83 protein-coding genes, 2 tRNA genes and 8 pseudogenes (2 of these 93 only partly in view) are annotated in these 115,343 nt (G+C 56.1%); 35 read left to right on the top strand and 58 right to left on the bottom strand.

Features of this window, described 5'->3' with window-relative positions; translation table 11 throughout:
• The 3 genes from KRAC_RS20790 to KRAC_RS20780 all read left to right on the top strand — a co-directional run.
• A protein-coding gene (locus tag KRAC_RS20790; protein WP_007910441.1) for a glycoside hydrolase family 1 protein crosses the window boundary here: on the top strand, nt 1-781 show its 3' portion. It extends 599 nt beyond the left edge of the window; only the last 781 of its 1,380 coding nucleotides appear in the window; its start codon lies beyond the left edge, outside the window; its stop codon occupies nt 779-781.
• A gap of 128 nt (nt 782-909) precedes the next feature.
• Nucleotides 910-1,506, top strand: coding sequence for a DUF4126 domain-containing protein (locus KRAC_RS20785; RefSeq protein ID WP_007910440.1), 597 nt, complete (start codon nt 910-912; stop codon nt 1,504-1,506).
• Nucleotides 1,507-1,861: 355 nt separating this feature from the next.
• Nucleotides 1,862-2,863, top strand: coding sequence for a BON domain-containing protein (locus KRAC_RS20780; protein ID WP_007910439.1), 1,002 nt, complete (start codon nt 1,862-1,864; stop codon nt 2,861-2,863).
• Nucleotides 2,864-2,937: 74 nt separating this feature from the next.
• On the opposite strand, the gene KRAC_RS20775 is transcribed toward KRAC_RS20780, so the two are convergent.
• From KRAC_RS20775 to KRAC_RS20765, 3 genes are all read right to left on the bottom strand, one after another.
• Nucleotides 2,938-4,158 carry a trans-sulfuration enzyme family protein gene (locus KRAC_RS20775; protein ID WP_007910436.1) on the bottom strand — a complete coding sequence of 407 codons (1,221 nt, stop codon included), beginning with the start codon at nt 4,156-4,158 and terminating at the stop codon, nt 2,938-2,940.
• 62 nt (nt 4,159-4,220) lie between these two features.
• Entirely contained in the window at nt 4,221-4,721 is a 501-nt protein-coding gene (locus KRAC_RS20770) for a redoxin domain-containing protein (protein WP_007910434.1), read from the bottom strand.
• 107 nt (nt 4,722-4,828) lie between these two features.
• Nucleotides 4,829-5,638, bottom strand: coding sequence for a Cof-type HAD-IIB family hydrolase (locus KRAC_RS20765; protein WP_007910432.1), 810 nt, complete (start codon nt 5,636-5,638; stop codon nt 4,829-4,831).
• Between the two features lie 197 nt (nt 5,639-5,835).
• Between KRAC_RS20765 and KRAC_RS20760 the strand changes: the two genes are divergently transcribed.
• The gene (locus tag KRAC_RS20760) at nt 5,836-6,675 is read left to right on the top strand and encodes a P-loop NTPase (RefSeq protein ID WP_052568480.1); all 840 of its coding nucleotides are present in this window, start codon (nt 5,836-5,838) and stop codon (nt 6,673-6,675) included.
• Nucleotides 6,676-7,022: 347 nt separating this feature from the next.
• Here the strand turns inward: KRAC_RS20760 and KRAC_RS71485 are convergent, their stop codons facing one another.
• Nucleotides 7,023-7,160 carry a hypothetical protein gene (locus KRAC_RS71485; RefSeq protein ID WP_157506888.1) on the bottom strand — a complete coding sequence of 46 codons (138 nt, stop codon included), beginning with the start codon at nt 7,158-7,160 and terminating at the stop codon, nt 7,023-7,025.
• Nucleotides 7,161-7,986: 826 nt separating this feature from the next.
• On the opposite strand from KRAC_RS71485, the gene KRAC_RS20750 reads away from it, so the two are divergent.
• A complete protein-coding gene (locus KRAC_RS20750) occupies nt 7,987-9,660 on the top strand; it encodes a serine/threonine protein kinase (protein WP_157506884.1) in 1,674 nt (557 codons plus the stop codon).
• Between the two features lie 43 nt (nt 9,661-9,703).
• Here the strand turns inward: KRAC_RS20750 and KRAC_RS20745 are convergent, their stop codons facing one another.
• From KRAC_RS20745 to KRAC_RS20695, 12 genes and pseudogenes are all read right to left on the bottom strand, one after another.
• Nucleotides 9,704-10,450 carry a ubiquinone/menaquinone biosynthesis methyltransferase gene (locus KRAC_RS20745; RefSeq protein ID WP_007910426.1) on the bottom strand — a complete coding sequence of 249 codons (747 nt, stop codon included), beginning with the start codon at nt 10,448-10,450 and terminating at the stop codon, nt 9,704-9,706.
• Nucleotides 10,451-10,483: 33 nt separating this feature from the next.
• Complete coding sequence (locus KRAC_RS20740) at nt 10,484-11,473, bottom strand: polyprenyl synthetase family protein (RefSeq protein WP_007910425.1); 990 nt, start codon at nt 11,471-11,473, stop codon at nt 10,484-10,486.
• A 283-nt stretch (nt 11,474-11,756) separates the two neighbouring features.
• On the bottom strand, nt 11,757-12,701 hold the full coding sequence (locus KRAC_RS20735) for a radical SAM protein (RefSeq protein WP_007910423.1): 945 nt from the start codon (nt 12,699-12,701) through the stop codon (nt 11,757-11,759).
• 193 nt (nt 12,702-12,894) lie between these two features.
• Entirely contained in the window at nt 12,895-14,082 is a 1,188-nt protein-coding gene (locus tag KRAC_RS20730; RefSeq protein WP_169460922.1) for a hypothetical protein, read from the bottom strand.
• 303 nt (nt 14,083-14,385) lie between these two features.
• On the bottom strand, nt 14,386-14,664 hold the full coding sequence (locus KRAC_RS20725; protein ID WP_007910418.1) for a hypothetical protein: 279 nt from the start codon (nt 14,662-14,664) through the stop codon (nt 14,386-14,388).
• 142 nt (nt 14,665-14,806) lie between these two features.
• Nucleotides 14,807-15,784 (bottom strand): hypothetical protein, encoded by a 978-nt coding sequence (locus KRAC_RS20720; RefSeq protein ID WP_007910416.1) that lies wholly within the window; start codon nt 15,782-15,784, stop codon nt 14,807-14,809.
• 321 nt (nt 15,785-16,105) lie between these two features.
• The gene (gene speB, locus KRAC_RS20715; protein WP_007910414.1) at nt 16,106-16,981 is read right to left on the bottom strand and encodes an agmatinase; all 876 of its coding nucleotides are present in this window, start codon (nt 16,979-16,981) and stop codon (nt 16,106-16,108) included.
• 26 nt (nt 16,982-17,007) lie between these two features.
• Nucleotides 17,008-17,196 (bottom strand): hypothetical protein, encoded by a 189-nt coding sequence (locus tag KRAC_RS73795; RefSeq protein ID WP_169460921.1) that lies wholly within the window; start codon nt 17,194-17,196, stop codon nt 17,008-17,010.
• 247 nt (nt 17,197-17,443) lie between these two features.
• Nucleotides 17,444-17,884, bottom strand: a complete 441-nt coding sequence (locus tag KRAC_RS20710; protein ID WP_007910412.1) for an S-adenosylmethionine decarboxylase family protein — start codon at nt 17,882-17,884, stop codon at nt 17,444-17,446.
• A gap of 339 nt (nt 17,885-18,223) precedes the next feature.
• Nucleotides 18,224-19,357 carry a homospermidine biosynthesis protein gene (locus KRAC_RS20705; protein ID WP_007910410.1) on the bottom strand — a complete coding sequence of 378 codons (1,134 nt, stop codon included), beginning with the start codon at nt 19,355-19,357 and terminating at the stop codon, nt 18,224-18,226.
• A 277-nt stretch (nt 19,358-19,634) separates the two neighbouring features.
• Nucleotides 19,635-21,098: pseudogene (locus tag KRAC_RS20700) on the bottom strand (RNA-guided endonuclease InsQ/TnpB family protein).
• On the bottom strand, nt 21,055-21,663 hold the full coding sequence (locus tag KRAC_RS20695; protein WP_007904553.1) for an IS607 family transposase: 609 nt from the start codon (nt 21,661-21,663) through the stop codon (nt 21,055-21,057). Before KRAC_RS20695 ends, KRAC_RS20700 begins: the two are co-directional and overlap by 44 nt.
• Before the next feature lie 206 nt (nt 21,664-21,869).
• Here KRAC_RS20695 and KRAC_RS20690 point away from each other — a divergent pair, with 206 nt between their 5' ends.
• The 3 genes from KRAC_RS20690 (at nt 21,870) to KRAC_RS20680 (ending at nt 24,745) form a co-directional block, all read left to right on the top strand.
• Nucleotides 21,870-22,694 carry a glycerophosphodiester phosphodiesterase family protein gene (locus KRAC_RS20690; RefSeq protein ID WP_007910406.1) on the top strand — a complete coding sequence of 275 codons (825 nt, stop codon included), beginning with the start codon at nt 21,870-21,872 and terminating at the stop codon, nt 22,692-22,694.
• Nucleotides 22,695-22,865: 171 nt separating this feature from the next.
• Complete coding sequence (locus tag KRAC_RS20685) at nt 22,866-23,501, top strand: TetR/AcrR family transcriptional regulator (protein WP_007910404.1); 636 nt, start codon at nt 22,866-22,868, stop codon at nt 23,499-23,501.
• 20 nt (nt 23,502-23,521) lie between these two features.
• Nucleotides 23,522-24,745, top strand: a complete 1,224-nt coding sequence (locus tag KRAC_RS20680; RefSeq protein ID WP_007910402.1) for a cytochrome P450 family protein — start codon at nt 23,522-23,524, stop codon at nt 24,743-24,745.
• 51 nt (nt 24,746-24,796) lie between these two features.
• Here the strand turns inward: KRAC_RS20680 and KRAC_RS62095 are convergent, their stop codons facing one another.
• From KRAC_RS62095 to KRAC_RS20665, 3 genes are all read right to left on the bottom strand, one after another.
• Nucleotides 24,797-26,299 (bottom strand): MFS transporter, encoded by a 1,503-nt coding sequence (locus KRAC_RS62095; protein ID WP_052568478.1) that lies wholly within the window; start codon nt 26,297-26,299, stop codon nt 24,797-24,799.
• A gap of 238 nt (nt 26,300-26,537) precedes the next feature.
• A complete protein-coding gene (gene uvrB, locus KRAC_RS20670; protein ID WP_007910400.1) occupies nt 26,538-28,526 on the bottom strand; it encodes an excinuclease ABC subunit UvrB in 1,989 nt (662 codons plus the stop codon).
• A 355-nt stretch (nt 28,527-28,881) separates the two neighbouring features.
• Complete coding sequence (locus KRAC_RS20665) at nt 28,882-29,682, bottom strand: hypothetical protein (protein WP_007910399.1); 801 nt, start codon at nt 29,680-29,682, stop codon at nt 28,882-28,884.
• A gap of 487 nt (nt 29,683-30,169) precedes the next feature.
• Between KRAC_RS20665 and KRAC_RS20660 the strand changes: the two genes are divergently transcribed.
• Nucleotides 30,170-31,486: an RNA-guided endonuclease TnpB family protein gene (locus KRAC_RS20660; RefSeq protein ID WP_007910398.1), complete on the top strand. Its 1,317-nt coding sequence runs from the start codon at nt 30,170-30,172 to the stop codon at nt 31,484-31,486.
• 419 nt (nt 31,487-31,905) lie between these two features.
• On the top strand, nt 31,906-33,135 hold the full coding sequence (locus KRAC_RS20655; RefSeq protein WP_007910396.1) for a zinc-ribbon domain-containing protein: 1,230 nt from the start codon (nt 31,906-31,908) through the stop codon (nt 33,133-33,135).
• 84 nt (nt 33,136-33,219) lie between these two features.
• Here KRAC_RS20655 and KRAC_RS20650 read toward each other — a convergent pair whose 3' ends face one another.
• Nucleotides 33,220-33,726 carry a hypothetical protein gene (locus KRAC_RS20650; protein ID WP_007910395.1) on the bottom strand — a complete coding sequence of 169 codons (507 nt, stop codon included), beginning with the start codon at nt 33,724-33,726 and terminating at the stop codon, nt 33,220-33,222.
• 787 nt (nt 33,727-34,513) lie between these two features.
• Here KRAC_RS20650 and KRAC_RS20645 point away from each other — a divergent pair.
• A complete protein-coding gene (locus KRAC_RS20645; RefSeq protein WP_007910393.1) occupies nt 34,514-35,437 on the top strand; it encodes a class I fructose-bisphosphate aldolase in 924 nt (307 codons plus the stop codon).
• Nucleotides 35,438-35,658: 221 nt separating this feature from the next.
• On the opposite strand, the gene KRAC_RS74620 is transcribed toward KRAC_RS20645, so the two are convergent.
• The 3 genes from KRAC_RS74620 to KRAC_RS20630 all read right to left on the bottom strand — a co-directional run bounded on the left by KRAC_RS74620 (nt 35,659) and on the right by KRAC_RS20630 (nt 38,660).
• A complete protein-coding gene (locus KRAC_RS74620) occupies nt 35,659-36,279 on the bottom strand; it encodes a hypothetical protein (RefSeq protein ID WP_007910391.1) in 621 nt (206 codons plus the stop codon).
• A gap of 261 nt (nt 36,280-36,540) precedes the next feature.
• Nucleotides 36,541-38,112: an outer membrane protein assembly factor BamB gene (locus tag KRAC_RS20635; RefSeq protein ID WP_007910387.1), complete on the bottom strand. Its 1,572-nt coding sequence runs from the start codon at nt 38,110-38,112 to the stop codon at nt 36,541-36,543.
• The gene (locus tag KRAC_RS20630) at nt 38,109-38,660 is read right to left on the bottom strand and encodes an RNA polymerase sigma factor (RefSeq protein WP_040443958.1); all 552 of its coding nucleotides are present in this window, start codon (nt 38,658-38,660) and stop codon (nt 38,109-38,111) included. Before KRAC_RS20630 ends, KRAC_RS20635 begins: the two co-directional genes overlap by 4 nt.
• Before the next feature lie 181 nt (nt 38,661-38,841).
• Between KRAC_RS20630 and KRAC_RS20625 the strand changes: the two genes are divergently transcribed.
• Together KRAC_RS20625 and KRAC_RS20620 are read left to right on the top strand one after the other, a co-directional pair.
• Nucleotides 38,842-40,929, top strand: coding sequence for a S9 family peptidase (locus KRAC_RS20625; RefSeq protein WP_007910379.1), 2,088 nt, complete (start codon nt 38,842-38,844; stop codon nt 40,927-40,929).
• 195 nt (nt 40,930-41,124) lie between these two features.
• Complete coding sequence (locus tag KRAC_RS20620; protein WP_007910376.1) at nt 41,125-43,542, top strand: tetratricopeptide repeat protein; 2,418 nt, start codon at nt 41,125-41,127, stop codon at nt 43,540-43,542.
• Nucleotides 43,543-43,585: 43 nt separating this feature from the next.
• Here the strand turns inward: KRAC_RS20620 and KRAC_RS20615 are convergent, their stop codons facing one another.
• Nucleotides 43,586-44,329, bottom strand: a complete 744-nt coding sequence (locus KRAC_RS20615; RefSeq protein WP_476629962.1) for a DnaB-like helicase C-terminal domain-containing protein — start codon at nt 44,327-44,329, stop codon at nt 43,586-43,588.
• Nucleotides 44,330-44,382: 53 nt separating this feature from the next.
• On the opposite strand from KRAC_RS20615, the gene KRAC_RS20610 reads away from it, so the two are divergent.
• On the top strand, nt 44,383-45,240 hold the full coding sequence (locus KRAC_RS20610; RefSeq protein WP_007910375.1) for an MFS transporter: 858 nt from the start codon (nt 44,383-44,385) through the stop codon (nt 45,238-45,240).
• Between the two features lie 8 nt (nt 45,241-45,248).
• Here KRAC_RS20610 and KRAC_RS20605 read toward each other — a convergent pair whose 3' ends face one another.
• The 7 genes from KRAC_RS20605 to KRAC_RS20570 all read right to left on the bottom strand — a co-directional run bounded on the left by KRAC_RS20605 (nt 45,249) and on the right by KRAC_RS20570 (nt 56,287).
• Nucleotides 45,249-46,580 (bottom strand): MFS transporter, encoded by a 1,332-nt coding sequence (locus tag KRAC_RS20605; RefSeq protein WP_007910373.1) that lies wholly within the window; start codon nt 46,578-46,580, stop codon nt 45,249-45,251.
• A gap of 352 nt (nt 46,581-46,932) precedes the next feature.
• Entirely contained in the window at nt 46,933-48,501 is a 1,569-nt protein-coding gene (locus tag KRAC_RS20600; protein ID WP_007910369.1) for a zinc ribbon domain-containing protein, read from the bottom strand.
• A gap of 55 nt (nt 48,502-48,556) precedes the next feature.
• The gene (locus tag KRAC_RS20595) at nt 48,557-49,999 is read right to left on the bottom strand and encodes an outer membrane protein assembly factor BamB family protein (RefSeq protein ID WP_040443956.1); all 1,443 of its coding nucleotides are present in this window, start codon (nt 49,997-49,999) and stop codon (nt 48,557-48,559) included.
• A gap of 196 nt (nt 50,000-50,195) precedes the next feature.
• A complete protein-coding gene (gene fxsT / locus KRAC_RS20590; RefSeq protein WP_007910365.1) occupies nt 50,196-52,871 on the bottom strand; it encodes an FxSxx-COOH system tetratricopeptide repeat protein in 2,676 nt (891 codons plus the stop codon).
• A 122-nt stretch (nt 52,872-52,993) separates the two neighbouring features.
• The gene (gene trxB / locus KRAC_RS20580; protein ID WP_007910358.1) at nt 52,994-53,944 is read right to left on the bottom strand and encodes a thioredoxin-disulfide reductase; all 951 of its coding nucleotides are present in this window, start codon (nt 53,942-53,944) and stop codon (nt 52,994-52,996) included.
• 315 nt (nt 53,945-54,259) lie between these two features.
• Complete coding sequence (locus tag KRAC_RS20575) at nt 54,260-55,741, bottom strand: WD40 repeat domain-containing protein (RefSeq protein WP_007910347.1); 1,482 nt, start codon at nt 55,739-55,741, stop codon at nt 54,260-54,262.
• Nucleotides 55,742-55,753: 12 nt separating this feature from the next.
• Complete coding sequence (locus KRAC_RS20570; protein WP_244422218.1) at nt 55,754-56,287, bottom strand: RNA polymerase sigma factor; 534 nt, start codon at nt 56,285-56,287, stop codon at nt 55,754-55,756.
• A 230-nt stretch (nt 56,288-56,517) separates the two neighbouring features.
• On the opposite strand from KRAC_RS20570, the gene KRAC_RS20565 reads away from it, so the two are divergent.
• Nucleotides 56,518-56,961, top strand: coding sequence for a hypothetical protein (locus KRAC_RS20565; RefSeq protein WP_007910344.1), 444 nt, complete (start codon nt 56,518-56,520; stop codon nt 56,959-56,961).
• 50 nt (nt 56,962-57,011) lie between these two features.
• On the opposite strand, the gene KRAC_RS20560 is transcribed toward KRAC_RS20565, so the two are convergent.
• The gene (locus tag KRAC_RS20560; protein WP_007910342.1) at nt 57,012-58,097 is read right to left on the bottom strand and encodes a M20/M25/M40 family metallo-hydrolase; all 1,086 of its coding nucleotides are present in this window, start codon (nt 58,095-58,097) and stop codon (nt 57,012-57,014) included.
• A 40-nt stretch (nt 58,098-58,137) separates the two neighbouring features.
• Nucleotides 58,138-59,391 carry an RNA-guided endonuclease InsQ/TnpB family protein gene (locus KRAC_RS20555; RefSeq protein WP_157506874.1) on the bottom strand — a complete coding sequence of 418 codons (1,254 nt, stop codon included), beginning with the start codon at nt 59,389-59,391 and terminating at the stop codon, nt 58,138-58,140.
• A gap of 490 nt (nt 59,392-59,881) precedes the next feature.
• Between KRAC_RS20555 and KRAC_RS20550 the strand changes: the two genes are divergently transcribed.
• Complete coding sequence (locus KRAC_RS20550; protein WP_007910338.1) at nt 59,882-61,516, top strand: S8/S53 family peptidase; 1,635 nt, start codon at nt 59,882-59,884, stop codon at nt 61,514-61,516.
• Between the two features lie 199 nt (nt 61,517-61,715).
• Complete coding sequence (erpA, locus tag KRAC_RS20545) at nt 61,716-62,117, top strand: iron-sulfur cluster insertion protein ErpA (protein ID WP_007910333.1); 402 nt, start codon at nt 61,716-61,718, stop codon at nt 62,115-62,117.
• Nucleotides 62,118-62,189: 72 nt separating this feature from the next.
• Here the strand turns inward: erpA and KRAC_RS20540 are convergent, their stop codons facing one another.
• On the bottom strand, nt 62,190-62,561 hold the full coding sequence (locus KRAC_RS20540) for a hypothetical protein (RefSeq protein ID WP_007910332.1): 372 nt from the start codon (nt 62,559-62,561) through the stop codon (nt 62,190-62,192).
• A 14-nt stretch (nt 62,562-62,575) separates the two neighbouring features.
• Nucleotides 62,576-63,106, bottom strand: coding sequence for a hypothetical protein (locus tag KRAC_RS20535; protein ID WP_007910331.1), 531 nt, complete (start codon nt 63,104-63,106; stop codon nt 62,576-62,578).
• 499 nt (nt 63,107-63,605) lie between these two features.
• Here KRAC_RS20535 and KRAC_RS20530 point away from each other — a divergent pair, with 499 nt between their 5' ends.
• Both KRAC_RS20530 and KRAC_RS20525 read left to right on the top strand, forming a co-directional pair.
• A complete protein-coding gene (locus tag KRAC_RS20530) occupies nt 63,606-64,562 on the top strand; it encodes an ROK family protein (RefSeq protein WP_007910330.1) in 957 nt (318 codons plus the stop codon).
• A gap of 273 nt (nt 64,563-64,835) precedes the next feature.
• Complete coding sequence (locus KRAC_RS20525; RefSeq protein ID WP_007910329.1) at nt 64,836-65,630, top strand: response regulator; 795 nt, start codon at nt 64,836-64,838, stop codon at nt 65,628-65,630.
• 47 nt (nt 65,631-65,677) lie between these two features.
• Here the strand turns inward: KRAC_RS20525 and KRAC_RS20520 are convergent, their stop codons facing one another.
• A complete protein-coding gene (locus KRAC_RS20520) occupies nt 65,678-67,735 on the bottom strand; it encodes a sensor histidine kinase (RefSeq protein ID WP_157506871.1) in 2,058 nt (685 codons plus the stop codon).
• A 196-nt stretch (nt 67,736-67,931) separates the two neighbouring features.
• Between KRAC_RS20520 and KRAC_RS62090 the strand changes: the two genes are divergently transcribed.
• Together KRAC_RS62090 and KRAC_RS20510 are read left to right on the top strand one after the other, a co-directional pair.
• Entirely contained in the window at nt 67,932-68,564 is a 633-nt protein-coding gene (locus KRAC_RS62090) for a TetR/AcrR family transcriptional regulator (RefSeq protein ID WP_007910327.1), read from the top strand.
• Nucleotides 68,565-68,703: 139 nt separating this feature from the next.
• Nucleotides 68,704-70,374 carry an MDR family MFS transporter gene (locus KRAC_RS20510; RefSeq protein WP_007910325.1) on the top strand — a complete coding sequence of 557 codons (1,671 nt, stop codon included), beginning with the start codon at nt 68,704-68,706 and terminating at the stop codon, nt 70,372-70,374.
• A gap of 64 nt (nt 70,375-70,438) precedes the next feature.
• On the opposite strand, the gene KRAC_RS20505 is transcribed toward KRAC_RS20510, so the two are convergent.
• The 5 genes and pseudogenes from KRAC_RS20505 to KRAC_RS79605 all read right to left on the bottom strand — a co-directional run.
• Complete coding sequence (locus KRAC_RS20505; protein WP_007910323.1) at nt 70,439-72,463, bottom strand: GAF domain-containing protein; 2,025 nt, start codon at nt 72,461-72,463, stop codon at nt 70,439-70,441.
• Nucleotides 72,464-72,592: 129 nt separating this feature from the next.
• Nucleotides 72,593-73,636, bottom strand: coding sequence for an RRXRR domain-containing protein (locus KRAC_RS20500; protein ID WP_040444578.1), 1,044 nt, complete (start codon nt 73,634-73,636; stop codon nt 72,593-72,595).
• 542 nt (nt 73,637-74,178) lie between these two features.
• On the bottom strand, nt 74,179-74,949 hold the full coding sequence (locus tag KRAC_RS62085; protein ID WP_007910311.1) for an alpha/beta hydrolase: 771 nt from the start codon (nt 74,947-74,949) through the stop codon (nt 74,179-74,181).
• A gap of 36 nt (nt 74,950-74,985) precedes the next feature.
• Nucleotides 74,986-76,155: pseudogene (locus KRAC_RS20490) on the bottom strand (RNA-guided endonuclease InsQ/TnpB family protein); the annotation flags it as partial.
• 661 nt (nt 76,156-76,816) lie between these two features.
• Nucleotides 76,817-77,011, bottom strand: a pseudogene (locus tag KRAC_RS79605) (RNA-guided endonuclease InsQ/TnpB family protein); the annotation flags it as partial.
• 395 nt (nt 77,012-77,406) lie between these two features.
• Here KRAC_RS79605 and KRAC_RS20480 point away from each other — a divergent pair.
• Entirely contained in the window at nt 77,407-80,037 is a 2,631-nt protein-coding gene (locus tag KRAC_RS20480; RefSeq protein WP_007910310.1) for a sensor histidine kinase, read from the top strand.
• Nucleotides 80,009-81,406 (top strand): sigma-54-dependent transcriptional regulator, encoded by a 1,398-nt coding sequence (locus KRAC_RS20475; protein ID WP_007910308.1) that lies wholly within the window; start codon nt 80,009-80,011, stop codon nt 81,404-81,406. The genes KRAC_RS20480 and KRAC_RS20475 overlap by 29 nt, the downstream gene beginning before the upstream one ends.
• A gap of 71 nt (nt 81,407-81,477) precedes the next feature.
• Here KRAC_RS20475 and KRAC_RS20470 read toward each other — a convergent pair whose 3' ends face one another.
• Entirely contained in the window at nt 81,478-82,452 is a 975-nt protein-coding gene (locus KRAC_RS20470; RefSeq protein WP_007910306.1) for a GAF domain-containing protein, read from the bottom strand.
• 201 nt (nt 82,453-82,653) lie between these two features.
• On the opposite strand from KRAC_RS20470, the gene KRAC_RS20465 reads away from it, so the two are divergent.
• From KRAC_RS20465 to KRAC_RS20440, 8 genes and pseudogenes are all read left to right on the top strand, one after another.
• The gene (locus KRAC_RS20465) at nt 82,654-83,043 is read left to right on the top strand and encodes a response regulator (RefSeq protein ID WP_040443951.1); all 390 of its coding nucleotides are present in this window, start codon (nt 82,654-82,656) and stop codon (nt 83,041-83,043) included.
• Between the two features lie 317 nt (nt 83,044-83,360).
• On the top strand, nt 83,361-83,843 hold the full coding sequence (locus tag KRAC_RS20460; RefSeq protein WP_007910301.1) for a hypothetical protein: 483 nt from the start codon (nt 83,361-83,363) through the stop codon (nt 83,841-83,843).
• Between the two features lie 92 nt (nt 83,844-83,935).
• A tRNA-Pro gene (locus tag KRAC_RS20455) sits at nt 83,936-84,008 on the top strand.
• 4 nt (nt 84,009-84,012) lie between these two features.
• A tRNA-Gly gene (locus KRAC_RS20450) sits at nt 84,013-84,085 on the top strand.
• Nucleotides 84,086-84,357: 272 nt separating this feature from the next.
• A pseudogene (locus tag KRAC_RS71470) lies at nt 84,358-87,150 on the top strand (tyrosine-type recombinase/integrase); the annotation flags it as partial.
• Between the two features lie 52 nt (nt 87,151-87,202).
• Nucleotides 87,203-87,292, top strand: a pseudogene (locus KRAC_RS74615) (transposase); the annotation flags it as partial.
• Between the two features lie 294 nt (nt 87,293-87,586).
• Nucleotides 87,587-87,751, top strand: a complete 165-nt coding sequence (locus KRAC_RS71465; protein WP_169460920.1) for a hypothetical protein — start codon at nt 87,587-87,589, stop codon at nt 87,749-87,751.
• Nucleotides 87,752-87,821: 70 nt separating this feature from the next.
• Entirely contained in the window at nt 87,822-89,153 is a 1,332-nt protein-coding gene (locus tag KRAC_RS20440) for an epoxide hydrolase family protein (protein WP_007910292.1), read from the top strand.
• 19 nt (nt 89,154-89,172) lie between these two features.
• On the opposite strand, the gene KRAC_RS20435 is transcribed toward KRAC_RS20440, so the two are convergent.
• Entirely contained in the window at nt 89,173-91,374 is a 2,202-nt protein-coding gene (locus KRAC_RS20435; RefSeq protein WP_007910289.1) for an ATP-binding protein, read from the bottom strand.
• A 654-nt stretch (nt 91,375-92,028) separates the two neighbouring features.
• Between KRAC_RS20435 and KRAC_RS20430 the strand changes: the two genes are divergently transcribed.
• On the top strand, nt 92,029-92,766 hold the full coding sequence (locus KRAC_RS20430) for a site-2 protease family protein (RefSeq protein ID WP_007910286.1): 738 nt from the start codon (nt 92,029-92,031) through the stop codon (nt 92,764-92,766).
• Between the two features lie 20 nt (nt 92,767-92,786).
• Here KRAC_RS20430 and KRAC_RS76150 read toward each other — a convergent pair whose 3' ends face one another.
• From KRAC_RS76150 to KRAC_RS79600, 13 genes and pseudogenes are all read right to left on the bottom strand, one after another.
• Nucleotides 92,787-93,098: a hypothetical protein gene (locus KRAC_RS76150; RefSeq protein WP_244422216.1), complete on the bottom strand. Its 312-nt coding sequence runs from the start codon at nt 93,096-93,098 to the stop codon at nt 92,787-92,789.
• Nucleotides 93,099-93,381: 283 nt separating this feature from the next.
• Nucleotides 93,382-94,918: pseudogene (locus KRAC_RS66290) on the bottom strand (RNA-guided endonuclease TnpB family protein).
• 238 nt (nt 94,919-95,156) lie between these two features.
• A complete protein-coding gene (locus KRAC_RS20415) occupies nt 95,157-98,912 on the bottom strand; it encodes a WD40 domain-containing protein (RefSeq protein ID WP_007910284.1) in 3,756 nt (1,251 codons plus the stop codon).
• Between the two features lie 332 nt (nt 98,913-99,244).
• Nucleotides 99,245-99,784: a hypothetical protein gene (locus tag KRAC_RS74610; protein ID WP_211221305.1), complete on the bottom strand. Its 540-nt coding sequence runs from the start codon at nt 99,782-99,784 to the stop codon at nt 99,245-99,247.
• Nucleotides 99,747-100,121 carry a redoxin domain-containing protein gene (locus KRAC_RS74605; protein WP_052568461.1) on the bottom strand — a complete coding sequence of 125 codons (375 nt, stop codon included), beginning with the start codon at nt 100,119-100,121 and terminating at the stop codon, nt 99,747-99,749. The genes KRAC_RS74610 and KRAC_RS74605 overlap by 38 nt, the downstream gene beginning before the upstream one ends.
• A 13-nt stretch (nt 100,122-100,134) precedes the next feature.
• A complete protein-coding gene (locus KRAC_RS20400) occupies nt 100,135-103,467 on the bottom strand; it encodes a PAS domain S-box protein (protein WP_007910283.1) in 3,333 nt (1,110 codons plus the stop codon).
• A 780-nt stretch (nt 103,468-104,247) separates the two neighbouring features.
• Nucleotides 104,248-105,597: a HEAT repeat domain-containing protein gene (locus tag KRAC_RS20390; protein ID WP_007910281.1), complete on the bottom strand. Its 1,350-nt coding sequence runs from the start codon at nt 105,595-105,597 to the stop codon at nt 104,248-104,250.
• A gap of 433 nt (nt 105,598-106,030) precedes the next feature.
• Nucleotides 106,031-106,807 carry an SDR family oxidoreductase gene (locus KRAC_RS20380; RefSeq protein ID WP_007910273.1) on the bottom strand — a complete coding sequence of 259 codons (777 nt, stop codon included), beginning with the start codon at nt 106,805-106,807 and terminating at the stop codon, nt 106,031-106,033.
• A 142-nt stretch (nt 106,808-106,949) separates the two neighbouring features.
• Nucleotides 106,950-107,531 (bottom strand): TetR/AcrR family transcriptional regulator, encoded by a 582-nt coding sequence (locus KRAC_RS20375; RefSeq protein WP_007910272.1) that lies wholly within the window; start codon nt 107,529-107,531, stop codon nt 106,950-106,952.
• Between the two features lie 197 nt (nt 107,532-107,728).
• Nucleotides 107,729-108,151: a VOC family protein gene (locus tag KRAC_RS20370; protein ID WP_007910271.1), complete on the bottom strand. Its 423-nt coding sequence runs from the start codon at nt 108,149-108,151 to the stop codon at nt 107,729-107,731.
• Between the two features lie 127 nt (nt 108,152-108,278).
• A complete protein-coding gene (locus KRAC_RS73785; protein WP_169460919.1) occupies nt 108,279-108,539 on the bottom strand; it encodes a hypothetical protein in 261 nt (86 codons plus the stop codon).
• Entirely contained in the window at nt 108,520-109,494 is a 975-nt protein-coding gene (locus tag KRAC_RS20365) for a winged helix-turn-helix domain-containing protein (RefSeq protein WP_052568459.1), read from the bottom strand. The genes KRAC_RS73785 and KRAC_RS20365 overlap by 20 nt, the downstream gene beginning before the upstream one ends.
• 285 nt (nt 109,495-109,779) lie before the next feature.
• A pseudogene (locus KRAC_RS79600) lies at nt 109,780-109,917 on the bottom strand (helix-turn-helix domain-containing protein); the annotation flags it as partial.
• Nucleotides 109,918-110,234: 317 nt separating this feature from the next.
• Between KRAC_RS79600 and KRAC_RS20360 the strand changes: the two are divergent.
• Nucleotides 110,235-110,735 (top strand): cupin domain-containing protein, encoded by a 501-nt coding sequence (locus KRAC_RS20360; RefSeq protein WP_007910269.1) that lies wholly within the window; start codon nt 110,235-110,237, stop codon nt 110,733-110,735.
• A gap of 698 nt (nt 110,736-111,433) precedes the next feature.
• Here the strand turns inward: KRAC_RS20360 and KRAC_RS20355 are convergent.
• Both KRAC_RS20355 and KRAC_RS20350 read right to left on the bottom strand, forming a co-directional pair.
• Nucleotides 111,434-113,146 (bottom strand): GMC family oxidoreductase, encoded by a 1,713-nt coding sequence (locus tag KRAC_RS20355; protein ID WP_007910263.1) that lies wholly within the window; start codon nt 113,144-113,146, stop codon nt 111,434-111,436.
• Nucleotides 113,147-113,197: 51 nt separating this feature from the next.
• Entirely contained in the window at nt 113,198-113,386 is a 189-nt protein-coding gene (locus tag KRAC_RS20350) for a hypothetical protein (RefSeq protein ID WP_007910262.1), read from the bottom strand.
• Between the two features lie 350 nt (nt 113,387-113,736).
• Here KRAC_RS20350 and KRAC_RS20345 point away from each other — a divergent pair.
• Nucleotides 113,737-114,919: pseudogene (locus tag KRAC_RS20345) on the top strand (IS256 family transposase).
• A gap of 309 nt (nt 114,920-115,228) precedes the next feature.
• Nucleotides 115,229-115,343 carry the 5' end (the start) of an aminoglycoside phosphotransferase family protein gene (locus KRAC_RS20335; protein ID WP_157506859.1) on the top strand. The gene runs 1,064 nt beyond the window's last position, so 115 of the gene's 1,179 nt are visible here — the first part of the coding sequence; its start codon is at nt 115,229-115,231; its stop codon lies beyond the right edge, outside the window.

Raw genomic sequence — 115,343 nt, 5'->3', positions numbered from 1 at the left:
GTTCTATGCCATCCGTCTACATCAGCCCCAGGCGCGCATTGGCTACTGCCTGCATTACCGCCTTTTCGATCCAGCCTTCTTCCTCTCCCCACTCGATCACGCCGTGGCAGGCGTGCAGGACTCCTACTTCAACTGGAACGCGCTCAAGCTCGCTGAGGAGGGCCGCTACGCCTTCCCCTGGAACCTGCTTACGTCAGGTATTCGGCGCGCTGCAGGCGCCCGCGACTATCACGGGGTCAACTACTATACCCGCGAACTGGTGAGCTTCGATCCAGGTGCGGCAAGCGATGCCTTTGGCAGGCGCTCGGTCCGCCCGGGCGCGGTCTGCAATGATGAGGGGCTGGATGGCCATTTTGGTGAGATCTATCCCGAGGGGATGTATCGCGTCCTGTACGATGTCTACCGGCGCACGCGTGGCAATAAGCCGCTGTACATCAGTGAAAATGGCTTCTGCGATGCCCGCGATGACAGGCGACCAGCAGCGATTCTTGAGCACCTGGCGCAGGCGCATCGCGCCATTCAGGATGGCATTCCGGTGAAGGGCTACTTCTACTGGTCCCTGGTGGACAATTTTGAGTGGAATAATGGCTGGCATGTGCGCTTTGGTCTGATAGACCTGGATCCCCGAACGCAGCGGCGTACGCCCCGGCGCAGTGCCAGTATGTTTGGTGAGATCTGTCGCGCCAACGCGATTACCGAGGAGATTGTGGCGCGTTACGCTCCCAATGCCCTGGAGAGCATCTTTGGTCCTCGCGAGGAGCTACAACATTTGCATGTATAGCTGCTTGATCTGTCAGATTTGACCTTTTGATCCATGGAACATTTGTGCGTCCTTATACGTAGAATCTTTACTCGGGTGTTGTGTTTTTTTGCATCAAGCGTTCATAGCTGATTTATCAAGAGGAATGCATGGATATTACAGCGTCTGGCATCGGCCTGGCCTTCTCATCGGGCATTAACGCCTATATGCCACTCCTGTCATACGCGATCGCGGCGCGTTTCTTTCACCTGTACAAGGTCAACCCTGACTTTGCATATATTACAAGCGACTGGTTTATGATCGCGCTGGCCATCCTGGCCCTGGCCGATCTCTTCGCGGATAAAATCCCTGGTGTGGATCATGTTTGGGATATTATCCATACCGTAGTGCGTCCCATCGCGGGCGCGCTGGTGGCTGCGGCCGCCTCTGGTCATACCTCCGGGGCTGCCCTGGCGATTCCACTGATCGTGGGTGGTAGCATCGCGGGCGTGACGCACGCGACCAAGGCCACCACACGTGCCGCCTCAACCGTAGGAACGGCGGGCTTTCTCAACATCGGGATCAGCATTCTGGAAGACATAGGGATGATTATCTCGGTGATACTCTCGCTGCTGGCGCCGACCGTGATGGTCGTGATTGTCGTGCTCTGTCTCGCGCTCTTCATCTTTGTCGGCACGAAGATCGCCAAGCGGCTGCGCGCGCGTCGCCAGCGTCGCCAGCAGGCCAAAACGATGTCGTCGGTATGACTTTTCGCACCTCTCGCGCCAGCGGCGCGCGCTTGGGTAAATGATGTGGAGTGCCCCTGGCGGCCTATAGGCTGCCAGGGGCACTCCACATCATTTACCCAAATATAGCTAAGAAACGTGTAATAGATGTAGGGCTGATGAATGGGTCAGTGGATATTGCTGATGTTCACTGACCCTGTTTGTTGTATACTTTAGAAAAGTGTATCTACCTCAAGGTTCCTCACCACTATGTGGCTCGCGGGGTATGGTATGTGGTGGGCAAAGGCCACTGGTCTTTGCCCACCACATACCATACCCCTGAGAAGCGTCGTAGACGCTGAGAGTATCTTACATCATAAAGCAGGAATAATATTCTATGGAAACGACGACGACATCAATCGCTGAGATGCAGAAATTTATTTTCGGCAGCAAGGTTTATTGCTCCGATGGTGAGAGCGGGACGCTGACCCATATAGGTTTTGATGCCCGAGATTGGCGGGCCATTGTGCTGGGCGTGCGCTTAGGTCGCTTTATGGGCCGCACCGTCTATGTGCCCTTCAACACGGTCGCGAGCGCCTCTAGCAATGGCGTCAACCTGACTATTTCGCGTGATGAGCTGGAGCAGGCGCGCAAAGAGGCACCCGGCGCGGCGATGTTCAATAGCCATTCGCAGGTGCATCATAGCGAATCGGGCTCGACGGGCGTGCTCTACCTGATCGCCGTGCATCCTGGCAGTGGCGAACTGGCCTACGTGGTCGCCAAGAGCCTGAAGGGGCAGGACGTACTGCTGGCGAGACGCTATCTCTCGCGCCTGGAGAGCGGACGCATTGAGGCCTCGCTGCCCGAGTCTACCTTGCAGAGCCTGCCAAATTATCGCCCCGATAGCGAGCTTCAGAACGAGGTCGAAGAGATCCTCTTCGAGCTGGGGCCGCTCCACGTGGACTTCAAGGGTATAGATATGCGTGTGCTGGATAGCGTGCTCTACCTGGATGGCAACATCTCCAGCTCGCTGCGCTCCGATATCGTCACCAACCAGGCGTTGGGCGTTCCCGGCCTGCTGGAGATCAAGAATCGCCTGATCGCCGACGATACGCTGGCCAGCCAGCTCGCGATGGCCATGGCGCATGACCCCCGCACGCAGGAACTGCCGATTGGTGTCTATCCACGCCTGGGCAACGTCCGCCTGAGCGGTAGCGTCCACGATGAGGCGCAGAAGCAGGCCGCAGAAGAGATCGCCAACACATTCCCAGGCGTGCGCTCCGTAGAGAACGAGTTGCGGGTCAATCCCGCCACCTCCATGCTCTACGTCCTTTCCAGCATCGAAAGCATGGAGGCCCAGGACCAGATCCCCGGCAAATATGTCCGCCACACCAAGTAAACTATCCTCGTGCGGGAGAAGCAAAAGGGGATTGGTGAAGGGACGACGCGTGCTTTAGCAGCGTCGTCCCCCTTTTACCCTCTCAGCGCCTGGTCGAGGTCGTTAAGGATGTCGTCGATGTGCTCGATGCCGACGGAGAGGCGGATGCAGCCGGGGTTGATGCCCAGGTTGCGGCGCTCCTTGTCGCTGAGCGTACGGTGTGAGGACATGGGCGGATAGCTGACGAGCGAGAAGACATCGCCCAGGCTCGTGGCAGGTAGACAGAGCTGGAGCCGGTTCATAAAGCGATAGACGGCCTCCTGGTTCTGCTCCTTGAGTTCGAAGGAGAGCAGACCACCATAGCGCCCCTGGCTAATGAGGCGCTTGGCCAGCTCATGCTGGGGGTGGCTGGCGAGACTGGGGAAATGGACGCACTCGACGGCGGGATGCTCGCTCAGGAAGGCGGCGACCTGGTTGGCGTTGCTGCAATGGCGCTCCATGCGTAGGGCCAGGGTGCGCAGGCCGCGCATGGTCAGGTGCGCCTCGAAGGGGCTGAGCATGGCGCCTAGCAGGTTAGCGTTGGTGCGCAGGTTCCCCATCAGCGAGTTCTTGGAGCTGATGACGGCTCCACCTGTGCTATCTCCATGCCCGCTGATATACTTGGTGGTGCTGTGGACGACCAGGTCAAAGCCGTGTTCGAGTGGGCGAATTAAATAGGGGGTCGCGAATGTACTATCGATCACGGTAATGGCTCCGACCTCTTGCGCGGCGGCGCTGATGGCGTCGAGATCGGCGATCTTGACCAGGGGATTGGAGATGGTCTCTAAATAAACAACGTCTGGCTGCTCTTCGCGAATGATGGCGCCAACCTCCGGCACGCAGAGATCTTTGAGTATGACCTCAACGCCATTGGGGATGTAGTGGGCCTGCAAGAGGCCAATCGAGGGACCATAGAGGTCTTTGGAGGCCAGGATCTTGGTTCCGCTGGTCAGGCCTGCCGTGATGAGCGCGGCATTGATGGCCGCCATGCCTGAGCCAAAGGTGATGGCCCCGACGCCTCGCTCGGCGCGGGCCAGGGCGTCTTCAAGCGTCTGGGCGTTGGGATTGCCCTGGCGGGCATAGACGAAGGCAGCGTCCCCATCGGGGGTCTTGCCGCTAAAGGCCTGGTCCAGGGCCTCGCAACTCTCATGGATATAGGTCGTGCTGGCGTGAATGGGCTGGACGGTTGGTGTGCCAGTCTGGTAGCGCGAGCGTGCGCTCCGATCCTCATGGATGAGTTGCGTATCCAGGTGCCAGTTAGTATTGTAGTCTGTCATGAGCAAGCAACCTCTTTACTGTAGAAACGATAGCCGGGCGGGAGCGCCGGGGGCCAGTGTTCTCAGGGCGTACAGAGCGTGTTGATATAGCGGAGATCGGCCAACAGCTCTGCGATAGAGGGGCGAGCCTCTTCATCCTGTGCGAAGCCCTGTTGATAAAGCGCGTTATAGCGATCCGCCAGAACCACGCCTGGAAGCAGCGTGCGTGTGGCGGAGTCCCACTGCGTATAGCGTGCGATAACGCTCCCTTGCGGATCGGCTAGCAGGGGAAAAGGCAGGTGCAGCTCTTCCTGGACCTGGAGGTTTTTCAGAACAGGATCAGGCGTAATGGCCAGAATGGCACACATCTCGTCGCGGAAGGCACGATACTGCTCCACGAAGCCACTGAGCCATGTCCGCGCCTGTGCATCGGTGAGGCTGGGGACGAAGAGCAGCAGCAGATGCTCACGCTGCTTATAATCCCAGGGGCTATGCGGCATACCATCGGGTCCCGGCAGCGTAAAGGCCGGAATAATCTGGTCCTTCACCAGGTTATTAGGTGCTTGATTCTGTTCGTCATTCATCTTTGAAGCTCTCCCTTTGTGAGTCACTACAACATATCTTCCCTATTGGCATATATAGTACCGCGTGCGGATGAGTCCATGCAAGCATGGACCCTACGAGATCGGGCCTATGCCGGAGTGATGAAGGGTAGGATTTGCTCCTCGATGGCGAGGGCAACGCCATCTTCGGCGTTGCTGCGCGTGACATGGTGGGCGGCGGCCTTTACTTCCTCGGAGGCGTTGCCCATGGCGATGCCCAGGCCCGCGAAGCGTAGCATGTCGATGTCGTTATGGTTATCCCCAATGGCGGCGATCTCGGTCGAGGAGATGCCAAGCATACCGGCGATCTTCAGGAGGGCGCGCCCCTTGGAGACTGCGGGATGCAGGAACTCAATCAGGTCCGAGGCGGCCTGGGTGACGTAGAGTTGCGAGGCGAAGAGCTCCTCAAAATACACGCGTTTGCGTGCCAGCTCGGTTGGATCACAGACGCCCACCAGCTTGATGCAGGGCCGGGGATAGAGCTCCGCCACGTCCAGGACCTCTACGGCTGCGGGTGCGGGCGGAAGATACCAGTTCCTGGCGCCGGGCGTTCCCGTGTCGGCGAAGACGCGCTCGTGGGTATGGTAGACGCGAAAGACATCCTGTTCCTGCAAGGCGCCCAACGTGGGCAGAATATATTCATCTGGAACGAGTTGTTCATAGAGGGGCGAGCCATCGGCTACGTCGGCGATGATCGCGCCATTGTAGACGATCTGTGGCCCATTGAGGGGAACGCCAGGACAGAGCGAGAGAAGCGCGGGAAAGGTCTGCCCGGTCGCGATCACCAGGGTCACGCCCGCCTCAACGGCCCGCCTGAGCGCCTCATGTGTGCGCGGCGTGATTGCGCGCTTAGGATCGAGAAGCGTGCCATCGAGGTCGAGTGCCAGTAAACGATACATGAAAAAGCTCCTGAGTCGAGATAGCCTGTACATATGCCTCGCCCGCCATTGTAGCATATCTCAGGCAACCAGCCGTTTATATGAGTCCGGTGTTGTGCCCACAACGCCATTACCCCTGTGCGTGAAACCTTGTCAGTCGCGCCAATTGCTTCTATACTAGCGGGAGAAGGTTGAGAGAAGAGACAAGGAGTGTAATTATGGTATCGAAAGAAGCACGCAAGCGTTTGGAGAATATTGGCGTGTTAGTAGTGGTTGGCAGTGGCAAGGGGGGCGTGGGTAAATCGACGGTCAGCGTTAATCTGGCGGTCGCGTTAGCGAAACAGGGAGCGTCTGTGGGTTTGCTGGATGGCGATGCCTATGGCCCCAGCATACCGTTGATGCTAGGTGTGCGCAAGCGGACGGAGAGTAAGGGCTGGAGCGCGGCTTTGCCCCTGGCGGACCTCAAGACTCAGCAACGCAAGATTCAGCCGCTCACGCGCTATGGTGTTAAAATTATCTCAGTAGGTTTCTTTATAGGTGAGGAGCAGGCGGTGGCTCCGATGCCCGATGCGCTGGGGCTGCTGATGCGCCAGTTGCTCTTCTCCGTGGACTGGGGCGAGCTGGATTATTTAGTGATTGACCTGCCACCCGGCACGAGTGAGCCACAGGATACCTTTTGCCGTGAGCTGGTTGTGGATGGCGCGGTCCTGGTCACGACGCCCCAGGATATAGCGCGCATCGATACCGCCAAGGCGCTGGCAATGTTCCAGCGCGCGCATGTGCCGGTGCTGGGCGTGGTGCATAACATGGGGAGCGTCCTGTGTCCCCACTGTGGAGAACTATTTGAGGTCTTTCCTCGTAGCACTGAGCAGCGCAATGCCCTTGATTCCATTCCGATTCTCGGCGATATCCCCCTGGACCCCGGCGTGGTCTCAATGAGCGACCAGGGCTATCCAGTGGTCGTAAGTATGCCCGAATCGGTGGCGGCACGTGTCTTTAGCGAAATGGCACAGAAGGTCACCCAGCGTCTCGCCGAAGAGCGAGAGGGGGAAGCATGAAGGAGAAACTAAAAGGCATCTTCACAGACATTATTTTAGCAACTCTTTGGAAGATGATGTGTTGGACCGGAACGAAATAACAATTGCAAGCATTACTAGAGTAGTAGGTTTTTGATGTCGCAGCTCATATTGGGTAACGATATCAAACGGGAAGGCCAAACACAGCCAACTCTCGTCTACGGGTGTTTCATCTACGGGTGTTTCTAAAAGGGAGGTACCTCAATGTGGAGCGACAACAGGACAAGAAAAACATTCGCCATCATAGTCTGTTTGCTCGTAGTAGGAATAGTATCCTTTGGGAGTGTCATAGGTAGCCGTATAGCTAATGCAGCAACAACTTCCCCATCTCACTCACACTCAGCATCTTCAACCAATGTAGTCACGACGAACGCTTCAACCAATGTAGTCAGGATGAGCGGTTCAACCGATGTAATCACGGCGAACGCTTCAACCTTCAGGGTAACAAGCATTGATATGTATGTCACCCCAAGCACCACCTCGCTATGGAGATGCGGCTCTTACATTCAGGTCACCTATAATGCCGTTTTTCATGTCGTCTCAGGCCCAAATGGGGGAACGATTGTGTTCTCCTATACCACCAATAATGGGCGTTCCCAAACGATGGAAAAGCTAACTATTCTGCCTGGTCAGCATCTCTCAAACTTCACGTTCACATGGCAAGGAAGTCTTCCAGGTGACCATACCTATCCAGCGCCGGGGGGCGTATTGGTCACAAGTCCAAACACCTTGCGGTCCCAGATGGTCTTGCCAGCCGGGAAATGCCGCTAATCAGAGAATGTTTCGAGCGCTCCTCCCAAAAACGCTCTCAAGGTGGAGAGGTAGTCGTTCCTCATTGTAGGCAATGGTGAGGGCGTCTACCTCTCCACTGGCATTCGATACCGAAGTCGAGAGTTGCAAATGCGTGAGGGAGCTTTTTTGAAAGCTCCTCGCGTTTTTGAGCACAAAGAATTGCTTCTCATTTATTGGCCGCAAAGGCAAAGGTTAGGTGTAATATAACTATATATTTGATGCACAAGAAAATAGAAAATTTTTCAGTTCAAGAGATAAAATAGTACAAGTAGATACGTATATTGACACCTTCTGAGCGTAAGCTTATACTTGAGATATTAATATGCTATTTTCTTTGTCAGAAATTGTTGTTGTGGGAAATGTGGAATGGCGAGCGGCGTGGCGCCTATGTGAGGATAGCTCGTTGCGCATATCAATTTATCGAAGGGGCGTTTAATCTGTTAGCGAGTTGAGAGGTGGTAAGAAGAGATGTTGTGTCCGCGGTGTGGTTATGAGGGGGATGTGACACAGAAGCCCTGTGAGCGGTGTGAAATGTTTGTTCCGATGGCAGGTACGGGGACCGCTGCCCAGGACACGGCGGCTACGCAGACGCAAGGCTCACCCCCTGAAGATGAGGGTGGCGAAGCGCGCAAGGCAACGGCGACCGCCTCGACGTTTCAAGCGCGCAGTCCCCTGCGAGAACGCAATGAGCAGCGTGTGCGGCAGGCGCGCTACGCTGCTACGCCTACACCTGGAGTATCCCAGGCGGTTCCAGGGTCGTTATCGCGTCCAGGGGTGCCAGGGGGGGAGCGCTCCCAGGATACGACGCCTCGCTCTGCGCAGGCTCTGCCGGGTTACCCGCAGATGACCCCACCTTTGCGCTCTCAGTCCTTACCTGCCCAGCCGGGTCGCAGCGAGTTCTCGCCATCGTCGCTGCCCGCACGTGTGAACCGCCTGGCAAACAATGTCGCCTCGCTACGAAGTATCGAGCAGGCGGGTGGCGAGTCTGCGCGCTCAGGGATGGGGGCGCGCCCGCCGGGTGATACCAGTCAGCCAGGAACCATTGACGCGCCCGTCCTGGCCCCAGGGTCCCTTCTGCGCAATGGGCGCTATCGCTTGAGCGAGCCGCAAACGCGTCATGAGTGGAAGCCAGGCACCTATGAAACGACCTGGCGTGCCCAGGATGCTCAGCGCGCGGGCGCTTTGGTGCTAATCAAAGAGGTTGAACTAGCGGAAGGACGCGAGCGCACTCAGGCCCTGCTACGGAACGCGACCGTGGCCCTGATGGAGGCTGGTCGCCTTCCGCGTGTCCCCGCGCTCTGGGATGCCTTTATGGAACATGGGCGCAACTTCTTTGTTTTTGAGCCACTGGAGGGCGAGACGCTCATAGCACGCCTACAACGCTTGGCAGGGCCTCTCTCTGAGCAGGAGGTCATGGCCTGCTGCGTGCATATCGCGGAGGTCCTGGAGGCGCTCTCAACGCAAAAGCTCCCGCTTATGCATGGCTTGATCTGTCCCGAAAATATTGTGATCAGTCGCTATGGTGCGCAGTACGCGCTGACGGGTTTCTCGGTTGTGCAGTCTGGTTCCGGGGGGCAATATGAGGTTGACCGGGAGCAGGCGCGCCTCTCGCCCTATGCCGCGCCCGAAATGGGAAGTGGTAAACTCGATGTGCGCTCGGATCTCTACTCGCTGCTGGCGACAGCCTACCATGCTGTGACGGGGAGGGCGCCTGAGCATGATCCAGCGAGCAATACGATTACGCCTGCCAGGCGGGTCGCACCTCAGGTCTCGCCGCGGTTAGATGCCATACTTACACGTGGCCTGCGCCCCCTGGCTGTTCAGCGTTATCAAAGTCCCGCCGAACTGAAGCAGGACCTGCTGTCCTGGCGCGTGAGGGGGACGACATCGAGTATGGGAGCGATTGTCTCGTCCTCGGGCGCCTCGTTTACCAGCGTGGCCCCGGTCTCTTTTAGTAGCACGCTCCCGGGCGAGCGGCGCCCGACGGATAGCGTGGCCCAGATGCTCCCCAGCATGCTTGGTGACCTGGAGGACGAAGATAAGTCACAGCTTCCACAGCCAGAGGACCTCCCGCCCATGAGCGAAGGCAACGACCTGCTCCAATCCCTGCTCTGGCTGGGCGCGATCATGCTCTGTGTGGTTGTCCTGGTCTGGGCCAGCCAGGGACCGATGTAAGAAAAAAGGCCCGACGCTGCTGAAGCACGCGTCGGACCACTGCTCACTCGGGTTTGGTGCCGACGTGGATGGCGACGAGACCACCGTTGAGGTAGTAGTAGCGCACATCGCTCCAGCCGGCCTCCTCCATGATCTCCTTGACGCGGGGAGCCTTAGGGAAGGTCGTGAGCGAGTTGGGCAGGTAGTTATACTCCTCGAAGGCTTTGCCCAGGATGGTGCCAAAGAGGGGGGCAAGCTTGTAGAAGTAGAGATAGAAGAGTGTGCCGAAGATCTTGCCGGGTGGGTGGCTGATCTCCAGGCAGACGACGCGCCCGCCGGGGCGCACAACACGCAGCATCTCGCTAAAGCCCCTGCCGATATTGGTCAGGTTGCGCACCGTAAAGGCGGAGCAGCAGCCATCGACGCTATTGTCGGGGAGATCGATATTCTCGGCGTCGCCAACGCGCAGCTCAATGCGGTCTTGCAGGCCCATACGCCTGAGTTTCTTCTCGCCAACCTCCAGCATCTCAGGCGTGATATCCATCCCGATCATATGGGTGTCGGATCCCGAGTTGCGAATGACCGAGATCGAGAGGTCAGCGGTGCCCGCGCCCAGGTCGAGGCCGGTCTCGCCAGTTGCCAGGGCCAGGTAGCGTGCGGCCCGCTTGCGCCAGTAGGGATCGAGTCCCAGGCTCATCAGGCGGTTCATGAGATCATAGATGCCCGCGATACGCCCAAAGAGACGCCGCACATAGGGCTTCTTGCCGCCAGTTTCCTTAAATTTTTCTTCGAGAGACAATTTTGCAGACATAGCTAAGAGGCATCCTTGTAGAGTTATGAATAGTTATTTCTTCCGCATCAGGACAAAATCGATCAGTTCATCAAGCACATCGCGGTCGGGCGAGGCTGGGAAGTGATAGAGGGCCTCGCGCGCCTTGTTGGCCTGGGCATGAGCATCCAACAGCGACAGCTTCACGCCGTTGCCCTGGGTGACCCACTCCACGATCTCGCTGATTTCCTCGTCTTTATGGGTCTTCTCCCCGAGCAGGGTCTTCACCTGCTGGTAATGCCCGTTCTGGGGCGCATCCTGCAAGGCATAGATGAGGGGGAGCGTGACCATGCCCTGGCGCAGGTCATTGCCTGCGGGCTTGCCAATCGTTGACTGATCCTGGGTATAGTCAAGGATATCATCAATGATCTGGAAGGCGGTACCCAGGTGCATGCCATAGGCGTACAGTAGCTCGATCTCTTCCGGGGTCGCGCCACTGATGATCGCGCCACCCTTGCTACAGGCAGCCATCAGGCAGGCGGTCTTGCTCCTGGTTTTCTCATAGTAGGTCTCTTTACTCAGATCGATATTGCCTGCTGTCATCATCTCCAGGATAGTGCCCTCACAGACGGTGGCGACCGTGTCGGAGAAGAGGTGATCGATACGGGGGTCCTCGATGTCGGCGATCAGGCCCGCCGTTTTGGCGAAGTAGTAGTCGCCAAGCAGGATCGCGATCTTATCGCCAAAGAGGGCATTGACAGTGGGGTTGCCGCGCCGTGTGCTTGACTCATCAACGATATCATCGTGAATGAGCGTAGCTAGATGCGTCATCTCAAAGGCCACGCTCAAGAGTAGCAGCTTCTCAAAGCGATAGGTATTGAGTTTGCCAGCCAGCAGGGTGAGCGCGGTACGCAGTCGCTTGCCTGGCGCGCCCAGGGCATGCATCGAGGCCGAGTTGAGGATCGTCAGCCCTGAGGTTGCTCTCTCTTGAAACGTCTTATCGACCGTGTCGAGATCAGCCTGGATACCGGCAAAGAGTCGGCTCAAAGTGGCCGTTGTGTTCATGGTAGGATTCTCCATTTCCTCATGGTAGTTACCTTTGGATGTCTGTAGGCACAGGACTAAGGCATCCCCTGACTGTCAGCGCTCTGACAAGGCGAAACAAGCGACTTTATAGGTACGAACGATCATAAAAAAAGAGCCATGTTAAAGTTTAACAAGGTGGTTGCTAATCAGATTATAGCGCGCTTTGTCCAAGCTTGTTAAGATATCCCGATCGGTGTCGTGGTGTGGAGGTGCCAGGCGGCCGCAAGCCGCCTGGCACCTCCACACCACGACACCAATTTTTTTACACCTCAGCGGTGGTATCGATCTCGACCAGGTCTTCCTGAACATAGCCATTGGTGAAATCGAACTCATCGAGCACATCGAGGGCCGTGCGGTACTCGCTCCAGCTTAAGCGCCGATTGAGCACGGGGTCGTTGACTGCTTTCCAGGCGGGAAAGTATTGATCCATCAAGCTAATGGGAGTATCTGGCCCCAGTTCCTCGGCAATCCAGCGCAGGACCTCGCGTGTACCAGAGATATCCTCAGGCATGACCAGGTGGCGGATAAGTAACCCACGTCTCCCTATGCCTTCCTCATCGAGCTGTAGGGGACCAACCTGGCGGTACATCTCGCGGAGCGCCGCCTGGTTATAATCCACGTAGCGAGGCATCTTCGAGGTGCGTAACGCATTCTTATTGTCTGAGTACTTGGCATCGGGTAAATAGATATCGATGATGCCATCCAGGAGTTTTAATGTCTCCAGGTTTTCATAGCCTGCACAGTTGTATACAATCGGCAGGCGTAGCCCCTTTTCACAGGCAATGACCAGGGCTGCCAGGAATTGTGGTACAAAGTGGGTTGGAGTCACCAGGTCCAGGTTGTGGCAGCGTTTCTTCTGCAAATACATCATCATGTCCGCGAGGCGTTCGGGGGTGACACGATGGCCCAGGCCGCCCTGGCTGAGCGAGAAGTTCTGGCAATAGGTACAGCGAGCCTGGCAGTAGCCAAAGAAGATGGTTCCAGCTCCCCGCGTCCCGCTGATGGGTGGCTCTTCGCGGCGATGGACGTTCCAGGAGGCGACGATGGCTTCGGTCCCCGAGTGGCAGACGCCAGTCTTGCCCGCGATACGGTTGCAGCGGCAGTTCTGTGGGCAGATAGTACAACTGCGTAGGACTTCCCAGGCAGCGGCCGCTCGCTCGGCTAGTTCACCGGTTTCATAGAGTTGAAGGTAACTGGGATAAAGCATCTGGCAACTCCAAGTGCGAAATTGCGAAATGATCGGATATGGTCAAGACGCTTTTAGCGCTAAGAAGAGTGTCCAGCCTTCTCTGCGATGACCGGACACTCTTACGTGAATTGTTCTTGTATGCCTGACCCTCTAGGGCCAGATCCTGGTCAACGGATACTATCTAGTATACCGTATGTGTCGAGCCAGTGGCTTAGTCCTCCTGTGAGGGCCATTTATAGCCGGGATGCGATGGCTTGGGTCCCCGAGGCGTGCGTGGCTTCTTCTCGCCCTTGGTGGCCTTCTTCGCGCGAGGGCTTATGGCCTTCGCGTCTGACGGCTTGTCTGTATCCTGCTTCCTGGCCACTTTTTTCTTGCCTGGTGTCTCCTCGGCAGGCTCGGCTGGTGTGACGGGCTTTAGCAAGTTATCGGCATCCCCGCCGATCTCGGTCCAGAACTCGGCGTTGCGGCGCTGTACCGGGCGAGGCCCCTTGAGCACGCGTCCATCGGGGAGGCGTGTCACATGGAGTTCAGGCTGCTGAGTCTTCTCGGCCTGGCGAAAGCTACGCGGGCGAGGCGGGCGAGCCTCTTCGTTAAACGACTCGTAGTCGCCCTCGAAGTGACCTGTGTTGGATCGGCGCGGTGCCTGGTCCTGCTCGAAACGCCGGGGAGCTGAATTGCGCTCGAAGCGACGAGGAGGCTGGTCCTGGCCAAAGCGACGAGGCGTGGAATCGCGCTCGAAGCGGCGAGGAGGCTGGTCCTGCTCGAAGCGGCGAGGAGGCTGGTCCTGCTCGAAGCGGCGAGGCGTGGAATCGCGCTCGAAGCGACGCGGTGCCTGGTCCTGCTCGAAACGGTTGGGGCCTGCCCCGTAGGGACGGCGAGGGCCAGTTGAACCCTGGAAGCGGCCGCCATGTGGGCGAGGTCCGCCATGGGAGGGGTAACGCTCCTGCCCCGACTCCCATTCAGGCTGTTCATTGCCACGGCGCGCGAAATTCGGCGTATTCGTATTGTTGTTGTAGGGACGTCGACGCTCTGGATACTGGGCCTGGTCATGTGATGGAGAGGAGAATCCGGGGCGAGAGCCAGTATGCTGATTGGGGCGATTATAGTTGGGAGCGCCGGTATTGCCGTTGTAATGGTTAGGACGGGAGTGCTGACCATTAGAAGGCGTATTGAATGAGTTGTTGCTGGTTGTGCGTGGGCGGTAGTCTGCGTGATTGCGCTGGGCCCCATTTTGCCAGGCGCGATCAACAATGGAGCGATTAAGGCGTACTTTGCCTGGGCGTTGAGTATTGCCCTGTTGCTGACCATCAGATGTACCAAAAGAGGATGAATCGCGGTACGGTGGGCGCGCGCCATCTCTTCGCTGTGGGTTGAAGTTTCTGGTCATAGTTCCTTTCAAAAATGTCTTCTCTTGTTATGGGGGTATGTAATGTAATTAAGAATGGTGGATAACGGCAAGATCGTTTGTCCCTCCCGTCGGTCATGCCACACCAACCTCGAAAAAATCCTTTGACGCGCATAAAGAGCGTGTAGGGTCCGATGCTTCTATGTAGGGGGGCGCGTCTGTCTACAGTATACCATATTTCTCTTCGACCGACTATTCAGTAACATAAACACACCCGGAAGCACTATGTATTCCCAGGGGCATCTGCGCACTCCCCCTGGGAATACATAGTGGTGTGAGATTTGCATGTTAGCGCGCTTAGTGGGGACTAAATTTGTCTGCATGACGCCACATGTCATGCCGAATGTCATTTATGACAGGGCTTTGTTGACGTTCTAGCTCGTCCTGCTGTTTTCGTTCTTCCAGCGACATAGACTGGCGCCTCCGCTTGAACAAGAAGAGCAGCAGGAAGCCGAGTGCCGTCACAAGGAGGGCGCCAATGAACGCCGCGCTCCCATTCCCTATCTTGATCGTGCTTCCTACAACGGCACCAATAGTAACTCCCAGGACAAGAATTGCAATCTCGATATATTTCATGTTTTCCTCCAGAGGTAGTGTGCACTTGTTTGCAGTTATGTATCTGTTACTTATTTGGACGTAGAACGGCAGTTAATAGCAAATAAATGTGTGACTGCACTTTGCGCATTCTTGACTGGGGCTGTTTCGCGTGATGTTTGGGCTAGGGGGTGGTCGCCAGGGGGACAGGCGTGAATTGGGTCTGCTGGCTGCCGAACATGGCGAGGGCCTTGGTCTGGGCCTCGTCGGGGAGCAGGGGGCGCAGGGTGAGGGTGTAGTAGAGTCCAGCCTCGCTCATGGTGCCGCTATTGCTGTTCAGGCTGGATACAATCGTTTGGTATTGTCCCTGGTTGAGCAGGAGGGCGTGGCTGGGGATGGTGAACTTGAGGCAGGGGGTCTCCAGGTTGGGCGTGTTCTCATTGGGAGGGATGCTGCCACATTCATAGGTGGCTGCCTGCTCCAGGGTATAGTCGCTTAGAGGCCAGGAGGGGTAGTCGCGCTGGGGATCGGCACTGAAGGTCCTGCGCGCCAGGAGGGCGTAGGTCGAGGCCTTGTAGGGCTGGCTGCTTGTCGCGTTGATGGCGTTATTGATGGCGGTCAGGGCCTTACCCAGGCGGGTATACTCGTCAAGCTCCTGGGCTTTGGGTTGGTAGTGGCCAAAGCTCCCATAAGCAAACTCTGTCTGCTGGTTGTTGAGCGCGAGTTGCAGGTAGGTGGCGTTGAGGTCCTGAATGTCGATAAACTGCTTCTGGCTGAAATCGGGGAGATCATAGGTATTGACGAGTGCGTCGAGGAGCTGTTGCAAGGCGTCGGGGGCGAGCTTTCCTGTGCGCTCAGTTCCCAGGATATAGGTGCCATCGCCATAGATGCTGAGCACCGGACTGAGCGAGAGCGAGCCTTTGAGACCTCCGCCATAGAGCGTGCGGATAACTACGTCCTGGGGATCGGCGCTATAGGTGACCTGTTTATTAGTCTTCGCCTGCTGAATCGTCTTGATCTGTTTCTGCTTCGCGTCCCCTGTGTCGCAGGCCACCAGGCCCAGCGCGAGGAGCAGGAGGCAGAGGCTGCTCAGCGCGATGAGGAAGAAACTGCGAGGCATACGCGGCTGCGTGGATGTGATCTTCTGGGCAAGCTGGCGCATAGGATGTAATCTCCAAGAAATAAATTCTTATAAGCTCTCTGTATTGTATATGAGCAAGAAAAGCGGTTGAATTTTTCGGTAGGGACCAGCTTTAGCGCGTCCGAATGCCATTCATGGCAGTGCAGCGCAAGCCTCTTTTTATCGATAACACATCTAACATATAGCATACAATGCTCTCAGCAGCAACGTTTGAGGCTGCGCCTACAGGCGATGAATCGCCTTCGGACGCGCTAAAGCTGGTCCCTACCGGATTGGGGAGCCATTCATGCGTTGGGTAATTTCTTATTTATATGGGATGAATTGGCGCTCCGTAAACATGTTTTACTTTGCGTTCTGCTGGAAGCGGTAGCCGATCATTTTGTAGACGAGCTTGGCGGCCAGGAAGTCGGCGCGGGTCTGGCCTTCCATGGGGCAGAGTTCGACGACGTCCATGCCGACGACCGTGCTGCGCTGGCAGATCTCGCGCACGAGGTCGAGGACCTGGTACCAGGAGAGACCACCTGGCTCGGGTGTGCCGACGGCGGGCATCTCGCTGGGATCGATGGCGTCGAGGTCGATGGTCAGATAGACATGCTTGCCCAGGCGCTCCCAGGGAATCTGCGCGATGCCCCTGGCGATCTGGTAGGCCCAGACCACGGCGATGTTGGGGCCGGACTTGAGGAACTCGGCCTCCTCCGGGCTGAAGCTGCGAATGCCGATCTCCAGCAGGGGGATGCCCATATCCACCACGCGGCGCTCGATGCTGGCGTGTGAGAGTGGGGTGCCCTCGTACTCGTCGCGCAAGTCACCATGGGCGTCGATATGTACCACCGTCAGGTCGGGATATTTCTCGTGAACGGCGGCGATGCAGGGTGCGGAGAGCGAGTGCTCACCACCCAGGATGAGGGGGAGCTGGCCCTTCTCCAGGGTTTCACGGACAGCCTGTCCGGTCGCCTTGAGGGCCTCGGCATGGTCCATGCCGCTATAGTCGAGGACGGGGCGGGTATAGACGCCGATCTCGATGGGGCAGCAGTCGAGCTCTTCGTCGTACAGCTCCATCTGGCTGGAGGCATCGAGAATGGCCTGGGGACCATGCTCAGTCCCTTTCATATAACAGACGCTATATTCTAGTGGCGCGGGAATAATAGTGACCTGCGCCGTCTCTGGATTGCAGTGGGGGGCATCAGGGGCACCAAACTGGCTAATAGAATATTCCATGTATCTCTATCCTTTTATTCTTGTATCTACTCAAGACTTCTCGCCACTTTGTGTCTCACCTGATCAGTGGGTGTGGTGCGTGCTGGTGGCCTGCGGCCACCAGCACGCACCACACCCACTGACCCCTGCGAGCGCCGCAGGCGCGAGAGGTCATGCAAAAAAACATGCACATCGCGTGAGTTACTAGTAAAGTATGTGCGTGGGAAACGCGGCATTGCCGCGTTTCCCACGCACATACCCAATTCTTCATTTTGTGCATATGGTAGCAGACAGGCGCAGGTTGTCAAGAGGGAGAGGCATGTAGAGGAGGTAATGAATACTATAGAAGAGCTTTGGAGAGAAATTCGATAAATAAAATAGAGAGTAAGAACGCTGTAAATGCACCTTACTCTCTATTCTCAGTAGAATTTGAGGCGGTAGAGGGAACCCGAAGGGGGACTCTTCGCCTTGCGCTTGTTGCCTTTAGCGCACCTCCGCGGCAGCCTTCTTGGCGCGGCGAGCTTCCATGGCGGCCTCAAGGCGCTTGGGATCTGGCTCGTCGGGGCGTAGGGAGCGGGTTGCGCGCACGATGAAATGGGACTCAACGTCGTCGGTCTTGAAAACTTCTTTGGCGAAGGCGATGGCATCTTCCTGGCTGAACTCTTTGCAGGAGCAGATGTCGATGTCTACTTCGCCGTACTCGGGCCAGGCGTGCAGGCTGATGTGGCTCTGAGCGATGACCACGAAACCAGACATGCCAGCATCTAGTGGGTTAGATGTTTCAATATCATACAGGTGAACTGGGCTGACCTTTTCCATGCCTACGCGATCAGGATACTGGTCGAGAACGCGACGCAGCAGGGGCTCGCTATTGAGGGTTTCGGGGGCGCAGTTGTAGAGTTCCAACATCAAATGTACAAGCATTGCTTACTTCCTCCGGGTGTAAAAGCGTGGCGTTTTCCCTCCCAATTATAAGGAGCCACGATTGCCGAGATTTCGGGTGCGCATCGCTTCTTCAAATTTTACGCACGAGTGATATTATATATTAGGTTGTCAAGAAAATGCAAAGAAAATAGGATGAAATTGTATCTAATAACAAGCTTTCTTCCACCTAAACACCAGCAAAGGTCCATCTAAACACCAGTCGCACTCCACCTAAACACCAGTAGAGACCCACCTGGCTGTTTGCTTCCTTGTCTACCTAATTGCCAGGTGGGTCTCCATCTAATGAGAAACCAGAGTTGTGATTAGATCGAATCTATTCTACGGTCGAAATTGCTTATGGGCCTCAAACGCATCTTTGAGTTCTGTTAGCAGTGCTTCGCGTTTTGCGTACAGCTCCTTGCGCGGGCGCGGCTGGGCCTTGCTGACGGCATAGGCGGTGAGCAGGGGTAGTGCAATGGTAGAATCGCCATACACCACAGCGGTATCATTGAGTTGATCGGGCTTAATCTTACCCCAGGAGACGGCCTCAGAGGGGGTCGCGCCCGAGAGGCCGCCCCAGTGGGGCGCGTCGGCGGTGATCTGAATAAAGTAGTCGTGACCACCCTTCTGGATGCCCAGGACCTCCCAGAGCTGAGGCTGGGTTTGCAGATAGAAGTTCTTGGGGCTACCACCACCCAGGATGATGACGCCGTTCTGGTCGGCATGGTGCACGATGGCGGTCGTCTCGTTGACGTCGGCCAGGGGATCGAGGGTGAGCTTGCTGCCCTCCAGAGCGTTACGCGCTACGTTCATACCAATCGAGGAGTCACCGGGCGAAGAGGTGTAGATCGGCACGTTCCAGGCCGCGGCCTGGGCCAGCACCGAGTACTCGGGGTTGACGCCCGCTTTAAGGAGCTGAGTGCCCAGGTGGTGGTGCAGCACGGAGGTCGCGATGGGGCGATTGGGCAGGCTATTGAGGGCCTCGCGCACAAAGGCGTCGGTATCCAGCAGCACGCGATCCTCAAAGAGAATATCGTAAATACGCACGACATGTTTTTCCTGGAGTTTGGTATCGTCGAGACGGAAGTCGCCGCGATGCAGCGAGAGGGCCAGGGCATGGTGCATATCATGGTAGAGGTTGGCGCCCGTGCTCACGATAAAGTCGACGAAGCCATACTCCATCAGCGTAATCAGGCAGCCACCCAGGCCAGCGGGTGTCAGCGCGCCCGCCATGGTCAGCCCCACGGTCGTATTCTGCTCGGGATTGAGCATCTTCTCCACGAAGAGACGGGAGGCCTCGTGCAGGCGCGCGGAGTTATAGGCCTGGAACTGCTCGTCCATCAACTCGGTAATCGTCATATTGGGCCGGACGCGGTTGGGCAGGATGCGCTGCCCGCTTAAATACTCCTGCTGTGTTGGCTGGTGCTGCTGGTGCTGATCGTCCTCTGTATGGTAAGAGTCATGATGTGACATCAAAAAAGTCCTTTCCGGGAAATGGGAATGGGAATGAGAATGTAAATCTTAATGGAGGCGTGATGCCAATGCCCTATAGAATATGACAGAACAACGCCGCTGGCAAGAGTTCCGCCAACTTATGCATCCATTGGGTTAACTTATAGTTGATCAAAGCATAACCATCTATTGCAATGATTATCCTTCTCACTTTAACCTACGCCTGTTTACCAAACAGCGGACTAGGCGGGAGGATGCACTACGAGCATCCTATGCACCTCTCTCTACTGAGAGATGTTCACTCGTGAGATGATTCCAGGAACATCTCTGGGGGATCCCAGAAGCTCAACTGGACGGGAGGCCCGGCATCCTGGATCCTCTGCTGATTCTGCTGTTTCCACGCTTCATGCCGCGTCATGAGGAGCGCCTTGACCTCCGAAGTCGAGCGACATGCCGCCAGTTTCCGATCCCCCCAGCGTCCCGCGAGCGTCTGTGCGGCTTTGCGGTCGGCCTGGTCTGCGTAACCACAGACCAGGCACTTGAAGGTTTTCTGGTTCAGCCGATTAGCGCGATCGACATAATGGCAGCGGGGGCATTACTGAGAGGAATAGGCGGCTCGGACCGTGTGGGCTGCCATGCCCTGTTTGGCGGCGGCCCAGGCCAGCTGCTCTGGGATATGCCCCAGGTGAGAAGCATACAGATAACTGTTCATCACCCTTGCTTTGAAGCGCATCGAGGCCACATTGAGGTCCTCATAAATGAGTCTGGCATCTCGATGATCTTTGACCAACGCATTGACCGCCCGGTTGATCTCTTGCTTGACGTGACGGCTCAAGCGTTGCGACGTTTCAGAACTTGTCGAAGGAAGCTTGCCCTTTGGGACGCCTTTCTTTTCCAGATAGGCTCGCAGTTTCGCCTTGCGGCGACGCTTTTCCCGATCGTGCTTGTGCTGTCGGGCCATCTTGCCATGAAAACTGCCATACGCTTTATTGGTGGAGGTCGTGAGGAAATGGGCAATGCCCACATCGACGCCTACTGTAGGGGCGTCAGGCTTGGTTTGAAGAGGAACGTCCTCGTCAAAGGAGAGCGTCAGCCACCAGACTCCATTGCGCTTGTGAAGTGTTGTGGATGCATTGAGCGTGCGGCCTTCGAGTGCTCGTTTGTGATAGGAGGCGAGTTTGACTGGGACTCGAAGCGGATTCCCGACATCTAAGGTGGACACGCGCAGCCAGTAGTCGAACGTGGAGTCCTCCGACTTCTCGAGCACCACCACGTTGACATTGGCTTGGATGACTGGCACACGCAGCACAGGGAGATCCCATTCGGTCCAGGTCGGTTCGCGGCGTTTGAAGGCGGACATCCGGCCTTCCGCCTGAGCCTTGGCCTGAGCGTAATCAGCCACATCTTCCAGGTACGCCTGATAGGCGTTCGCTCGATTCGTGCGAACGCTTTTGGCAATGTCTGCGGCTTGCTGTATTGCCACTCGATGCAAGCGGTCGGAAAGATCGGTTTTGAAGACGGTTTCTTGGTACTTGTCCGGGCTTGTCTCGGCCTCGCAAAACAGGGTGGTGTACTGTTGGCACAGCGGCAAGTAAACCGCCACAAGCTGATCGAGCGCCTCAAGTTTGCCAGGATTGGCCTCAATGAGACGGATATGGGTCACCGCTCGAGTGATGGTCTGCTTCGTCTTCTTTTTGCGCTTGCGCTTTTTTTTCTCATCAAGCGAGGCTTTTTGGGGCTTCTTGCTCACGGGCGGGTCCATTCTGCTGCAAAGCCGCTAGCACTTGTTCCGTCTTGCGTTTGGCTTGTCTGCGACCATAAAGACGAGCGCAAAACGAGGGAATGATGCTGATAAAATCGCCCATGAGATCATCTTCGGCGGTATCAGCGGTGTTGACGATGACCAGTTTCCGTCCTTGCATAGCCAACAAGGTCTGAATATAGGCCACGCCAAAGCGAGAAGCGCGATCTTTGTGTTCAACCACGATCTGCCCGATTTTGGGATCTGCCAGCAGCGCCAGAAACTTGGGCCGCTGATCGTTGATGCCACTGCCGCACTCTTTGACGACTTTGCTGACCGACCAGCCTTGGGCATTGCACCAGGTCACCAGCCGCTCGGCTTGCCTTTCCAGGTTGTCTTTGTTTTCGCTGCTTGAAACACGAGCATACACAGCGACGGCGTGGACCGGAACCGAGCGAAGCTCTGGCGGATCAATGATCACGGTGCCGGTGGGCAATTGATAGCCGGGAATCTGGCCGCGTTTCCACATACGCCAGGCGCTGTTATAACTGATCCCAATCTTCTTGGCATAACTCGATAACTTCATACATCCAAGTATACTCTATCTGCTTGAGATATGCAAGAGATGATGATACTTTGTGATGGTTGCTTATACAAAATGGATACCTCCATTGGGTTATATAATGTGCTGGTGGACGGGCGAAGCCCGTCCACCAGCACATTATATAACCCAATGAGCGCCGCAGGCGCGATAAGTCATCAACCTATGTGAGAGAAAAGGCTAAACAGAATATGTCAAACCTCTTTCCTGAGCTGAAGAAGCCGTATATCTTTGCGCACCAGGGGGGCGAGCTGCTGGCGCCAACCAATACGCTGGCGGCCTTCGATGTGGCCGATGCCATTGGCGGCGTCGATTTTCTGGATATCGATATCCATATGACGAAGGATGGGCATATTGTTGGCATTCATGACGCAACCGTAGATCGTACCACCAATGGGAGTGGGCGCGTGGACACCTATACCCTGGCCGAGTTGCAAAAGCTGGACGCGGGCTACCATTTCCGTGACCTGGAGGGGCGCTATAGCTATCGCGGCCAGGGGGTCTACATTCCAGCTCTGGAGGAGGTCTTCAGCAGGTATGCCGCGAAGTATTATCTGCACTTCGAGGTGAAAGATACCTATCCCAAAGGTGGCTCCTCCCAGATTGAGGAGAAGCTCTGGGCGCTGATCCAAAAATATGGGATAGGGAAACGAGTGATTGTCTCTTCCTTTAATCAGGAGATCGTGACGCGTTTCCAAAAGCTGAGCGCGGGCCAGGTGGCAACTGGCGCGGGCCAGTCTGAGGTGACCAGCTTTGTCCTCGCCCATAAGGCGCGTCTGCCCTGGTTCTATCGTCGCCAATCGACGTTGCTGGCTATTCCCGATGCCCATAGTAACGTCAATCTGAAAGATTCAGCCCTGATCCGGGGCGCGCATCGCCGGGGCATGGACCTCTACTACTGGACGATTGATGACAAGCCCTTGATGCGCCAGCTTATCGAGCTAGGCGCTGATGGCCTCTTCACCAACCGTCCCGACCTGATGAAAGAGCTACTGATCGAGATGGGCCTGCGTTAGCCTGCTGCTGAGTCACGCCTATGGTAGGGTAACTCGCTATACATTGATAAAAATGATACGCTACCGTTGCGTTTTGTAATTTGTAATGGTATACTCTTTTTATTGGATACGTTACCGTATCGTATTTGAATTTGTAAAGCGTTAAAAGAGGGAGAGAGGAGAGCGACGTAGATGAATGAAGCTGAACCTGGGCTGGTGGTGCGTAAGGTTGGGCGTCCGCGTAGTGTCCAGTCCCACCAGGCCATTTTGGAGGCAACGCTCGAAATATTCGCCGAGGAGGGCCTTCAGGGCTTAAGTATCGAGGCGATTGCTGAGCGTGCCGGGGTGGGCAAGACCACCATCTACCGTCGCTGGTCCTCAAAAGAGGATGTGATCAAGGATGCGCTGGACGTGTTTCGCGGCGAGCATCCTCTGCCCGACACAGGAAATATTCGCGATGACCTGCTCTATATTGCGAAGGAAGCACACGAACTTTTTAAGCGCAATGCCTTGATGGGCAAACTGCTTACCAAAATGATTGCCGAGATCAAGTCAAGGCCCGAGATCTACCAGGCCTTTTATGACAAACTGGCAACTCCGCGTATCCAGCAGTTTCGCCAGGTTGTCGAACGCGCTCAGGAGCGTGGTGAGTTGCGCCAGGATATAGATGCGACGTTTATCCTCTATCAGATTGTCATTTCTCTGGCATATGGCAACCTCTTTACCGACCTGCTCTTTCCCAATACACAGGCAGTTTTTGAGCCAGAAATGGCTGTAGATGCGCTCCTGAATGGAATTGCGGCACGATCCTTACAGCCTGGAAAATGAACGAAAGGACATACAACAGGATGAAACAGATATCATTCACTGATCTCCTGTCCCAGGAGACAAAGCGTGATCCGGTCGCCTTTGCTGCGCGCTTGCGCGAGCAGGGGCCGCTTCTTCCTCTCACGGCACCCTTTAGTACAGGCGCCTGGATGACAACGACGTACGAGGATGCCATAGCCGTTCTCAAAGATCCACGCTTCGCCAAAGACACATTGAAATTCGGGCTCCCAGAACAAGAGCAGGCATCTACTAATGAGAGAGAAGACACGTTTAAGCGCCTTCTCGCCTTTCGCCGCGATATGCTCACCGTTGATCCACCCGATCATACACGTCTGCGCGGCCTGGTCTCCAAGGCCTTCACGCCACGCATGATTGAGCAACTGCGCCCACGCATTCAGCAGATCGCGGATGAGTTATTGGAGGCCGTACAGAGATTAGGAAGAATGGACCTCATTGCCGATTTTGCCTTTCCTCTGCCTATCACGGTCATTTCAGAGATGCTGGGGATTCCTGTCGAGAATCGTCTACAGTTTCGTGCCTGGTCGCAAACGATCATAGCGAACTCCGTGGGATCTCAACCGCAGGAGGCGCTGGCCGCCCTGGAGGCATTTGTCCAGTACATCAAGAACTTCCTGGCAGCTAAGCGCGCTCATCCTACTGATGACCTGACGAGCGGCTTAGTCGAGGCTGAGGAGGGTGGAGATCGGCTCCACGAGAACGAGCTGATTTCAACGATCTTCCTGCTCATCGTTGCGGGACATGAGACGACGGTGAATCTGATTGGCAATGGTATGCTGGCGTTGCTGCTGCATCCAGGGCAGATGGAACTGCTGCGCCAGGACTCATCTTTGCTGTCATCAGCTATTGAGGAACTCTTGCGCTACGCGGCTCCGCTGACGCTCTCTACCCCTCGCTGGGCGAGCGAGGATATTGTGATGCATGGCCAGGTCATACGCAAAGGCGAGATGGTGTTTGTCTCCCTGGTGGCCGCTGATATTGATCAGCACCAGTTCACTGATCCACAAGTACTGGATATTACGCGCCGGGAGAACCAACATCTGGCCTTTGGTAAGGGCATTCACTATTGCCTGGGGGCACCGCTGGCACGCCTGGAGGGGCAGATCGCCATTAGCACCCTGCTGCAACGCCTACCCAATCTGCGCCTGGCCTGCGAGCCTGAACAACTCATATGGAATCCCAGCCCCATCTTGCGGGGCCTCACTAGCCTGCCGGTAAATTTCTAAATATGTATGATTGTGGTGATGTGCAAAGCACATCACCACAATCATACATATTTACCCCTTCACGCCGCGAATGAAGCGGACGGTGATGGTGCCTGCGATGCAGTAGATGATCGACATGCCGAAGATGACCTGGTAGCCCAGGACCGGGTGTCCGGCGCGGGCGAAGCTATCCAGCAGGGGGCCGCCCAGGACGGGGGCGATGACCTGTGAGAGCGAGAGCGCGACGTTCCAGACGCCCATGTCGCGGGCATGGTTCTTCTGCGAGGGCAGGGTGTCCGCGACGAGCGCCCAGTCCACGCTCTGGTAGGCGCCATAGCCCAGGCCAAAGATGGCCCCGGCGGCGATAACGAGTTGCAGCGATTGGGTAACGACAAAGACCACGCCCACGACCGCCATGAGTGCGCCCGAGATGTAGATTACGCGCTTGCGCCCCAGGTAGTCCGAGATCCAGCCCGCTGCGAAGGCGCTGAGCAGGCTGGTGAGCGAGACGATAATCAGGAAGGTGGTCGTCTGCTGCTCGGGGTGTGGGGCATGGACCACGTCGCGCATATAGTACTGCAAGAAGGACTGAATGGTATAGATGCCCAGCATCATGATCAGGCGCGTGGCAAGCACCCAGGCAAAGTCGGGATCGCGGCGCGGTCGAAAGTCGAAGAGGCGCAAGATGCCGACCGTGATGATGATCTCTATAATGACCTGCTCAAAGTTGCTACTGATCTCAAGGCCCGCGACGCGCCAGGTGTTCCAGAGGGTTATAAGGCCCCAGGCCAGCAGCGCCACCACGAGCGAGGCGGCCAGCGTTCTCATGGCTGGCAGGGTGTACCAGGGCTTGCGCGTGGTGCCTGTTGCCGCTTGTTCCGCCTCTGCGCTATGTGCCTGGACTGGTAGTTCGCGGACGAAGATGAGCGTGATCAGCATAAAAACAAGCAAGACGGCGATGATCAGGCCGTAGGTCAGCCAGAGGCCCTGGGTGTAGCTCGCCAGGGGCAGGGATGAGTTGATGAGGTTACCTGCCACCAGGACGCCGCCGATATTGCCGAAAATGAGCATCAGGCTGATGACGCCCGAGGTGAGGCCTCGCTGTTCAGGAGGCACGATATCCGGCAGCAGGGCGTGAAATGGGGCCTGCGCGGCGTTGCTGACAAATTGCGTGAGGGCATAGGCTATGGCGAGGGTGAGGACATTGGGGGCCGTGGCCATCCAGCCCAGGCAGAACATGCTCGCCAGGGTACCCAGCAGGATATATGGGCGACGGCGGCCCCAGACGGCGAGCCGTCCCCGCGTGCGGTCGCTTAACCAGCCAAACAAGGGATTAGAGAAGAGGGAGACGAAGGCCCCTGGGATAAGGACAAAAGCCAGGGCGGTGCCTTTATCAAGATCACCAACCATTTTAAAGACCTGGCTGGGCAGAATAATCGTGCCGAGCGCGGCCCACTGGAAGTTTAAGGCCAGCGCAAAGATGCTGATGGCCAGAATGCGTGTCCAGCGCAGGCGCGGCAGGTGAGGTGCTGCTCCATATTGGGCATCGTCTTCAGCTTGCTGTACGGTCTCCATATTGGTGCTTGCTTCCTCGTTAGAGATGAAAAATGGTGCATTTAACTCTCTAAGTGTAGCATACCTCAGTATAAAGAGAAAAGCCATGGAGGCGAGATCACGCGTGATCTCGCCTCCATGGCTGTAACTGTTTACTCTTTTCAAGGGGTATTCTCAGCGTCTGCGACGCTTCGCGGGTAATAGGGTGTGGTGGGCACATGCCTTCGGCATGTGCCCACCACACCCTATTACCCGCTGACTATTCCAGCATGAGGCGTCGAATCTCGATGATCTGGTCGCGGAGCTGGCCGGCCTTCTCGAATTCGAGCTGCTTGGCGGCTGAGCGCATCTGGGATTCGAGGTCTTTGATCAGGCGCAGGGCCTCGTCTTTGGGAATGCCTGCGACGGCGGTTGCGGTCTTGCCATCGGCACCTGCCTCGGGACCAGCCATGGCCTTAAGACGCTCGGAGAGGGTTTTGACCTCTTTCTTGATGCCGCGTGGTGTGATGTTGTGCTGCTCGTTATATCCCTCCTGGATTTTTCGGCGGCGGTTGGTCTCGTCGATGGCGCGTCGCATCGAGCGTGTCACGTTGTCGGCGTACATGATGACGCTGCCCTCGACGTGGCGCGCGGCGCGACCCACGGTCTGGATGAGCGAGCCCTCTGAGCGCAGGAAGCCCTCTTTATCGGCGTCCAGAATGGCGACCAGGGAGACCTCGGGCAGGTCCAGGCCCTCGCGCAGGAGGTTGATGCCAACCACGACATCGTAGACGCCCAGGCGCAGGTCACGCAGGATTTCGACGCGCTCGATGGTGTCGATCTCAGAGTGCAGATAGTGGACCTTGATGCTGAGCTCCTGCATGTAGTCGGCGAGGTCCTCGGCCATTTTCTTGGTGAGGGTCGTGACCAGGACGCGCTGTCCCTTCTCGACGCGTATGCGAATCTCGGCGATCAGGTCATCGATCTGCCCACGTGTGGGGCGAACGGTGATCTCTGGATCGATCAGGCCGGTTGGGCGAATGATCTGCTCCACAATGGCCTGGCTATGCTCATACTCGTAAGGGCCGGGTGTGGCGGAGACGAAAATGGCCTGCTTGAGCTTGTGTTCAAACTCTGGGAAGGTCAGGGGGCGGTTATCCAGGGCCGAGGGGAGGCGGAAACCATAGTCGACCAGGATCTGTTTACGCGAGCGGTCGCCCGCGAACATGCCGCGCACCTGGGGTAGAGAGATATGCGACTCATCGACTACCAGCAGGAAGTTCTCGGGCAGGTAGTCGAGCAGGGTCCAGGGCTGTTCGCCAGCGGCCCGCCCCGCCAGGTGACGTGAGTAGTTCTCGACGCCTGAGCAGATGCCGGTCTCGCGCAGCATCTCGATATCGAAGTTGGTGCGCTGTTTCAAGCGAGCATGCTCCAGCAGCTTGCCCTCGGCCTCCAGTTCCTCCAGGCGCTGCTCCAGCTCCTCCTCGATCAGAGAGATGGACTTATTGAGGCGCTCCTGGGTCGTGACCCAGTGCTTGGCGGGATAGATATCGAGGCGTGTGCGCTGTCCCAGGACCTCGCCGGTCAGGGGATCGATCTCGGTCATGCGCTCGATCTCGTCGCCAAAGAACTCCACGCGTACGGCCACGTCTTCATAGGCCGGGAAGATCTCTAGCACGTCTCCGCGCACGCGGAAGCGCCCACGTACGAAGTTGGCGTCGTTGCGCTCATACTGGATAGAGTTCAGGTGGCGCAGAATTTTATCGCGGCGGCGCTCCTCACCTACCTTGAGGGTCAGCACCACCTCACCATATTCCTCGGGGCTGCCCAGGCCATAGATACAGGAGACCGAGGCCACAATCAAGACGTCGCGACGCTCAAAGAGGCTGCGCGTGGCGGAGAGGCGCAGCTTCTCAATCTCCTCATTGAGCATGCTTTCTTTTTCAACATAGGTATCGGTACGGGCGATATAGGCCTCTGGCTGATAGTAGTCATAGTAGGAGACGAAATACTCGACGGCGTTATTGGGGAAGAACTCTTTATACTCGCTATAGAGCTGGGCTGCGAGCGTCTTATTGGGTGCGAGCACGAGAGTTGGCTTCTGCACCTGTTCGATCACCTTGGCCACGGTATAGGTTTTACCGCTGCCAGTGACGCCAAGCAAGGTCTGAAATCTCTGATTATTGCGAATGCCCTCGGCAAGCTCTACAATCGCCTGGGGCTGGTCACCGGTCGGTTCAAAAGGTGACTCAACTTTAAAATCTGGCATAGCGCGGCATCCCCACTGGATCTATGTTGTAGAATATTTTTTCGAAACTCAGCTCATTATACCACGAATTGCAGCGCCTGGGTATAGCCAGAAGCTGTGGGCGCGAATGATCCGTATCCACGCGCTGATGGATTTTAAGAAATTAATATGGCAATTTGTGAGCGCAATCATTACCAAAGCAATTAGTTAAAGTCCATAAGCTGGTCCCTACAGAGGGGAGAGAACGCGTTTCCCAATTTTCCAGCGGAGTCATAAAATTGCCGCCTATATGTACAAATTACATATAGGCGGCGTTTTGTTCTGGCGTGGCGATGGTAGTTAGCCCACTGTGCTATTCACGCCATTTAGAGCAGCATTACCGGAAGCCGGGGTTGCCCAGACCAGCATTGCCGATGCCGAAGCGGTTAAAGCCGACGTTGCCGAAGCGGTTAAAGCCAACATTGCCCAGACCAGCAGTGCCGATGCCGAAGCGGTTGATGCCGACATTACCGAGGCCAACGTTGCTGATGCCAAAACGGTTGATGCCGACATTACCGAGGCCAACGTTGCTGATGCCAAAACGGTTGATGCCGACATTACCAAAACGGTTGATGCCGACATTACCGAGGCCAACGTTGCTGATGCCAAAACGGTTGATGCCGACATTACCGAAGCGGTTGATGCCAACATTACCGAGGCCAGCAGTGCCGATGCCAAAGCGGTTAAAGCCAACATTACCCAGAGCCGGATTGAAGCCGACGTTGCCCATGCCAACGTTACCAAGGTTAGGGTTGAAGCCGACGTTGCCCATGCCAACATTGCCCAGAGCCGGATTGAAGCCGACGTTGCCCATGCCAACATTGCTCATGGCAGGGTTGCCCATGCCAACATTGCCCATGCCAACATTGCCCATGCCAGGATTGTTGAAGCCGAAGCGAATATTGACGTTAGGGTTGTTGGCGACGTTGCCAAGTCCAGCATTGCCAAGTCCAGCATTGCCGAAGCCGATATTGATCTCGCCGGGACCACCCTGAACGTGGTGCTGAATCTTGTTGATCCTGGCGGCTGCGATGCTTGAGGCATGGGCAGAAGGAGCCTGCCCAAGGGTCGTGTAAAACGAGATCAGACACCCTAGTACAAACGCATATGCGCTCATCCTGATGAACTGACTTTTCATGATGCGTTCCTTTCTTTGCATTCCTGACAAACTTACTGTTTTGGCTGGACTCTCTACTATCTCGTGAGGCCATTCGGCGCTTTGTAGGGTCCATGCTGGCATGGACTCTCCCGCTAGTGGATGCACGCTACTGGTCTGAGCGTCTAATGTCCAAGCAAGCTTGGACCCTACAACGTAGTCGTTTGTCTGTGTCTCTGTCTATATATAAAGCAGCCAACAAACTGAAGAGAACATGAAACCGGGCGCAGAAAATCTACATTTTTGAACTGATTTTCGCGGGTTGTCCGTGATACTAACAGAGAATTGCAAAGAGTACGTGTGCTCTTATTAACAACCGGCGCTTTCATCCCGTCTCCATTCATGGGACGGGATGAAAGCGCCGTTCCTTTCGGGCTGGGTGGGTGGGGGCCGACTCCAACCAGCTTGCTCTCGCTTCCCCTGACACTCTTCTCTGGAGCGCTTGATCGTTCTGAGAGGCAACTGAAGAGTGGGTAGATCCGGTTTTCCCCACTTGTACCCTCTGCTCTTTCATGCTATCGTGCTCTCCATGCAAACGGTGAAAATCTACCAACTGAATCATCTGTCGCCTGCACTCTTCCAACGCCTCAAAGCAGCTCAGGTGGAAGCCGCACAGGTGTGGAATTGCTGTATGGAAATGCATAAAGCTGCACGTCTCGCCCATCTGCCCTGGCCAGGACGAGATGCGTTGCAGAAAGCCACCAAAGGGCGTTTTGCCCTTCAGAGCCAATCAGTGCAAATGATCGTTGCCACCTTCCTTGCCAACGTCCAGACCGCACGCCAGCTCCGTCAAACCCATCCCCAGATGAAGATGAAGTACCCTTGGCGAACCAAACGCTTTTATCCCGTCAAGTGGCCTGCTCAAGCAGTGAGCAAAGAAAACGGGCGCGTGGTCCTGCCCATGGGAAGAGGACGCCCATCCCTTGTCCTGCCTATCGCGTTGCCCGAACACTGCGGCGCGTGCAGCCTGGTCTGGAACCAGGGGTTTGAGTTGCACGTGTGCATAGAAATCCCACAAGCCACAGAAGCTCCTGGCGAGGTCACTGCAACCGTCGACCTCGGCGAGATCCACCTTGCTGCCGTCACCACCACGACCAGCGAAGCCCTCATCGTGACCGGGCGTGGCATTCGCTCGCTCAAACGACAACGCCAGCTCCAATTGGGGAAGATTGCCAAGAAGCAATCCCGATGCCAGAAGTCTTCTTGTCGTTGGAAGAGGCTGCAACGAGCGAAGAACAAGCAGTGTCGAAGAGCAGAGAGACGCATTCGTGACCTGCGGCACAAAGCCACTCGCAAGGTGATCGACTTCTGTGTGCAACACCAGGTTGGAACCCTTTTCATTGGAAATCCTCATGGGGTCCGCGACAAGAACTGTGGCAGACACCACAATCAGCGCATGGCCTTGTGGGAATATGGCAAAGATATCGCCTATCTCACGCACAAGGCCAAAGCCGCTCACATCATGAGCTTCACTGGCTCCGAACGAGGAACCTCGAGCCAGTGTCCTGTATGTGGGCACAAACACAAGCCCAAAGGTAGAAATTGGGCTTGTGTTTGTCAGTTCTCTGGGCATCGGGACCTGGTGGGTTCTATCAATATGCATCGGCTTGCCTATGGCACCCAGGTGAAGTTTCCTCGTTCCTTCACGTATCTCCGTCCTGGCCCGTCCAGGTCAAGGAGTAGTAGGGCAGACACGCCCCAACGTTGTCTAAGCAAGACTGAGGCTCAACCACGTCTCGTGCAGACGGTCTCTTCGGAGACAGGCCATCCCTCTGAACTGGCTTAGAAGCCCGTCCCGTTCTACGGGACGTGGAGTGTCACGAGTCATATAACAGGTAAAAACACGAGAGAAGCAGACGCGAGGAGCGCCTGATATGGCGACGAATGCGGCTTTATTGTGGAGGCATATAAGTTCATGAATGCATTGAAGATGTTTGACTATCTTCGTTGTCACTTGTTATCACATCGTCTAAACCCTCTTTTCTCTTTCGACACCAAAAATGTAAGCAAGTTCACAGCGCCTGGGGCCAAATATGCTACACTACGTAGCAGAATACAAGATTATTCGATTAGATATATGGATATGTATTTGGTGGCTTTAGACACGTTCTATCTTATAGAGCTATCCATACCTGGTTGAATGCTTTGGGGATGGACTGGGGATTGGGACCAGGAAACCTGCTTTGAAAGTAAGGAGGGAAGACCGTGCAATCCCGCTATTGCCCCAATTGCGGCGCCGAGGTATCGGCAACCAGTAGATATTGTCCGCGCTGTAACTTTGATATGTTCGCGCGGCAAGATGCGCCGGGCGCGAATGTTCAGGCTATGGACCGTGCCACGCCACTGCCAGTCTCGCCCATGCTTACACAGACGCCATTCCCTCAGCAAGGACCGATAAGCCAGCCTGGTTTCGCGCCCCAGGGACCAGTGAGCCAGCCCGGCTTTGGGCCTCAAGGCGCGCCCCCGACCTCTGAGCCAGCCTGGGCCTACCAGCAGGGGCTAACTCCGATGCCACCTTCGCAGCCGAAGCGCCGGGGCGGCATCGGGCGCACCTTGTTGATTATCCTCCTATTGCTGGCCTTTGTGGGCGCGGGCGGCTATCTGGCCTATGCGCTTCTCGTGCAGAATGCCACACAGCCTCAGATCACCTCGCAAACGCTGAGTACCACCGTGAAGTACGCGGGTGTGGATGTGACGCTTACCAGGCTAGAACAGGCCCAGCGCTTTATCGATGATCCACATTCGGCGGGCGATGGCATGCTGCGTGTCCATCTCCTGGCCGACAACAAGACGAACGTGCCCGTCAACATGGTCTATAGCGATATCACGCGGCTGGTGCTGCCTGGCGGCAAGGTCGTCCAGCCAACGTATGTCAATGGTAACGCGGGCCTGGCGGCGGGGAAGTCCCATAGCGATTGGGTTGATTTCGCCGTTCCCAGCGGGACCAATACGGGGCAAATCGCGCTGCGCCTGGGAGGCGCGAACGAGGCCCAGATAGATGTTTCCCTTAGCTCGAACTCTGGTGTCAGCACCTATCAGCCACAAACCACGCAGATCGGCAAGGCTCTGGACTCCAAAGAATCCTTCTATGGTCTCGACTGGACGCTGGATAGCGCGACAACGCAGTGGAGCATCGATGGCAAGCAGGCCAGCAAGGGGATGCGCTATGTAACGGTAACGCTTAAGGTGAATAGCGCCCTGGAGCAGACGGCCATCCCAGGTTCGGCCTTCGACTACGCCACCCTGACGGCTGGTAGCACGACCGCCAGGCCTGCCCTGACGACGCTGCCTGTTTCCTTTGATAAAGGGACGCAGGGGACCAGTGGTACAATCACCTTTCTCGTGCCCCAGGATCAAAAACATCTCACTCTCACACTCCACGCTCCAACTGGTAGCGGCTTTACCGATGCCACCATCACATTCGACGTGAAATAAAGCAAGTAGAAGGCGATGCTAAGGAAAATGACGGCCCCAGAGCTGAAAGCTCTGGGGCCGTCATTTTCCTTAGATGTAAATACTCTATTCGAGGATGTAGCTGCCCGAGAGAGCCTGGCGGAGAGCGGCTTTCTGCTCTTCGTCGATTGACTCCAGGGATTTTTCTTTAACCGGGCCATTCCAGACCGCTATGGGGCTGGTCGTCTGGGCTACAAACTCGTCGATCATGATCTCCTCCAGGAAGGGCGTCTTCGGGGCTGCGGGCAGAGCGGGTAGCTCCTCCTCCGCTGCGACCTCTTCCTCTACCTGTTGTGGGACCACGTTGTACTCGGCAAGTGATACCTCTTCGACCTCGGCCTCAGCCTCGGTCGCCTCGATGGTTACCACGGGTGCGAAGGTCGAGCTGTTGGCCTCGGCGATGATACCATCGACACTCAGGGCGAAGCGCTGCCCATTGATATCGAGATAAATGCCCCGGCCTTCTCGCAGTTCAGTGAGTTGACGACGTAATTCCTGATTCTCCGCCTCCAACTCCTCCATCAACTGCTGCTGCTGCTTCACTGCCTGCAAAAGATGCTCAAAACCACCCATAAAAAACTCCTTCACAACATGTTTTACAAATAGCAGATACACAACTTCTCTGTCCTATACATAGAACGAAGGCTGCTTACCCTTTTAGAAGAGCTATGAAGAGCTACGAGGCGCACATTTCTGGTCTCGCTGTTGCGGTCTTACAGCTTTGTGCCAGAGTGCGTCTCTATGCATCGCTATAGGTCAAAACATGAAACGTTTACTTTGTCCCCCCTGTCTGGTATTGAAACGTGTCAATTAGGGGAGGAGTAACACTTATTTATGATTGGGCTAGAAATTGGTACGTCTAAGTATGTGAGTATAGGCATGTATGAAATATGTGAGTATAGGCATGTATGAAATATGCTTATTTTTAACGCCAGCAATATGGCACATTTTGCTATGCCGATCTCGCACGAGATGATGTACAATGGTATATGTGTTCTGGAGTATTCCATTTCCTCAAGAGAGGCTTCGCGCCTGCGGCGTTCAGGGGTAAGGGGTTGTGGGTGGCAAACGGTTTTGCCGTTTGCCACCCACAACCCCTTACCCCGAGAGCTCGCGCAGCGAGCCGAGGCAGATGTCAGAGGCGAATTGGAAGGTGCTGAGCAAACGTGTTGCTACATGTAAGGCTGCGCCATTTCATGGTACAATGGAGCAGCCACAATGTATGTGGATATACTTCTCAGTGAAAAACTGAGCGCGGAGCGCTAGCCACTCCATTCGGGGGCGCAGCGCGAGTGGGGTTGTTTTTTGTATGAGAAGGTAGTTTTCTGACTTAATGATGAGTACAGAGGTAACGAAGAAAATGACTGATCGTATTCGAGAAATTTTAAGCTGGTATAATAGCGAGAATCCTGGTGTGCGCACCAATCTCGCGCGTATGCTCAATCATGGCCGCCTGGGTGGCACGGGCAAAATGGTCATTCTGCCGGTTGACCAGGGTTTCGAGCATGGTCCCGCGCGTAGTTTCGCGCCCAATCCCGCGGGTTATGATCCCCGCTATCACTTCCAACTGGCGATTGAGGCTGGCTGTAACGCCTATGCCGCGCCTCTGGGCTTCCTGGAGGCTGGTGCCTCAGAGTATGCGGGCGAGATTCCCTTGATCCTCAAATGTAACAACCATGACGTATTGAACGACGAGCGCGATCCTATTTCGGCGGTGACCGCGGGCGTCGAGGATGCGTTGCGCCTGGGTTGTGTCGCGGTTGGCTTCACTATCTATCCCGGATCCTCCGAGCGCACGATCATGTATGAGCAGTTGCGCGATCTGGCCGCTGAGGCCAAGGCGGCTGGTCTGGCCGTGGTGGTCTGGTCCTATCCCCGTGGTAGCAGCATCAGCAAAGAGGGTGAGACTGCTGTTGATGTCGTGACCTATGCCGCGCAGATCGCGGCGCAACTGGGCGCGGACATCATCAAGGTGAAGCTGCCCAGCGCGAAGGTGGAGCTGGCCGAGGCTCAGAAGGTCTACCAGAAATATGAGATTCCAATCTCGACCCTGACTGAGCGCGTGAAGCACGTCATTCAGAGTTCCTTCGATGGTCGCCGCATCGTGATCTTCTCCGGTGGCGCGGCCGCTGGCGATGACCAGGTCTTCAATGAAGTGCGCGCCATTCGCGATGGTGGCGGTTTCGGCTCAATCATGGGCCGCAACTCCTTCCAGCGCAAGAAGGAAGACGCCCTCAAGTTCCTGGGCACGATCATGGGCATTTACGAAGGCTCCGTCCAGTAGAGATAGCCCAACGCTACAAAAGTACGCGTCTACATATAACCATTATATGTAGACGCGTACTTTTGTAGCGTCGTCCCTTCCACGAGACACTATGAAAGGCGTCCCCATTCTAATGGAGGACGCCTTTGCTTCAGGCCATTTTAGTGGCGCATTACGCTTTTTGACTCTGTCTTGGAGCGAAACTAACATTCGGCTCCGGCCGGGCAACTACCAATACCACCTCAGCGAATCGTGCTGATACCGCCGCCGCTGCCGCCATAGCCACCCCAACCGCCACCGCCAGTACCACTGCCCGGACCACCCCAACCGCCGCCTCCGGTCCCACTTCCCGGGCCACCCCAGCCACCACCACCAGTACCACTGCCTGGGCCACCCCAGCCACCTTGTCCACCCCAACCACCAGTTTGTCCGCCCCAGCCATCTTGTCTACCCCAGCCATCTTGTCTACCCCAGCCATCTTGTCTACCCCAGCCATCTTGTCTACCCCAGCCATCTTGTCTACCCCAGCCATCTTGTCCACCCCAGCCATCTTGTCCACCCCAGCCATCTTGTCCACCCCAGCCATCTTGTCCACCACAACGGCTAGTTACGTCACAACCTCTCCAGCCACCACCCCAACCGCCGCCGGTTCCGCTACTTGGGACATTGACTGGGGTTCGACCGTACATGCCGCCTGGACCCCAGGCAAGTGCCTGGTGGTGAACTGCTGGCTTGGCTGGCACGCTCGCTTTGACACTGGCGGCTGACGCGGAAAAGGTTGTGCCGAGGAGCAACGAGAGCGCGCATAGCCCGCTAAATGCAATGAAGCAAACGGCCTTTGTGAAAAGACGTAGAAATCTCATCAAGTTTCTTCCCTTGCAATATCACACATAAAACATGTTAAATATGTTTTATTCGTGAAACTACTGATGAACTTTCTATGATAAATCACTACAATGACATCTTCCATCGGCTACTTTTTTGTTATATGGCTTGTGACAAACACGAGAAAACTGGCCTGACCCCAGCAAAAACAAGGCAGTTTGTCGCTGAAATGAGGCTGGCTCAAGCACACAAAAGGCGTCTCCGCCCGAGCGGAGACGCCTTTTGTGTGCTTGCCTGCTTTACTGCGTTACTACTTGCAAGAGAACACGATTATTCGGGTCAACGTGCTGGGGATCTATTTTGAACGAACCAAGCGCTTTGCCATCTGATGCTCGCAGAATCTGGATGGTGTTTCCTGGCAGGCTGAGATAGACCTGGTTATCATCTGCTGCGGGGGGATACTCAACGGTGATTGGGTCGTGGAAGGCATAGGTCCAGCGCTGCTTGCCTGTCTTCGTATCAAGCGCGACCAGCGTTTGCCCAGCCTTGTCGTTTTCATAAAGATTGGTGTATATGCCTTTATCGGTCACTGTGGGATAGGAACTGGCTACCCGTCTATGATACTGCCAGAGCAAGTTCCCGTCTCTGGCTGAGAAGGCATAGATGCTGCCTTTCTTCGACACAGTGGTGCCGTCAGTGTTCAGGTAAATGATGCCATTTAGCAATGTTGCTTCTGATGGTATATTGTCAAGCGGCTTGCTCCAGAGTTGTTTGCCGCTTTGAACATCATAGCCCTGAAGGAGGCCATTGCTCTTATCAATTTGCTCAATTTGGTGTGTTTCTATACTTTGCACTACACACAGGACGCCATCAACGAGAAAGCCCTGGATCGAGCTCTTCTGGAAGTCTGGATTATCAGAAACCTCATTCCGCTGCCATATGAACTGGCCATTCTGAGCGCTCAGGGCAAAGCGTAGAGAGCTGTGAGTTTCTGGTGTGTTTACAGCCCCATAGACTGCTGTGTCCGAGGCGGCCAATAGATTTATGAATGGTGGCATCGGGAAAACGGTGTTTGTTTTCTTTACCTGGGCTAGGCGTCGCTCCCATTTTTGAGTGCCACTCATGGCGTTGAGCGCTACGACCTCCAGATAGTTGTCTTTTTCTGACGAGACGTAGACCGTATTGCCAGAAACGGCAATACTTCCCATATTAGCGGCATTGTTTTGCCAGCGTAGCCTGCCGCTTGCTATGTCGAGCGCGTAAAGCGTTGACTGCTTACCGTTAGTACCCCAGATGTAGTAGGTGCCATCAATGACCTGACCAGGGAATGAAGAGAGCACAGGCTTGCTCCCGGATGCCTGAAATTGCCAGAGTGGGTGGTGGGTTTGCGTATCCAGGCGGTAAAGGGTCTGATTTACCAGGGCGAGCATGGCTGTTGGCCGGGTTATTGGACCTGCTTGCTTGTTGGGGTGCCTGCCTTGCTGGAATAGGAGCAGTGTGCTGCCAATAAGCAGGGTGACCACGATCACGGCGGCCAGGATGCTTAGCTGTCGCCTGAATGGGCCGCTGGCTTTCTGGCGTGTAGAGCTGGCCTTTGTTGCGAGCGTAAGGATCTTCGCGGATTGCTGGTATTGCTGGCCTGCCTGGAGGGTAGATGTTTTAGCTCGCTGCTCGGCGAAACGCTGCCAGACACGGTTTAGCGCTTCATCCTGTCTGGGTGGTGCGAAGTATGCCTGTACATCACGCACGCTTGTCTGAGCATAGATGTCGTTTGGTGTATGGCCACTTGTGGGCGTTGTCGCGAGGTAGCCATCGATCTGCTCATCGACTTCTGCGGGGAGAAAAAAGCTTCGCTGTTCTTCGTTTTTCATTGTACTCCTCCTTCCTTCTGCTTATAGAGGTCGCGTAGGGTGTTTAAGGTGCGCGAAAGCATGGTCCTCACAGCTCCTTCGCGCTTATGCAGCACCCTGGCGATCTCTGTGCTGCGCAACCCGAGTATGAAGCGCAATTGTAGTATCTCTTGCTGGATCGCGGAGAGATTCTGGATAGAGTTGTGCAAGGTTGTGTATGTTTCGCGGCGTAGTGCCATATTTTCTGGCTGTTCCCAACTATGGCCGGGGGTATCCTCGGCTCTCTCCAGTGGGAGGATGGAACGTTTGCGTGTGCGCCGGTGAAAGTCAAAGACGCGGTTGCGTGCCACTGTTCCCAGCCAGGCGCGTCGCTCATCCTCGTCCAGGTTCGCCAGGCGCGCTTCGTGCTCCAACGCGGAGAGAAAGACTTCGAGTAGCAGGTCTTCCGCGTCCTCCTGCGCGGGCACATGCCGCCGTAGATAGGCCAGCAGTTTGGGCGCACATTCACGGTAGAGTTGAGCACACAGCGAGGCGTCTCCCCAGAGGGGGAGCGGGATGGGAACATCCATGTTTCCTTTATGTAGCAACTTCTTTTCCTCGTTTGTATTTGTCTCTTGAGATATCTCAACCAATGCAACGTCAGAGTGGGCAAAACGTTACATGCCTGCATGTCCTACTCTTACCTTTTTCTCCTCCTGTAATGTATCCTGAGAATGAATAAACCTGCATGTGTAAAGAGAGGATAGTTGTATGTCAGTTGCACGGAAGTTTAGCGTGGAGGATCTCTGGTCGCTGCGCACGCTGGGGCAGGTCGCGGTCTCGCCCGATGGCAGGCGCGTGGCCTTTGAGATGCACTACGCGGAGCGCGAGGAGGATACGCTGCGCAGCGCGCTCTATCTCTTGCGCCTTGATGAGCAGGGGCAGGCCGAGGGCGAGCCACGCCAATTGACCAGGAGCGTGAAGAGCGAGTCTTTCCCGACCTGGGCGCCTGATAGCCGGCGCCTGCTCTTCCTCTCGGATCGCGAGGGGGAGCAGAACCAGCTCTGGCTGATTGATACCGATGGTGGGGAGGCGCGCAAGCTCACTACGATGCTGCATGGCGTCAACGAGGCCACCTGGTCGCCCGATGGGCGCTGGATCGCCTTTGCCGCCTCCGCTGAGCTAGAGGACGAGGACGACCTGCTCGTTGGCCTCAAGAGTCTCTCCGAGTCCGAGCGTAAGAAGCGTGATGAGGAGCGGCGCTACCGCCTGCGCGTCGTTAATGATCCTGATTACCGCAGTGATGGGCGAGGCTACTATGACACGCAGGCCCACCTCTTTGCCATGCCCGCCCCTGGCGAGAATGGTTCGGTAGATCCGGCGCAGATTCGCCGCCTGACGCGGGGACGCTATGAGCACGCTCAGCCCGTCTGGACGCCTGATAGCCAGGAGATCGGCGTCTTGAGCAACCGGCGCGAGGATCGCTTTATGGGCATCTGGGTCCGCGATCTCTGGGCAATTGATCCCGTGAGCGGTGAGGAGCGCTGCCTGACCGAGGGGAAACTGGCCATTGAGTCTTTCTCCTGGTCGCCAGACGGCCAGATGGCGATGGTCGTGGCGGACCAGGATGAGCGGATCGCGCGCAGCCTGGCCCGGCTCTACCTCGTGACGCGCCGGGGAAATGTTGGCGACCGCACGCTACTGCTGACTCCTGACCTGGATCTGGCAACCTCGGCCTGGGTTGGCGGCCACTTCGGCATGCCTGGCCCCTACAAGCCCCAGTGGAGCCACGATGGGCAGGCCATCTATTTTATCGCCTCCGAGCGTGGGCAGGCACATGTCTACCGTCTGGAGGTCGTCTGGCGCACGTTGAAGAAGCTGACGAGCGAGGGTATTACGTATTATCTGCACCTTCTGCCGGGGGAGCGTGGTCTGCTGGTGGCGCAGGAGCAGGCACAGCATCCCTGTGAGTTCTATCGCTTGCCCCTGGAGGGCGAGGGCGAGCCAAAGCGCCTGACCAGGCTCTACGACGATCTCATGCGCGACCTTACCTGGCCGAGAGTCGAGAAATTCAGCTACGAGGGCGCGGAGGGCGAGGAGATCGATGGCTGGCTGGTCTATCCCATCGGGGCGAAAGAGGGGGTGCGCTACCCGCTGCTGGTGCAGATCCATGGCGGTCCTCACTGGGGCTATGGTGATGGGCGTAGTCCCTATGACGCCTATCTCGCGGCGCGGGGCTATGCCATCTTCTATTGCAATCCTCATGGCAGTACCGGGCATGGTGAGGCCTTCCTGCGTGGCGTGCTGGGTGACTGGGGCGGCAAGGACTTCGAGGATATCATGCGCGGCGTGGATGCCTGCATCGAGCGGGGTGTGGCCGACCCTGAGCGTCTCGTGGTCACGGGCTATAGCTATGGCGGCTACATGACCATGTATATCATCGGGCATACCGAGCGCTTCAAGGCGGCAGTACCACGCGCGGGTATCTCCAACCTGGCCAGCTTCGTCGGCACCTCTGATATTGGTCCCTGGATGACCTATGAGTCCAAAGGCTTTCCCTGGGACGAGGAGCGCGCCGCCTATTACTATGAGCGCTCGCCGCTCAACGCCGCTGCCCGTGTCACCACGCCCACGCGCTTCATCCATCCCGAGAACGACCTGCGCTGCCCCAGCGAACAATCCGAGCAGTTCTACATGGCGCTGAAACTCATGGGCCAGGTCCCCGTCGACCTGGTACGCGTCCCCGGTGCCTGGCACGGTGGTACTCCCAAACCCAGCCAATCCATGTCCATGCGTGAGCACATGCTCGCCTGGTTCGAGCAATACATCCAGATTCACCCCGAGGAATATGAGGGGTAAGGGTGTGTGATGGTGGGCTGGCTCCGCCAGCCCACCATCACACACCCTTACCCGGTTACAGTAGCCGCGTATGCCAGTAGCGGGTGAGCTTGCCATGTGGCGGCGAAGGGATTATACTGCAGTCAACAGGCGTAGATACAATGTGAATATAACATAACTGGACATGTTTAGGCGAAGATGAAGGGATGCGGTGCTATGGATGAAGGTAATAAGAGATCGCGCAAAGAGAAACTGACGCCAGGACTGAGTGGCGAAAGCGATCTGGCAAAATTTATCAAGATTATTGCTCCCGACGATCCCCTGCTCAAAGAGCTGATGCTTGAAGAGACAACGCCCTTTGATCATAACCCATTTTTTACAGGGCGTGCGAGTGCTCTCAAAGAGATGCATAGCCGTTTGCGCTCCAAAGATACGGATATGCTGGCCCTGTGTGGCCCGGCAGGCGTGGGTAAGACGCAGCTCACGCAGGAATATGCCAACCACTACAAAAAGGAGTATAAGGACATCCTCTGGTTCAACGCTCGCAATCGCTCAACGTTCTTTGCTTCATGTAATCTGATCGCCTTCGAGGCTGATATCACAAGTTATGAGGATAAGAACCAGTCTGCGCTCATAAAAGATCTGCGCGCCTGGCTGGAGAAGCAGCACGACTGGCTGCTGATCGCCGATGATATCACGGACCTGGAACTGTTGCAGGAACTGCTGCCCGCCAAAAGCCAGGGTCACGTTCTGCTCACGACGCGAGAGCCATTGCCTGAAGATGTAGCAAGCACACTGGCAGTGGAGGCTCTAACCCCTGAGGATGGAGCCTTGCTACTGCTACGTCGCGCCTCCCGTATCGTCCTGGGGGATCCGCTGGGAAAGGCTTTACCTGAGGATCGCGAGCTGGCGTTGCAGATCGCGCGTGACCTGGCGGGCCTCCCGCTGACCCTGAACCTGGCTGGCGCTTATATCAAGGAGAGTAAACTCTCGCTAGCAGACTTTCAACAGATGTATCAGAAAGCGCTTCAGGCGTCGGTGGCTGTGTCACAGGAATTAGCAGCATTCTCACTTGCCTTGTTTGCTGTCTTCTCCTTGACCTTTTTTTCTATTGAAGCGCTTCACCCGGCTGCGCAGGCCCTGCTGCGTTTCTGTGCTTTCCTCGCGCCCAATGATATTCCCGAGCGGCTCTTTCAAGATGAGCACGCCTCTCTGGGGCCTGTGTTGGGACCTGTGGCCAAAAATGAGCGTGAGTGGAAGAAGACCGTAGACCTGCTGGCGAGTTACGGCCTACTCACTCGTGATAGCAGGAACGCCTGGTTCTCGTTGCACCCCCTGGTCCAGCAGGCTGTGCGTACATTGCTCCCTGAAAAGCAGGACGAGGAGAAGCCAGACAAGCGTCCTATCAGCGAGCGTTTGCGCACCTCGCGCATCAAGTATCCGCTGGTGACGAGGCGACAATGGGTGGATGCCGTGATTGTGCTCCTAAATACGTGCATGCCTAAAGGCTATAGCGTCGAACATTGGGATAAACATGACATTCTCCTGCCCCATATCGTACGCTGTCTCGACTGGATCAGGCAGGAGGAGTTCTACACCCATGACGTGGAGCAACTGACACGCCACGCGGGCATGTATCTCCTGGAGCGTGTGCGGCCGGCCGAGGCGGAGCCACTGCTGGGAGCCACCGTTGATATCACCACAAGGCTCTATGACAAGAGTCACCCCAACGTGGCTTTAGATATCAGCCAGCTAGGCGACGCCTACGCCCTTATGGGGCAGGCAAGCGAGGCTGAGAAGTGCTATAAGCGCGCCCTGGCCCTGATTGCGCGCAAGTCGAAGCGCCTGTTTCCGACTATGGATCTTATTCTACGGAGCGCGGCCCTCTTCTACCTGCGGCAGAAGCAGAACGCGAAGGCGGATGATCTCTTCCGGCGTTTGTTCTCGCCAACAGGCTTGCGTAAGGATGACCTTGACGATGAGATGTTGGCAATGAAGCTGAATCTGATTGGGCATGGGATTCTGCATGAGGCACGCTATGAGGAGGCAGAGGTCCTCTTTAAGCACGTTCTAGAGCTATTTGAGCAACAGGGGAAGTCTGATCAGCTTCCAGCCGTGGGTGCTCTAGGGAACCTGGCCCTCACCTACAAATACCAGGGACGCCTGGATGAGGCGGAGCCACTCTATCTTAAATCGCTTGAGATGATCACACCGCTCGTACCACCCGATGACCTCAACCTGGTTGGAGGGCGCTATAACCTGGCGAGTCTGTACACAGCCCAGGGGCGCTATGAAGAGGCCCTGCCGCTGATGAAGCAGTGCTATGAAATCTCCAGCCGGCGCTATGGCGCTAACAGTGCCCAGCTTGATAAGATGCGCGGCAATCTTGGTATGGTCTACAACATTCTCGGGCGCTACGAGGAGGCCGAGAAGCTCCTGAAGCAGACGCTGACCAATTATGAGAAGCGCCTGGGTGTGGGCCACCCCGAGACAATCGAATTGATGGAGAAGTACATGGACGTCATCTCCCATCTCTCTCAGGAGGAGGCCCAAACCAGAGCCTCGCGCCCTCTCTCCTTCAAGCAAGGCGGCAAGCATTCCGGCAAGGCCCACCGCAAAAAGAAACACAGGTAGCCGCGTACGCCAGTAGCGGGCCTGCTACTGGCGTACGCGGCTACTAGTTGTGGGCGGCGCTGGTGGGGTTGCTGAAGCGGGACTTATCCTGGTCGAAGTTGAGGGTGACCTCGCCGAGGGGCCCGTTGCGCTGCTTGGCGATGATGATATCGGTCTCGCCACGGCGCGTAGTGTCGGGATTATAAACCTCGTCACGGTAGATGAACATCACCACATCGGCGTCGTTCTCGATGCCGCCGCTCTCGCGCAGGTCCGAGAGGATGGGCACTTTAGATTGGCGTGCCTCCAGGGCGCGTGAGAGCTGCGCCAGGGCCAGCACGGGCACATTCAGCTCGCGCGCCATGGCCTTGAGTTGACGGCTAATGGTCGCGACCTCCTGCTGGCGATTCTCGAAGCCCTTCTTCTCGCCGGTGTTCACGAGTTGCAGGTAATCCACGATAATCAGCTCGATGTTATACTCAGCGATCCAGCGCCGGGCGCGGCTACGCATCTGGGTAAGCGTGATACCTGGGGTATCGTCTATGCGAATGCCGTGCTCGCCCAGATCTGAGAGCTTGCCGATGGTGGCGACAAGGGGTGCCCAGTGCTCGTCGTCAAAATCGCCCATGCGCAGCGTCTGCTGTTGAATACCCGAGTCCAGGGCCACGAAGCGCTGTGCCAGTTGCTCCCGGTTCATCTCCAGACTAAAGATGCCAACGCGCCTTTTGCCGCGTATCGCCGCGTTATAGGCCAGGTTAATGGCAAAGGCTGTTTTGCCAATGCTTGTGCGTGCCGCGAGGATGTTCAGGTCAGAGCACTGAATCCTCCTCTGCCTGGCGCCAGCGTGAGTCGCCTTTGGAAATGACGACTTCTTTTGTCACGGGAGTGTTACACTGGCGTGCCTGGCTCGTGAGCTGTTCGAGCAGGCGATGCGCGGCTGTTACCCCCATAAAGGTTGATGGCCGCCTGCTCCACATCCGCCAGGTCGACCATCTGCCCCTGTGGTATGGAGGGCGCTTTGTCTGGCGGTATAGTCTGTGCAAACAGAGGGACGATAACGTGCAGGCGCCCGACTTTTTGCGTGAACTGAAGGAAGGCATACGCTTCTACCGCGAGAATCACTTGATGCTAACGATATTTCTTTCGGTGCTCATCGCCACGCTAGGGACGGGCGCCCTGGACGCGATTCTGATTTTCTTCTTCCAGAGGCATACGCACGCGTCCGTGAGCCTATTTGGTACGCTACCGATGGCGATTGGCGCGGGCTCAATTGTTGGTGCGCTCCTGGCCGGGTTGCTGGTGCGATACCTGGGCTCAGTGCGTGTCTACTGGCTGAGCCTCTATATTACAGGCATCATGTTCATACTCTTCGCGTTGCAGAACACGCTCTGCCCCGCCTTGATCTTCCTGTTCCTGGTTGGCCTGCCGCTTGGAGCGCTCAACACCGCGCTTGGCCCCTTGCTAATGTACATTATTCCGCGACATCTCATGGGGCGTGTCGAGAGCGTGTTTAGCACCAGCCAGACGCTATTTAGCCTGACCTCAATCTCCCTGTCGGGCCTGCTGGCAACACTCTTTATCAGTTTCCATGCCAACCTGCTCACATTCATCTTCGACATATACGACACCATTTATATCATGGCGAGCCTGCTCTTCATCCTGGGCGCCCTTTACGCCATGCTCAACCTGCGCGGCCTGAAAATAATTGAAAGCAACTAACTTGTACTTTATTTCACGCCCTTCACCTGGTAAATCACGGCGGTGCCGAGGGCGAAGTAGATCACGGTCACAGCGAAGAGTGTCGTATAGCCAAGGTGGTTGGGCGTGTTGTGTAGGAGTTGGAGCAGGATGCCGCCGATGGCGATGCCCACGACCTGCGGTAGGATGCCCATGGCGGACCAGATGCCAAGGAACTTGCCTGCCTCGTCGGTGGGTGGCAGGGCGTCGGCGACGAGCGCCCAGTCCACGCTGGAGTAGGCACCATAGCCAATGCCGAAGAAGAGGGCGGCGATGAGCGAGATGCTGGTGGACTGGAAGAAGATGAAGAGGATGCAGACCAGCGTCATCATCGCGCCCGAGAGGTAGACCAGGCCCTTGCGTCCCCAGCGGTCGGAGGCCCAGCCCGCCAGCAGGGAGGTCGGCAGCGAGGCGATAAGCAGGACGGGGAGGAACTGCCCGCCGATAAACTGCTCGCCCGAGACGTGCAGGACGTCGTCGGCATAGTATTGTAGGAAGTAGAAGATGGTCCAGATGCCCATCTGTACCAGCAGGCGCGCCAGCAGGACCCAGGAGAGATCGGGATACTGCGAGGGCTTGAAGAAGAACTTGCGCATGAAGGGACCAAAGCGGAATTGCCGCCGTGCCTCCAGTGGTAGGGGCGTCTCCTTGACGGTCAGGATAGTGTAGGCCACCACGATGATCTGCACCACGGCAATGAGCAGGAAGATCCAGACGATCTCATTCTTATAGACATCCAGGGCGTCGTGCTTATTGATGATCAGGCCTGCGACGACAGAGCCGATGGCGGTCCCCAGCAGGAGGCAGAGGCCGTTGATGCCCGCCGTCAGGCCGCGCTGTCTGACCGGAACCTTGTCGGCGATGATGGCGCTCCAGGGCGAGTTGGCGAAGTTATTGCTGGCCTGGAGCAGCAGGAAGAGCACGGCGAAGGCGGGGAGCAGCAGGCCGGGACTCAGATAGGGCGCGAAGGCGAAGGCGATCAGGGCCAGGATATTGAAAATAGTGCCGATAAGCATAAAGGGGCGACGGCGTCCCATGCGGAAGGTCGCGTAGTCCGAGATGGCCCCTACCAGCGGGTTGACGACCACTGCGGCCAGCGTCCCCCACGCCACGACCAGCGTCAGATTGATATCCTTCTGCGCTGGATCAAGCAGCTTGGCGACCATGCTGGGAATGATAACGGAGATAATGGCGTTCCAGTGGAACTGGTTCGCGAGCCAGAAGACGTTGATGTTGATCTGCTCCAGGAGCGAGACGGGACGCGGCTCTGTCGCCAGCACCGGCGACGTGGCATCACTGCCAGGCTGTTCAGATATCTCCATGTTTAGATATCCCCTTGAATGTGCTTTAGAGAGATTAAGTTAAATATGCTGTATTGGCTATTATACTCAGCCATGTTGGCAGGAGTCAATTTAAAGGATCTGTAGATGTGCCGGGCGGGCATTTGCCCGCCCGGCACATCTACAGATCCTTTAAATAAGAAAGGCTTGTTGGGTCCTCATAAACGACCCGAACAAGCCTTCCCGTGTCAAGACGTGGTTAACAAGTGTTTCTTGGTGTACTACCAGATTACTTTTAGGAGGTTTCCTGGATTAGTAATTTTCTTTTCAGTGATTCTCTTTACATTGTAACCTCCGCTGCAAATCTAGCTGAAGTACATGTTGATTGTGCTTGTTAACAGCTCCAGGCGCCCGTGATGGTGATATGGGTGCCGGACGCGCCATTCACACCGGGCACGGTCAGGGCATTGAGCGTGCCAGAATTGTTGTCGCTATTGACCGTGGCGCTGCCCTGGGCATCGCTACCGTTGGTGGACCAGGTCTGCGAGCTGTTATTAAAATTCATCGTGACGTTTCCTGGCGACGACGGATCAGTGTAGGTACCCGGCCCATGATAGTGAGGGAAGAGGAAGTTCAGGTGATAGGTCTCGCCATTAAGCGTGCCAGTTGCTAGCATGGCCACGGCGCTCCCGTTGGGCGTCATACCACAGGTCAGATAGTTGGTAATTGTCAGTGTCCCGTTGACCGCGCCGCTGACGGTAAAGATATTGGCAGTGACTGGCGGGGTCGTCGGTGTGGGTTTAAATGAGTCTGGGCAGATCCAGTTGCCAGTGATGGAGATCTTTTTGCTGCTATCGACCTTGTCTCCAGGTACCGGAGTGCCAGCTACCATAAATTCGGGTATGTCCACGGCTGAAAGCGTTCCTGAGAGACTGCCATTATTGATGACGATGTTTCCATGACCATGACTTCCGTCTGTATACCAGATTTGTGTGTTTGCTTCATTATTGAAACCCACACCTGGCATCAGTTGGTCTGCTGTGGGTACTGTAGATGCGGGTACTGGATAGGTATAGCTACCAGGCTTCTCAGTATTAATTACTCTGATGTCAAGACTATAGCTCTGATTGTTTAGTGTTCCACCCACATCCATGACGTATCCAAAGCCGTCTTTAGTCGGACTATATCCGCAATCATTATAGTGGAGATTGGTCAAGGTGCCGTTGAGCGCGCCCGTGACGATAAAGGTGTTTGGGCCTGCCTGGGTGCTGACGTTGGCGTTATGTCCGGTGGCGGTCGACGCAGGATGCTTGCTGGCCTGCTGTTGGCGCTGCTGGTTCTGGTGTGCAAAGGCGAAGGCCCCGATGCTCCCGGCTGCGACGACGATGACGGCCACGATGGCTACAATCACCTTTGTCGCTGCGCTCGTCCCTCCTTTAATGGCGGTATGAGCCACTGTATGCTGCGCGGCGGTTTGCCCAGCCTGGGCGTGGGTCGCGCCCGTGTGCTGAGCTTGCGCGTTTTGGGGCGCCCTCGCGTGAGACGCGCTCCGCGCGTTTTGAGAGGCTGTAGATGCGCCCTGTGAGGCGTGCGTGTTGGCCGAGAACTTCGCGGCGGCGTTGGCGGCGGGCTGAGGGGTGGAAGGCGTGCCGGGTGCGCTGGTCACCTGGGGAGCCTGCGGTGTGCCAGGTGCGCCAGGCACCTGAGTACTGCCCTGGCCGCTCCCCCCTATGCCGATGGGTGGGATGGCTCCTTCTAGCGGCGGCTCTTCTTGCCTCCCTGCGTTCTTGATCTGTGCCTTGCTCGCTAGGCCCTCCGGCAAGATAAGCGTCTGCTCGCCTTCCGCTGGCTCATGCCGCTCGGTCGCCGTGATGTTCTGCTCGTCCTGACCACTTCGGCCACAACTACTACAGAAGCGCGCGTCCTCGGGATTTTCCGTCCCACAATATATACACCTGGACATAAGTGCTCCTTCTGAATATACAAATGTTGCCTCATTATGAAAGAGAGACAGCTTCTTATTTATCGCTCACGAGCGCATATAAGTCGCTGGCATATATTTCGTTAGGGGGATATGAGGCCGGGATACTCCACTGCCAGAGGCCTGCTCCACTATTGGGATTGGTACTCGTCACTTTATATTTGCTGGCTCCAACACTCAGGTTGAAGTTGCTTGCCTGGTCGGTGCTTGGATCGGTGCCTAAGATGTAAAGAGCTGGAGTTGTACTGGACGTCGATGCATATGAGATGATATTGATGGCGTAGAACTGCTTGTTCCACACCAACTTCCCCTGTGGGTCAAAGGCATAGACGGTGCCGTCGTCCAGGACGGCGTATGTATTGGTGTCGCTCCCCGCCCCTGGCTGGATGACAGTCACCTTCGCGGTACTGTTCCCGGTGGTATTGATGCCGCTGCTGGGCGCGGTCGCGTTGCTTGTCCAGAGCGAATGGCCATTCTGCAAGCTGTATGCCACAACTTGTGGCGTGTTGTCGCTGGCGGATTGCGATGCGATATAGGCCGTTGGCTGCCCCTGGTTGGTGGTCGAGAAAACAGCAAGCGTCTGGTTATCCGCGTGAAATTGGTTGGACCAGGCCACGCCGCCCGCGCCATCATCGGTCTTGATGGCGGCCAGACCGCTCTGGCTGGTAAAGGGGCTATCATCGCCGCCATTGTAGAGCAGGTAGACCAGGTGTTTGCTGACATCAATCGTATCAGTTACCGCGTATACCCCGTCGGACCAGATCTTTCGGCCAGTCTGTGGATTTAAGCCTTCGATATGTCCCTCTACACCAGGGGCAATGGTGATATCGACCAATATATTGCCAACAAGCTTTAATCCGCTCGTTTGCTCTGTAGACGTTTCTGTCTTTTGTTGCCATACAAGCTTGCCTGTCGTGGCATCATAGGCATTGACGCTGTAAGTATAGGTGAAGTAAACCAGCGAATCCGTCGCTTCAATAAAGGCATGTCCCCCGCCTAGAGAGTTGGCTGGATCGGTCTTCCAGGTGGCCTTGCCTGTCGTGGCATCGACCCGGTAGAGGGTACCCAGGGATGCCACATAGATACTGTTCCCGTGGACAAGGAAGGTGGTTATCTGATCAAAGGGAGTGCTCCACTTCTGCTGCCTGGTGCTGCTATCGAGTGCGGTAAGCGCGGGTTGTCCTGAAGTATTCTCGCTGGAGATATAGAGCGTTTGTTGATCCTCACTTAATGCAACCTGCGCCTTCCCCTGGGGCGTCTTCCAGCCCGGATGGCCAGTATCGGCATGGATCTGGTAGATGCCCTGCGGCGTTGTATAGTAGAGATAGCCGTTATCACGGTCTATGATTCTGGAGGGTTTTGGCGTTATCTGAGTCTTTGTGGGCGCAGAAGAGGCCGTGCTTGAGCCTCCGCAGGCGACAAGCGAAATACTGACGAAGAAGGCAAAGAGCGCCAGGAATACATGTTGCTTCCGATGCATGTGCTGCATTCTCACTCCAATCATGGTAGAAGACCTTTAAGTACGTATGTGCTGGTAGAATACCGTATGCAATATAAGTGTAAATAAAAAAATGCACCGTTTCGCAGTGCATTTTGGGGATATATAGGTATGTGTCGTAGAAGGTTGCGAGTGCAACCTTCTACGACACATACCTATATATGATTATTTACAGGCTCTACCCGTCTTGTCTGGTTGGTGCCTCTTCTGTTTGTTGCTTGATAAGGGAGGCATAGCTTGAATGGACCTCCTCGGTGAGCGGGTGAGTGTCGCCGAAGATCTCTTCGCGTATGCTCAGGGCGCGCCGGTAGAGGGTCTCGGCCTCCTGGTACCTCTGTTGGCGTGCGTAGAGGTTCGCCAGCCCCAGGCAGGTCCCTGCAAGGTCAGGGTGCTTGTCTGTCAGCTTTTGCTCGCGGATCTGGAGAGCGCGCAGATAGAATTTTTCGGCTTGTGCATATTTCTCCTGTACGGTGTAAATATCAGCCAGGCCACTTATGGGATGGGCGGTGAGTGGATGCTCTGCACCAAGCCTACTCTCACAAATCGCAAGTGAGCGTAGATAGAGAGGTTCAGCCTCGGTATAGTGTTGTTGCAAACGGTGAGTATCCGCGAGGTTATTGAGGATAATGGCAACTTCGGGGTGATCTGGACCACTAGTCTGTTCAATGATATGGAGCGCGCGCAGTAAAGATGTTGATGCTTCGATATAGTGGCCTTGTATTTCTTGTAGAGTGGCTAGATTAGTAAGTGAACGCGCAACGTGTGGATGGTCTGCACCGAATGCCTCTTCTGCTATATGCAGCGAACGGCTAAAGAGGGGTTCGGCCTCGCTATACCTCCCCTGCTCCGCGAAGAGGATGGCGAGGGCATTCAAGGAACGGCTTACACTGGGATGATGTATCCCCTGCGTTTGCTCAATCAGGTGCATGGACTCGCGATAGCATGGCTCGGCCTCCTTGTATTTCCCCTGTTCGCGGTAGACCTCGCCAAGGTTACTCAAAAGATAGCCTCGAGAAGCCAGGGACGTTGGCTCTTTCTCCAAAATGCGCAAGGCGCGCAGGAGGAGGGGTTCTGCTTGCTGGTGGTTTCCCATCCGCCCATACAGTCGACCCAGCCCGTGCAGCGTGAGTGCTATCAGGGGATGGTCGGGTGTGAGCATACCTTCGCGAATCTGCAAGCTGCGCAGAAAGAGCTTCTCCGCTTCCTGAAACTTTGCCTGGTGGTAATAGAGGTTAGCCAGGCCATCAAGCGCGAGCGCCACATCAACATGCGAGGGACTTAGTGCGCTTTCCCAGATATTCCGAGCCTGCTGGAGCAAGGGTTCGGCCTCGGTATTGCGATCATGCTCGACAAAATATTCCGCGATGCTGGTATAGAGAGAGGCTACCGGCTGAAAGCGCTGGGCCTCGCCTTCCAATGAAAAACACTGCTGCATCTGCTGGGTGGCCGCAAGCGCGTGTGGAAGCAAGCGTTCGCACTGCTCCCAGCTGGCAAATTCGACTGCTGATGCTGGAAAGATCTGCTGGATAATCCTGACGGCGCGCTCTGCCCAGAGTTTCTGCGTCCCCTCGCCGATATGCGCTTTGAGTACCTCCTGTACAAGGCGATGGATGCTGAGCGTCTTCTTCTGGCTATTGCGACGAATGAGGGAGTAGGCGAGCAGGTCCCTCAGGGCCGCCTGAAACTGGAGGGGGTGTTCGATAGCTGCCGCCAGGGGAGGCTCAAGCCAGCGTTGTCCCTCCAGGAAGAGGGTCTCTGGTATGTCATCGGGCGCGAGAAAGGCGCACAGGGTAAGGATCTCAATGGCGGCAGAATTTTTATTACGTTGCACTTGCTCAAAGGCGAGGCGAAACGTTGTGGTGACTGAATGGGGATGCTGGGCATGGGCGTCGCGCTCGTCGAGGAGCTGTATGGGATAGGTCTGAAAGAGGTGGAGAAAATCCTCCAGGCTGCATTGGGTAGCTTCGATATATGCGCCAGCCTGGTCGAGTGCCAGAGGCAGACCATCCACCAGGTCAACAATGGTCGCGGCAAGCTCCACCTCGCTAGCGGCGGCCTGGGTCATGGGGGAGTTCGCGGGTCGTATGTGCGTACGATGCAGGAGGAAAGCGATGCCCTCATCACGAGGCAGGCGCGAAAGCTCAAGGGCCTGGGCAAGATGCCCAAGGGTATGCAGACGCGTGCTAAACAGGAATGATCCCTGGCGCGTCGTGGGGAGGAATGGCTTGAGGACGCCAATATCTTCGACGTTATCAAAGATGAGGAGCCAATTCTTATGGCTGTTGAGCCATTGGAGCACGCTGGCAATGATTTTGTGCTGATCCTGCTCGTGCCGTTCGGGTAGGCGCAGAGTCTGAGCGATTGAGAGAAAGCTTGACGTAAGCGTCTCGCTGCTCTCGGCGGCCAGCCAGAAGGTGGCCGCATAGTGCTGATGATAGCGATAAGCGTATTCAAGCGCGACCTGCGTCTTGCCGATGCCGCCCAGCCCGCTTAAAGTATAGGATTGTGTGAGTGCCAGCGCCTGTCCTGAGGCGAAAGAGGTATGAAGCTGTTCCAGCAGCGCCTCGCGCCCGGTGAAATAATAATTACGTTGATAGGGAACATACCAGTAGGGCGAGACCGCCGTTAAGCTCGCCTCCAGGAGAAGGCGTGTCTGCTGATCATCGAGGCGGAGTTGGGTAGCAAGCTCCGCTACCATACCCTTGGTGTCGGGAAGGCGCTCGCCGCGCTCCCAGGCGCTAATCGTATTGCGATGCACGCCCAGCCTCTCAGCTAGAACCTGCTGCGCGATTTTCTTCTTCTTGCGCAGGGTCTGTAAGACCTCTCCAAAGGGGGCCGATCGTATATCATCCATGAATGAACCTCTTAAAAGATTTGCCTGTTTTGTCGTCTAAAAATAAGAACGAAGCAGGGGATAGTATGGACACTATCCCCTGCTTCGTTCTTATTTTATATTCTTAACGTTTGGGAGAGAAGCTATTCCCAGTTCTCGATGCCGACGTGGATGCCCTGGTTCTCCAGCCAGCGCTCGACGTCGATGGCGGCGCGACAGCCGTCGGCGGCGGCGGTCACGGCCTGACGATAGCGGTGGTCGGTGACGTCACCGGCGGCGAAGATGCCAGGGATATTGGTCATGGTGTACTCGACCGGATCGATATAGCCCTGGGCGTCCATCTGGACCAGGCCCTTGAAGATCTCGGTGTTGGGCTTGTGGCCGATGGCGATGAAGAGGCCATGCGCGTTGAGCGTGCTCTCCTCGCCAGTTGTGACGTTGCGCAGGCGTACGCCGGTCACCTCTTCCTCACCCAGGACGTCGGCGACCTCGCTCTCCAGGACGATGCTGACCTTCGGATTGTTGCGCGCGCGGTCCTGCATGATCTTGCTGGCGCGGAAAGAGTCACGGCGATGGACCAGGGTGACATGGTTGGCATAGCGCGTCAGGAAGGTTGCCTCCTCCATCGCGGTATCGCCACCGCCTACGACCACGACATCCTTGCCCCGGAAGAAGAAGCCGTCACAGGTCGCGCAAGCCGAGACGCCGCGCCCCTGTAAACGCTGCTCATTGGGCAGGCCCAGCCACTGCGCGCTGGCGCCCGTGGCGATGATGATCGTATGCCCCTGGTACTCGGCGCTATCGGTCGTGACCGTGAAGGGCTTCGCGCTGGTATCGATCTTGATGGCGTCCTCGGGTACCAATTCGGCCCCGAAGCGCTGCGCCTGCTTCTCAAACTTCTCCATCATCTCCGGTCCCATGACACCATCCTCGAAGCCGGGATAGTTCTCGACCTCGCTCGTCTGCATCAACTGACCGCCGGTCTGATAGCCCTGGAGCATCAGGACGGACATATTGGAGCGAGCTGCGTAGATTGCCGCCGTATAGCCCGAGGGGCCTGAGCCGATAATGATTGTGCCATAAACCTTCGCCATGTCTTCTCAATCCTCACTTTTATTTTGGAAGCTAAGTCTGCTTTGCGTATTGCCAGTGAATTGCTTTCGTCTATGAAAACAGCGAGCGAGCCCAATTTATGCCCGAGTTTTTCCTATAGGCTTGCCATATTGGGGTCGTATCAGAAAAATAAATCCCACTGATTATAACACGCACTTATTCCCCATCATAGGATGACCTCTGCGTAGGGGGGCACGCTGCTAAAGCACGCGCTTACATATCATGATGCGGAGCTTATCGTCCCATGATATATAAGCGCGTGCTTTAGCAGCGCGGGCTGTTATAGGTTGGGTGGGCTACCTCGCTACCCAGACGAGGATGCGGCCTTCGTGGTGCTGTTTTTTGTCGTCACCTGTGACAATGACTATCTGACTGGAGGCGATATATTTCCCGTTGGGGGACCAGGTTCCGTTATAGCCATGCTCTCCGAAGGTGTAGAGTATCGAACCGTTGCTTGCATCCAGAATCTGTAAGCCAACTGCTTCGACCTCGATGCGGCTGCCATCGGGCGACCAGTTGATAGAGGTAATTCCCCTCTCAGCTTTTAGTTGCTTGATCGCTTGGCCTGTGTGGGCATTGACAAGCTGGATGGCGATCCCCATTCCAGTTGCGCCCTCGCCGTCCACGACAGCCAGGCGCTGACTATCGGGTGACCAGCTCACATTGCGTGTGTTCGGGCGCTGCCATACCTGTGTCCAGGTGTTGGTGTTCCAGATAATGGCGGTGGATATCTGAGCATCCTGTGCCGATGGATAGACCAGTGTCACCAGCGAAGCGCTATCAGGCGACCATGAAAGGCCTGTGAGGCCGTGCGGGAAGTCATATAAGGTTTTGAAAAGGGTGCCATCCTTCACGTTCCAGATGAAGAGCGGGTTGTTTGCACCATATGCATGGTAGCTCGCGGCAATATACTTGTCATCAGGCGACAGGGTGAGGTCGCTGAAGTAAGATCCGCCCGAGAGCGAGACCAGGTTACTATAGAAGGTGCCATGTGGTGTTGGACTGCTCAGCAGAGGGGCGTTTGTGCTGGCTGTTCCGTTGGGAAGCGTAATAATTCTGATCCGTTGTGTCGTTTGGGCGTCGAAGACATAGATCTTTGATTGGGCCACGACCAGCAAGTTTTTGCCATCAGGCGACCAGGCGATGTCGCTGAGCAAGGTTTCACCGGGGGTCTGGTAGGTAAGCTTGTGCGCACCCGTTTTGGCGTCCCAACTGGTAAGCGTTGTCCTGTTGAGTGAGGCTGCCAGGCGCTTGCCATCGGGCGACCAGTGCAGGCCATAGTCCATGTCGTAGATATCAGAGCGATAGATAACCTTCCCCAGCGGCTCGCTTGGAGCGGTCTTTTGCGGGGCTGGCGTCTGCGTATGGGCAGCGGTATTGCCGGGAGCGTTTCTCTTCTGCTGGGCCGCGTTTAGCACGAGCAGCAGGCTGCCAACCACGGCCACAAGGACGAGGCAGGCGGCCAGGAGCGTGAAGGCCCTGGGAAGGGTTCTTGGCTTTCGCCCAGCTGGCGCATTCCCGGCGTTTATTCCTCTTTGCTGGCGTTGCTGGGGTAGAGATACGATGTTAGTGCTCTGGGGTGTTGTCGCGTTGAGGTTGCTGTGCAGTTTGTTCAGGACGCGCTGCAAGGATTGCTGGTCTTCATGCTCGCGCATGAGGGTCGGCAGGGACCTGGTGAGCCGCTGCTCTCTCTGTTTGGGGCCGCCCTCGTGTAAAAGCTGTTCTATCTGTTCGTCTACCTGTCCCGGTAGGAAGAAATCTTTGTGTTCTGCCATCATTGTTTGCTCTCCCTAGATCTTCTCACTACAGACACGGCGCAGCGCGTTGAGCGCCCGCGAGAGCAGGACACGTACCGCTCCGTCGCTTTTGCCTACTTGCCTGGCGATGTCCGCGCTACGCATTTCGTGTACAAAGCGCAGGGTCAGGATTTGCTGCTGTAAGGGCGGTAGCGTGCCTATGGCCGCGCGTAGTTGCGTGTATTCCTCGCCACGTAAAGTCGTTTGCTCAGGCGCGTGCGCCTCATTAGCAAATAGGTCGTCGAAGGCTTCCTCCAGGGGGATTTGCACCGTGCGGGCAGACTTGCGGTAGGCATCGACCATCTTGTTGCGCGTCACGCGCCAGATCCAGCGGCGTTGTTCAACATCCGACCAATCGTGAACCTGCTCGTTCTCCAGCACCGCTGTAAAGATATCGAGCAGCATATCCTCGGCGTCTTCCCGCGAGTTAATACGTTTCTTTAAGAAGGTGAAGACGGCCGGGGCATAGCGCTCAAATAACTCCGTCGTGCTTGACGATCTGGGATGTATCTTTTGACTCGATCTCAATAACATTCTTTTAAATTCCATTTTTTTTGAATGTACGTACATATCATCCAGAGGCCTCACCCACACAGTCGTAGCCCCCAGGCAGATGTTACATTTAGTTGTGTATGGTGTGCGGCGGTAGGCTTCGCCTACCGCCGCACACCATACACAACCCCAACTATTTTCGTGTTTTTGCGTATAAAACATGGAATAAAATTTATTTGTAAATGTATCTAAAGAGGAGCAATGTGATGTCTCATATGCAGGAGCAAGAAGGACAGAGCAAGGCCTGGCAGGACAGCTATGAAGGCTACCGAGGCGATGACGAGTACCGCCCTGGACAGAACAGAGAGCAGAAGCTCAACGTCGATGGCGACGAGATGTTCGCTGATATGATCATCAAGCGCATGCGCCAGGAGTCCGGCGCAGACGACAAGGCGCGTGAAGAGATCTCTAAAATGAACATTATGCGTATGTGGCTCGGTATTATCTCGGTCGTCGCGGTCATTCCTATCTTTATTGCCTTTGGCGTTGCGCTGGCAAACGGGGTAAGCGAGGCCGCGACAATTGGCCTGGGCTGGGGCTTCGTCGCGGCCTGTGCCGTGCTACTCTTCACCAACGCCTACTTTAGCTGGGCCAGTATCGAGATCGCCAAGCAAATGTATGGTCGAAAAGAAGAGAAGAAGAACAGATAACAGAATGAGGTGCGTGCCGGGCGCGAGCGCCCGGCACGCACCTCATTCTGTTATCTGTTCTTCCAGAGTGCGAGCAGGCGCAGGGTGTCCTGCACGAGTTGCTCCAGCGGGGCGAGCGCGACATATTCTTCGAAGGAGTGCTCGTTGACGACGCCGGTGGAGACGGTGAAGGCGCGAATGCCCGAGGCGCGGAAGCCGCTGGCGTCGCTGCCAATGAAGGTTGGACGTAGCTCAAGCTGTACTCCACGCTCACGCAGGGCTTCGCCATAGACCTGGAGCAGAGGTTCGCCGGGATCGATGCGATAGCCACGCGAGTGCGTATTGAACTTAATATGTGCTGATCCGCCTGCTTGCTGAGCCGTGCGAGTGAATGCCTCCTCTAGCTCCTGCCTGTAGTGGCGAATGGCCTCCTCTGGCTCAAAGCTACGTAGTTCTCCCTCAAGGGTCAGTGTGGATGGAACGGCGTTGCGCGCGCTGCCAGCTGTGATGCGCCCGATATTGATGCGCGTTTGATCTTCATTGAGCGCCCCCAGCGTGAGTGGCGTCTCGCGGAAGATGTTCAGGACGTTGACGGTCTGCGCCAGGTCCTTACCGGGATGCCCGGTCTTCCCCTCGATGGTGACGTCAAAGGCCTCGTAGGCCGCGCCCTGTGAGACGACCACGCCCGCCTCAAAGGCATTGTCAAAGACCAGTCCCTCTTCGATGTGCCAGGTGCTGGCATCGAAGCGCGAGGCCCCACACAGGCCGGTCTCCTCCATGACGGTGAAGAGCAGCACCAGCGGTGGGTGTGGCAGGCCTTGCTCCAGCGTGCGCCGTAGCACCTCCAGGATGACCGTCAGCCCGGCGCAGTCGTCGGCGCCCAGGTTGGTCGTGCCATCGCTGTAGAGCACGCCCTTGCGCAGGACAGGCTCATGCCCCAGGCCCGGTGGCACGCGGTCCATATGCGCGTTAAGCAGGAGGGGGCGCCCCTCGCCCGGCAGGAAGGCGATCAAATTCCCCTGGGCGTCAACGGTGCTCTCCAGTCCCCGTTTAGCAAGCACACCAGCAAGATACTCGCGCACCCGCTCCTCATGCCCCGAAGTACTCGGGAGGCGAATCAACTCCCGCAGCGTCTGATACAATTGCTCTGTGTACATATATTTATGTCTCTGCCTTTCTAAATCTACTCAAATGTGCTTATCCACACGCGAATAGATTCAATTGCTGCACTTGGCCCTCACAGGAAGTCCCCATGACTTCTACGCCGCTTTGGGTCGCCTGCAGCACACCGCACTCAGGACGAGCCTGAGTGTATGGCCCTCGCCGGGCAAGGAACCTCATCAAGATGTTGTGAGCACTGTTCTCATCTCGATCCATGACGAGTCCACATTCCGCGCACTGATACGTTCTTTTGCGCAGGGGCATGTCTTGCAGATTGCCACAACCACTACACTGCTTGGACGTGTTGCGCTCATCTAGAAACTCAAGCTCTTTCCCATACAACTGGCATTTGTAGGTGAGCATCTGGACAAAGGCATACAGGCCCCAGTCGTTATAGACTGCCCGATTGAGCGTCCTGTTGCGCTCCTGATGCTCTTTCATGACCATCTGCCGCTGAGAAAGATCGCCCACGACGACAGTTCTCTCAACCAATCGTCGTGCGATGAGATGCGATGCCTTGTGCAGGCTATCGCGCTGTTTGTTGCGCTTCCTCTGCGAAACGCGCTTGTACACCTTGCTCAGATGAAGATAACGACGCGACTTCTTCTTGCACTTGCCGCGTTTCGAGCGAAGCCGATCCAACTGCTTGTTGTACCAACGCGAGCCTTTGAACCCACCGATGTGATAGATTCGGCCCTCTTGCGTGACCCCAGTTGCCAGCGTCTTGATGCCCAGATCGAAAGCCACGGTGTTGCCATCGCGTTTGGCTTGCTCGGGCTGTCGGTAGCTGAAAGAGGCGTAGTAGTTGCCTCTGCCATCGCGACTAATAGCCACCTCTCGAAAGCCTTCGGGAGGCAGTTCGGTGAGGTGAGCACGGATGGCAGGAAAGCGTTTGTGCTTGCCCTTGCCCCCTGTGGGCAACATGAGCGTATCTCCCTCAAGCGTGAGATACATCGCCGGATAACAGAGGGTAAAGAAGCCATGGCGAGGGCGCACGCGGGGAAAGCCTGGGGTTTCCCCATTGGCGACGCGACGAAAGAAGGCTCGCATGGCCCCATCCAGGCGATAGTACACTTCCGCAAGCAACTTCCCATAGATCTGATTGAGTTCAGGATCGTAGGCACGACTTTCGGCCAACGTTTTCTTGCATGCGTTGAAGCGCCACTTCTCTCCGTCTCGCAGTTTCATCACCCACCAATTGTAGAGGCCTCTACATTTTCCTTGCATGAACTCAAGGGTGGCCGCGTCTTGCTCGCTGAGGTCAAGTTTGATCTTTTTGCAGAGGAGCATGAAGACCCCTTCCCTTTCAACACCACACTGAAAGATGGACTTCGCCTCTTTCGCGAGAAACGTCAGATACCATGGTTTAGAACACTTTTTCTTATCTAGTGCGTGTAGCATACCATGATAGCGTCTCTCTGTCAACGCCTCCAAATGTGGACAACAAGCACACCTTTAAGCAGAGTCGCGCACATTTTCGATTGCTGTTCTTATGCTCCTTTCGCCACTGCGTGGCTCACCAGGTAAGAGTGTGTCTATGGTTGTGGGCTGGCGGAGCCAGCCCACAACCATAGACACACTCTTACCCCCTTTATTGTAGCAGGAAAGTGCTGTAGAACGTTGTTTCCTGGTGCTGCTTCAGCTATAATTGAGGCTAACGAATGCACTTCATTTCTAGCATAGCTAACAAGCTTGTTCAGCACATCCACTCATACGCACATTTTGCCCCGGAGGGCACACACGTCCTAAGCCCACACCATTAGAGGGGGAGCATGCCCGCATGTCTCGTAGTTATTCGGAGGTTATGGGCGCGCCCAACGAGCTTTACCATTGGATTCCTGGTGAACTGGTCGTTGTGGTGCGTTTATCACGCTTGCCTGCTGATGAGGCCCTGGAGTCCTTGTTAGAGCAGGTCCGCACTCGACTCAACACGTTTCTGTCTCCATATCAACTGGCACTGGAGCCATATGGTACGGCGGGAAGGTGGAAGGGGAGTCCGACGATGCCACCAGTGCGTCGTCGCTCATTTATTTTTGGCTTACACCGCAAGCAGCCACTACTCGCGATCTTCTTTCACGCCCGCCATATGGACCCGGGCGTGGCGGATGCTACGCCTATGGTCCTCTCTTACCTGCAAGCGCGCCTGGACCTCCTGGCGCAGCAGGGCTTGCAGATCGTTTCGGCCATGCCCAACTGGCTGGTGACGGCGGCCCCGTTCTTCTTTAGCGAAGGGGGACCGGCGCTGCCGCCGCGTCCCGCGCCCCAGCTAGAGGCCCCCGCGCCCAGCAACGCCCTGATAGGTTGGCGCATGCGCCTTATGGAGCCCGACATCCCGCTGGATACCAGGTCTGCCGAAGATGTCCTGGTGGCTATTCTAGATAGCGCACCCCATCCCGATCGCATCATGAGCGCCGCGACTCGGCCCGAGTTTCGTCGCAACTGGCTGCTGCAAAAGCTGGCGTCCGACCTGCGCAACGAAGATGGCGCGTTCTCAGTGGAGTATGACCGCTATCCGCTGACGAATGAGGTTCGCACGGGTCGCGATTACTATAATGATGCGCGCTACTATAACATGGCAGATCATGGCCTGGCGGTGGCGGGCCTGATCCGCGATGTCGCGCCCCGTGCCCGTATACGCCTGATCCGCATCCTCAACGACTTTGGCGGTGGTGATCTCTATCCGCTCTTCGCGGCCCTCTGCGACCTGGGGCGAGAGATGGTCGCGGGCTCGATCCGGCGCCTGGTCATTAACCTGAGCCTGACGATTATGCCCGACGTGCGCCGCCTGCCCTATGTCTGGCTAGACCAGCGCCAGTGGCCCACGACGCAGCTCTACGGTGTCACACGCTTGCTGGAACATGTTGAGGCCGGGCTACGCCTGCTCTTTGAGAGTCTGCACGCCCATGGCGCGCTCATTATCGCCGCCGCTGGAAATGACTCGGTGGCATCCCGGCAACAGAATACAGCTCCGCGCCCGCCGCGCGCACCCGCGCGTTACGACTCGGTCCTGAGCGTCTCATCCGTTAACAGCCAGGGGCAAGCATCGATATTTGCCAATGCTGCTAATGTAGCCCCCGCGGATACAGGGGTCGCGACCTTTGGCGGCGATGGTTATGGGGTGGCGGATGGCAACACCTTCCCTGATGCCGTACGGGGTCTGTATATTGCCTCGACCTTTCCCAATGGAGATCATAATGATATTGGCTGGGCCGACTGGTGTGGAACCTCGTTCTCCACAGCCATCACTAGCGGGCTGGGCGCGCACCTGATGGCCCAGGGCTGGTCGGCGGCTAACTCTATGATTCGCCTGTCCGCACGTGGCGATGGACGAGGGGAGCCGCTCTTTGGGGCCGAGCCAGAAATTCCGTCCTTATTAGGGAATATGATCCGGGTACAGCAGCGTTTTGGTTTATAGGAATGGTGTATTACAGTAGCCGCGTACGCAAGTGGACTACCGCATCACACCACCTACAGGTCTTTCAGGGCTTGTACAGTTATCTTGACGCTTCATTTTGTGTAGGATATAATACGCACAAACGAAGCCAGAAAAACACATTTTAGTCTATTAATATGGATTGCCTGGGGCTGTATGGCCCCTATGAGAGGTGAAATACATGATTGAGCAGAACCAGCAAACAGCGACAGAGATTCAGGTCATTACCATGACCCCGACCGCAGCTGTGAAGGTTAACGAACTGTTGCAGCAGGAGAACGATCCTGGTCTCGGTCTGCGCATCTTCGTCGCTGGCGGCGGTTGTTCTGGCCTCCAGTATGGCATGACCCTCGACGAGGAGCAGGAAGGTGACACCGTGATCAACATGAGTGGCATCAAAGTCTTCGTCGACGAGATGAGCATTAGTTATATCAATGGTAGCGAAGTAGACTATGTTGATAGCTTGATGGGTGCTGGCTTCACCGTCAATAACCCCAATGCCGTCTCTTCCTGTGGCTGTGGCCATTCCTTCAAAACCGCTGACGGCGGTGGCGAGGCCCGCAGCTGTGGTTGCGGTCACTAGAAAATAGTAAAAAAAGTGATGTGGGTGGGCTGCCGAAGGCAGCCCACCCACATCACTTTTTTTGTTCTCCCATTACTCGGGTTGCTCTAGCATGCGGTGGATGATGCCGGGCATGTCGGTGGCGAATTTGGAGTTGGCGACGACGCGCTGGGCACCGGTTTGCAGAGCCTTGGCGCGTGCGTCGAGGTCCATATGTGAGCCAAAGGCGAGCACGGGGTAGCCGCGCTCGCGGGCCGCACGGATGGCTGCCTCCCAGTCGACGCCTCGGATGGAGATGTTGACGATGGCCAGGCTGGCTCGTTCCTCGCCGCTGGCATCCAGGCGCTCCTCAAAGGCTGCCAGGGTGCGCGCAATGCTGGCCTCCATCTCATGGTGGCGCAGCGTGTCTTGAATTTTGACCGAGAAGAAGAGATCCTTCTCAAGTGCCAGAACGCGTATCGTCACGGCTCGCCTCTTATCTAGTCTTCCGAGCGCTCGTAGACCGGGCGGCGGAAGCAATCTCCCAGCTCCTGGTTGATGACGTCGATATTGGTGTAGAGGTCGGGCGTGAGCACGTGATGCGTCCCCGTGCAATAGGACTTGTCACACTTCTTAAAGTGGCTGGTTTCCATTACCAGGTTGTTGGCCTCCACGGTGATCCAGATATGCTTGCGTGAGTAGCCATCGCCCCACTTGAGGATCAGGCCATCCTTATACTCATCGAAGCGCCCCTGCCCATAGAGGAAATCGCGGTTAAACATGCCGAGCACCTGGCGCACCTTGCTGACCGCGACCACGCGCGCCACCTCAGGCCGCATCTTCGTCGTGGCCTCCTCGGCCAGGTCCTGCTCAGGGATATGGAGCTGGCGGCGTGTATGTTGTTCCTCGCGGATCATGCGTGTAATCATCTCCCCCTCCTGATCGGAGAGGCCATGTCCCTGCCCGAGAATGGGGTCCTTCTGCTGCTGCTGCTCATCATCATAATAATATTGATCGGGCATTTCGGGCATAAATTATCTCCTTGTCTTTTCTTTGCGCTGTCATGACATCATAAGCCATGTTCCTACTGTACCACGGATCAAACTACTTGACCAGAGAGAAATATAAGCAGTGAAGCGGGGATGATGGTCGACTGGCTCCGCCAGTCGACCATCATCCCCGCTTCACTGCTTTGCCCCCGAGGAAGACCCTGGTAAGGGTGTGGTGGCTGGTTGGCTGGCTACGCCAGCCAACCAGCCACCACACCCTTACCCTTGTGAGCGCCGTAGGCGCGAAAAGAACATGCCTCTCAAGAAGGGATTGAACGCATGTTCTATATGTATTATGTTGTATTGACAAATGTTCTACTCGCCAGTTATACTTTCTTTAAATAAACTCAGTTTTGAATCTCGTATCTATTGCTGTAGACCTGTTGTAGTGCGAACCAATGTTCTAGCCTATGAGTAGAGCCCGGGCGAGAACACTTGCGGAACGGCGGTCTGGCCAATGCGTGCAGACAGGAGTGTCGCGGTGGGGCTGGAGGTTGGGGGGAGTAAAACAACTGTAGCTATAATTGACCGGCAGGGGCGCGTACGACTGCGGAGCGAGACCAAAACGCTGCGCGGGCGACCTCCCATGGCCACGCTTGAACCCTATGTTCGCGCCATCGAGGGTCTGCTGACGCAAGCTCGCTCAGAAGGCTGGAGCGTCGAGGGCATCGGGGTCAGCCTTCCTGGTACGCTTGACTACACAAGACAGCGACCGCTTCTCATTCCCTCAATCCCCGCCCTCAATGCCTTTCCCCTCTATGAACTACTCCAGCAACGCTATAAGCTACCTGTCTGCCTGCTTGAAGATATGGAGGCCTCGCTCCTGGGTGAGCAGCGCTTCGGCTCGGGTCAGGGGGCACAGCGTTTGCTCTATTTGCATGTGAACGCCATTGTCGGGGCGGCCTTTATCGTGGATGGCAAAATAGCTGGACATGAATACGAGCAGCGCCTGCGCCAGTATATGGGTCATATCTGCCATATCTCGGTCTCCGCGAGCGGCCCGCGCTGTAGTTGTGGAAAGCGTGGCTGTATCAACACCATGATCTCGCTGGACGCTATGCAGAAGATGGTCCAGCGGGCCGTACGCCGCGGCGACGAAGGCAACCTCATCACGCGCCTGGTGAACCGCGAGACCCTCACGCCGCGCCTGCTGGCCGAGGAGGCCGAGAACGGCGATAGCGTCGCGCTCCAGATCTACAGCGAGATGGGACGCTGGCTCAGCAACGCCATTACCCGTTATGTTGAACTCTTTGAGCCGCATATGTTCATCCTTGGCGGCGACATCCTCTGTAGCAGCGCCTTCCTTCTCTCCAGCGCCAAAAGCGCCGCCAATGCCGACACCAATACCAACGCCCGTGTACGCAGCCTGGTCAAGGTCGTCCCTGGCCTCCTCGGGCGCGAGGCCGCCCTCCTCGGCTCTGTCATCCCCCTGTTTTAACGAGGTGCTCACTGCTAAGGCGACTTCTCGCCACTACGTGGCTCGCCGGGTAAGTGTGTGTGGTGGTGAAGCCACGCGCCACCACACACACTTACCCAACTGGAGGCGCCGCAGGCGCTGAAGGGGAAGGTGTCTATGAGGGAGGATCGGCCTCTTATGCATTGGCGGGGCAAATGCGATACAATTTGAGAGTAGGGAGATACATACTAGGTGAGCATTGTTCCTACAAAAGAAGTGTTTGCTGGTCAACAAGAAGGAATTTGAACAAGCACTATGACGGAAGAGAAGCGCATACCAGTTCTGGTCGTTGATGACACCCCAATCAAGCGGCGAGGCGTTTGCGAGTTTATCGAGGAGACGCAGACGTTACAACTATGTGGGCAGGCTGAGGATGCTGAGGATGCTCTACACCTGGTAGAGAGTTTGATTCAGGGACAGCCAGAAAACCCCTCCTTGCAAGGCTGGCTCGTATTTTCTGATCTGCGCTTAGGCTCGGATAACGGTGTAGAACTGGGGCGAACCCTGCTTGAAATGGCGCCTGGCCTGCGGATAGTTGTTTATACCCAGGACCCGAGCTGGGCGCTGGCGGCGGAGATCTTTCGTCAGGAGTACACGCGCCGTGGTACATCGCGTAGCACCAGCCGTCGCCGGGAAAAGGCCAGGGGCCTGCATGGCTATGTCCTCTTCGGCAATATGCTTCCCGACTACCTTGAGCGCATCGTTGAGAAGGTGGTGGACCAGAATGAGACCTTCATCGATGACGAGGTGCTGAACTTTCTGCTGGAGCGCCTGCGGGGCGAGCGCCTGACGCCGCGCCAGGAGGAATGCGCCTCCCTTATCGCGCTTGGCCTGAGTAATGATGAGATCGCCACTCGTATGGGCTTCCTAAATAGCAAGGGTCAGCCCAATATTGGCCCGGTCGAGAACCTCGTGAGCGAGCTCTATAACTTCTTCGCCATCTACGGCGCCCCCAGCGATCCCGGCAGACGCGTCCTGCTGGCCCACGCCTATGAGGCCTACGCCGGCCTGCGTGGCAAGCCCGCCGACCCTACAGGAGCTCCACGGTGATAAGGTGTGCGTGGGCGAACGGCGTTCGCCCACGCACACCTTATCACCTACTCACGCTCCTCGCGGACGCGGGTCGCGTTGAGCGCGGCCTCCTGATGCAGGAGGGAGGCGGGAAGCGGGAGCGTCAGGCGCACCACGGTCCCGTGCTCTGAGGCATCATCTTGTGTCCTGGGAACGGAATCGACGGTCAGGAAGCCGCCCGCCTCGCGCGCCTTCAGTCGGGCCTTGAAGAGACTTGTCCTGGTCAGGGGCACCGCGGCTGGATCGAAGCCTCGCCCGTTATCCTGGATGGTCACCTCAATCTTCGCGTTGGCGTTCTTGGAATTATATTCTGTGAAGACACGCGCATATTTCGCGCCTGCGTGATTGTAGACATTGAGCAGGGCCTGGGTGATAGTGTAAGAGATGGCTTCCGCGATGCTCTCCCCCTCGGGCGTCTTCTCCAGGTCCAGTATCAGGACATCCAGCGCCCAGAGATCGGCCTGTACACGCACATGCGACTCGGGATGGAGCGCGGGCAGATCCTCGCGGACCAGTTTCTCCAGGTGCAGGCGCAGGCCCAGACTGCGCCGCTGATAGGCATCCTCAACCAGTAATTGCAACCCCCGCAGGTCGCTCTCAAGCTCCTCGCTGATCTTGCGCACCCTGGTCAGGGCCTCCACTACCGGCCGCACATCGACGCGCCCATCAGGCGAGCGGTCGGCCTCTACACTGAGTTTATGCTGCCAGTGTCCCAGCAGTGAGCGGATGCGTAGCGCGTGCTGCTTCGGCTGATCGTGAATGCGTTGGGAGAGCAGTGAGCGCAGATGGGCATCGGCATGCAATAGCAGGGAGGTCGCCTGCTCCAACTCCCGGTTACTCTGGTGTAGCTCGCGCGCCGTCTTCTGCTGCTCATAGAGCGCCTGCTCACGCTCAGTCGAGGTCTTCTGAAGCTCCTGAAGAGCCACCTCGCGCTGCTCAAGCGTCAGGTGCAAGCGGTCCAGCAGGCGCAGCGAACGAATAGCGTAGAAGAGCACCAGGGGATAGATCGCCGCTAGCATATAGAAGGTCGTCAGTGGGATCAGCGTATGCCCGGTAAAGAGAATGGGCACAACGCCAAGGCAAGCGCCCAGGCCTACAGCCCCTAGCCAGAGCATAAAGAGATCGAAGATACGGTGGCGTACCCGCGTTGGAATGGTCCCATTCTGCCTGCGGCTATCACGACCCGGCAAGACATAGATCAGGGTGCTCAGGCCAATCAAGAGGCTTACCAGGCCGCCGAAGACCGCGTAGCCCAGGCTCGCCGTCAGGTTCACTCGCGTAGGTACACGCCCGGTAAGTAGTAGCGAACTCCATTCGTAGGCCAGGAGCGCGATTAGCGGCAGGTAGGGCGGTAGGTCTATACTCAGGCTGGGCATGCGCGAATGGTGTAGAGAGGTAGGGCGGTAGGTCAGGCTCAGATGGATAAAGCTGGCCCCCATCAGGGCGAAGGCCGGGACCCACAGCAACTGAAAGACCAGGCTCGGCGCATAAGCCACCTGGATATTCCCCCAATGGCTATAGAGCAGGAGCAGCATCGCAGGCGGGATCATCGTAATGCCCTCCACCGCGCCGTTCCAATCGCTGGCCGTAAAGAGCAGGATGCCTCCGATCAGCAGCCAGATAAAGCCAGTCACCAGGCTCAGACCATAGTTCTGCCACCACATCATCAGCGTAAAGGTCATGGCGGGACTGCTAATGGTGCTGGTCTGAGTTTGACTGTTACTCGTTGTGGTGAAGGTATAGGTGATGAGCGTGCCAGGCCTGGCATGAGCATAGGCCTGAGTTAGCCCTTGTGGGGCGGGTACCCCATTCACCGAGACCAGGCGTGTGCTACTGGTGAGGGTATCGGGCTTGACATTGAAATTTGTTAGCTCAGGCGTGGTGGAGACAATAACAACCCGTCCATCGGTATCTACAGCCCAGTAGAAGCCGCCAAACGATTTTCCAACCTCGTTGAGCAGGCGGAGATGGCCGAGACTACCGATAGCTAGCAGGATAAGCCCTATAAGCAGGTAGCCCACGCGAAACTTGATTCGCTGCTGGTGCCACCAATTCTCTTTGGTCTGACGAGAAGATATCGACACAACATAGTCTAGCACGCTATGAAATCAAACTGCAAGATGCGCAAAAAATGGTTGTGTTGCGATGGTTTGCGGGCTCCGTCCGCAAACCATCGCAACATAACCTGACACCTATATAGAGATTAGGAACGTTTGCTACACTGATTTGTAGAATGACCGGTATACAAAAATGTGACGATAAGGTCATGGGAGGTGGCGTATGGAGCAGGAACAAACGAGCGAACAAGCACAGACATTAAAAGAGAAACAGCGCCAGGAGCGTGAGCGGCTCATCCTGGCCGCGGCGGAAGAGGTACTCTACGAGAAGGGGTATCATGATACCTCCATCGATGAGATCGCTGCGCGTGTGGGAGTTGCCAAGGGGACGGTGTACCTGCATTTTCCCAGCAAAGAGGAGCTTGTCTTCGCCGTCTTTCTGCATAACTTCGACGCATTTGTACGTGCCATTGATGAGGCCCTGAACGAGGGCATGCCGCCACGTCAGCAGCTTGAGACCATCCTGACCTGCATGTATGGAGGCTTCTATATCAAGCAGATCCAGCTCCTCTATAACAGTGTCGATATGAAGCGTCTCTTTGAGGCCAGGCGTGAGCAGGAGCCGCGCCCCTGGGAGCAGCTCGCTGCCCGCATCGCCTCCATCCTGGAGGCGGGCAAGGCCCATGGCGACTTCGATTCTGTAACGCCGACCAGCGTCCAGGTTGCCACCTTCTTCAGCCTGCTCTCGCCGCGCAGCTACGAACGCCTGGTCCTGGGCGAGCATATGGATGTCCAGGAACTGGTCCAGTACCTCAAGCACATCTACTTCAACGGCATCACAGCTCACAAAGAGTGAAAACCTAATGGTTCAGGTGGGTGTGGTGGGCCGTGGCAGCTTGCAGCTGCCACGGCCCACCACACCCACCTGAACCAGCGAGCGCCGCAGGCGCGAGAAGTCACGCCAGGGAAGGCCTAAGAGCGTAGAAAGGGGACTCATGCCCATGACTACTGTTTCCAGGCCACTTGAAACCAGGCACGAGGAGAGCTACGAGGAGCCACAGTACTCCACCCGCGATACCCTCCTGACCATGCTGGGCGTCCTCATGGTCATGCTGCTGGCCTCGCTGGACCAGACCATTGTCTCGACCGCCATGCCCAGGATTATCGCCGATCTGCAAGGCTTTGACCGCTACACCTGGGTCTCGACCTCTTATCTCCTGGCCTCGACGGTCATGGTGCCGATCTATGGCAAGCTTTCAGACATCTTTGGGCGCAAATCTATCTTCCTGGTAGGCGTCGTCATATTCCTGACGGGCTCGGCGCTCTCCGGGGCCGCGCAGACGATGGATCAACTGGTGCTCTTTCGCGCCTTCCAGGGGATCGGTGCCGGTGCGCTTATGCCCATCGCCATCGCCATCGTCGCCGACCTCTTTGCGCCCCGCGAACGCGCCAAGTGGCAGGGCGTCACGGGCGCGGTCTGGGGCCTCTCTTCCATCGTTGGCCCTACCGCGGGCGGCTGGATTACCGAGCATACGACCTGGCGCTGGGTCTTCTATGTCAACCTGCCCATCGGCCTCCTGGCCATGCTCGTGCTCATCTTCCTCATGCCCACGCTCAAGCAGACGAGCAAGAAGCCAAAGATTGACTACCTGGGTGCGGCCCTGCTCGTCGCCACAGCGGTCCCGCTACTGCTTGGCTTCTCCTGGGCTGGTTCGGAGTACGCCTGGGGTTCGCCCATCATCCTGGGACTCTTCGCCCTGGCCATCAGCGTCGGCTGTGTCTTTATGCTCTATGAGTCCATCGTGCAGCGCGAGGGCGGACAACCCATCATCGAGCCCTCGCTCTTCCGCAATGGCATCTTCACCATCTCGACCATTGCCACGATCATCTTTAGCATGGCCCTCTTCGGCAGCACCTTCTTTATCCCGCTCTTCGTCCAGGGGGTCGTTGGTATCACTGCCACAAGCAGCGGCCTTGTCCTGACCCCGCTCATGCTCACCTCGGTTGTGGGCAGCGTCATCTCTGGCCAGCTCGTCGCTCGCACTGGACGTTACAAGTGGGCTGCCATCAGCGGTATGCTTATCGGCGTCGCTGGCTCCTGGCTGCTCATGCGCCTGGACATCAACGCCAGCGATAGCGATGTGCTGCTGGCTATGATCATGCTCGGCCTGGGTATGGGCACCAGTATGTCCCTCTACACCCTGATCGTGCAGAACGCCCTGCCGCAGAAGATCGGCCAGGCCACCTCCTCGCTGGTCTTCTTCCGCTCCATCGGCGGCACCATCGCCCTCGCAGCCATGGGTTCAGTCATGAACGCCAGCTACCTGCCAGCCTTCCACGGCGCCCTCCCCGAGGAAAGCAAGAAGGCCCTGCCCGCCGGAACCCTCCACTTCTTCGACAACCCGCAGATCCTGCTCTCCCAGGAGATGCAGAGCCACGTCCACTCTGGCCTCTCCGCTCTCGGCCCCCAGGGCCAGGACCTCTACACCCAGCTCATGCAGGCCGTCAAGCTCGGTCTCACCCAGGGCATCCACCATGTCTTCCTGCTCTGCACCCTGTTGCTCTGCCTCGGCCTCGTCGTCGTCCTCTTCCTCAAAGAGATCCCCCTGCGCGGCAAAAGCCAGCAAGCCAAAGAGGAATCCCTGCACCTCCCCATCGAGGCATAACTTCTCTGACGGGTAAGGGTATGTGGTGGCGGCGTGGCTCCGCCACGCCGCCACCACATACCCATTATTCCATGCGCAGGCGGTAGATCTTGATGGCGACCTGGAAGGTGAGCCAGTTGCTGCGCTCTTGCAGGTCGATGCTGCATAGGGACTGGATGCGCTCCAGGCGCTGGATGAGTGTGTTGCGGTGCACGTAGAGTTGCTCGGCGGTCTTGGTCAGGTTGCCCGCGTTCTCCAGGTACATCTCCAGCGTGGTTAGCAGCTCCGTATTTTTACGTTTATCATATTCATCGATCTTTGCCACCTGCTCCTGGTAGACATCGCGCAGGTCGTCCATGTGGGCGATCTTGTAGAGATAGCGGTAGACGCCGAGGTCGTTAAAGTGTGTCACGGCGGGGCCGCGCGCGGTCGAGTGCATGCTCTGGCCCATCTGGAGCGCCTCGCTGGCCTCGGCAAAGCCCTGGCGGTAATCACTGATCTGCTGGCAGGCATTACCCAGGCCCACGGCTAGCCTGACATCGTATTCATCATAGATATGGTGGGCCAGCTCCTGAATCCAGGTCTTGAGGCGCAGGCTGTCGGAGTCCTTCGGGAGCGGAAGCAGGCAATTGAGCAGGTTCTCATGCTCATAGAAGATGGAGCCGGGAGCGCTCTCCTGAACGCGGCGGCGGACGAGGTTGCCCAGGCTGCGGTAGGTGTTCTGGAGCGCGCTGGAGCTTGGTGCGCCCTCCTTGCGTCCACTGGTGGGGTGGGTGCTCTCATCGCCACGCGTCATCTCGATGCGCACCACGGCATGTGGCTGCGCGAGGTCGCAGCCCAGGAAGTGCGCGCGCTGGCGCAGGGATTCTTCGTTCTCCGGCAGACCCTGGATGAGATCCTCGAAGAAGCCCTTGACCAGGTTTTTCTGTGCCAACTGGCTTACGAGGCGGCTGTTTTTGATGGCGATGGCTACCTGGTTAGCGATGGTCGTCAGGAGCGTCTGGTTCTCTGAGTTGAAGCGCCGTGCTTTATAGGTATAGCAGTTGATCAGGCCAAGCTGCTCGGTGCCCGCGATCAGCGGAGCGGAGATCAGGGATTTATATTGTGAGGTGCGCAATGGATTCAAGCGCTCAAGCGTCTCCCCCTCGGGAAGGTCCTGGGCCTCTGAACTATAGGTGCGCATGGTCTGTAGGTCGGCTTTGTCGCTCAAGCTGCGCAGGTGGTCGAGGGTATGGGGATCGACATCCACGGCCTGAAACTGGCTCTGATCGTTCCAGTTGGGCGCTGTGGCATGAACGATCAGGCGGCGTAGCTGGCGCGAGGTATCGGCATCGCGCTCACGAGCCTGGTCCATCAGCATGATCACGCAGAGATCGACCTCCATGATCTGGACCGTCAGCGTCGCCAGGGTGCGTAACATATCATCGAGGTAGAGACCTGAACTGATGGTCTGACTCAGCATCGAGAGCGAGGTCAAAATACTCAGCTTACGCTGAGCGCTCTCGTACAGCTGCGCATTCTCGATGGCGCCTGTCACCAGGGCCGCGATGTTGCTGATAAAATTGCGCTGCTGCTTGCTAAACTCGTGGGGAGCCACGGCCTGGAGCGTGATCACGCCTGTCAGGCTCTTGTCCTTGGCGATAATGGGCACGCTAAAGATCGACTGGAACTTTTCCTCTTGAAATTCGGGGATATAGTGGAAGCGGGGATCGGCCAGGGCCGCTTCTTTAAGGAAGATCGGCTTGCGGTGGAGCGCCGCCCAGCCGGTAATACCCTCGCCCAGCGTCATATGTATTTTGCCTACATAGCCCTCGTACTGCCCGGTCGCGCTCGCGAGCACCAGCAGATCCTTCTCGGGATCATAGAGGTAGATCGTCGCGATATCGCAGGAGGTGGCCCGGTTAATGGCTTCGAGCAGGCGTTTAAGCACCTCTTCCAGGCGCAGCGTCGAGCCAACCGTCGAGATGACCTCGTTGAGCAGAGCATTCTCCTGCGTGCGCGCCTCCAGCAGCCTTTGGAGCTTGTTGTTTTCATAGCGCAGGCGTTCAAGACTTTTCTCAGGCGTTTCGGCGGTCTCTGAAGGTAGATGTGAATTCGCCTTGGCGGACATTGTTCCTCCTCTAAATTTCGCGTTTCCCCAAATAAAACATACGTCACAGCATGCGCACCTGTGGGCGACGTGCGCGCCATCATACCAACCGGCTTTGAAGAGACCCCTGCATTCACGCATGGGGAGGCATCAAAGCCGCTCCCTTCTTGGAAGACAAACTAGCCAGCTCCGCCATGCCATCCACGTTTTCACCATACACATTGTAGGCTTGCCCCCTCGGGTCAATCGTTTATTGGTGCGATAGTGATGTAAACTCACAGTGTGCTTTTTGCGATCAAAGTCGCCTACCATACAGAGACCATAGGTGGGATGAATTACGAGGGTTCCTCGCTTGAACCCTAATGAACGCGTCCCCCCATAGGGCTTGCGTTTCCCACCTTTTAAGAACTGCAAGAGATGCAATTGACGACGATGTAAGACCGCTCCCACCACGTACCAAAGTCGTTGACACGATGGCTGTTGCGCCCCACTCATACAAGCGGCTAACACCCAACTATCCACACAATGCGACTCAAAGGCTTGTTTGACTTTGTTCTTGGTTTTCTTAAGATCATACTGTTCTCGTAATTGCTTGGTTTCCCATCCTTCTTTCAGATGAAGCTGTAAGCTCATCTCAGTGAGCAAGCTATACAAGTGTTGCTTCCCCACCTGAACGGGACTAAAGGCAAGATTCCACTTTCTTCTTTTGCCCTTCCTGGTGACGGCCTGCACATCCTCTACCACAGCATCGGTGAGAGGAAGAATGGCTTTGAGATGAGCCACGACACGCGCTTTGGCTTCCCATCGGCTTCGTGTGGATGGGGGGATGCGCTTTTTGCCTTTGAGGCGATTGTTATATCGTTCTGGACGACGCCATTTGCGAAAGCGACGTGCCCTACGCATGGTACGCCGGGTTTTTACCGCATCTTTGACATGGGTTGGCGCTTCCACCATCAGGTTCACCACCGTCTCTTGTGTGCCAACCACGCTGAACCCTTCAAACTTCGAGCCAGGATCAATCCCTATCACTAATGGTTGATTGCTGGGCTCTTGCTCATAACACAATTGGACAAAGAAGATGCCCAACTTATTGCGTTTTGGGCGTGCCTTGCCACTCTTGAATAACTGTCGGGCTTTCGCAGGCGTGCATGGCATCAAAGGCACCCCACGGGTATCCACAACGGGTATGCGCATAGAACGAAAGGATTTCCTTTCCTCCTGGTCAATGCCAGGGTTATATGACCCTTCGTGGTGCATGAGAGGCATAGGCATGGTTCCATGCATGCCATCCGCTTCGGCGTGGCGAGGAGTGGTACGGATTAGGGTGGCGTCCGTACGTCCTTGTAGCCCCTCACGCTGCTGTCTGTTCCAAAGAACAAAGCCCACTAGTTCAAGACTTGCGTTGCTCTAGCCGTTTGAGCAAGCTCCTACCCTTTTAGGCATGGGGTTCTTGACTGCAACACCCGGCCTTTTAGCACAGTGATATAGACAATGCATACATATTCGCGCATGAGTTATTGTACTCTTTTTCCGTCTCAGCGTCCACCCATAACACTGTCTGCTTCATGTCCTGTGAAGGTCCTATCCCTCTTCGCACCTGCTCAGGGGGTAATAATATGGGCGTACATTGCGGGCATCCGCCCACAATGTACGCCCATATTATTACAGATGTAGGGGTAAGAGCATTGTAGGGTCCATGCTTGCATGGACTAAAAAGGCCTGGGGGAAGGGACGTCTTATTGGGGCGCGTTTTTGGTCGTGAAGGCGATGATGCGGTCAATTAAATCACGGCTATTCTCGGTTCCAAAGATTGCGGTGCCGTGGGCGCTACCGGGGTAGATGTGTATCTCTTTAGGCTGTTGGGCGATGTCGAACATGTGCTGGGTCTCCTGGGCGTAGGTGTCTTCCTGACTGTTGATAAAGAGCTTGGGTGCAGTGATTGCGGGAATCTTCTTTTCCTCGATCCAACCTATAAGGGGGGCGGAGAGGGTGATGACCCCTGCTACTTTGGTCTGGGAGGCGGCGTCCAGGCTCACTGATCCCCCCATGCTTGCGCCAAGCAGAATGACTTTTTTCGCGCCCTGGCTTTTGACAAAGGTGATGGCGGCAAGTAAATCCTGGCTATATTGGGCGTTATCACGCTGCCCTTCGGACTCGCCGTTGCCACGGAAGTCATAGGCCAGAACCATAAAGCCGCGTGCGGCGAACCAGGGCACGATCCCTTGCCATATAGCCTTGGTGCTATTGAGTTCATGAGAACAGATAATCGCTGTCGTGCCGCTTTTGCTATAGAGCATGCCAGCAAGCTTAATATGATCGGCTGTCGTAAAGCGGACCTCTTGACCGGTGACTGTCGGCGTGGTGGGCGTAGGGGTGATGGGGGGTGTCGCGGTCGGCGTAGGGGTGTTTGAGGCCTGTGGTGAGCCTCCTCCTGATGTACAGGCCGCAAGCACCAGGCAGAGTAGCAGGAGCGCGATGAATCGCAGGTGGAAGTGATGTTTCCTCATGTGGTGATCTGCCTTTCTAAATCTACTCAAATGTGCTTATGCACCCTCGAATAGATTCAATTGCTGCACCTGGCCCTCACAGGAAGTCCCCATGACTTCTACGCCGCTTTGGGTCACCTGCAGCACATCGCACTCAGGACAAGCCTGAGTGTATGGCCCTCGCCGGGCAAGGAACCTCGTCAAGATGTTGTGAGCACTATTCTCATCTCGATCCATGACGAGTCCACATTCCGCGCACTGATACGTCCGCTTTCACAGTGGCATGGCTTGCAGATTCCCACAGCCACTACACTGCTTGGACGTGTTACGCTCATCTACCAACTGAAGCTCTTTCCCATACAACTGGCATTTATAGGTGAGCATTTGGACGAAGGCATACAAGCCCCAGTCATTGTAGACCGCCCGATTGAGCGCCTTGTTTCGCTCCTGATGCTCTTTCATGACCATGTGCCGTTGGGAAAGATCTCCTACGACGACAGTTCTCTCAACCAATCGCCGTGCGATAAGATGCGATGCCTTGTGCAGGCTATCGCGCTGTTTGTTGCGCTTCCTCTGCGAAACGCGCTTGTACACCTTGCTCAGATGAAGATAACGACGCGACTTCTTCTTGCACTTGCTGCGTTTCGAGCGAAGCCGATCCAACTGTTTGTTGTACCAACGCGAGCCTTTGAACCCACCGATGTGATAGATTCGGCCCCCTTCCGTGACCCCAGTTGCCAGCGTCTTGATGCCCAGATCGAAAGCCACGGTGTTGCCATCGCGTTTGGCTTGCTCGGGCTCTCGGTAGCTGAAAGAGGCGTAGTAGTTACCTCTGCCATCGCGACTGATCGCCACCTCTCGAAAGCCTTCGGGAGGCAGTTCGGTGAGGTGAGCACGGATGGCAGGAAAGCGTTTGTGCTTGCCCTTGCCCCCTGTGGGCAACATGAGGGTGTTTCCCTCAAGCGTGAGATACATCGCCGGATAACAGAGGGTAAAGAAGCCATGGCGAGGGCGCACGCGGGGAAAGCCTGGGGTTTCCCCATTGGCGACGCGACGAAAGAAGGCTCGCATGGCCCCATCCAGGCGATAGTACACTTCCGCAAGCAATTTCCCATAGACCTGATTAAGTTCAGGATCATGGGCACGGCTCTCGGCCAGCGTTTTCTTGCAGGCGTTGAAGCGCCACTTCTCACCGTCTCGCAATTTCATCACCCACCAATTGTAGAGTAGGGTAGACTGGGAGCGAGGTTTCAATTGCTTGCTCCTTTTCTCTCAGTCTCCCTCAGAACCGGACTTGAACCTTTCGACTCATCCGGCTCGCCAGTGATGTTCAAGTTTCGTTGAATGATACCCAGGACGGTTTCGGCTGTCGCTCATCTCGAGTACCTCACTTTACTGAGTATCTCATCACCTCATCCCCTTCGCCGTGTAGAGAGCTTTCCTCTCCTCTAACTACTATGGGATGTCCGTCATCTTAGGGATCTCTCCCGGTAGATGATCCTATGGTACGTCATCGTAATACGTCCGAGCGCGACGTAGGTAGCTCATTCATCTCTTTAGGTGGCTTCGTTAGCCATCGCTCATGTGAGAGAGGTTGCGGAGGTTGAGGCCTCAGACCTTCGCATCTCATGACACTGGTGAACAAGCACTCTACCAGTGGGGGAATGTGAACCCCGATGGAGATTGAGCTTCAAGCAGTTTAGCTTTTACCATATCGCGCGGGTCTAGCGAGGCGTATCTTACAGTGCCTTCAGATACCCCTCGCGTTATCGGCATGCTCCTGTCCCCTTAATCTTTTCAGGTTAAAGGTAAGCCGTTAACCCTAGAACGTTCCTCTCAGTTCTACCTGGCTGCGCCAGGGATACTACGATGCGCCTCATAGCGCACGCCCTCTGCATTTTCCTTGCATGAACTCAAGGGTAGCCATGTCTTGCTCGCTGAGGTCAAGTTTGATCTTTTTGCAGAGGGGCATGAAAACCCCTTCCCTTTCAACACCACACTGAGAGAGAGATGTCGCCTCTTTCGCTAGAAACGCCAGATATTCTGGTTTAGAACACTTTTTCTTGTATGGTGCGTGTAGCATACCATGATAGCGTCTCTCTGTCAATGCCTCCAAAGGTGGACAACAAGCACACCTTTAAGCATAGTCGCGCACATTTTCGATTGCTGCTCTTACGCTCCTTAAAGCTATTTGAGCATATTTTTTATCCTTCAATGCATATATGTGCGGCTTATATATGTACGGCTCTGATCTGCTCGATATCACATCAACTATCGAGCGCTTTCAGATATTCGGTGACAATATTTTCATGAAGTGGTCCTATTTGCGTGCATTGCTTCAGACACATCTGTTATGATGGGTTCCAGTAAGTGTGATGTGAAGGCGGTTTTCCGTGGGAGGGAAGGCTTGCTTGAGCGTGAGAGTCGTTGTGGAACGTGTGGGGATTGGGTTGATGGGTAGAAGAAGAGGTGCCACTGGTGGAGCAGGTTGAGATTGCGGGGGTCGTGCAGGCCCTGCTACAAGATTTTAGCGCCATTATTGATTATAAAACGTTACAGGATAGCCTGCCGCGACGGCTGGCGACCCTGCTGCGTTGTCGCTGCGTCCTCTTTTATCAGCGCATTGGCGAGACACTCCAGTTTGTGGCTGGCTCCTTCGATGATCAGCCGGGCTGGTCGAGCGCGCTGCTCTCGGTGGCACGCATCAATCCTATCCCGCTCACAGGCGACCTCCTGGAGGCGCAGGCCTGGCGCGAGCGGCATGCCAGGGCCACGCCCTCTCGTGCTCCTACGCATGTCGCGGCACCCCTCATCTATCGCCAGCGCTGTATCGGCGTGATGGTCGCCATTCGCCTGCCACGCGAGGAATGCTCTGAGCCGCCTATGGCCTGGCAGGCGGACGAGGTGAGCACGGTCGAGGCCGTCGCGGGCGTGGTCGCGCTACTACTGGAGAATACACGCCTGCTGGAGCGCGACCGGGAGCGCATCCATGAGTTGTCGCTGCTCAACAGTATCAGCAGTCAGATGCACTACTCGATGTATGAATACGAGCGTATGCGTGCCGTCATCGTCCAGCGCGCACGCGAGATCTCGATGGCCGACCTGGGGGCCTTGCTAGAGGTGCCTGCACGGGGCGCGCGGACGCGTCCCAGGCCTACCGAGAAGGAAACATGGGTGACAGAAGAGTTACGCACCCTCCTCCTGCGCTACTTTGGCGAACAGAAGTTTCCCGAAATCCTCTTGCTAGAATTGCCTGGCGCCAGAAATGACCCCTGGAGCCAGCAAGTGGCTCAGGCCCTCCCCTCCTCTGTGAAGACCTTCTTCGCGGTCCCCCTGCTGGGTGGCAAGATCGGCGCGCGGCGCGGCGGTTCCCTGCTGCGCGGGAGTATCAGCAAAGATCAGGAGTATGCCCAGGAGACGAGTATCCTGGGCGTGGTCATCGGGGCCTATCACGCGCCCTGGAAGCTGCGTAAGTCCGAACTAGTACTGCTCCAGGTGCTCGCTAGCCAGGCGGGGGCGGCGCTGGAGAATATGACGCTCATGCACGAGGTCATTGAGGCCCGCAACGAGGCGCGCAAGCTCCTGCGCCAGGTGCTTGAGGACCAGCGCCTCAAAGAGATGATCCTCGAAAGCATTCCCAGTGGCCTGATCACGACCGACCGCTCCGGGCGCGTCACCACCTTTAACCGCGCCGCCGCCGCCATTCTTGGCTACCATGCCCGCGAGATTGTGGGCCAGCCGCTGGTGCGTGTTCTGGATATACGCGCCCTGCATGTCGCGACCGCCCCGTATGAGCAATATCTCTCACCTATTGAGCAGCCATCTTTGCCGCCAGGCATAGATGAGCCGGTGCGCGAGACGCAGACCTTCGAGGCGGTCCTCAGCGCTCTCCGAGGCGATGCGCCAGGCGAAGGAGCCTGGCCGAATGGTGACCCGGCGCGAGCGGATGGCGAGCCGGGATCCACCATCTCGCTCCAGCGCCTGCCAGCCCCCTTTCACGCCTTGCTGGGAGAGCTGCGCAGCGGAACCATCAAGAACACCGACCGGCAGGGACGCGAAGTGGTCCTGGAGGTCGATGCCCTGCCCCTAAGCGATGAGAGTAACATGCCCATTGGTATGCTTGTGACCTTCACCGATGTCACCTCGGTCCATCGCCTGGAGGAGGAGAAGCGGCGCCTGGACCGCCTGGCGACTCTGGGCGAGATGGCCGCCAATGTCGCCCACGAGGTGCGCAACCCCCTGGCCTCGATTAAGACCTCTATGCAGATGATCATGGAGGAACTCTCCACCACGACTGAGCCTCTGCCCTCGGACGAGATTGATTGTGGCCTGGGAAGCGACCAGGCCTGGATACGCGAGGAGAGCTCGGTCGTCCTGAAAGAGGTCGAGCGGCTCAACGCCATCGTGCATGACCTGTTGCTCTTCGCCAAGCCGCGTCAATTGCACCGCACGCCCTGTTCCCTCTCCGAGCTAAGCGACCGGGTATTGCACTTCATTCAGCCACAGTGCGAGGCGGCCAATGTCGTCGTACATCGCGTCTACCGCGACATCCCTGCCGTCGGCGTCGACGCCGGGCAAATGGAGCAGGTCTTGCTTAATCTCTACATGAATGCTCTACAGGCCATGCCCGAAGGGGGCATCCTCACCGTCTCCTGCATGACGCTACCAGCCGAGCAGGAGATGGCTGAGGGCGAGCAGGAGGACGTGGCCACTACACGCTCACCCCAGGTGCTGGTTGGGCTTCAGCGTCCAGGCATCACCCTCTCGCGGTGGGTTGAGATCGCTGTGAGCGATACTGGCGAGGGCATCAGACCAGAACAACTCGGGCGTATCTTCCAACCCTTCTTTACCACCAAAGCCCACGGTATTGGCCTGGGGCTGGCGATCACGCGTCGCCTGGTCGAGGACCACGGGGGCTATATCCGCGTCGAGGGGCACTATGGCTATGGCGCAACCATCTCGATTCGCCTGCCCGTCTTCGATGAGGATGCCTGTACAAGTTTCCGCAGAAAAGGTGCTTATAACGCGCCCTGGGGCGACATGTTATTGGAAGAGGAGATGTTAGTGGAGGAGGGTGTTGATGAGCCTGGGTATTCTGATCGTCGATGATGAGCCACATCTACCGCACCAGCTTGCACGCTACCTGCGCAAGCGCGGCTATGATGTCTACACCGCCTCAGATGGCGAGGCGGGCCTGCGCGAACTCCAGAAGAATACGATTGATCTTGTCTTGCTGGACCTGCGCCTCCCCAAATTGAGTGGGTTGGAGGTACTCAGGCGTATTCGCGAGCATGAGGCGGAGCTGCCCGTAGTGATCCTGACCGCTTATGGCGACGTCCAGACCGCCGTAGAGGCCATGAAGTTAGGAGCCTCAGATTACATACTCAAAGGATTTGACCTGGAGGAATTGTTGCTAGTTGTAAAACGAGCGCTGGATACCAGCGCGATGTCGAGAGAACTGCGACAGTTAAAGCGAGAGCGCAGCGATAATTATCATTTTAATCACGTCGTGGGGCATAGTGAGCGTATGCATGCCGTCTTTGAGCTGGTCTCCAAGATCGCGCGTAGTGATGCCTCGGTGCTCATCACTGGCGAGAGCGGCACCGGCAAAGAGGTTATCGCGCACGCCATTCATGAGCAGAGTCCACGTGCCAGCGGCCCCTTTCACCCGCTCAATTGCGCCGCCATCGCGCACAACTTGCTTGAAAGCGAGCTATTTGGGTATGAGCAGTATGCCTTTACCGACGCCAAGAAGCAGAAGCGCGGCCTGTTAGAATTGGCAGAAGGAGGCACGCTCTTCCTGGACGAGATTGGCGAGATGCCGCTTGACATGCAGGCCAAGCTGCTGCGCGTACTGGAGACGCGTTCCTTCTTTCGCCTGGGTGGCAACAAGGAGGTCAGGATCAATGTGCGTATCCTGGCCGCGACCAACCGCGACCTGGAGCTGGCCATGAAGGATGGCTCCTTCCGCTCGGACCTCTACTACCGCCTGGCGGTCCTGAAGATTCCCTTGCCGCCCCTGCGCGAGCGGCCAGCAGATATCCTACTCTTCGCCGCCCATTTTATCGAAGACTTCAATCGCTCGCTTGGTCGTAACGTGCGCAAGCTTGCGCCCGAGACGCAACGCCTCTTACAGAATTATAGCTGGCCGGGGAATATACGTGAGCTAAAAAACGTCATTGAGCGCGCCATTATTTTAAGTAGCGGCGAAGAGCTGCTGCCCATGCACCTGCCCCATGAGATCGTCGGCTCAAAAGACGGGCAGGCGCCCAGTCCGATAGATCCCTGGGAGCAGTGGTTTAACGCACGCCCCACCGGCCCGGTCTCGCTGGAAGAGATCAACGGGCGCATCGAGCGCCACTTTATCCGCTGGGCCCTGGAGACTACCAGGCACAACCGCACGCGAGCCGCGGAGCTGCTCGGCTTCGCCAAAGTCGACCAGCTTCGCTACCTCATGCGCAAACACGGCATTGATTAAAAAGGGAAGGGATGGTGTTGTGGCCATGCCGCAGGCATGGCCACAACACCATCCCTTCCCTGAACCAGATTTTAGCGGGTTGCGAGGAGTTCGCCTTCGATTTGTTGCCAGACGTGGATGCTGGTTTGAGTATTATCGAAGGGTAAGTGTTCCTGGGCGGCTTGTTGAGCCAGACGGGCCGTGCGTTCACGATAGGTATTGATCAGGGCATATTGTTTCTCTGGCTCGGGCATGATATGCAGCTTGATGACCTCGTTGGCATGAAAGGCGCTTTTGGGGAAGGCCAGGGCCAGCAGGTCGCTAAAATGTTTGGCCAGTTCCACGCGCAGGGGGGTGAAGTAGTGTGGCTGGCTGCTGGCGGCGAGGAGGCACCCGGCGGTTAGTCCCGCGTAGCGAATGGGGTGAGCGACCGCGCTGACCTCAAATTTATCATGATAGACGGGAAAGGGAGGATGTTCATGGCGCAGGTCGCTAACAAGTTGCAGGTAGCCAGTCTCAACTACGTAGCCGCAGAGGGTCTCGCCCCCAAGGAAGCAGATCTCGTGTTCCAGGTCGCTCGGCCAGGGGAAGTGCCCCTTGCCCGCGATCTCACGCAGGCTATGAATGGCCCCATCCTCGCGTGGTGGCATGCATTGGACCAGGCGAATGGAGAGACCCAGGCGATTGGGATCGAGCTGTTCCAGGGCCTGCTTCAAGATGAGGTCGGCCAGGCGCCAGAAGAGCAAGCGTTCGTTGGTGATGGTACGCATATGCAGGACCTGGGCGAAGAACTCAGAAGGAATGGTATCGACGGTATCTTCAATCAGCCAGGCATGCAGGTCGGGATATTGTTGTTCCAGGGCTTGGAAGAGTTCCTGGCGATCCTTGACGGGAACAGCTTGAAGCAGGCGAACAAGATGTTGCTTATGCGGTTTTGTCTCGCCATTGGCCCAACGGGTCAGGGTCATGGGAGCGATTGAGAGTTCATTGGCGATCCGTTGACGCTCGGCGGTTGACTTAATGATGGAGTGGAGGATGGATGTCCAGGAAGGAGCGTTGCTACTCATGCCAGTTCCACCTTTTATACATGATTAGATGCGTTTCTAACTTCCATTTGCGCTTTTGTATATGATAACAGAGGGGTTAGAGTGAGTCAACCATTGGGGCGGAGAACGTGTATAGAGTAGATGCAGAGGAGAGGCGTAAGCCAGCATGTATGGGAGAATATATACATGCGAGAGATGCGGTCCGTAAAGGGATTGGGAAAGATGCCAAAGAGAATTGTCGTTGTGGATGATGACCGGGAGGTGCGGGAGATACTCGCATTTGTCCTGGTGCGCTATGGATTTGAAGTGGAGTGCGCGAAGGATGGTTCTCAGTTGCAGCAGCTCCTTGCCCCTGTGCATGGACCGCTACCCGACCTGATTATCCTGGACGTCATGATGCCTGGGGAGGATGGGTATCATATTTGTAGGGGGTTACACGAGGATGGTCGAACCAGGCACATCCCTGTCATCATAGTCACAGCACGCGCTGAGCACATCTACGAGCGGATCAGCGAAGATCTGGGGGCGGCGCTCCATATTACCAAACCCTTTCACCCCTTCGAGCTCGTAGAGCGCGTGCAGACCCTGGTAGGCCCCTCCAAACAAGCCTGATGAACGCGAGAGTGGGGTCCAGGGATAGGGCCATTCATCACCAGCGAGGAGCGAGACCGGGGTCCAGGAGCAGAGCCCCAGGGTTGCCCCACTCATCACCGGCGAGGAGTGAGACCGGGGTCCAGGGGCTCTGCCCCTGGCGGGGTTTGGGGTGTCCCCAAATTCTTCTTTCTCCCCCCGCCGCAGGCGGCAGAAACAATATACCCACCTGGCTAGATAGAAGAAAATAGGAAGAAAACTACTTGTATCGACGCTCAAAAGTTGGTATGATTACAAGCAAGAGCGTCCTGGTAACCATACAAGGAAGCAGAGCGGCTATGCCTAATAAATATGAACGCGAAATTGAAGAGATACTGCGCAACCTGGAACTCTCGGACTCCCCGGGGTCTGGGGGGAAGAGAAGCGAGCGCCGGTCAAGCTCCCCCAAGAAGGAGCGACCCCCACGTGGCCCTCGTTTTCGGGGCTTCTCCTGGAACTTTTCCCCCAACGAGTGGTTTCTCCTGAGCGCCATTGTGGCGGCCTTGCTGGGTGGTGGCTATGCCTATGCCACGCCAACGCATGAGGCCAACTTCATCACAGGTCTGCTGGCCATTGTGGGCATGATCTGTATTGTGTGTGTCGCGCTTACCAACTTTGTCTCGCCTCGTTCGGGTTCCGCGCAGCGTGCGCGCCATCAATCGGTCCAGTTTGGCAATGTCACCATTACCCCCTTGCGGCGCGGCCCTTTTAGCAACCTACGCACGCGCTGGAACCTGTTCTTGTTGAAGCTACGTTATCGCAAGAACGACCGCCCGCGCTAAGGGTGAATTGGACATGATGGATGGCTGAGAAATCGCGCCGAAAAGTGCTTGACAAGCCGCCAAAACCATGTTAATATTTCAACCATAACAAACGGGGTGTGGCGCAGTTGGTAGCGCGCCTGCTTTGGGAGCAGGAGGTCCGCGGTTCAAGTCCGCGCACCCCGACTATGCGGGAGTAACTCAGTTGGTAGAGTTCCTGCCTTCCAAGCAGGCTGTCGCGAGTTCGAGTCTCGTCTCCCGCTTTGACTGTGTCAATCGTCCCTTTGCAAGCCGATGAGAGGCCACTTCAAGTGAAGTGACCGGTCAGAAGGAAGCAAAGGGACGATGTCGTTTTGGATCAACATCCCTCCAACCACATCCTGCCTCCAAAAGGGAGCACATCCTGCCTCGTTCACGCATTGCCTCACCAGAAATCTTCCTCTTTGCCTTACCTCATACGATTTTTTCTTATGCCTATGGAGCGAATTTTTCCCCTCATATTTTCTCTTTCTTTTCCAGGAAAGGATCCAGTACAATGTCTATCCAGAGGAAGATTTTCGGTGAGGCAAACAACGCTGTCGTGTCAATGGCCAGCATGCCCACCTGGTTTGATCACAAAGGGCGGAAGATGATGGGTGTTGGGCTGTGTTTACATACCAAACGTGAAATACTCAGATCCATGCTACCGCAGTATCGGCAAGCCACATTGGCGCAGAAGCGGATCATCCTTGACGAGTTTACCCAACTCACGGGTTATCATCGCAAATATGCCATGTGGCTGTTGAATCATACCGAGGAAGGACAATCGTCCCCCGTGCGTCCACGTCCACGGCAGTATGGCGCAGCGGTCCAGGAGGCATTGGTCCAGGTGTGGGATGCCGCGAACCGGATTGCTGCCAAGCGCTTCATGCCGTTTTTACCGACGCTCGTCGAAGCATTGGAGCGGTATGGACACCTGCATCTGAGTGATACGGATCGAAGCCAACTCCTCACGATGAGTGTGGCTACGGCCGATCGCTTGCTGCGCATGCATCGAGGGCGTGGTCCCTCTGGCCTCTCCACGACACGTCCAGGAACACTGCTCAAGCAACAGATTCCCATTCGGACATTTCAACAGTGGAATGAGACCCAGCCTGGTTTTCTGGAAGCAGATCTGGTGGCCCATGGCGGTGTGGACACCAAGGGAAGTTTTCTCTACACGTTAACCCTTACGGACATTGCAACTGGATGGACGGAATGCCTTCCCCTCCTGTCCAAGTGCCAGGATAGTGTTCTCGACGCGTTGCGACATGCACGTGAGTTCTTTCCTTTTCCCATCCTGGGGCTCGATACAGATAATGGAGGGGAATTCATTAATGAGGCGGTCCTGAGCTATTGTGAGCAGGAGCAGATCACCTTCACCCGAGGACGCCCCACGCTTAAGAATGATCAGTGTTATGTCGAGCAGAAAAATGGCAATATCGTACGCCAGGTGGTTGGGTATGACCTGTTTGTTGGAATGCAGGCCTATCAGCAACTGGGTGAGGTATACCGAGCGCTGCACATCTATGTCAATTGTTTTCAGCCCTCGATGAAATTACAAGCGAAACAGGTCGATGGAAGAAAGGTCCACCTCGTCTACGATGAGGCCAGGACGCCACTGCAACGCCTGATGCGTTCCAAGGTGCTCTCTGATGCGAGCGAGCAGGCGTTGATGCAGATGTTTCGAGTCATAGATCCTATACTGCTTTTTGCGCAGGTAAAAGAGATGCAGCAGGCGCTCTTCACCCGTACAGAGAGCGCCACTGGAGAGACAGAGACGCTTCCTGTGCGGCGATTTTGTGTTGAACGCTGTCTGCCAACATCTCTGGCAGCCGATGTACTTCCCTCAGCATTGATTTTGGAACAGCATGAGCAGGTGCATGAGTCGCCATCACTGCAGACGCTCCTCGACTGGCCGCGAACGCGTCACGATCCATTCAAGGACGTGTGGGAACTGATCGCATCCTGGGTAATTGCCCACCCTGAACGTAACTGTGGCGAAATGTTTCGGGAATTGCAGTGCCTGTTTCCCGAGCGTTACCAGCCATTCCATCTGCGCACGTTGCAGCGAGGTGTGCGCAAGATACGAGCTTGCCTGCAAGAGACACGTGGTGAACAATGGCAAGAGGACATACTTCATGAAGATGTGTTTCGTCTTTCGGTGCCAAAGATGCCCGGTGTAGAAGTTTGCCAACCAGACCTGCCGGTTCGAGCTACCACGATTTCTCTTGCGAGAGACGTGTTGCAGGAACAATTGCCAGGACAACAGATGCCTTTTCTATGCCCTGTTGCGGATGAGACGAAAGAGGTACCGAAAACCGCAGTCAGCACCAACGGGTCGCATACGCTTATGCCGGACCAGGAGCAATCTCAGGGAGGTCTACTATCGCAAAACGTTACTCACCGTATCGCGTCGCGTCCGAGAGGGGCGTCGCTCTCCATTGAGCAAGCCATCCAGGCCTATCTTGAGGCACAACGCAGAGGCAAACGACGGCCAAAAACGCTGGAATGGCACCAGACAGCCCTGCATCTATTCCAACAGTATCTGCTCACTGAGTGTCAGTGTGATCTCATACACCAGATCACCGAGGCAGCGGTACAGGGTTGGTTCACGTTTCTTCGTGAGCGACCAACGGCAAGGGGAATGTTCCGTGCTGCTGGAACCATCGCATCGTATGCTCGCTCGGCTCGTGCCTTTTGCCAGTGGTTGGTGCGGCAACGGTATCTGATGCGGACGCCCTTTGTTCATCTGCACGTGCCCCACGAGGAACCTGGGTTTCTTCACCTCGTAGAACCGGAGGAATGGGAACGCTTGTTGTTGGCCTGTCAGCCTGGGGGGGAGAAGGCAACAGGAGAAGATCAGGCTGCGGCGCGTAATCAAGCCGTGCTCTGGATCCTTGCTGAGACCGGAATGCGTACTGCTGAAGTTTGCGGGATGCGTCTTTCGGATGTGGATCGTGAACAAGGCAGGCTCAGGGTACAAGGAAAGGGTTCTACGCAGCGATGGGTTCCTTTGGGGTATGAGGGATTCCATTATCTGTGCCTGTATCTGGATCACCATCGCCTGAAGGCTGGCCAGGATGTGAAGCGAAGACGAGTGGGAGAGGAGCCTCTGTTTCTTTCTAAGACAGGGCACCCTCTCACTAGCAATGGCATTGCGCTTCTGTTTGGCCGACTTCGAAAACAGGCTGGGATCACCAGGAAAGAAGTTGGTCCTGTTTTGTTACGCGATACCTTTGCTGTGCGCTATCTGCAGGAAGGTGGAGATCTGCTCACTTTGCGGCAACAATTGGGTCAAGAGGAAAGTGCCGTCGTCAAAAGGCATCTGGGGATGAGTTATAGGAAAAGAGCACACGAGGGGGGTGAATATGCAGGGGTAGAAGGATCTGCTGGGCATGTGGATCACTCAGGACGAAGGTGCCAAGTTCTGGCTCTCTGTGTTCACCGAAAGGACATTTTCATTACCTGTATGGGATGAGCTCACCAGTTTGTCTGGATCGATGGAGTTCAGACCTGAGATAATTGAATTCTGCTGCCACCTGTACCTCCCTACAAACCATCTGACACGAACCCATGTTGCCCAGATTCTTCGTGAGGCAGTGCGACCACCATTTTTCCATTGAGGCACAGTATATAAACTCCTCCATGATGTTCATTGCGCTGCTTATTGCGCTTTCATGAAGCGTGCACCGCATACTAATGTCAGAGGGCAAACCATAACGGTACTCATTGCTTATGTGGGCATGGTGGCAACGACAGAGGCGAACGAAAACGAGCGATCACTGCGCTTTCAGGAGATGTACGTACCGCCGGTGCATCCCTCTGTACCACTAACCGCTTCCCTGGCACCCTATCGGGAAGGAATGGCCGCGGCGCACAATGCCAGTCTGCTTACTATCGAGGATTAGCCTTCATCTCAGTCGGAGTGAGATGAGGCCAGCGCCGTAACACTCGACATGAAGAAAGGTGAAACATTTCATGCATAACAACAAAACCAGGCTTAACCGCCGTGGCTTTTTGGGCACGGCTGCCGTGACTCTTACCGCAGCCCAGTTTGGTATCATTGGTAACGCAGAAGCAATGAGCATGAGTATGAATACCCCAAAAACCGAAATGACATCGACTCCTTCTGCTATTCGTCCCTTTCATATTCGCGTACCGCAAGAAGAACTCGATGATCTCGGCCGACGCCTGGCGCTGACGCGCTGGCCTGGGCGGGAGACGGTCAATGATACGTCGCAAGGCGTGCAGTTGGCGACCATTGAGGAACTCACTCGCCATTGGAGGACAGGGTACAATTGGCGCAAGATCGAGGCGAAACTCAATGCCCTGCCGCAATTTATGACCGAGATCGATGGGCTTGACATTCATTTTATTCATGTTCGTTCGAAGCATGAGGACGCGATGCCGCTCATTGTCACACATGGCTGGCCCGGCTCGATCATCGAGCAGCTCAAGATTATCGATCCATTGACCAATCCCACGGCATATGGCGCAAGTGCATCAGATGCGTTCCACGTGGTGATTCCTTCGATGCCGGGCTATGGCTTTTCAGGGCAGCCGACGACAACCGGCTGGGACACCGGTCATATCGCGAGTGCCTGGGTGGCGCTGATGAAACGCCTTGGATATGATCACTTTGTGGCGCAAGGCGGCGATCAGGGTACAATTGTTACGCACCTGATGGCTGTGCAGGCACCTCCGGAATTACGTGGCATTCACACCAATTTGCTTTCTACGTATCCTTTAAACATAGCAGAGGCGCTGCCGGCCGGCGGGCCGCCACCAGCTGGCCTATCTGCCGATGAAGAACACGCGTACGGGCAACTGGTCAACCTGACGACGAAGCATTTTGCCTACGCAAGTATGATGGGTACACGCCCACAAACGCTCTACGGCCTGGCGGATTCACCTGTCAGCCTGGCGGCCTGGATGCTTGACCACGGTGATGGGTATAACCAGCCAGCCGGGGCGATACTCTCGGCCTTGAACGGGACGCAAGAGTACCTGACACGGGACGATGTGCTCGACAATATCACGCTCTACTGGTTGACCAATACGGGAATTTCTGCGAGTCGTCTCTACTGGGAGAACAAGTTCGTTCCTGTCAGCGGCGCGAACATCTCTGTCCCGGCGGCTTTTACGGTCTTTCCAGGTGAGATTTACCAGGCACCTCGCAGTTGGGTGCAACAGGCCTACCACAACCTTATCTACTTCCACGAAGCCGACAAAGGTGGGCATTTCGCGGCGTGGGAACAGCCGCTGCTCTTTTCACAAGAGCTTCGTGCGGCTTTCAAATCGCTGCGCTAATGATAATGTGTCTGACCTCTCAGCTTGCTGAGAGGTCAGACACGCCTCGGCGTGTGATCTGTCGACGTGCTGCTCCTAGTTCTGTATAAACTACCTTACGCATCAGTTCGTGAGAGAAGCTATAGCAGCATAGACAGTCTGCTCTTGATCCTCCTGCGATCTCCTCGCGCAGCAGCCCGCTCTTGACGGCTTCTTCCAGCGCTTCGACGCCTTCCTGTGCTCCCAACTCGGCTGCCTGCCACAGCGACTGTGCGTGCACCCGGCTCCCTAACACTGCACAGGCCATGACTAACTGTCTCGCTGGCGGGGTCAGTTTGGAGAGGTGTGTCAGAACTATCGCACGCACAAATGGTGGAACTAGCTCGCGCCCGGCCCGCTTCTGCGCGATGAGGGTCGTCGTTTCCACTGCCATTTCCAGCCGCCAGGTGCCATCTACCCCTAATTGTGGCACCAGCCATCCTCGATCCTGGAACAGCTTGAGCATCTCCAGCAGGTACAATGGTTGTCCACCCGTCTGGGCAAACAGGAAGTTCCCCAGTTCTCTCAGTTTCGCTTCCCATCCAGGCGCACAGCCTGCGGCAAGTTCTGTCGTTGGCTGTCCATGCATCTCTGATTTATCTACGCAGCTTTGATCTCTTTCCACAACCATAGCTGCAAGTAATTGCATGGTCTCCTCCTGGCTTAGTGGCTGTAGCTCGATGTATGTCATCGGCAGATCATGTCTCAGATCGGCCAGCCGGGTCGAGAGCATGGGGTTGAGTTCCAACTGATCGCTGCGTATCGTACAGAGCAGGAGTACACGGCTTCCATGGTCCTTCCAGCAATGTCCCAGGTAACGCACGAGGTCAAAGGAGGCCACATCGAGCCAGTGCAGATCGTCTAGAACCAGTACGAGCGGCACGCGCTTTGACAGGGCCTGCAGGAGTCGGGCGACCGCTTCGCACAGCCGTAGCCTGGCCACCAGTTTATCCTGAGTAGGAGAGGTCAAATCGGGATAGCGCACCCGTAGTTCGGGCAATAGACAGGACAGTTCGGCCAGCCAGAGATCATCCAGCAGGTCCTCCGGTGCATTTTCCGCCTCCAGCCGTGGCCGCAGCGCATCCACCAGTGACTGGTAAGGCAGTCGTCCTCCCAGTTCGAACGCCTGCCCACGCAGCACCTCGGCCCCCTGAGCCCTGGCCCAGGCTACGAATTCGCTCATCAGCCGTGTTTTGCCGATGCCGGCCTCCCCCGTCAACAGCACTGCCTGTGGTTGCCCTTGTCGCACCTGTTGGTAGCAACTGACAAGCCGGGTGAAAGCCGAGGACCGTCCGATGAGAGGTGCTATCAGCTCACCTGGTGGCTGGTTCGCCACATTGGCAATATACACAGAGCGATTTCCGGCACGGCGGGCCGAGGTCGTTCGTATGTGATCGGCCAGGGTGATTGTGTCCACTGATGGCTCGATCTGCAACTCTTCGGCCAGGCGCGCCTGGCAGGTAGCATAAATCTGCAAGGCAGCTGTTGCGTCACCTTGTGCTAGGTGGACTCGCATGAGGCGTCGATAGGCTTCCTCTGCGAGTGGGTCAAGCTCCAACCAGCGTGTGAGCGTTGCCTGGGACTGTGCCAGTTCCCCGGTAGCCTCCTGCCAACCAGAAAGCCGATCGCACAGTAGGTACAAGCGCATTTGCCACTGCTGCTGCTGCTGCTGCACCCATCTGTCAAAGGGAGCTTCATCGCGCAGCCAGAAGCCATCAAGGAAGGAGCCGCGTGCCAGGGAGAGGGCGTGCTGGACCTGTGCGACCAGGGAGGCGCGCAGTGGTTCAGGAGGAACAATGGAGAAGCGCAGGGCCTCTTTCCAGGCCTGCTGCACGACGTCCAGGTCCAGTTCCAACGGAGCCTGCGGATTCAGGCCGATGAAATCCTGCTGAATGAGCAGAGGACTGGCCGCCGCAGGCGAGGTATCGAACAGATTGAGCAGCAGCGTCAGCGCGTTACGCAAGGCAGAACGGGCCGTATTCGTTTCACTGTCGGGCCACAGCAAACTGGCCAGCTTGCTGCGAGAGTGCAGTCCCTTTTCGACCGCCAGGTAGAGCAATAACGCCTGCGCCTTCCGCAGCGAAAACGTCAGGCGATTTCCAATATGCATTACTTCCGGTGGCCCAAGCACAGCCACTCGTAACAGACCCGGTTCAGGTCGCTCTATATTCGTCCCAGATGGGAAAGGCACTCGCAATTCCATAGCTATCCTGCTCTGTCTCTGGTTTGTTCACTTCTTTCGATCGGGATGGGCGCGATGCAGACCGGCGACGTCACGCCCACGTACTGAGAGGTTTGGCGACCCATTGCCAGAATGAGTCATCCTCTTCCCAATCAAGAGTCTAGCAGCAGGCCCTTAAAAATTCAGTCTCCATCAGATGGCATCTTACTTCCCACTTCCTGCACTTTCCAGGACCAGTATTGCAGTCGTCAGGTCCGCCAACGAACGAGATTTTTAGTCCGAAGCGTCCTTCCAGCAAGACATAGTCATGTTCACGTAGGAGTGCCGCGTCATCTGCATGCTTCCTTCCATGAGGACCTGCGGCGCATCCCGGGCAATGCGAAGTAAATGGGAAGGAATATGCCACCTGCTGGAGGCTGAATTCCTCAGGCATTTTCCCTATACTGTGAGAGGTGTGGGGTGCGCTCGAGGCGGACCCATGCTGTTTATCGAGGGTCTGGGGAAGGCGAAAGACTCCAGACCCCCCCTTTGACTTTCGCTTACACGTCATGAAGGGAAGGCTGTCACGCGCGTGCGGTCTCATGCCTGCGGCATTCTCCAGTGTTGTATGTTGTGGTGCATCGCGCAGACAGCAGCACCACAACATACAAATTAATCAGAAGAAGGAGTTCCTTAATGCCAGGTTCATTCCGTATCGGCAAAATTGCCGGAATAGATATCGATGTCCATGTGAGCTGGATTATCATTCTGGTCTTACTGACGGTGTCTCTTGCCACCGGTTGGTTTCCCCAGTTGTATGCAGGGTGGTTACGTGCCACCTATTGGCTCATCGCCTTCCTCTCATCTCTCCTGTTGTTTGTCTCAGTGCTTGTGCATGAACTGGCGCACTCATTGGTGGCACGTAGTCGCGGGATACCCGTGAACAATATCACCCTGTTCATCTTTGGCGGTGTCTCCAATATCGAGCGCGAGCCGATGACTGCGGGCATCGAGTTCCAGCTGGCCTTCGTTGGCCCCCTCACCAGTCTGGTAATTGGCGCCATCTGTTTCCTGCTCCAGTTGCCATTGCACGGCAGCAACTCTCCATTGGAAGGCGTCCTGTTCTACCTGGCGGCGACCAATATCGTGCTGGGTATCTTCAATCTTATTCCGGGCTTTCCGCTGGATGGTGGTCGCGTCCTGCACTCCATTATATGGAAGCTCACGAGCAATTCTAATCTGTCAACGCATGTTGCCTTGTTGACAGGACAGGTCGTTGCCTATCTGTTCATCTTGCACGGCATCTGGATATTCTTCACCGGCGACATCCTGGACGGCCTCTGGTTTGGTTTCATCGGCTGGTTCTTGTTAAGCGCGGCGCAGCCGGCCATTATGCAGGTCATGAGGCGCGAAGAACTAAGAGGTGCCTTATGACAGGATGGAGCCTCTCCCTTTTACTGCTTGCTTTTGGTGGTCCAGGTTGGATGGAAAGACTCGTTGCTCTGCATAGTAGAGGTGCTGAGTACCTGTTGCTCGTGCTCACGCTTGTCATCGTGAGCCTCTGGGGGCTGGTTATATTCGTGACCGGGTTGATTTCTCTGCTTGGCACGCGAAGGTTCCTCAGAAAGGCAGCGTTCGCGAAAGGGCATGTGAGCGACATCTATGACGTTGTTCCGGCAGGGGAAAGCGACCAGCTCTTCCCCTGCCGCATCGTGACCGTCCAATTCTGGACAGAGCAGGAGGAAGCTGTTGAATTTCAAAGCCATACCTTCCAGGGGAATCCTGAGACAGCCACCGGATTGCTGCCAGTTTGCTATGATCCAGCCCATCCCTCTGAAGCGAAAATCTCTTCGTTTGAAGGGCTTTGGCTCATTTCCGGGCTGCTCATAGCGACTGGCGTAGGATTTTCACTCCTCTGTACAGGCGTATTTGTATCGATTATGATATAACGCGACGTGCAAGTTGTTTCGTGACACTCCGCATGGGCTAAAGCCCAGCAGCTTCTGACACGGCTCCGTAAGCGCCTGCGTGAGACATGTCCCGTAGGGACTACTCAAAATGGAGGCGTAGTGTGGTAGCCATATCTGAGAGGCGCGCACCCATCCGGCGCAATCCCCCCTGGGCGGTGCCAGGCCCGTTGGCGTGATCCCCTTGCCTTGCTTGAGCAAGAGATGGTTGCCCTTCGCGTTCGGCATCCTGGGAGATCCCAACACCTGAGCCTTTCGGCTCCCTCCTCGCACGTCGCGTCAGAGCATGAGGCTTTTCCTTCAAAGGTGCTTGCGTACGCTCGATCAAGCGCTGTCCGACTCTCAGACTGGCATTGCGGTCGGCATGGTCGCGCATCTGGCACTGTGGACAGAAGCAGAGGGCGGCGCCGGGAGTATAGCCCTCCTGGGGGTATCCCTGGTTGTAGCGCACGACCAGGCCATGACAACGATGGCATTGCCGGCTCGTATTGCGCGGATTCACACGGGCCGTGATGATACCGCCTGCATTCCACGCCTTGTACTTTGAGTAGCGGAACATGCGGCCCTTCATCCAGTAGGCGCGTTTGCTGTTGCTTCGGCGGCTATACGTGCCCTTTTCTGGTTGAAGGTTGCCCAGGTGCTCAAAGACGAGAATGCTCGCCTGATGTTCTTTGGCGAACTGGACAATGCGGCTGCTCACCAGGTGCGCGACCTGTTCGTCCACGTGCCTGATTTTCGCCCAGAGGTCAGCATTGTCCTGTTCGTTCTCGGCAAGGATGCCAGTCTGAGATCGGTTGCGTGCAATACGTCCAAGCAGTTGCGCGCCTTGTGCCCGATACCGCTGTGCCATTTCCGATGAAGGAAGTAGCCAGGATGGTGCCGTCAACCGTCTGGACGCTGCACACAGCCAGATGCTTGTCGAGATTGAGATCCACCGCGCAGAGACGTGTCTGGGCGGTGGTGAGTTGCTCTCCGCTCTTTGCGGGAGCCTCGAAGGTCTTCTCAATGGGAGTATGTAACCACCAGCGATCCCCCTTGCGAACAAGCTGTGGACTGCCCATCGCGTACCCCTGGGGAAGATCGCGAGAAAGCGCACCAATTTTGAGCCAGGACCAGCACGAGCCGGTCCACACTCTGAGCATGATGGAGTGCTCAGAGCGTTCTTTCCACAAGCCCGCGTAGAAGGAGGCCGACTTGTTCCAGGTGCGTGGCGGGACCGGTGGCCGCTCCCTGAACGGCTGCTTCTGCTTACCCTTTTTGCATGGTTTGGCCTTGTGCTTCTCTTTGCGTGCTCGCCACTGTTTGAGCGAGGAGAAAAAGGCGCGAGCAGAGCCAAGGGCCGCATTGATGGCGGCGCGCCGGAACATCGCGGGGATATCCGGGGCGATGTCGGAGAGCGGCACAATGGGATGGGGGCTCTTCTCCGTCGCATGGGTGAGTTTCTCCAGGGTGGTGAGGGCCTCCTTGCTCTTGAGAGAGAGGATGCCCTCATGGGCCTGGATGACCTCAAAGTAGAAGGCCACGACACGATTGTAGAGTGCCTGATTCTCCGCGAAGGAGTGGGCTGACTGTGGCGGATACTGCAACGCTTGTCTGATTGTTTTCGTGGCTTTTGCCATTTTCCGTACGTTTCTCTCAAACAAATAGAGTGTGTCTCTTGTAGAGTATACTCCAATGTATTGGAGTTGTCAAACATATGTTCTATATTGTGCTATGCAAGGGCGAAAGCCAGGACACGCCTCACTGCCGCCGTTGAAACGGCGCAGCTTGCGGCGGGCTAAAGCCCGTTGTGTCATCCGACGAGCCATCTGGGAGAAGAGTACCAGCTGAAGCCATGAAAATAGGGCAAGGGCCGGGCTACTCCTGAACTTTCTCTCCTCTCAAAACGCTATTTATCTTGGCTGTTTCCTCAAAAGCACCCAGCGAACACAGTGACGCTTTTTGTGCATCGGAGAGTCCGTGCGTTCCAGTGATGTCGAGGCGTTCGTAGGGTCGATCGCGCCTCAGCGTTTGGAGCCGTTCTCCGCTGTGCAGGTCCCAGACGAGTAATACTCCATCGTGGCCGCAACTGGCGAGCATTCTGCCATCAGGACTCACTTTGAGCGTCTCTACCATCCCATGATGTGCCTCTTGCACCCGCACACATTGCCCGCTTGCGACCTCCCACCAGCGCAGTTTGCCGTCGCTGCCCGCGCTGATCAACATGTCTCCACCCGGGCTCCATGCGACTGCATATACCAATCCGGGATGGCTGACCAGGGTGCGCAGAAGCTCCCCGCTCTGTGTCTCATATATGAGGACTTCTCCACCCTCTCTGCCGCCACCACCACAGGCTAGCCATGTTCCGTCAAGACTCCACGCGACGCAGAAGATAGCCCCGGCGTGTCTGCGTTGCAAGCGTTGTGAGCCATCGGCAGCCGCCCATATGGACACGGAGCCATCATCGCTCCCGCCCGCTACCCACATTCCATCAGGACTCCACGCCACGTCTCGAATGAGGTTCGATGACGCCTGCGCTACCCACCGACGGGTGAGCGTGGTTACATCCCACACCTGTGCACCATGCATGTAGGTTCCACACGCCAGAAAGTGCCCGTCAGGACTCCACATGACCTTATAGAATATTGTGTCTGCCCCATCAGGTGGGCGTAGCAGGTGCAGAGGAACGTCGTTGCCCACTTCCCACAGCGCCATATGGTTATCGTGCCCTGTACTGACCAGCAGTTGCCCGTCAGGACTTGCCGCGATCCCAAATACGGTCCAACGATGCCCACGCAGGATGCCAGACGGAGCGCCACTGGCTCGATCCCAGATCGTCACCAGGGTATCCGCCCCGGCAGTGAACAGTTGCTTGCCGTCGGGGTTCCAGTCGACGTCGTACAGTGAGGCCACGTAGCCTCCTATGACATGAAGGCACTGCCCCCGTTCCACATCCCAGGCGCGTATCGTGCCGTCGCTCGAACCACTGAGCAGAGTGCGGCTGTCGGGTGTGAAGGCAAGCGAAAAGATAGCGGCGGTGTGCTCGCGTAGAACGGCCCGCGCCCTCTGCTCCTGCGTGTCCCATAACCAGATTGTTTTGTCAAAACCCGCACTGGCCACCGTCCGTCCGTCGGGGCTCCACACCACTCGGATCACGCGGTCTGTATGCCCCGAAAACGTCTGGATACATTCCAGACGCTCCAGGTCCCACAGTTTGACGGTGCCGTCAAAGCTTGCACTCGCGAGTTGGATGCCGTTGGGGGCGAAGGCCAGTCCCGTCACCCAGTGGGTATGTCCCGAAAGCTGGTGAACGTGGTTTTCAGGCTCCGACACGCCAGGTTGCCACAGCCAAATGTTGCCATCAGCGCAGCCTGTAGCAAGTTGTGTTCCATCAGGACTCCAGTCCAGCCAGCACACTGTGCCTCCCTGGTTCGTTATCTGCTGGATGACCGTACCGCTCTGGGTATCCCACAGCTGGATGCGAGCGTCGCCTCCACCACTGGTAAGCAGGCGTCCGTCAGGGGTAAAGGTTACACAGTTGACGTTTCCGTGCTGGACGCCGGTCCAGAGCAGTTTCCCGCTCTCTACGTCCCAAAGCTTGATCGTATCGTCCCAGGCTCCACTGACGAGCAGGCGTCCGTTGGGGCTGAAGGTAAGGGTCTCGATCACGTTCGTATGGGCCTGCCAGACGCGGTGCAGGACGCGGCCCGCATCTCTCCACAGGCGTACTTTTCCCTGGTAGCCGGCGGCGGCCCAATACTGTCCGGTAGGGCTGATAGCGACCACATCGATGACATCAGGGTGTTCGGAAAAGGTGCTTTCCTGGAGTAGCGCTCCGCGTAGGCATGCATCCTGCATCTCGACGTCTTGTAGATAGGCCCCGCGAATGGCAAGCCTGGAGAGGTTCAGGCCGCGCAGGTGGCCACGCAAGTCTTTGAGCAGACTGATGACGTTGGCGGGACCATAGCCCTGCACAGCGGCATCCTCAGCACGGAACTGCTCCAGCAGACGCAGCAAGTGGGCTTCGATCTGCGCATCGGACACCAGTTCAGCGCGTAGCCGCTCGATAAGAGGACGCACCAGCAAACGTACCTGGATCTCTCGCACATAATCTTGAGCCCTCGCCTGCGAGAGGGCCACACGGCGCAGTTGTTGCGGGGTCCCCTGCATGATCTCTTCGGCCAGGTATTCGCACAGCTCATCGGTGAGGTACTCCATCACCATCGATTGCAGGCTGAAGTTCGCCTGCTGCCCCCGTTCCAGCAGCGAGCGCCGTCTGAGCGCTTCCAACGCCTCCAACAGCGGGGCGCGTGGTATGCGAGGATGCAGGACCTGCGCCAGCGTGTCCAGCGACGTCCACTCGCGCAGTACGGCCAGCCAGGTAAGCAGCAGATGTTCCAGCATAGACAGCCGTCCCACTTGCTGGCGCAGGACCGCTCGCACGCCATTGAAGACCAGTTCCCCTTCCTCGAGAAAGCGGTCGATATCACCTGCAAAGAGGTCGGAGACCCCCTGTGCCACGATTTTGAGGGCCAGGGGATTGCCACCATAGCTGGCTACCAAATGCTGCCATGCAGAAAACGTGCCGTTGAGTTCCTTGTCGGCGAGCAGCTCGTGCGCCGCTTGTTCGTCCAAACCCTGCAAACGCAGTGAGCGCACGTGCCCGCGCGCCCCCTCCAGCGGTTCGATCTCCCGGGGCTTCTCCCTGGAGGTCAGCAGGACGCAGCTCTGGTGCTCCGACTCGGCCAGGCGTCCGACGAGCCGACCGTAGCCTTCGTATCCCGGCAGGTAGCCGCTCTCAAGATTACCGCTCACCAGCAGGGTCTCCAGGTTGTCGAGCACCAGCAGGCAGCGTCGGGCCTGTAAGCGCGCTACGAGCTGGTTGATGCGCTGTTCCAGAGACGAGGGGAATGCGGTGGGCGGTGTCTCGGAGAAGAAGGAGATGCAGTCGGCGACCAGTTCCTCGCAGGAAGGAGCGTCACGTACCGAGCACCAGAGGACGGCCTCAAACTGAGAAGCCAGGCGCTGACCCAGCAGGGAGACCAGGGTGCTCTTGCCGATGCCACCCATGCCCAGGATGGCGATCAGGCGGCAGCGCTCCTGCACGATCCATTGGGTCAATTTCACCACTTCTACCTCGCGACCTGCGAAGTGGCTCACGTCAAGGGCCCCTACCCAATCAACGTGTGAAAAGGCGACAGGCTTTGCGAAAGCCGGGATCACTGGTCTCTCAACTTGTGGAGAAAGCTGAGGAGTGGACGCAGAAGAAACTTCCACTATAGCCGTATCACTGATCTGTGTGATGGGGTGCGGTGGGACAGGTGGCCTGGTCAGCAAAGTCGAGAGCCAGGCTTCATCCAGCCACACCCGCTGGTGCGCCATTTTCCACAGGGCGCGGATCTCCTCTTCCTCGTGCCCTGGCTCAAAGACGTGCTGCTGCACGCACAATTCCACAAAGTGTTGCAGGTGGGGCGCCTTGGGATACGTATTGCCTGCCTCCCACTCGCCGACTGCGCGCCGGGAGACCCCCAGCAGGTCGGCCAGCGCTGCTTGCGTCAAACTAATGCTGTTGCGCAGCTTTAGCATGGCCTGCCCAAAAGTATAATCGCGCTCACGATAGGAGTAGCGCGTCATCGGTGTGCTCCTTGCCTTCCACGTGACCCGGCGGCACCCAGTCAGTCATAGGCAAGAAAAGTAAAGGAACCTGTCACTTGCTGGAGATAGGATTCCTCAGACACTCCCGCTCTACTGGTAGGTGTGGATGCGCTCGAGGCGGGTCCACGTTGCTTGAGGAGGGTCTGGTGAATGGCGAAAGACTCCAGGCTCTCCAATTCGTTTATCGCTGTGTTGCAAAAAAAGAGCATGCAAGCGAGATGGACGCGAATGCCTCTTTTGCAACCCAACCCTTTTTAGGATTTGAAGCTTCTGCCGAGCAGAAACAACTATTTTCGTACATATGTCGTAGATCAGCCGAATGTAAAGACAAAAGCCTCTATGCCCGCATCGAGAAATTCGATCTCGAACTGCCGATCAGTAATAGGCTCTGGCTGTCGGATCAACTGGTGGAGCCGCTGTTGGGTCACTGTACCGTTTCCCTGCTCGTTAACGTCAATGCCGTGAGCCGCGCCCGGCAGTTGTCCATCGAGGCGCACGCGAAAGCGCACAGACGTTCCTCGCACTACCGGTCCCATGACCAGGTGCAGATCGCGGGCGTGAAAACGGGATACGATCCGACCGTTGGTTCTGTTCAACACAGAGCCCTGTTGCTGTATCATCCAATCCCCAGAAAGGGCCCAATGATTGAGCCTTAACCGGGCCGGCGCTGCATAGACGCGACGCTTGTCCAGGACTGCGCCACCGGGAGACACAAAGTGCTCAGTGCGTCCAGAGCCGACATAGGTTTCCGGAGACCTCAAGTTGCTCCAATCAGCGGGAGCTTCAGCACCATGAGCATCGACCGAAACCAGTTCATGATCGATGCCACCGCTTTCGGTTTCGGTTAGCAAGTGTTGGAGAACCCGTTCTGACTGTTCGTAATGCGCCCTCGCCGAAGTGGTGATGTCGAATCTGCCCCTGCGCATCAACGAAATAGAGGGCTGGCCAATAGTGGTTCGCGAAAGCACTCCAGATCGCATAGTCGTTATCGATCGCGATAGGATAGGAGATCCTCCTGTCGCTGGCTGCCTGGCGAACGTTCTCAATATCGTGCTCAAAGGCGAACTCGGGCGTGTGTACGCCGATCACAACCAATCCTTGCTCCTGGTATTTCTCAGCCCATGCGCGCACATAGGGAAGTGAGCGCAGCCGATTGATGCAGGTATAAGTCCAGAAGTTGATGAGCACGACCTTTCCACGATCAGGCAGCCCTCTTTTTGGGAAAGATGACCGTAAAGGTCGATCCTTTTCCGACCTCGCTGTCCACCGTGATGCTTCCTCCATGGTGCTTGACGATCTCCGCAACAATGTAGAGTCCCATGCCCAGACCAGGGATCGCTCGCTGTCGGGAACCAGTGGCCCGATAAAAGCGCTCAAAAATCTTGTCGCACTGCTCTCGTGGGATGCCCAGACCATGATCCTGCACACGGATCGTGACCATCTCTCTTGAGGCGGAGAGATCCATCTCAACGGTCTCTGCGCCAGGGGAATACTTGATGGCATTGCTGAGCAGGTTGATGAAGACCTGTCCCAGCCGGTCTCGATCCGCCAGCAGGCTGGTCCGCACGGCGCCGCCCACCAGAATGCGATGGCTGGGATGGGTTTGCTGCATGGTGTCAGCGATCTCCCGCAGCAAGGCATCCAGATCGATCATTTCCTCTCGATACTCCAGCCTGCCCGCCTGCATTTTGGAGACATCCAGCAACTCCTCCACCAACCGGGAGATTTTGTTAATCTGAGTCTCCATACCGGAAAGGGCCGGAGCCTGATCCAGCGTGCCGTGCCTGGCCAGTTGCCGGTGCAGCAAGTTGGTGTGCAGTGCCAAGGCGGTGAGCGGGTTCCTCAATTCATGGCTGGCCATGCTGATAAAGTCATCCTTACGTTGCTCGAGTTCCTTGCGCGCCGAGTTATCCAGCACAAAGCAGATTGCCTGACGCGGGTGATGCTCTAAGGCAATCCCCCCCACGAGCACTGGTAGGCGACTGCCATCTTTACACACGTACTCTTTCTCATAAGGCGTCAACGACTGTTGGGCGGCAAGTTCCTGATGGGCCTCGAGGGTCCGAGCCAGATACTCTGGCGCCGTCATGTGTAACAAGTTCATGTGCCTTTCACGCAGATCTTCGCGAGTATAACCCGTCATGTGCATAAAGGTGTCATTTGCGTCCACAATCTGTTCACCTTCGATGACTTTGATGCCGATAATGTTGGAGTTCATCAGGATGCTCGCGCGCTCCTGACTCTGGCGCAAGGCTTCCTCCGCTCGTTTCCGGTCGTCGATGTCGGTACACGTGCCAAACCATTTGATGATCTGTCCTGCTTCATCGCGCACCGGCATGGCGCGGAGTAAAAACCAGTGATACTCCCCGGACTGGCCATTTCTGAGACGCTCTTCGTACTCAAACATGTCTCCCGTGTCTAGGGCATGCTGCCAGATCGCTCGGTTGCCATCCCGATCATCGGGATGGATGAGCTGGAGATACGCCCAACGGTCGTTTTGTAATTGCTTAAGCGTGAGTCCAATGTAGTCAAACCAGCGCTGATTGAAGTACTCGAACTGGCCGCTGGGGAGAGCCGTCCACATGAAATGCGGCACCATTTCGGCGAGCACCCGCCAGTTCTCCTCGCTTTCTTTGAGCTGCTGCTCCGCCCGTTTCTGGTCCTCAATGTCGGTGCAGGTGCCAAACCACTTGACGATCTGTCCTGCGTCGTCGCGTACTGGCATACCGCGAGCTAAGAACCAGCGATACTCCCCGGTCTGGCCATTTTTGATCCGCTCTTCGTGCTCATACATGATTCCCGTGTCCAGGGCATGCTGCCAGTGGGCTCGGTGGCGTTGCCGATCCTCAGGATGGATGAACTGGAGATACGCCCATCGGTCGCTTTGCATCTGCTCAAGCGTTAACCCGGTGTAGTCACGCCAGCGCTGATTGACGTATTCGTGCAGGCCGTCGGGTCGGGTCACCCACACGAACTGTGGCACCGTTTCGGCCAGTACGCGCAAGCTCTCCCGGCTTTCTTTGAGTTGTTGCTCCGCCTGTTTTTGTTCATCGATATCGGTACAGGTGCCAAACCACTTGACGATCTGGCCTGTTTCATCACGCATCGGCATGGCGCGGGCTAAAAACCAGTGATAGAGGCCCGTCTGGCCCTCTCGGAGACGAAATTCGACCTCATAGGGGACGCCCGTGCGGAACGCGTGCTCTCGCACTGCCAGGGTGCGCTCATAATCATCCGGGTGCAAAAATTGGCGCCATCCATAGCCGTACAGTTGCTCCCACGTGGCGTGAGTATAGTCACAAAACCGTTGATTAAAATACTCCGACCAGCCATCTGGTCGAGTTGCCCACACCAGTTGCGGCACTGTTTCGGCCAGCACGCGCAAGTTCTCTCGGCTTTCTTTGAGCTGCTGCTCCGCCCGTTTCTGGTCCTCAATGTCGGTGCAGGTGCCAAACCACCTGACGATCTGGCCTGCTTCATCACGCACCGGCATGGCGCGGACAAGGAACCAGCGATACTCCCCGGTCGTACTCTGGCGCAGGCGCAGTTCCGCTTCGTACACCCCGCCGGTCTGGACAGCGCGCTGCCACGCGGAGCGGACGCGTTGCCGATCCTCAGGATGGAGGCACTGCAACCATCCCTCCCCCTGGGCCTCTTCGGTGCTCTGGCCGCTATAGTCGCACAAGCGCCGATTATAATAGTCGATAGAGCCGTCCGGTTGCCCGGTCCAGACCAGCTGGGGAATGGCATCGATGACGGCATGGATTTCCGCTTCGGCTCGCTTGCGCGCGGTGATGTCGATTCCGGCGATGACGAGGTACGCTATGTGGTGATCCGCATCCATGCGGGTGGAGATCGCGACGTCCAGGTGACAGTCCATCCCTTCTCTGGGGTGAACCACCGCCTCGAACCGCACGGTTTCCCCCCTGCTGGCTCGCGCGATGGCGGCGCGCAGCTGTGCTTGACTGGTCGGATAAAAGGACCACCACCGAGTTTCGGTGAGCGGGTAGCCAAGGACCTCCTCGCGTCGGATCTGCGCCTCCGCCAAAGGGACCTCATTGATCTCCAGGACGATCCCCTCAGGGGTCAGAACGCCGATCCTGCTATACAGGCCATCCAGGTCCTCGATGGAGAGATACTCGCCCTGGGGAACCGGCGCCTCTCGGAGGGCTGCGGCTCTCCCCTGGTGGACCTGTACTATCAGCCCCCTAACCGTGGGAGCGAGCTGCACGTGCAGCCAGGTCTCTTTCACGGGAGACACATACTCTACTTCGGTTGGTGCTCGGGTCTGTGTGGTCCGCTGGATGGCCTGATATAGCACGGTGCTCACCAGGTGGGGAGCGCCGCGCCACAAGGGCTTGCCCAATAATTCCCCTCGTGTGGCTCCAGTGAGCGTCTGCGCGCTCGCATTGGCATACACAATCGTCGCGGCATCATCGACGACAAACAAGGCACCAGGAAGCGTCTCAAGAAGGGTAAGGAGCGTCTCGCTCAACGCGGGAGTAAGACGCTCGGTCGGCTTTGGATTCGGCATAGTGCGGTCACTGTCCCTTTCACGTGTCCCCATCCCTGGTAGCGAAGATGCGTACTTGCTCTCACCTCAAGAACTCTCTTGAAATGATGTGATATATTCGAGCCACAAGCAAGCCGTACCATGGGAGACCGGTGACATCGCTCATCCTCTGCATAGTACTATCGGGCTATGTACAGCACTGAGACGTAGAAACCTCAGGGGTACTTGTAGAAAAGAGGCTTAACATCTCCCTGTGACCCATACCATTTTTTCCACCGAGCGTCACGCTGGCCGCCCGAAGACAGTATGCGTCGCAGCCGCACCACCTGGCAGGGAACCTTGGGAAATGCGCCTCGTCCTCTTGCTCTGTGGTCGTTCGACATGCATTTACACCTTCTGTACACAACCATCCGCATCTGGAGCTATTTTACAGCTCGTCAATGGTTGAGCTGCTCACGTTTCGGGGCAAGTGCTACCCTTGAGGTCAAAAGGTGCTTACTTTTCGGATCTGTCTCAAATTTGGTGATTGATGAGCTTATTGAATCTTCCAGGTCTTTTCTTCGAGCACAGAAGAAGAACTCAAACTGCTGTTTCTCATATGCTTTCACCAAAATTGAGACAGTTCCACTTTTCAGGGCATTTACCAATAAAATGTCCGGGTACTGGCGCATATCGTGTCCAGCTATGGATTGTACATAAGTCTGGCTCTCCACCGCATTTGGTGCAAGATGAGTTTATCTCACTGCGATCCATTCCTTTGTTCACAAAGAGCGAGGATATGCTCACTGATGAGCCGAGCAATCACTTCACGGTGGCGTCTGCATGCAGCGTGTTTCTTGCGGCCTCCCCCAAAGTTGCCGTTGGTCTGAGCTTCTCTAACGCTTTCCGTATGGCTGTTCGGACGGTGCGGTCCTGATCGTGGTGAGTGGCAAGTGGCTTAACTGCTCGTTCATCCCCAATTCTGCCCAGTGCTTTTGCGGCGGCCCGGCGCTGCGGGCCTGATCCCTGTTGCAAGAGGCGAATCAACGGCTCAACTGCTCGTTCATCCCCCATCTGGCAGAGTGCCCAGAGTGCTGCTCGTCGTACCGATATGCGACTATCCTGCAACACGTCCATCAGTGGCTCAACCGCCCGGCTCTCTCCTACTTGACCGAGCGCCCTGGCCGCTGCCGCACGAAGGTGCGCGGAGCGTGCCTGAAGGGCTAAACAGAGAACCTCAACGGCTCTCACGTCGCCGAGCAAACCGAGTGCTCTGGCTGAGGCCACACGCGTGACGAGCGGTTTCTCACGCAACACGGCGCATAATGGCTCGACGGCTCGTTCATCTCTGATCTGGCCCAGGGCATCAATGGCCCATTTTCGATCCCACGCACGCAGGCGAGTCTGTGCCAGAAACGTCATCAGGGGTTCCACGGCGCGCCGTTCCCCAAACGTTCCCAGAGCCCGGAAGAGTTCTTCTGGCCGGAGCCACAGATCTTTTCCTTCTTTCGCTGTTTTTACCTGTTGAGCCTGTCTCAGCATCTCCTGTAAGGCTGCCAGCAACGGTTCGATGGCACGACGGTCTTGCAGTTGACCCAGTGCGCGGGCAACGCAACTTGTCATATGCCAGTCAGCTTTTGGCAAAACTGCGATGAGTGGCTCGACCGCCCGCCGATCTCCAAGCATGGCCAGAGCCCCGATCATCATCTCCAGATCATGGTCGGAAGAGAGCAATCTCCCTCTGGCCTCTGCTTGTTGTTGCCGACGGGCAATATCCTCCTGAAAGACAATTAACAGTGGTTCCACCGCACGACCATCATGCAATAATCCCAACGCAAGCGCCGCTGAACTGCGTGCCCCTGCATCTCGCAGAACAGCAATGAGTGGTTCGACGGCACGTCGATCTCGAAAAAAGAGCAAGGCATGGGCAGCTGCTCTCCGCACGCGACTCTCTGGATCATGCAAAGCCACCAGCAATGGGATGATCATGCGTGGATCGCGTGATTGTCTGAGAGAAAAGACCGCTGATTTCAGGCGTTGTTCAGGATCTGGATGGGTGAGGGACAACAACCACTCACGCACAACCTGATCCTCGTTTGGGTTCAACCAGATGGACGCGAGCTGATACACGGTCGTCTGCTCGAACAATGGTGGCGGGCGAAGATCGTCCATAAAGATTTCCTCCTGTTTCAATCGACAACGCCCCATCTTCTCACTTCAATAAGCCCCTTTGCAATCCGCGACGAGCGATCAACCCTGGGAGAGGCCGCAAGAAACAAGCCGCGGTGGAGTGATTGCTCGGCTCATCAGTGAGCAAGCCCTTGCTCTCGCTCTTTGTGAACAAAGGAATGGATCGCAGTGAGATAAACTCATCTTGCACCAAATGCAGTGGAGAGCCTAAGTCTTGCGCTTTCGGTATCTGAGTTTTGCGCTACCAGTGGAGATGAAATCCGAGCGTGGCCTTTGGAAGCAGCGGCCTGGATCTCAAACCACCGCGAATGAGGAGCAATTCCCCCATGGCATCAAGTATGGCTATATACTTGATGTGACACTCCGCATGGGTAAACACTTCTCTCTTTTGAGAGAGAAAGCGTGGCAAAGAACGTTACTGGTTCTGTACTGGTGAAGGTGTGATATTGGCTGTGATTCCACCATCGGCAGCGATCTCGGCTCCCACAACGAAGGAGGAGTCGGAGGAAGCAAGGAAGAGCGCGACCTTTGCCACTTCCTCTGGGTGACCCAGACGTTTGATTGGCACCTGGCTGGCAAGCGTCTTGAGGTGAGCCTCAATCACCTCTGGCGGATACCCCGCTCGCTTCATAATTGGCGTCTCGGTCGGTCCGGTGGTGATCGTGTTGACACGGATGCCGCGCCCGATGAGCTCAGCCGAGAGCGTGCGCGCCAGGGAGTGGAGCGCCGCTTTGCTGGCCGAATACACGGAACTGCCGGCCATCCCCACCAGCGCGTTGATCGAACCATTGAGAATAATCGAAGCCTGGTCGTTCAGCAAGGGCAATGCCTTCTGAATAGTGAAATAGGCTCCTTTAAAGTTGGTATCCATCAGCTCATCAAAGAACGCTTCGTCCGTCTCTGCAAGCATCCTGGCGTCGGCGACGCCTGCATTGACAAACAGAATATCCAGTTTGCCAAAGGTTTGCCGCGTGCGTGCCATCAAAGCGCCAAGGTCACTGAGCTTTGTGACATCTGTGGGAACCCCCACAACATCAGGGCCCAATTGGGCGGCGACCGCTTCGAGCTTCTGGCGATCTCGTCCTGAAATAACGACACGGGCTCCTTGCGCGTGAAATGCTCTGGCAGTCGCCAGACCAATGCCGCTACTTCCACCGGTAATTAAGGCCACTTTTCCCTCAAGTGTGTTCATAGCACTCTTTCCTTTCAAGAAACGAAAAACAAACAAGACTGTCAAGCTGAAAAGAGAACAACCTGTCATCTTGCCAAATGCCCTCTTGCTTCGAGTCACCCATAATTCTGGAATTAAAATTCCAGAATTATGGGTAAAAAAATTAGGAGAGCACTGATAGCGTTGTCGTGACGATATCTTCAAGCAGACGACGATCAGGATTGGTACGCGAAAGCACGCGCAGACCCAGGTACGCATTCAGTAAGTAGTGTGCCAGTTGGTGGGGATCGCGCGTCCAGGCAAGTTCACCTGAAGCTTGCGCTTTGATGAGAACATGATAAAATGCCTCCCTGGTGTCGTCGAGTCCAGCTTGCACTCTGCTGGCCACTTCTGGATCACGTGGGGCCATTTCCAGGGTCGCATTCACCAGAAAACAGCCACGATGTTCAGGATCAGCAAGCGCCTCCTCAATGAGCGCCTGAAAAAAGGCCTGAAAAATGTCGCGCACAGATCCTGATTGGAGGCGCAGTGTCGTCAGCTTTTCTCCACCTGTCACACAATAGCGATCAAGCGCAGCCAGATATAAGGCATGTTTGTCCCCAAAGGTATCATAGAGACTCCCACGTCCAAGACCCGTACACTGCACAATGTCATCAATAGATGATCCCTCATAGCCCTGTCGCCAGAACAAGTTGACCGCCTTCTCAAGTGCCTGATCCGGCAGAAATGCTTTCGGTCGTGCCATACAAGATGTCCCTTTCTCCTACTGACAGAGAGTATATCTCATTCTGGAATGAAAAGTCAAGAAAAAAGGAGCCGGATCGCTGATAACGAAAATCTCCCAATAAGCCATGCGGATGGTCAAAATGATTTGCCGTTTTGTGCCATGTTACATCAGATGATTGCTCGGCTCGTCAAGCGATGCCTGGAAGGCTGAGCCCATTACCGTCCGGGAGCACGTTGCTTGACTTCCTGAATCAACCAGCCGTTGCCGTCCGGGTCGCTGAACGACATGAAACTGTTGTAGCTAGCTCGCTCAGGGTCGATGCCGGGTGTCTGTCCTTGCGGTCCGAAGTGATAGGGTTCGCTCACCTCCACTCCACGACCAACGAGCTCAGCTCGCGTGGCCTCAATGTCGGACGTGATCAGGTACGTCCCTTGGTATGTGCCTGGTGTCACCTGAGTGATCCCGGTGCCGATTTGGATTGAGCATTCCGATCCCGGCGGTGTCAGCTGCACGATGCGATAGTTATCTCCGCTGCGGCGGTCGACGTCTACCCTGAAGCCCAGGGCCTCCTCATAGAACTTTTTCGCACGATCCACATCCGAGACGGGAATAACGATGGCTTCAAGCTTCAGATCCATTTCTCTGCCTCCTTGGGTATTCCATTGAGCCGAGGTCGTATCTCAGCTCTGGGTGTCAATATAACGATTATGCTACAAACGAACTCGATACCGTGTCGTATGTGTCGCGATGTCAACGCCATCGCTTTCAAGGAAGAATGCCGAAAGCTCGCACTGCGTAGGCACGCGCTATCGAGTCCCCGCAGCCAACACACGCTCTCTGCTTGCCATCCGTTTGTACATCTGCTATCGGAGGCCCTCCGCAGTCATACAGGACTGGCATGGAGCGCATCCGACAGGACTCAGTATACTGGCAGGCGTCGGAGGATTCAGTACTCAGCAGGTTCCATTTCACTTCCCATGTGCCTGCCCTGATGATTCCCTTGCCCTCATCCGTCATGCTGATCATGCCAGATACTTGCCCGTTTATACAATGCACGTATAGTCTGTTCATCATAGGTTCGTTCAAGGCGAGTGCGCAATGCCTGTACAAAAAGGTGATGATAGCGATACCACTGGCGCTGATGGTCAAGCGCAACAATAAAGAGATTGGTTTTCTCCAATGTATCCAGTATCTCTTGACTGTCCCCTGCGTTTCGTATGGTGTCGCAACTGGAGGCATCCAGGCATTCGAGAATGGAGGTCTGGAGCAAGAAATCCTGGATCACAGATGATTGGCGAGAGAAAACCTCTTCTATTAAGTAATCGAAAATGGGACGTTGACTCCCATCCAATAGGTTAAGCATCGTGGTGACATTTGTCCCCTCGCGTAAAGAGAGGGCCAGTAATTGAATGCCAGCGAACCATCCTTCAGTGCGCTTTGTTATTTCAGTAATGACAGAGAGTGGAAGCTGTACCTGCATGGTCTGTGAAAAAAAGGCCTCGACCTCTTCCTCTGTTCCATTGAGTTGATCTGTGCGGATCTCTTGAATGCTGCCTTGCACGCGTAGCCGCGATAAAGACCAGGGTGGATCGTTGCGTGTGGAGATAAGAAGATGGACATGGGGGGGAAGGTGCTCCAGGAAATACGCAACTGTCTCGTGTGCGACCGGATTGGTAATACTATGGTAATCGTCGAGCACCAATATGATGGGTCGCTTACTCTTGAGGAGTGTGTTGAGCACATACTTTAAGAAAGCGTACCAGTCATCGATATGCTTTGAGTATAATGCATCGATCAACGGAGCATAGAGATTGGGCTGGCAGGTATTCAGGACCGTCAGAACATACAACCAGAGGCGCCTGGGATCATTATCCTCCTCATCCAGTGAGATCCAGGCCACCGCTTCCGTGCGTGCAGTGGATTTGAGCCATTCGGCGATCAAGGTTGTCTTTCCCGAACCCGCAGGCGCAGAAACGAGCATCAGTCTCTTTTGGATTCCGAGTGTCAAAAGGTGAGTCAAACGTATGCGGTGAATGACCGTGTGTGCTGGCACTGGTAGTCTGATCTTTGTTGAAAGCAACGGATGTTCAACGAAACATGCGGTTGAACCGGCAAGGGGGTGTGGGGCATCAAGTCCTGCAGAAAATACATGTGTTAATGGTTTTTTTTCTGGATGTGCCGAGGGCAAGAAGGTTGAAGCACATGCTTGCAGCGATGCGCGGGCTTCAGCGCACGGTTGTATGCCCAATTCCTGGGCGTTTTTGCCAAAAAGTATGCAGAGCTGCTCGCGATAAAACGGTTGGGGTAGCACCTTTCCCTGCTCCCACCGCATAATGGAACGTACGCTCGTGTTGATTGCTTCTGCAACCCTGGCTTGAGACCAACCGCGAATTTCTCTTTCCATGCGTAACGGGTGGTTTTTCACGAAAACATCATATCCTTTTAATGAGGGAAGAAAGTATTTTACATAGACATGAACTGTCAGGTGCAGGCTGGATAGTATCCCACTTTTTCTGTCACATCTCTGTCAGGCAGGTGTCATTGTTGCATGCTCATCCATGCCTTACTATAGAGATGCTGACTGAGGCAAACGCAAACTTGCCTATAATGGGTTTGCTTGTTTGTTCAAGACGATCCTGTTGGTTGTCGTGTTTTTGATACTGCAGTCTGTGCTGGCTATATAGTGTCAGCCGTACTCCATGCAATAGTGAAGGTACATACATGAATCCAGAAAAAAATCCTACAACTGGTGCCATACTTGATGTCTTCGGCCCAACGGTTGAGTACCTGGTATCTCCGAGTGATGAGAGCAGCGATTTCTGTGTGATGAAAGGGATTATTCCTCCAGGTGTCTTTGTTCCGATGCACCGTCATCCTGATACTGAGGACTTTTTCATCCTTTCTGGAACCGCTGAGTGTTTAAAGATCACTGAAAATGGACATGAGTGGGTCCCGAGCAAAGAGGGTGACCTCATCCATATACCCAGTAATGCAACCCATGCCTGGCGCAATACTTCCTCTGGAAACGTAACCTTTCTTATCACGACGACCAAAAAGATGGGACATTTTTTTGAGGAGACTGCCCTGCCATGGAAAGGCGTCCCTCAGATGCCAACCCCTGAAGCGCTTGCGCATCTGCTAGAGGTCTCTGAACGCTATGGATACTGGAACGCCTCTCCGGAAGAGAACGCTGCCGTTGGCATCAATATGAGCTTTTCATAAAGAGCTTTTCAAGCGCTGTCAGACTCTCCTATGGAAGAGCCTGACAGAAAAGGGCTTCAGCCCGCCGCAAGCCACGGGGATTCATCCCGTGGTTAGGCGTTTGCGGCTTTAGCCCTTGCCCTTCCGTTTTTTCTGTACGCGAAAAGAATTGATCAGTAGTACCTTGAGAACTGAATAACGTACGGGTTGCATGGCGAAGGGCCATGCGTAAAAACGTTACCGCGTTTCCCACTGTCTCAGCTATTTCGACGTGCGAAGGCACGGGTATCCAATCCACGGCTTTAGGAAGTGTCACGTCACCGAACGAATAGCGCCAAGGAAAAGCCTCCGCGCCTTTAGGGTACGTTCCCCAGGAGTGAGCCTCGAAAGAGGCGGGTGTTGCGTCTCTCCAGGACGCTGAAAACGAGAGTTGTGGGCCATCTATCCCTTCTCGAAAGGTATGAGAGCAGCAACGCGCCTGGCACCGCGCAAGAGAGACCATGCATGGATGGATGCATCCTCTCAGCTTTTCCTCCTCCACTACGATGTACGCCGAGTCGTAGCCACGCTACATTTCTCAGCACATCGCGTACAGAAGAGAGGCGAAAGAAGCCGCGCGACTTCAGTCGCGGCGGAGTGTCACAGTATCTCTCAATGCTGCAACTCATGCTGAATGTATCTCTGACCCGGGTCAGGCATACAAAACCAGGTAGCTCAGTCTATACAAGCTGATACTCAGCTTGTATGATCTCGGCAGCACGCTCGCCAATGACGATACAGGGAGCCTGCGTATTGCCCGTGGTCACCCGTGGCATGATCGAGCCATCCGCAATGCGCAGATTGGTGATGCCATACACGCGCAGATGGCTATCAACGACTGACATGGCATCGCGGCCCATCTTCGCTGTGCATGTTTCATGCCAGTAGGTCATCGTTGCATCACGGATAAAACGTTCGAGTTCAGCTTCTTTCAGGTTGCCTGGCATGACCTCACGTCTGCTAAATGGGCGCAGCGCGGCTGAGTTTCCGATCTCTCGACACAGTTCTACGCAGGCGATTGCCGCTTTCAGATCATCCGGATGTGAGAGAAAATTGGCCTCAATTTCTACGGGATCGCTCGGATCGGGTCCTGTCAACCGCAAATATCCCCGACTTTTCGGACGGACAATGCCACCGAACAAGGTCCAGCCATGGGCAGGCATACCAAAGCGTGCACTATTTTCCGCACTCGACTTGGGAACTTCCGCCAGACATGTCTGTATGTCTGGGCTCTCCAGGTCAGCAGCGCTTTTCCAGAAGAAGGTGGCCTCGGCCATAGTGTTGCGCGGTGGGAGGGCTTCCTCATATTCCCAGACGCAGTCGAACGCTGGATGATCTTGGAAATTTTGTCCGACACCCGGAAGATGTTGGATGACCGGAATACCGAAACGCTGCAATTCAGCTTGATCGCCAATTCCTGATTGCATCAGCACTTTCGGCGTCTGGATCGCGCCCAGCGATAACACAACCTCAGTGCCCGCGGATATACGATGGATCTTGCCGTTGTAGGCAATCTCCACACCGGTAGCTCGCTTTCCCTCGAAGGTCAGCCGTGTCACCAGGGCATGGGTGAGAACCGTGAGATTGGGTCGATCCATCAAAGGGTAGGTATAGGAGCGGAATACGGATTGGCGTTTGCCACCGCGGGCTCGCACATCAATGATTGAGGCACCGCCATCTCCCTCCATCATGCGCCCATTCTGATTTTCGAAAATCGGAATGCCAATGGATTGCGCTCCTTCAAGCATGGCTGGAGCAATCGGATTGGGGTCGGGGGCTGGCTCGACAAAGACAGGTCCACCCGTTCCGCGATATTGGGGGTCAGGAGCGCCATGCCAGTCTTCGATACGACGATAAATCTGTAACACCGACTCATAGTTCCATGCTGGATCCCCGGCTTCTGAAGCAAAGAAATCCCAATCGCTTTTGTGTCCGCGTGCCCACACCATCACGTTAATGCTGGACCCACCACCCAGGACTTTCCCCATTGATAAAGGAACGGAGCGGCCATTGACAAGGGAACTCGGTTGAGCTTGAAAGCTCCAATCCCGTTCACTTCCAAGATTGAAAGGCCACTTGTCCGCATCCATGACTTCTGGAGCCTCATCGTTGCCCCCGGCTTCGAGTAGCAATACGCTCACATCAGGATTCTCGGCCAGTCGACTCGCAACAACCGAGCCGGATGATCCTGATCCGCAGACGATAAAGTCGTACTGCGATTTAAGCTGGGAACGTAGCTTGCTCTGGTTGAGGCGCACGCGTGCAGCGAATTCCTCCGCTTGTATGCTTGACTCAAAATGAGATGTTTTACGCTGCTCCTGACCAGATGGGGCTGCATTCTCAGTGGGTTTCCTTTTATCGGTACCTCTTGGAGGATTAAACTCAGTATTCATCTCTTTTCCTCTCATAATGAAGATTGCCAATATAGTAATTTTTCCGACCTGCTATTTTCTTTCTTCAGTGCTCGATGGCGGTAAACCAAGGTGTGTAAAGTGTTCTTCCTCGCTGCTATCGAAGTTCGTGGAGGAACTGAGTGTCGCCCAGCGATCTGTCTCTGCCAGTTTCGCCTGGTCCACGCTGCGAGCTATCTTCACGGCATCTTTTCCCAGAACATTGAAGTTGGTGTGACTCATATGTTGTTTCACCTTTCTGATATCTTTTCGCTGCAGTTAGAATGTTCGGAGACGTCCGACAGCTATTACTATACTCGTGGTATCTGGACACGTCAGTGGACATCGGCTACCATTGCACCTACCATTGCACCTACCATTGTTCTGATCTATTCATGGTTATGTGTCTATCATTGTTTCTCACTGCCTGTCACATCTTCAGAAAAGAGCGCACTGAGAGGTTATGCGGAAGGGAATCTGACGCCATCCCGAGTGTTGTGTACCAGTAGAGCTTTCTAAAGGGGGGATTTGAGAAGATAATACAGGCATAGCAGAAGTTTGCTACATTTTTCCATCAAAACAAGGAGAAAACTATGCCTGTACCCAAGAAGCATATGACATCGACCTCTGAAGCAGCAAAAGTGGAGTCATCGGGCCACAAGATACCAGAAGAGCAGGAATTTCGCCACTACATACGGAACCTGGCAGTCAGTGCCATGCGGGTCTTGATTGAAGAAGTCATGCGCGGGGAGCTTGAGCAGTGCCTCGGCGCAGCGTGGGGAGAATGCACCCCTGAGCGAAAAGGGTATCGCAATGGCTCCTACACACGAGATTTGGTGACAAAAACAGGGCGTATTGAGGATCTCTCAGTGCCCCGAGATCGTGCTGGACAGTTCCATACGCAGGTATTTGAGCGGTATGGCCGGTACGAGCCCGAGGTAGCGGAAGCACTGACGGAGATGTTTGTCAGTGGCACCAGTACCCACAAAGTCGGGAAGGTGGCTCAAACACTGATGGGAGTTGCGCCCAGTGCCAGCGCGGTAAGCCGCTTGAACCAAACCCTGACCGAACAGTTTGAAGCTTGGCGAGAGCGCTCACTTCTCAATCACTATCGCATCCTTTACCTGGATGGCACCCATTTTACGGTTCGTCATGGCACCCAAACCGACTCGACCATTATCTTAACAGCGCTTGGCGTGGACCTGGAAGGGAACAAGGAGGTGTTGGCATTGCGAGCTTGTGCGGAGGAGGATAAAGACGGGTGGAGTTGTCTCTTACAAGACCTGCGTACTCGCGGTGCCACACAGATGGATCTGATTGTGACGGATGGACATGAGGGACTCCTCGCTGCCGTCTCTGCCCTTTTTTCCGCGACTCCCCGGCAACGCTGTGTGGTGCATAAACAGCGCAATGTGCTGAACGCTATTCCTCATCGAGAGCGCAAAGAGGTCAGCGCAGAATTGGCCAGGATTTTCAAGCAGGAGAAGAAAGAGGATGCGCTTCTGGTATTTGGCAGCCTTTCAAGCCAAATACCAGAAGCGCTATCCCGAAGCCATCCGCAGCCTCTGTGAAGATGAAGAGCATCTTCTGACGTTTTATGCGTTCCCACCGGTCATGCATCGCTACATTCGCACGACCAACGCCATCGAGAGCTTCTTTAGCAATGTGCGACAGCGCACCGATCAGATTGACGCCTTCACGACGGAAACCAGTTGTCTGACCATCGTCTGGGCCGTAATGCAGGATATTCACCTGCCGAAGATCCCGGTCGGCTAAAGGCTGAAGCCTGATCGCTTTTGGCATACAAGCAACCAGCTGGAAAGGGTGGTTCAGAAGGAGATATTTTTTGCAGGCGACCTTGTGTAGCACCAGGAATACCAGGAGCATTGAGAAGATTCCACCTCTTCTATTATATCATAACAACACATCGTCCAAACGACCGATGTGTTGTTGCCTCCGCTCAAGTATACTTGCTCTTGTGTCTGATGAATCCAAAAGATCTTCAGAAAACGCCGTGATAATGTTTCTCTCGTGGGAATGCGCATCTGCCTTTCGCGTGGAGAACGAGCTATGACAGGGGGCAAGATGAGAGAAAAGACCGCAAGTGAAAGACTACTCCAGACTCTTGATCAGCAGACGATTACCACGCTGATGTGCCAGATCCTTGACCTTGAGGATGGAGAACTGCTTCAGTGGCAGG

The organism is Ktedonobacter racemifer DSM 44963 (genome assembly GCF_000178855.1).
GTDB lineage: Bacteria > Chloroflexota > Ktedonobacteria > Ktedonobacterales > Ktedonobacteraceae > Ktedonobacter > Ktedonobacter racemifer.
This window is presented reverse-complemented; position numbering and strand designations above follow the sequence as displayed.

Bases quoted from the DNA above. Each gene is read 5' to 3' on its own strand.
- KRAC_RS20785 (WP_007910440.1), top strand. From the start codon at position 910: ATGGATATTACAGCGTCTGGCATCGGCCTGGCCTTCTCATCGGGCATT.
- KRAC_RS20780 (WP_007910439.1), top strand. From the start codon at position 1,862: ATGGAAACGACGACGACATCAATCGCTGAGATGCAGAAATTTATTTTC.
- KRAC_RS20775 (WP_007910436.1), bottom strand. From the start codon at position 4,158: ATGACAGACTACAATACTAACTGGCACCTGGATACGCAACTCATCCAT.
- KRAC_RS20770 (WP_007910434.1), bottom strand. From the start codon at position 4,721: ATGAATGACGAACAGAATCAAGCACCTAATAACCTGGTGAAGGACCAG.
- KRAC_RS20765 (WP_007910432.1), bottom strand. From the start codon at position 5,638: ATGTATCGTTTACTGGCACTCGACCTCGATGGCACGCTTCTCGATCCT.
- KRAC_RS20760 (WP_052568480.1), top strand. From the start codon at position 5,836: ATGGTATCGAAAGAAGCACGCAAGCGTTTGGAGAATATTGGCGTGTTA.
- KRAC_RS20745 (WP_007910426.1), bottom strand. From the start codon at position 10,450: ATGTCTGCAAAATTGTCTCTCGAAGAAAAATTTAAGGAAACTGGCGGC.
- KRAC_RS20740 (WP_007910425.1), bottom strand. From the start codon at position 11,473: ATGAACACAACGGCCACTTTGAGCCGACTCTTTGCCGGTATCCAGGCT.
- KRAC_RS20735 (WP_007910423.1), bottom strand. From the start codon at position 12,701: ATGCTTTATCCCAGTTACCTTCAACTCTATGAAACCGGTGAACTAGCC.
- KRAC_RS20725 (WP_007910418.1), bottom strand. From the start codon at position 14,664: ATGAAATATATCGAGATTGCAATTCTTGTCCTGGGAGTTACTATTGGT.
- KRAC_RS20720 (WP_007910416.1), bottom strand. From the start codon at position 15,784: ATGCGCCAGCTTGCCCAGAAGATCACATCCACGCAGCCGCGTATGCCT.
- speB (WP_007910414.1), bottom strand. From the start codon at position 16,981: ATGGAATATTCTATTAGCCAGTTTGGTGCCCCTGATGCCCCCCACTGC.
- KRAC_RS73795 (WP_169460921.1), bottom strand. From the start codon at position 17,196: ATGCCGCGTTTCCCACGCACATACTTTACTAGTAACTCACGCGATGTG.
- KRAC_RS20710 (WP_007910412.1), bottom strand. From the start codon at position 17,884: ATGCTTGTACATTTGATGTTGGAACTCTACAACTGCGCCCCCGAAACC.
- KRAC_RS20705 (WP_007910410.1), bottom strand. From the start codon at position 19,357: ATGTCACATCATGACTCTTACCATACAGAGGACGATCAGCACCAGCAG.
- KRAC_RS20695 (WP_007904553.1), bottom strand. From the start codon at position 21,663: ATGAAGTTATCGAGTTATGCCAAGAAGATTGGGATCAGTTATAACAGC.
- KRAC_RS20690 (WP_007910406.1), top strand. From the start codon at position 21,870: ATGTCAAACCTCTTTCCTGAGCTGAAGAAGCCGTATATCTTTGCGCAC.
- KRAC_RS20685 (WP_007910404.1), top strand. From the start codon at position 22,866: ATGAATGAAGCTGAACCTGGGCTGGTGGTGCGTAAGGTTGGGCGTCCG.
- KRAC_RS20680 (WP_007910402.1), top strand. From the start codon at position 23,522: ATGAAACAGATATCATTCACTGATCTCCTGTCCCAGGAGACAAAGCGT.
- KRAC_RS62095 (WP_052568478.1), bottom strand. From the start codon at position 26,299: ATGGAGACCGTACAGCAAGCTGAAGACGATGCCCAATATGGAGCAGCA.
- uvrB (WP_007910400.1), bottom strand. From the start codon at position 28,526: ATGCCAGATTTTAAAGTTGAGTCACCTTTTGAACCGACCGGTGACCAG.
- KRAC_RS20665 (WP_007910399.1), bottom strand. From the start codon at position 29,682: ATGAAAAGTCAGTTCATCAGGATGAGCGCATATGCGTTTGTACTAGGG.
- KRAC_RS20650 (WP_007910395.1), bottom strand. From the start codon at position 33,726: ATGGGTGGTTTTGAGCATCTTTTGCAGGCAGTGAAGCAGCAGCAGCAG.
- KRAC_RS20645 (WP_007910393.1), top strand. From the start codon at position 34,514: ATGACTGATCGTATTCGAGAAATTTTAAGCTGGTATAATAGCGAGAAT.
- KRAC_RS74620 (WP_007910391.1), bottom strand. From the start codon at position 36,279: ATGAGATTTCTACGTCTTTTCACAAAGGCCGTTTGCTTCATTGCATTT.
- KRAC_RS20635 (WP_007910387.1), bottom strand. From the start codon at position 38,112: ATGAAAAACGAAGAACAGCGAAGCTTTTTTCTCCCCGCAGAAGTCGAT.
- KRAC_RS20630 (WP_040443958.1), bottom strand. From the start codon at position 38,660: ATGGATGTTCCCATCCCGCTCCCCCTCTGGGGAGACGCCTCGCTGTGT.
- KRAC_RS20625 (WP_007910379.1), top strand. From the start codon at position 38,842: ATGTCAGTTGCACGGAAGTTTAGCGTGGAGGATCTCTGGTCGCTGCGC.
- KRAC_RS20620 (WP_007910376.1), top strand. From the start codon at position 41,125: ATGGATGAAGGTAATAAGAGATCGCGCAAAGAGAAACTGACGCCAGGA.
- KRAC_RS20610 (WP_007910375.1), top strand. From the start codon at position 44,383: ATGACGACTTCTTTTGTCACGGGAGTGTTACACTGGCGTGCCTGGCTC.
- KRAC_RS20605 (WP_007910373.1), bottom strand. From the start codon at position 46,580: ATGGAGATATCTGAACAGCCTGGCAGTGATGCCACGTCGCCGGTGCTG.
- KRAC_RS20600 (WP_007910369.1), bottom strand. From the start codon at position 48,501: ATGTCCAGGTGTATATATTGTGGGACGGAAAATCCCGAGGACGCGCGC.
- KRAC_RS20595 (WP_040443956.1), bottom strand. From the start codon at position 49,999: ATGCATCGGAAGCAACATGTATTCCTGGCGCTCTTTGCCTTCTTCGTC.
- fxsT (WP_007910365.1), bottom strand. From the start codon at position 52,871: ATGGATGATATACGATCGGCCCCCTTTGGAGAGGTCTTACAGACCCTG.
- trxB (WP_007910358.1), bottom strand. From the start codon at position 53,944: ATGGCGAAGGTTTATGGCACAATCATTATCGGCTCAGGCCCCTCGGGC.
- KRAC_RS20575 (WP_007910347.1), bottom strand. From the start codon at position 55,741: ATGATGGCAGAACACAAAGATTTCTTCCTACCGGGACAGGTAGACGAA.
- KRAC_RS20565 (WP_007910344.1), top strand. From the start codon at position 56,518: ATGTCTCATATGCAGGAGCAAGAAGGACAGAGCAAGGCCTGGCAGGAC.
- KRAC_RS20560 (WP_007910342.1), bottom strand. From the start codon at position 58,097: ATGTACACAGAGCAATTGTATCAGACGCTGCGGGAGTTGATTCGCCTC.
- KRAC_RS20555 (WP_157506874.1), bottom strand. From the start codon at position 59,391: ATGCTCCTCTGCAAAAAGATCAAACTTGACCTCAGCGAGCAAGACGCG.
- KRAC_RS20550 (WP_007910338.1), top strand. From the start codon at position 59,882: ATGTCTCGTAGTTATTCGGAGGTTATGGGCGCGCCCAACGAGCTTTAC.
- erpA (WP_007910333.1), top strand. From the start codon at position 61,716: ATGATTGAGCAGAACCAGCAAACAGCGACAGAGATTCAGGTCATTACC.
- KRAC_RS20535 (WP_007910331.1), bottom strand. From the start codon at position 63,106: ATGCCCGAAATGCCCGATCAATATTATTATGATGATGAGCAGCAGCAG.
- KRAC_RS20525 (WP_007910329.1), top strand. From the start codon at position 64,836: ATGACGGAAGAGAAGCGCATACCAGTTCTGGTCGTTGATGACACCCCA.
- KRAC_RS62090 (WP_007910327.1), top strand. From the start codon at position 67,932: ATGGAGCAGGAACAAACGAGCGAACAAGCACAGACATTAAAAGAGAAA.
- KRAC_RS20510 (WP_007910325.1), top strand. From the start codon at position 68,704: ATGCCCATGACTACTGTTTCCAGGCCACTTGAAACCAGGCACGAGGAG.
- KRAC_RS20505 (WP_007910323.1), bottom strand. From the start codon at position 72,463: ATGTCCGCCAAGGCGAATTCACATCTACCTTCAGAGACCGCCGAAACG.
- KRAC_RS20500 (WP_040444578.1), bottom strand. From the start codon at position 73,636: ATGCGCATACCCGTTGTGGATACCCGTGGGGTGCCTTTGATGCCATGC.
- KRAC_RS62085 (WP_007910311.1), bottom strand. From the start codon at position 74,949: ATGAGGAAACATCACTTCCACCTGCGATTCATCGCGCTCCTGCTACTC.
- KRAC_RS20475 (WP_007910308.1), top strand. From the start codon at position 80,009: ATGAGCCTGGGTATTCTGATCGTCGATGATGAGCCACATCTACCGCAC.
- KRAC_RS20470 (WP_007910306.1), bottom strand. From the start codon at position 82,452: ATGAGTAGCAACGCTCCTTCCTGGACATCCATCCTCCACTCCATCATT.
- KRAC_RS20465 (WP_040443951.1), top strand. From the start codon at position 82,654: ATGCCAAAGAGAATTGTCGTTGTGGATGATGACCGGGAGGTGCGGGAG.
- KRAC_RS20460 (WP_007910301.1), top strand. From the start codon at position 83,361: ATGCCTAATAAATATGAACGCGAAATTGAAGAGATACTGCGCAACCTG.
- KRAC_RS71465 (WP_169460920.1), top strand. From the start codon at position 87,587: ATGGTGGCAACGACAGAGGCGAACGAAAACGAGCGATCACTGCGCTTT.
- KRAC_RS20440 (WP_007910292.1), top strand. From the start codon at position 87,822: ATGCATAACAACAAAACCAGGCTTAACCGCCGTGGCTTTTTGGGCACG.
- KRAC_RS20435 (WP_007910289.1), bottom strand. From the start codon at position 91,374: ATGGAATTGCGAGTGCCTTTCCCATCTGGGACGAATATAGAGCGACCT.
- KRAC_RS20430 (WP_007910286.1), top strand. From the start codon at position 92,029: ATGCCAGGTTCATTCCGTATCGGCAAAATTGCCGGAATAGATATCGAT.
- KRAC_RS76150 (WP_244422216.1), bottom strand. From the start codon at position 93,098: ATGGCTTTGAAATTCAACAGCTTCCTCCTGCTCTGTCCAGAATTGGAC.
- KRAC_RS20415 (WP_007910284.1), bottom strand. From the start codon at position 98,912: ATGACGCGCTACTCCTATCGTGAGCGCGATTATACTTTTGGGCAGGCC.
- KRAC_RS20400 (WP_007910283.1), bottom strand. From the start codon at position 103,467: ATGCCGAATCCAAAGCCGACCGAGCGTCTTACTCCCGCGTTGAGCGAG.
- KRAC_RS20390 (WP_007910281.1), bottom strand. From the start codon at position 105,597: ATGGACGATCTTCGCCCGCCACCATTGTTCGAGCAGACGACCGTGTAT.
- KRAC_RS20380 (WP_007910273.1), bottom strand. From the start codon at position 106,807: ATGAACACACTTGAGGGAAAAGTGGCCTTAATTACCGGTGGAAGTAGC.
- KRAC_RS20375 (WP_007910272.1), bottom strand. From the start codon at position 107,531: ATGGCACGACCGAAAGCATTTCTGCCGGATCAGGCACTTGAGAAGGCG.
- KRAC_RS20370 (WP_007910271.1), bottom strand. From the start codon at position 108,151: ATGGATCTGAAGCTTGAAGCCATCGTTATTCCCGTCTCGGATGTGGAT.
- KRAC_RS73785 (WP_169460919.1), bottom strand. From the start codon at position 108,539: ATGATCAGCATGACGGATGAGGGCAAGGGAATCATCAGGGCAGGCACA.
- KRAC_RS20365 (WP_052568459.1), bottom strand. From the start codon at position 109,494: ATGCTCGTTTCTGCGCCTGCGGGTTCGGGAAAGACAACCTTGATCGCC.
- KRAC_RS20360 (WP_007910269.1), top strand. From the start codon at position 110,235: ATGAATCCAGAAAAAAATCCTACAACTGGTGCCATACTTGATGTCTTC.
- KRAC_RS20355 (WP_007910263.1), bottom strand. From the start codon at position 113,146: ATGAATACTGAGTTTAATCCTCCAAGAGGTACCGATAAAAGGAAACCC.
- KRAC_RS20350 (WP_007910262.1), bottom strand. From the start codon at position 113,386: ATGAGTCACACCAACTTCAATGTTCTGGGAAAAGATGCCGTGAAGATA.